The sequence below is a fragment of the Aquabacterium sp. genome, assembly GCF_016234775.1.
Lineage (GTDB): Bacteria > Pseudomonadota > Gammaproteobacteria > Burkholderiales > Burkholderiaceae_C > Aquabacterium.
Genome location: NZ_JACRAH010000003.1, coordinates 1 through 115,343, shown reverse-complemented (window position 1 = coordinate 115,343; position 115,343 = coordinate 1). Strand labels below are relative to the sequence as shown.

The following is a 115,343-nucleotide window of genomic DNA, read 5'->3' as shown; positions in this document are numbered from 1 at the left end:
CATCAGGTGCCTCAGCCCCGTGGCCATCTGGGCCTGGTCGGGCGTGAAGCCTTTCACGAACAGCACATAGGCACCAAAGGTGATCAGTGCCGATGTGAGTGACCAGTAAAAGCGCAGCCGCGCTGCGATGCAGCTGTACATCACCGGGATGGCCGCCATGGCCGAGTGCGTGATGGCCGTATCGGCACGACTGGCCGTGGCCATCCAGATCACCAGCAGGCTCATGGCCGTACCCAGCAGGGTGGTGATGAACTCGGCGTGCCAGCCCTGGCGAACGCGCGTGGGGCTCAGCCAGGTGGCCAACAGCCCGGCCATGGCCAGTGCCATCCATACCCAGACCAGTTGCCAGACAAGGGCTGCGATCTCCGGTGTGGCGTCGTTGACGTTGCCCGATCCCAGCACCACGCCCAGGCAACCCAGCAGTGCGCAGGACACCAGCAATCTGCGACGAGGCTCCAGCGTATCGGCGGCGAACTCGGCTTCCAGTGTCTTGGGAAAACGCAGCCACAGATGGCCGCGAGCGAGTGTGGCTTCAGCAGAGTCAGGCGCAGCCGAGCGCACGGGTTCAACCGTGTCACGACGCAAGTTGTCGTCACGATGAAGACGTACGATCTGGTTCACAGCCCGTTATCGGCACGAAACCGGTCAAAACTGAGGCCGCGAAGACCTGCATCGGCTGTGCGGTAGGCCATGGCGTGGTACTTCCCGAGTCTGGCCTGAATCGGCCCCATAGTTATTTTTCTGATCCGGTCAGGCTAACCGAGCCGATGTATCCGGTCAACGCTCCCCCGAATAGGGGTGTGTTTTTCTGGTCAAGTCCTGAATTAATACGCTGTGGGGCGTGTACTCCTCTACACAGGGTGCAACACGCCATGCGATAGTGATCTGGTGCACCGAACGTTTTTTGTTCGCCGCTGCTTGCCGTTGAAAGGGGGACCCCATGCAGTTACTGGACGAGATGCTCTCTCTGAACCTGCTGACACCTGAGCAACACCACGAGATCGGCGCCTGGGTCAGCCGCTCGAAGACGCCTGACAAGATCATGCAGATGCCCGCGCATCTGTGGCGGGCACTGGAGATGGCCAGCGTGCTGATGGACTTCGACGTGCCGCAGTCGATGCGGCACTGAGGTCACATGCCAGGGATGGCTTTCTGGAATTCTGCAGAGCCGTTGGGTGTGACAACATCGGTCAACGGGTTCCACCAGCCCGTGAGTCCTGCTGCGGCTTTGGCTCCGAAGTAGCTGATGCCCAACGCATCCAACATGTTGCCGCAGTGCTTGCAGCATGGGGCGTCTGCCGTGATCGTGATGCTGCCCGCACCACTGGCCAGTTCTGCGCGAAGATTGGGCAGAGGCTGTGCGGGATTGATCTCCAGGTAGTTGATCAGCGCTGACAGGATCAACATCTCGGCATGAAAGCCGGTGCGCTCGCTCAGTTTGGTCTTGGTGTCGGCATCCGCGCGGCCATCGCGAACGTCCGTGAAGCCCTCGATGACTGCGGCCGGTTTGAACGGGCTGCCCTGGATGGCGCCAATCAGCACTTCCCCGTGCTTGGTCAGCGTGCCCAGCGCGGACGTGTAGGCCTTGTCGCCTCGGGGGCCAAAGACCGTCATGACCACGTCGTTGAGTTCTTCTGCCGTCATGATGCACCTTCCGATTTCATGTTGTGGTGCGCGGATTATCGGACAAGGCGAAGCGTGTGGCCGTCGTGCCGATGGGCCTTCCGCGACTTTGAACGGGCGTGCAGGCATCGGGCGATCGGACGCGGTGTTTCGTCTGGCGCAATGCCGTCTTGCGCTGGCGCACCTTGTGCAGTACTTCACGTCAGCAATGCACGCTGGCGTGTAATCCCCCGTTCGGGATGAGGATGGGGTGCCGATGAAGGAAAGGATATGCCCGTCCTGTCCTCGTCGTTCAACTCTGCCAGCAATCCGGCCTCGCCGGAAATGATCGCGCGTATCGACAAGGCGCGCGAGCAGGCCATGCACGAGTTGCTGCCCAACGCCATGCTCTTCAGCATGATCTGCACATTGGGCACATCCCTGGTGCTGCAAAGCCGGGTGCACCATCCCGGGCTGGAGTACTGGATGGCGGCGCGCATGCTGTTGGGCAGTGCGCGTTATGCCTATTCGTTCTGGTTCTTGCTTAAAGGCAATACGCGACCCGGGCGGACGCTGGCGATCTACCGTTTGCTGACCGCGCTTGATGGCCTGTCGTGGAGCTTCCTGGGCTGGGGCCTGACCCCGCTGGATCAACTGGATGTGGCCGTGGTCACCATCAGCGTGATCATCGGCGTGGCAACCCTGGGCACCTTCATCCTGCATGTGGACTGGCCTTCCGTGGCGGGGTTCGTGTCCGCCATGATGGTGCCCAATCTGTTCTTCGCGCTGGCCCGCCATGATGATCTGGGCGTGTATTGCTCGGTGGCGCTGTTCGGGACCTGGGTGATTCTGCTGTCTGAGGGGCGCAGATCGAATCGGCGCATCAAGGAGTTGCTGGCTTTGCGCTTTCAAAGCGAGCAGGTGGCCCAGATTCGCGAAGAAGCCCTTCAGCAAGCCAAGGCGCTGAGTGAAGCCAAGAGCCGCTTTGTGGCCACCATGAGCCACGAAATGCGCACCCCCTTGCACGGCATCCTGGGCCTGACGCGTCAACTGCGTGCCCGCGAGCGTGACATGCAAAGCCTGCGGCAGCTCGATCTCATCAAGGGCTCGGGCGAGCACCTGGTCAACGTCATCAACGACATCCTGGATTTCTCCAGCATCGAGGCGGGCAAGTTGCCTATTCATGCTTCGCCTTTCAATCTGCGCACACTGCTGCAGGAGATGGTCGAGACCTCGCGCGTCAATGCGCAGGAGCGCGGCCTGAGCCTGTATGCCACGCTGGACATCGGCCATGAGTTCGATGTGTTCGGTGACCCGGTGCGTTTGCGCCAGGTCCTGCACAACCTGCTGGGCAACGCCATCAAGTTCACGCAGCAAGGCTTCGTGAAGATCAGCGCACAGCACGATGCCCTGAGCGGCCAGTTGCATGTGCAGGTGCAGGATTCCGGGGTGGGCATTCCCCCTGCGGATGTGGCCCGTGTGTTCGAGGCGTTTCATCAGGCTGAAGGCACCTACCAGCGTCGCTTTGGTGGCACGGGCCTGGGCCTGACCATTTCGCGTGATCTGTGTCAGGCCATGGGCGGGGAGCTGCGTTGCGTCAGCGAGGTGGGAAAAGGCTCCGTGTTCAGCTTTGCGCTGCCCTTGCCGGTTCACCAGGAAGCGCACGGCCTTCAGGATGCGAGTGCCGAAGCGGCGCAGGCCGAGGAACTGGTTGAGACGCAGCATCTGTTCAAGGACGCTGCACCCCATGTCCTGCTGGTGGAAGACAACCCCGTCAACGCCATGATCGCCGAGGCGGAGTTGAAGACCCTGGGTGTTGACGTGACGGTGATCGACAGTGGGCAGGCTGCGGTGGACTGGCTGGCACGCAAACAGGCGGATCTGGTGCTGATGGACTGCGAGATGCCCGAGATGGATGGCTTCGAGGCCACGCGCCTTATCCGCGAGCAAGAAAGCCAGTTGCGCAAACCGCCCGTGAGCATCATCGCGCTGACGGCCAATGGCAAGGATGTGTATGGCGAGCGTTGCCGCAAGGCGGGTATGAACGACCACCTGGCCAAGCCTTTCAGGCCCATCGATCTGGCTCGCGCACTCAAACGGCACTTGCGTTTGCGCAGGCAGCCATTGCGGCCGGTGCGAACATGAAAATTCTGGCCAGCCTTGTCTTGTCACTGCTTGCGCTGAGCGCCGTGGCGCAAGGACCCGCTGCGCATCTGACGGTATCGACCGATGGTGAGACCGTGATCGATGCGCAGGCCGGCATGGCCTGGTCGCGTTGCGTCGAAGGCATGTATTGGAACGGCAAGACCTGTGAAGGCGAGGCGGTGCTGGCTACGCACAAGGAAGCCATGAACCTCGCGGCCGACAGGCGCAAAGCCGATGGCGAGGACTGGCGCGTGCCGCGCGTCACCGCCTTGCGGCAGTTGGTGTCGGACATGCAGGCCTTGCGTGATGGCGGCCGCTCACGCTTTCCCCGTGCGCCAGAAGGCTGGTACTGGGCGGGCTCGGCCAATGTGGACAGCTCGGCGCCCGTGGTCAACCAGTACAACTATGGCAACCTGAGCCAGGGGCGCACCAGCGAGAACACCAACCGCATGGCCTTCCTCCACGGATGGGCCGTGGACATGGACACCGGCGAGGCAAGAGGTGATGTCCTCAAACGCACCACGCGCCTGCCCGTCAGATTGGTGCGATTGCTCAGTGTGGAAAAAAAATGCAAGCGCGATTGCCCAAGGCCTGATATATTGCGCTAATAGAGCTGCGATCTGCTTACCTTTGCAGCCTTCATCGTCTGATCCACGATTCGACGCGCACAGCGCCCTCATAGCTCGATCAGACTGTCGACCCGAGATGTCTTCGCGGTCGCGCACTCAATCGGCGAGCTTCACTCTGGTCTTGACCTTCTTTTAGACCAGATCAAACCCCCACCCCTTTTTCTGCAATCTGGCGATCGGGATGTCGAGCCTTCACGGGCTGAATCCACGCCGGTTGCTTGTCTGTATTGACCTTGCACGGTCGCATGAGCGACGCGTGCCATCGAAGTGAACATTTCTCAAGCTAACGCACTCTCCATCGGCAAGTACCTCTTGTCGCCGCTCGTCAAACTCACCGACTCCGGTCGGTACGCTGCGTCCGTTTCGGTGCGCAGTGGCCGTGGCTGTGGCACCCATGACCGGATCTTCCGGTTCGTGCCGTCCTTCGCCACTTGCGAAGAAGCCACCCGCTACGCCCTGTCCCAAGGCCGCAGCCTCATCCCCGCCTGAACACAAGGAAATACGTGTCCAAAGAAGATCTGATTGAAATGCGCGGCCAGGTTGACGAAGTCCTGCCTGATGCCCGTTTCCGTGTGACGCTTGAAAACGGTCACCAGCTCATCGCCTACTCGGGCGGCAAGATGCGCAAGAACCGCATCCGCATCCTGGCGGGTGACAAGGTTTCGCTCGAACTCTCTCCCTACGACCTGTCCAAGGGTCGTATCACTTTCCGTCATTTGGAGCCCCGCACGGGTGGCGGGCCCATTCCTGCGCGACGGCCTTACCGCTGATCCGCACAGGTTTTTCTCTCACTCATTTCTCTCTTGAAAGATTCCATCATGGAAAACAAACTCTACGTCGGCAACCTGGCCTACTCTGTCCGCGACGACAGCCTGCAACAAGAAATGTCTGCCTACGGCAGCGTCATGTCCGCCAAGGTCATGATGGACCGTGACACCGGTCGTTCGAAGGGCTTCGGCTTCGTCGAAATGGGTTCGGCTGAAGAAGCCCAAGCCGCCATCCGCGGCCTGCATGGCAAGACCGTTGACGGTCGCGCCCTGGTCGTGAACCTGGCCCGTCCTAAGGAAGATCGTCCTTCGGGCGGCTTCGGTGGCGGCAACGGTGGCGGCGGCTACCGTGGTGGCCGCAGCTCTTACTGAGCTGCCACCCGTGCCATACTGAGCCCATGAACGTGCAGGCCTTGATCGCTTTGTCGCATCACCACCATCACCATGCTTTGCCATGGCGCCGTGGTCATGCCTGCACGCTCTTCTTGCAACGACCTTGAGAACATCAAGCAGCAAGTCAAGCTCAGACAACACCCGAAGGCGCCGCAAGGCGCCTTTTTCATTGGCGAGGCCTTTTCATGAGTCGATTCTGGAGCCCCCTGGTCCCACAGTTGAAGCCTTATGTGGCGGGCGAGCAGCTCGATCTGCCCGAGCTCATCAAGCTCAACACCAACGAGAACCCCTATGGCCCGGCACCCGAGGTGCTGGCCGCCATCGCCCAGGCCAATGCCGACAGCTTGTGCCGGTACCCGGATCCCGGTGCGGTGGCGCTGCGCGACACCATCGCGGCGCACCATGGTGTGCAAGCCGAGCAGGTCTTCGTGGGCAATGGTTCGGACGAGGTGCTGGCTCATGCTTTTGCGGCCTACTTTCGCCAGGGCTTGCCGCTGCTGATGCCCGATGTGAGCTACAGCTTCTATCCGGTGTATGCCCAGCTCTACGGCATTGCTGTCGAGGTCGTGCCGGTGAACGCGGATTTCAGCATCGATGTGCAGGCCTATGCCCGCCCTGGCGGTGATGTGGGCGGCGTGGTGATCGCCAATCCCAATGCGCCGACCGGCATGGCCTTGCCGCTTGAACAGATCGAGCGTCTGCTGAACTTGTGGCCCGATCGCGTCGTGCTGATCGACGAGGCCTATGTGGACTTTGGCGGCGAGAGTGCCGTGAGCCTGCTGGCGCACCATCCCAATCTGCTGGTGGTGCAGACGCTGTCCAAGTCGCGTGGCCTGGCGGGTTTGCGTGTGGGCTACGCCATGGGTTCGGGTGAGTTGATCGAAGGCCTGGAGCGCATCAAGGGCTGCTTTAATTCCTACCCATTGGATCGCCTGGCGCAGGCTGGTGCGCAGGCCTCTTTTGAAGCGGATGCGTACTTCAGGGCGACGTGCTCGCGCGTGGTGCAAAGCCGGGTGCGCCTGACCGAGGGGCTGCGTGCGCTGGGCTTCGAGGTGCTGCCGAGCGCGGCCAATTTTGTCTTTGCGCGGCATCCTGATCGCGACGCGGCCCAACAGGCCCAAGCCTTGAAGGACCAGGCCATTCTGGTTCGGCAGTTCAAGCTGCCTCGCATCGAGCAGTTCCTGCGCATCACGGTGGGCACGGACACGCAATGTGCGCGATTGCTGGCCGCGCTGGCTGTGGCGTGACTTTTGTCGGGTGGCATGGCGGTTGGCTGTCGCTACAGTGCGGCTCACGTCATCCACTGTGGAGCCCGATATGTCTGGCGGTTTGAACAAGAAGCTGATCAACAACACCGACGATTTCCTGCGTCGCTACGCCATCAAGACGCAAAGCCACTACTTCTACAAGAAGCAGCAGGACAACACGAATGCCCTGTCGAGTGGCGACTATGCGGTGGACCTGGTGCCCGCACCGAACGAGCCCCACCCCGCGGTGTATCTGCAGGTGCGTTCGCGCTGGGGCAAGCTCAGTCACCAGCTCGATTGCTTCTTCCTTTCGGCCAAACCCAATGATGTCAATCGGCAGACCCTGCCTTCGGATGTCGACTGGTTCTTTACCGACCTGCTCACAGGCTGCCAGTTCCTGATCTATGGCTCACCGGATCGGCCCACCGTCGAGCACAACAACAGTCTGGACGGCTCGGTGGATTACGGCGCCTGCCTGGCCAATGCGCAGCGTGGCGGCTTGCTGATCAGGGTGTCACCAGGCGAACAGTACGACGCGACGGGCGGCGAATGCGCCGTGGTGGTGGGACATCGCCAGGGCGGCGCCTGGCAGTTCTACATGCAGCGCATCGACGCGGCTCAGAAGATCCACCTGACCAAGTTTGATGCGTTCTGATCGCGTGTGAAGCGCCCAAGAAAAACGCCCCTTTGCGAGGGGCGTCTTGTTGTGGACGGTGAAGTCTGAATCAGCTGGCGTAGCGCTTTTGCGGCTCCACCTGCGCAGGCCGCGCCACCTTTTGGGGCTTGGAGAAGGTCATCACGCCATCTTCCAGTTTGCCGTTGTGCAGCTGTTCCTTGTCCATGGCGTAGTTCTGATAGAGCTTCCATGGGGCGCGGTCGGCGCCCTTGGGCAGGTGGGCTTCAGCGCGGGCCACATAGCCCGATGTCATGTCCAGCAGTTGCGTGGGCTTCACATTGGGGTCGCGGCGCGCCACGGCGATGCGGTTGCCGGTCTTGTCCATGTGCTTGATCAGGCGGCACACGTATTCGGCAATCAGGTCGGCCTTCAGCGTCCACGAGGCATTGGTGTAGCCCAGCGTGTTCGAGAAGTTGGGCAGGTCGCTGAACATCAGGCCCTTGTAGGAGATGTGCTTGCTCATGTCCACAGGCGCGCCGTCCACCGAGATGGCCATGCCGCCGAACAGGCGCAGGTTCAGGCCGGTGGCGGTGACGATGATGTCGGACTCCAGCACCTGGCCGGACTTCAGCAGGATGCCCTTGTCCACGAACCGATCGATCTGGTCGGTGACCACCGAGGCCTTGCCCTTCTTGAGTACCTTGAACAGATCGCCATTGGGCACGGCGCACAGACGCTGGTCCCAGGGGTTGTAGGGCGGCGTGAAGTGCTTCATGTCGAAGTTCGGCCCCACCTGCATCTTCACCTGCTTGAGCAGGAACTTGCGCACGGCATTGGGGTACTTGCGCGACAGCTTGAAGATCAGCTGCGTGATGAAGTTGTTGCGGGCTCGGCTGATGTTGTAGACCGTCATGTCCGGCAGGAACTTCAACAGGAAGCGCACCATCGGGTCGAACTGCGGCACCGAGATCACATAGCTGGGCGTGCGCTGCAGCATGGTCACGTGCTGGGCCTTGTCCGTCATCGACGGGATCAGGGTGATGGCGGTGGCGCCCGAGCCGATCACGGTCACGCGCTTGCCGCTGTAGTCGAGGTTCTCAGGCCAGAACTGGGGATGAATGACCTGGCCCTTGTAGTCGTCGCGGCCTTTGAACTCGGGCGTGAAGCCTTCTTCGTAGTTGTAGTAGCCCGAGCACATCATCAGCCAGTTGCAGGTGAGCTGAGCGGTCTCGCCGTTCTTCTTGCGCACAGTCAGCGTCCAGGTGGCGGTTTCACTGTCCCACGATGCAGCGGAAACATTGTGGCCGAAGCGGATGTGCTTCTGGATGCCACCATCACGGGCGACTTCCTGGATGTAGTTGCGGATGCGGTCGCCGTCTGCGATGACCTTGGGCTCGGTCCAGGGCTTGAAGTTGTAGCCCAGGGTGTACATGTCCGAGTCGGAGCGGATGCCGGGGTAGCGGAACAGGTCCCAGGTGCCGCCGATCGTGTCGCGCCCTTCCAGGATGGCGAAGCTCTTGTCCGGACACGCTTTGCGCAGGTGCCAGGCAGCGCCGATGCCAGACAGGCCGGCGCCCACGATCAAGACGTCTAAGTGTTCGGACATGCGATTTGTCTCCTGCTGGTCCAGTGAAGGCAAGACTTGTTTTGTAGCCCACGAGGCCTCTAGGCTCGAAGGCACTTTGTCACTGGATCGCGGTTGACCTTGATCAAGTGACAAAACGGTGTCGCAATGTATATCTGGAAAGAGGCATTGTCAAATGGGGTGCCTGTGCGAATCTGGCTTTGTCGCGCGGGATGCCCTTTTGTCAGCAAAAACGACAACGCCCCCTGGGCGGGGGCGCTGCGGTCAGGCGATAGGCTGCCTGTAGAGGCTTGGCGATGCGGCGCGCGGGAAGGTTCAGTGGCGGCCACTCACAGCGGGCGCAAGGTCTTGCCGTCCACTTCGACGCGTGCACCAACTGCGGGTTGGGTGCTCTGGGTGAGGGTGCGGGTGCTGCCGTCGTCCATGCGGATGCGTACCTCATACACGGTGGAAGTTTTTTGATGTTTTTCCACTTCGTTGCCGGCCAGGCCGCCACCAATGGCACCCAGCACGGTCATGGCTGTTTTGCCATCGCCTTTGCCCATCTGGTTGCCGACCAGGCCGCCAATCACGCCACCGGCCACGGCGCCGACGCCCGAACCTTGGCCCTTTTGCTGGACCGCTCGCACGGATTCAATCACACCGCAGTTGGTGCAAGTGGGGGCCGGGCTGGCTTCCAGGGCTGGTGGCGCATTGTCGGTGGATGCGTCAGCAGCCTGATTGGCGCTGCTGCCGTTGGACGACTGATGCTTGCTGCGCTTGGAGGCGCTGTGTGGGGCGACCGGTGCGTTGCTCTCGGTGCTGTCTTTTGTGGCGGGCGACACGCCGGTGACCAAGTCCTCTGCTGGCGCACTACCCGCGGCGGTAGGGGCCAGCGCTTGCTGCTCGATGGCCGGGATATCGGCTGCGGCGACCGGTTCCGTGTTGGCAGATGGGGCGCGCAGCCACATGCCGGCCGCCAGACCCACGCCAACCAGTGCGACGCCGCCCACCGCAAACAGTGCCGTGCGGGGGATCTTGAGCGTGACAGCGGATGAATCGTTTTGGGTTTCGGACATGAACTACTCCTGACAAAGAAAGGGGGGGACAAGCTATCAACGCGCGAGCATGCCCCGCGGATGTCATAGGCTTGTGTTCAAACGTAAATGTTTTTGGATGGCGCTGTGTACGATGAGCGCCCGATTTTTGTGGGCCAGGCTCATGCACCAGTTCAAGATTGACTTTGTCTCGGATGTGTCCTGCCCATGGTGTGCCATCGGGCTGGCGGCGCTGGAGCAGGCGCTGGCCCGTGTGCAGGACGACATCGCGGCAAGCCTCCACTGCCAGCCATTCGAGCTGAATCCGGCGATGGCGCCTGGCGGTCAGGACATCACCGCGCACCTGTCACAGAAGTACGGCTCGACGGCCGAGCAGCAGGCGCAAATCCGCGTCACCATCCGTCAGCGTGGGGCCGATGTGGGCTTCGAGTTCAATGCAGATGGGCGCGGGCGCATCTACAACACCTTCGATGCCCATCGCCTGTTGCACTGGGCGGGTGTCGAGCAACCCGACCTGCAACTGCCTTTGAAGAGGGCTTTGCTGGTGGCCTGTCATCGGGACCGTCAGGCCATGGATCAGCCGTCTGTCTTGCTGGAGGCTGTGCGCCTGGCGGGCCTGGAAGTGGTGCGGGCACGGGAGGTGCTGGAGCGCGCTGAATTCTCGCAAGAGGTTCGCGAGGCCGAGCAGCTCTACACGTCCAGCGGGATCCAGTCGGTGCCGGCCGTCATCATCAACGACCGCCATCTGATTTCAGGCGGTCAGCCTGTGGCGGTGTTCGAGCAGGCTTTGCGTCAGATCGCGGCCGAAGGGGCTGCGGGCTGATGATTACTTGTAGAAAACCGCGACCTTGCCCTTGAGTTTGATCAGCAAGGCCTTGCCCTTGCGGTCGACCTTCTTGCCTGCGGCCACCTTGATCCAGCCTTCGCTGATGCAGTATTCCTCGACGTCCACGCGCTCCTTGTCGTTGAACAGGATGCCGACGTCGCGTTCGAACACGGATGCATTGAAGTGGGGGCTGCGGGGGTCGATGGACAGGCGATCGGGCAGGGCGGGGGCTTGTTGTGGCGTGTCGCTCATGGCGTGTGGCTGTGTGTTGGGTACAGGATGGTTGCGCATTTTCCCGCAAAACCGGGTGGCGGCCAGGGCTTGACGGAGCTCAGAGTTGGTCGGTGTTGCGCATGAGCCGTTCATAGAACTGGATCATGCCCACATAGTTGTCCAGGCTGAGGCGCTCGTTGGTGCCGTGAAAGCGCGCCAGATCCGGCTGCGCGGCATGCATGGGCGTAAAGCGGAAGGTGGCGTCGCTCACCTTGGCAAAGTGCCGTGAATCGGTGCCGCCGACCAGCAGGCCTGGCGCCACCACGACATCAGGCTGCAGTTCACGCAGGGTGCGGGCCATCAACTGATAGGCAGGCGTGTCGCTGCGCGAGACCGGTGAGGCTTCGGTGACCTGCGGTTGGTGGCTGACTTCCACGTTCAGGCCGTTGAGCACTTGCCTGACATGCTGCTCAACGGCTTCGCTGCGGTCGCCGGGCAAGAGCCTGAAGTTGACCAGGGCCGTGGCCACCCCGGGGAGCACGTTCTCGCGTTCACCCGCGTTGAAGACCGTGGCCACCGTGGTGGTGCGCAGCATGGCATTGGCCGACGGCGCCTTTTCCAGCTGACGGGTGACCAAGGGTGCCGTCAACCACAGATTGCTCAGGAGCCAGCGCGTGGGCCCCTCGACTTCGGGTGCCACGGCTTCGAACATGTCACGAGGCAGCCCGGTCAGATGGGGTGGCATCTGATTCGACTCCAGGCGGGCCACGGCCTCGCCAACCATGCCGATGGCGCTGCGCATGGGCGGCATGCTGGTATGCCCCGGCTGGCCATGCGCCGTCAGCTTGATCGTGAGGTAGCCCTTTTCCGCCATGCCGATCAAGGCCACCGGCTTGCGCACGCCTGGCACCATGCCGTGGGTGATCAGCAGACCTTCGTCGACGGCAAAGCGCAGGCGGACATGCTGTTGTTCGAGCCAATCGGCGATCCGGCGTGCACCATCCTCCCCGCCGACTTCCTCATCGGCGCCAAAGGCCAGGTAAATGGTCTGCCGGGGCTGAAAGCCCGAGCGCAGCAGCATCTCCACGGCTTCCATGATGGCCATGAGGTTGCCCTTGTCATCCCAGGCGCCACGACCCCATACGTAGCCGTCCTTCACTGCGCCGGAGAAGGGTGGCTCCTGCCAGTCTTTCTCCGTGCCGGGCGCAATGGGCACCACGTCCTGATGGGCCAGCAAGGCGATGGCCTGGGCCTTGGTGTCACGGCCAGGCCAGGTGTAGAGCAACGCATGTTTGCCAAAGCGCTGCACCGTGAGCGCGGCATGGGCTTGGGGGAAGCTGTTGGCGAGATGCTGGTGCAGGTCTTCAAATGCCTTGGCGTTGCGATCGTCCTCGCTCCATATGGTGTGCAACTGAACGGCCGCACTCAGACGGGCCGCTGCCGCGCGGGCATCTACGGCGGCACCCGGCCTGGCCGCAACGGGCGGCTGCAGCGTTGACAGGCGCCACGTGTGCCAGGCCATGACGGCCAGCAGTGCCAGCAAGGCGATCAGAATGGCCCATATCACTTTGGGCAGGACGCGGCCCATCTGCGCGGACTTGAAAGGGTGCAGCATGTTGGGGGCCCGCTTCAAGCCAAGGTCTTGGGTGGGTTGCCTGATTCCGGCGGGCCCCCGCGATGCGACTTGGTCCAGCTGTAATCGGCCGGTAACTCGTCACTCACGCCGGGTTTGCCGACGCTGTCTCCCAGTTCCGAGTTCATGACCACATGGCCGTTCAACGGGGCGCCATCGCTGTCCTTGTCTTTGCGGCGGGCTTCCGCAAAGGCCAGTGCGGGCAGCAACTGGTCGTCGCTGAAATGTTCGACGAAAGGGTGGCCATTGCTCAGCCAGTACACGACGATGCTCATGCTCGGGTCCGTTCGGGTTCAGTGCGGAATCAATCCGCAGTGTAGGACCACTAAGACGCCGGTTACACGATGTCGGTTTCCCAATCGCCTGGCGGAGGGCCCAGCAGCGCATCGAAGTCCGCGGAGGGGACGGGTTTGGCAAACAGATAGCCTTGCTGTTGTGCACAGCCGTGAGCCAGCAGGAAGGTCGATTGCCCGCGGGTCTCGACGCCTTCTGCCACCACTTGCAAGCCGAACACGCGCCCCAAGGCGATCACGGATACGGCAATGGCGCCATCGCGGCCACCGCGCCAGGCATCGGTCACGAAGGATCGGTCGATCTTGAGCTCATCAATAGGGAAGCGTTTCAGATAGCCCAGAGATGAATAACCTGTGCCGAAGTCGTCAAGGGACACCTTGAAGCCCATTTCCCGCAACTCCTGCAGGCGGGCGACGGCACGCTCCACATCGGACATCAGCAAGGTTTCCGTGACCTCCAGCACCAGCGAGGATGGCGTCAGTCGATGCCTTTTCAGCAGGGCCTCCAGCTGCGTCTTCAGGCCATCATCAGCGAAGCTGGGGCTCGACAGGTTGACCGACACAGGTACGCGTTGCAGGCCCATGTCAGCGCGGCGCCGCAAGTCCTCGCAAGCTTTTTCCAGCACCCAATCCGTCAGGGGCAGGATCAGCCCAGACTCTTCGGCCAGCGGGATGAACTCGCCCGGAGAAACCATGCCGCGCTCAGGATGTTGCCATCGCACCAGGGCCTCGGCACCCGTGATCCGCCCAGTGCCCGCATCGACCTTGGCCTGGTAGTGCAGGCGAAGCTGGCCTTCCGCGATGGCCTGTCGCAAGTCGCTCTCGCTGGCCAGACGCGCGCTGGCCCGCACGTTCATGGCCTCATCAAAGAAGCGATGCTGAGCCCGCCCGGCCGATTTGGCCGCATAGGCCGCTTGCTCGGCGCAGCGTGTCAGCCCGGCCACGTCATTGGCATCCCGCGGGAACAGCGCAATGCCGATGCTGGCCGTGAGCACCAGATCGCGGGCCTCCAGTGTGATGGGTTCGGCGATGGCGCTCAGCAGCCGGTCTGCCACCAGCGTGGCCTGCTTCTCATCGGCGATGTCGACCAGCAGCAAGGTGAAGGCGTTGGCGCCCACGCGCGAGACCATGGACTCCTGGTTGGAGACCTTGCCGTCCGTGGCGATATCGGCGGCGCGGATGGAGGCCTTCAAGCGCATGGAGATCAGCCGCAGCAGGGCATCGCCTTGCGCGTAGCCGATGGCATCGTTGACGCTCTTGAAGCGGTCCATGTCGATGTACACCAGGGCGCAGCCTGCGCCCAGTCGGGCCGAGCGATCCAGCGTGGGCCCCGCCAGCTCGCTGAAGAACTGGCGATTGGGCAGGCCGGTCAGGGCATCGTAGTGCGCCAGGCGCTTGATGCGTTCTTCGGCCTGGACCCGATCGGTGATGTCTTGCGTGATGCCCTCGATGGCCACGCGCCGTCCACTGTGGTCGATGACGATGCCTGCCTGCTCGAACACGGTTCGAACCGCACCATCGAAGCGATGGATGACGAAGGTGCGCTGATACGGCTTGCCCTCGTTCAGGGCGGCCAGCCGCATGGCGCGCACATCATCGCGATCGGCGCTGGCAATGCGGTTGAGAAAGTCGTCTGGGCGTCCACGCGCCACCACTTCTTCAGGCGCCGCCAGCACGCGCGCCAGTTCAGGTGAGCAGACAAAGCGTTGGCCATCGCCGCGCAGCTCCCAGCTACCCATGTTGGCGATGTGCTGCGCACGCTCCAGGCGCTCGTGGCTGCGCATGGCCGATTCAATCGCCAGGCCTGCGCGCAAGGAGTAACGCACGCGGTGCGACAGCAAGGTCCAGTTGATGGGCTTGGAGATGAAGTCGGTGGCGCCGGCCTCGTAGGCCTGTTCGATCGAGTCGCTGTCATGCAACCCCGTCAGCATCAGGATGGGCACCCTCTCGCCCCGGGGTGATTGACGAACGTGCTTGCAGACCTCGTAGCCATCCAGCTTGGGCATCATCACATCGAGCAGCAGCAAGTCAAAGTTGGCTTGGCGGACTTGTTCGAGGCCCTGGATGCCGTCTTCGGCTTCGCTCACATCGAAGCCGGCATGGCGCAGCGTGTTGGCGGCCATGCCTCTCAACAAAGGGTCATCGTCAATGATGAGCAGGCGTGCAGGGGAATGGTCAACGAGGTTCAGCATGGGGTACTACGCTTTCTGAACGGGGGCGGGTTGTCGGCCGAGCATGGTGGACAGCCTTTCGAATTCCATGTCGAACTGGCTCGGAAAGTGCGACATGTCCTGGTGGCCGAATCGCAAGTGCGCTTCGGCGTTGGCGGCGCAGGCAGCCATGGCAAAGGCGCCAATGGCTGCGCTGGATGATTTCAAACTGTGGGCGGCGCGTTGGGCCTGGCTGGTGTCGCCACTGGTGGCGGCCTGCCTGATCACGTCCAGCAACTCAGGCAGGGTCTGAAAGTACATGTTCAGGACCACGTCGACGTAGCCTGGTTGCGAGCCGTCAGCCACCATGGGCAGGGCTGCGAGCACCTCGGGGTCGTAGACCTGCGGCGCTGCAGCGGGTGTGTGGGCTGAGCTGGCGGCGGGCTCGATGCCTTCGTGGACGTCGGCCTGCGCCTTTTGACGCCCCCAGTGGTTGACTGCCGATATCAACTTCTGGATGTCAACAGGCTTGGGCAGGAAGTCATTCATGCCTGCGGCCAGGCAGGCGTCACGGTCGGAGTCAAAGGCCTGTGCCGTCAGGGCGATGACGGGGATGGCCAGACCTCGTGGTCCTGCGTCGCCAGCGCGCAGCCGACGGGTGGTTTCCAGCCCGTCCATGTCGTCCATGCGGCAGTCCATCATCACGAGGTCAAAAACCTCGTCCTGCACGGCACTCAAGGCCGAGCGACCATTGTCGACAGCCTCTACCTGGTGTCCGAAATGCCTGAGCATCTGGCACACCACATCGCGGTTCACGGCCTCGTCTTCTACGACCAGCACGCGAATCTGCGCTCCTTGCTGCATATCTCTCCCGCACGCATCTTGGTGATCAATCTGAGTGGTGGTATTCGGCACGGGCTTGCCGGACTTGAGTTTGATCGCTGGTTTCAGGGGGTATGGGATGACGGCTTGCGCCAAACTTTGATAAACCATTGATAAATGGCTGCACATATATAAGCGGCTCGCCTATTTGTGGGGGTATCAGCAAACTCGCCTTGCCCTTTGGCCGTAATGGGGCTAGAAGGTAGATATGGTCTTGTTTCGAGACCATGGAGAACTTCTTGGTCCGCATTGAACTGTCTATCGATTTGCAATATGAGGTGGCCCCTCCCGGCGCCGATTTCGTCTTCAACATTCACTGTGCCCACACGCGCAGCCAGATCCTTTACCGTGAGCAGTTGCAGATCAGCCAGCAGGTGCTGCCGCAGATCTTCACGGACCCCGTCACGCACAACCGTTATCTGCGCTTGAGCGCCTGGGCCGGGCCGCTGACCGTGAGCTACAGCGCGGTGGTTGACCTGCACCACCACCTGGCTCAGCCTGATCAGATTGCTGAAGTGCCGGTATCGCGCTTGCCGCCCGAGGTGCTGTCCTACATCTATCCCAGCCGCTATTGCCAGTCTGACCGGTTGGGGCCCCTGGTCATGGCCGAATTCGGCACGCTGCCGCAAGGCTATGGTCGTGTCGTGGCCATTCAGGACTGGGTGCGCCGCCGCGTGCGATTCGAGTCCAACACGACGAACAGCAACACCTCGGCCCTGGATACGCTCAACGATGGGCGAGGTGTGTGCCGAGACTTTGCTCACCTGATGATTGCGTTGTGCCGCGCGCTCAACATCCCGGCGCGCTTTGCCACCGGCATCGACTTCGGCTCCGACCCCATCCTCGGGCCGACCGATTTCCACGCCTATGTCGAGGTCTTCCTGGGGGGGCGCTGGTACATCTTTGACCCGTCCAACACGGCCATCCCCATGGGTTTTGTGCGCTTCGGCACCGGGCGGGATGCGGCCGATGTGTCGTTCGCCACCATCTTCGGTTCGGTGCAGTCGCCCGCGCCGCGCATCCAGGTCAAGGCCTTGCAGGAGCCTTTGGGGCAATGGGAGATTCCCTGGCGTCGGCCTGAGGCGATCTCGACGGATGCCCCTCTCTCATGGCCTTAAGGTTAGGGGGTCTCTAGGGAAATCACCGATCGTTGCGCATGAAGCGGTGGACGCAAGTCAATCAGACTAGGGCCCATGCGCATTTCGCCCGTCAACCTGAAGATCCTGGCCTACACACTGGACGTCGAAGGCTTCGACTCCAGCGCGGTATTGCGCCAATGTGGTCTCGGCTCGGATGACGACTTGCAGGAAGATGGCGAGTGGATGCCGGTGACGGTGTTCGACCGCATGATGGCCGCGGCCATCGAGGTGACCGGCGACCCGTCCTTCGGTCTGGTGGCGGGCAAAAGCCTGGCCTTGATGCGCTATGGCGTGATCACGCCTTTGGTGCTGTCTACCCCCAACCTGCGGCAGATGCTCGACGACATCCGGCGTTTTGCCGTGCTCTCGGTCGAGCATGCCGAGGTGGAGCTGGTCGAGGCCTGGCAATCCGCCCGACTGTTGATCCGTCCTGTGGTGAACGATGGCCTGAGTGGCTTCTTCCGGCATGACCTGGTGGCCACGTCGGCCGTGCAGATGCTGCGGTTTGCTGGCGCATCGAATCAGGATATCCATCAAGTGGATCTGGCCCATCGGCCCCGGCCGGAGCACGAGCATCGCTACCTGTCGACCTTTGGCCCGCGCACCCAGTTCGAGCGCCGCGAGAGCGCCATCAGCTTCAACCCGGCCTTGCTGGATCAGCCCATGCCCACGCATGACCCTGTGGCTTACACGTCGGCACGCACCCGCGCAGATGCGGCGCTCGCGGCCATGCAGGCCGGATCGGACATGGCCGATCAGGTTCGGCAATGGTTGTTGAACGCCTTTCCGCGCTTGCCCTCCGTGGCAGAAACCGCCGCCCATCTGGGCATGAACGAGCGGAGCTTTCGTCGCCAGTTGGGCATGCTGGGGTGCAGCCACGCCGAGTTGACACAAGAGTGCCAACGCCTGGTGGCGGAGCGCATGCTGGTTGAGGGGCGACTGTCCCTCAAGCAGATCGCCGATGAACTGGGCTTCTCCTCCGTTCACAGCTTTCACCGAGCCTTCCGGCGCTGGTCCGGCCTGACGCCTTCGGCATGGAGGGCGTTCCGCGTGGCCAAACCTGTCAGGGCCGGCGTGGCACAGGCTGCGGCCTTGTGACCATCAGGGAAAGTCTTTGATGCCAAGGCCAATACGTTGGTCAATTCGGCTATTGGTCCAGTCTGGTCAAGTTTCTAGCATGGCGCTTCTGGTTTGACGCCATTTCATCGAGTGTCCGCTGCCTGGCTACCGAGCTGCAGCGTGCCAGTGGTCCGCAAACCTGAGACGAATGCCATTTCAAACGGAGACAACATGCAGACATCATCCAAACGCGCGACTGACTTTGCACTGCGTGGCCTGGTCGCCGCCCTGGTGACGATGGGCGTGGCCGCCAGCGCGGCTGCTCAGACCACCACCCTGGGCACACGTGGCACCACCAGCCAGTACAACACCGCGATCACCACGAATGCCGGCAGCACGTGGAAGGAATACACCCGCGCCGAGGATTACACAGACTCCACCACGCTGCCCCTGCAGTTCATCACCACCGCCAAGGGCCAGAAGATCGCCGTGCTGGTGTCGGTGCCGGCCGATGCCAAGGGCAACCCGGTGGCGGGCAAGTTCCCGGTCATCCTGACGCAAACGGCCTACCGCATCGACGTGGGCCAGTTGCTGGGCACTGTGTCCGGCACGGGCAACACCTTGCTGGTGGGCGGGCAGGACAAGTTCATGAACAAGCGCGGCTACATCTCGGTGGCCGTGGACGTGCTGGGCTCCGGCATGTCGAGCGACGAAGCCCAGTTGCTGGGCGCGGCCGAGCAGGCTGGTTACGCGGAAGCCGTGAACTGGGTGACGCAACAGCCCTGGTTCAATGGGCAGTTGGGCCTGGCCGGTACGTCCTACCTGGGCATCACGAGCTTGCTGACGGCCAAGCAAGGCCACCCGGCCGTGAAGGCGGTGTTTGCGCAGGTGCCCATGGGCGATTCCTACCGCGGCACGGTGGGTGTGGGCGGCTTGTTGAACGCCAAGTTCATCAGCCTGTGGCTGCCTTTGACGCAGTCCTTGAGCGTGGGCAACAGCCTGGCCATCAACAACAACCCGGCGTATGCCGATCAGATCAAGGCAGCCAACCAGCAGCACATTGATGCCGTGGACAGCTGGTACCTGCCTACTGTGGCCAACTCGCTGGCCGGCCAGGCCGGTTACGCAACTGACGACGGCGACTTCTGGGCCGTTCGCTCTCCGCTGGAAGGTGCTTCGAAGATCAAGGTGCCGACCTTCCTGGTGGGCAGCACCAACGACATCTTCCAGCGCGACGAGCCGCTGCTGTACGAGCAGATCAAAAAGAACGCCAACACCAAGCTGGTGATCGTCAAGGGCTCGCACATTCAGGCTGTTCTCAATGCCTCCAGCGGCGCCAACACGACAACGGCCAAGGGTGCGCCAGGCTCAGCGTCACTGATGCTGCAATGGTTTGACCAGTACCTCAAGGGCATCAACACGGGGGCGGCTGAACTGCCCAACGTGACCCAGTATGTGGAAGGCTACGGCACCCTGGGTGCCAGCAAGTTTGCGCGCGCCACCGATTGGCCTCACCCCCAGATGACCCCACAGCGCATGTACCTGCGCGGCAACATGAGCTTGAGCACGCAAAAGCCCACTACAACCGAGCTTTCGCACACCGTGGCTGAACCAGCTCCGGCCGTGGTGACCTACAACAAGAGCAGCAGTGGCGACACGGTGCAAGCCAGCGTCACCATCAACGACGGCAGTGACTGCTCCAGCAGCTTCGTGCAGTGGTCTCTGGGCATGGCCGGCCTGCTGCCAAAGGCCTGTTATTCGAACAGCGCAACGGTCGAGAAGGATCAGAAGGCCTTGATCTTCCAGACCCCGACACTGACCAGTGACCTGTACATCAATGGCCCCATTCAGGCTGACATCTGGATGAGCACCACGAAGACCGAAGCGGCGGTGGCCGTGCGGGTGGACGATGTGGATGCCTTCGGCATTGCCACACCGATCTCGACAGGGCTGATGGCGGTGAGCCATCGCGCGGTGGACACCAGCCGTTCGCGCTATGTCAAGGGCGTGATGATCCAGCCATGGCACCCCTTCACCGAGGCAGCCAGGTTGCCGGTGATCCCTGGTCAGCCCATGCTGGTGCCCGTTGAAGTGTTCCCTGCCGCGGCAGTGATCCGCAAGGGGCACAAGCTGCGCATCGCCATCAGCGCCAGCAACCAGGCGCAAGGTGTGTGGCCAGCGCCGCAGCAGCTGAAGGCCAGTGGCAACATCAGCACCATCCTCAACAGCGCCAGCTACCCGTCCAGCGTGGTCTTGCCGGTGGTGCCGACCAGCGCCCTGAACTGATCTGGTTGGTGAATTGAAAGAGCCCGCAAGGCCTGGTGTCTTGCGGGCTTTTGTGTCTTTCTGGGGCGCTTGGGTTGAGTTGCCTTGCCCTGCGGCGACAATTCAGCCTTGCCCAATTCGCCGGAGAGCGCCCATGAAGACCTACGACATCGAAATTCAGCGCCTGAAATCGGCCCGGCATAACCACGGCTTGATCGAGTTGGGCGTGGATGTGCTGGTGCAGCCGCGTTCCCCCAAGGACGAGCAGGCCGTGATCAGCTGCCTGTCGCTGGCCGTGGATGACGCCCGCACGCTGCTGATCCTGCTCAAGCAGCAGATCGCCGAGATCGACAAGCTGAACCCGCGCAGCCGCCGCTCAGGCCGTTGTTGAAACCGACTCAGCCTTGACCATCAGGCCAAGGCGGCTGTGACGATGACCTCGATCTTCCAGTCCGGGTTGACCAGCGGCGCCTGAAAGGTGGCGCGCGGTGGGGCCGTGACGCCCTGGAACCAGGCTTCCCACACGGTGTTCATCTCGGGCACCTCGCGGATATCCTTGACGATGACCTGGGCCATCAGGATGCGGCCACGGTGGCTGCCTGCTGCCTTGAGCAGCACGTCGATCTGGTCGAGCACCTGCTGCGTCTGGCCGGCCATGTCGGCGCTGGTGTCGGTGGGCACCTGCCCAGCCAGGTACACGACCTGGCCGTGGATGGCCGCATCCGAGTAGCGAGGTTCGGGGTTGAGGTACTGGATGGGGGATTCGGTATGGGCCATGTGCGGAGATCTCAGAAGAAGGCTTGAATGCCCGTTTGCGCACGCCCCAGGATCAAGGCATGCACATCATGCGTGCCTTCATAGGTATTGACCACTTCGAGGTTGACCAGGTGGCGTGCCACACCGAATTCGTCGCTGATGCCGTTGCCGCCCATCATGTCGCGCGCCAGGCGGGCGATGTCCAGGGCCTTGCCGCAGTTGTTGCGCTTCATGATCGAGGTGATCTCAACCGACGCCTTGCCTTCGTCCTTCAAGCGGCCCAGGCGCAGGCTGCCTTGCAGGCCCAGGGCGATCTCGGTTTGCATGTCGGCCAGCTTTTTCTGGATCAATTGATTGGCAGCCAGCGGGCGGCCGAACTGCTGACGATCGAGTGTGTACTGGCGGGCGCGGAACCAGCAGTCTTCCGCTGCACCCATGGCGCCCCACGAGATACCGTAGCGCGCCGAGTTCAGACAGGTGAAGGGCCCCTTGAGGCCGCGCACTTCGGGGAAGGCGTTTTCTTCCGGCACGAAGACATCGTCCATCACGATCTCGCCGGTGATCGAGGCACGCAGGCCCACCTTGCCGTGGATGGCGGGTGCGCTCAGGCCTTTGAAGCCTTTTTCCAGCACGAAGCCTCGGATGTGGTCCTTGCCATCCTCGTTGAGCTTGGCCCAGACCACGAACACATCGGCGATCGGCGAGTTGCTGATCCACATCTTGCTGCCGCGCAGCGTGTAGCCGCCATCGACCTTGGTGGCACGCGTGATCATGCCGGCAGGGTCGGAGCCGTGATTGGGTTCGGTCAGGCCAAAGCAGCCGATGTACTCGCCGCTGGCCAGCTTGGGCAGGTACTTGCGTTTGGTGGCTTCGTTGCCGAACTCGTTGATCGGCACCATCACCAATGAGGATTGCACGCTCATCATCGAGCGGTAGCCTGAGTCCACGCGCTCCACTTCACGGGCGATCAGGCCGTAGCTCACGTAGTTGAGGCCGGCGCCGCCGTACTCGGTGGGGATGGTGGCGCCCAGCAGGCCGAGCTCGCCCATCTCGCGGAAGATGGCCGGGTCGGTCTGTTCGTTGCGGAAGGCCTGGGTGATGCGGGGCAGCAGCTTGTCCTGCGCATAGCTGCGGGCCGCGTCCTTGATCATGCGCTCTTCCTGCGTGAGCTGGTCGTCCAGCAGCAGAGGGTCGGCCCAGTTGAAGGTGGCTTGTGATGAGGTGCTCATGGGTGTCTCATGGGAAGTGCGCAGCGTGATGCGTCATTGTGCGTGATGGCCGAGCGCGATGAAACGCGCCAGGTGGTGATCTTCATCGCCCAGTTGGTGGTCGATCATGATCAGGCGTTTGGCGTAGTGCGACAAAGGCAGCTCCCAGGTCATGCCAATGCCGCCGTGCAACTGGATGCATTCTTCGGCCACCAGGGTGCCGATGCGCCCGATGCTGTATTTGGCAGCTGACAAGGCGCGTTCGCGGGTGCGGCGGTCTTCTGCGCTCAGTGCGGCGGCCGCGTTGATCACGGCCGAGCGGGCCTGTTCGATCTCCAGCAGCAGGTCGGCCATGCGGTGCTGCAGGGCCTGGAAGCTGCCAATGGGCACGCCAAACTGCTTGCGTGTCTGCAGGTACTCGATGGTGGCTTGTTTGGCCACCTCCATCGCGCCGAGTGATTCGGCACACAGCGCCAGCAAGCCACGGCCGATGGCGTGTTCCAGCGTGGGCAGGCCCTGGCCTTCGACGCCCAGCAGGTTTTCAGGGGGCAGGGCCACCTGATGGAGCAGCACCTCGGCAGCCCGGCCGCCGTCGATGGCCTGGTAGCCGCGCACTGTCACGCCGGGCGTGTCGGTGGGCACGATGAACAGCGAGATGCCTTGTTCATCATCGATCTGGCCTGATGTGCGTGCCGAGACGATCAGGAACTGAGCCTGATCGCCCCCAGCCACCACGGCCTTGTGTCCATCGAGCACCCAGCCTTCATGCTGGCGTGTGGCGGTGGTCTGTACGCGTTGAAGCTCGTAATGCGATGTGGGTTCGTCGTGCGCCAGTGTGGCCAGCACCTCACCACTGATGATGCCGCCTACCAGCGCCTTCTGGCTGGCGTTGCCGGCTTGTGCCAGGGCGCTGCCCGCCAGCACAGCACAGGCCAGGAAGGGCTCGACCACCAGGCCGCGCCCCAATGCCTCGAACACCACGGCGATGTCGAAGCCTGTGCCGCCAAAGCCGCCGTCGGCCTCGCTGAACAAGGCACCGATCACGCCCAGTTCGGCAAACTGGCGCCATTGCGCCGCGCTGTAGCCTTCGGGCGATTGCGCAATGGCCATGCGCGCTTCAAAGCCGTATTGCTCGGCCACGTAGTGGTTGAGCGTGTCCGCCAGCATGCGGCGGTCTTCGGTGTGTTCAAAGTTCATGTCAGAGCCCCAGGATCATCTTGGAGATGATGTTTTTCTGGATTTCGTTGGAGCCGCCAAAGATCGACAGCTTGCGGTTGTTGAAGTACTGGGCAGCGGCGAAGCTGGCCTCGGGCTGGCCTGGCGCTTCACCCTCTTCTACAAAAGGCCGGGCATACGGGCCCATCGCACGGCGCAGCAGGCTGTTGAGTTCCTGGCGGATCTCGGTGCCCTTGATCTTCAGCATGGAGCTTTCGGCCCCAGGTGCCCCGCCGCCGGCCACGGCCGCGATCACGCGCAGGTTCGTGGTCTTCATGTTCTCCAGGTCGATCTCGACCCGCGCCATGCGGGCCGCGAACAGGGGGTCTCGCGACAAGGGCTGGCCATTCTTCATCACCCGATCGGCCACCAGCTTGAGCCGCTCCAGCGCCGCCACCGAGAAGCCGACGCCCGCGATGTTGGTGCGTTCGTACGTGAGCAGGAACTTGGCGCAGGTCCAGCCTTTGTTCTCTTCGCCCACCAGGTTCTCAACGGGCACCTTCACATCGGTGAAGAACACTTCGTTGACCTCATGCTCGCCATCCAGCGTGATGATGGGCCGCACCTCCACACCGGGTGTGGCCATGTCGATCAGGAGGAAGCTGATCCCTTCCTGCTTCTTGGCTTCGCGGTTGGTGCGCACCAGGCAGAAGATCATGTTGGCGTGGTGGCCCAGCGTGGTCCAGGTCTTCTGGCCATTGACGATGTAGTGAGCACCTTCCCGAACAGCGGTGGTCTTGACCGATGCGAGATCAGAGCCCGCACCTGGCTCGGAATAGCCCTGGCACCACCAGTCCGCACCGCTGAGGATGCGCGGCAACCAGTATTGCTTTTGCGCCTCGCTGCCGTACTTGATGAGCACCGGGCCCAGCATGTTCACGCCAAAGGGCACCGTGCGTGGGCAATAGGCCAGCGCGCATTCGTTGTCGAAGATGAACTTCTGCACGGCGTTCCAGCCCGGGCCGCCCCAGGCCTGGGGCCAGTGGTTGGCCAGCCAGCCTTGTGCATGGAGGAGGGCGTGCCATTCTTCGTGATCGGCCTTGCTCAGGTGTTGGCCGTGACGCACCTTGTCCGTCAGGCGTGCCGGCACCTTGTTGGCCAGAAAGGTGCGAACCTCGTCGCGGAAGGCCTGTTCAGCGGGGGTAAAGCTCAAGTCCATGATGCGGTGCCTTGATCAGAAGATTTCGAAGAGGCCTGCGGCGCCCATGCCACCTGCGATGCACATGGTCACCACCGCCCACTTCGCGTTCGGGTTGGTGGCTTTGCGGCGTGTGCCTTCCAGCAGCACATGGCCGACCAGGCGTGCACCCGTCATGCCGAAGGGGTGCCCGATCGAGATGGCGCCACCGTTGACGTTGAGCCGCTCATCGGGGATGCCGAGTTGCTGCTGGCAGTAGATGGACTGCGAGGCAAAGGCTTCATTGAGCTCCCACAAGTCGATGTCATCGACCTTCAGGCCATGACGCGCCAGCAGCTTGGGCACGGCAAACACCGGCCCGATGCCCATTTCGTCGGGCTCACAGCCATGCACGGCCATGCCGCGGAAGGCGCCCAAAGGCTGCAGGCCCAGGCGCTCGGCTTCCTTGCGCTCCATCAGCACGCAGGCCGAGGCGCCATCCGACAGTTGCGAGGCATTGCCTGCGGTGATGAACTGGTCGGCGCCGCGCACGGGGGGCAGCTTGGCCAGTGATTCATAGGTGGTGCCGACGCGGTTGCAGGTGTCGTGATCAATGCTGACTTCCTGCTTGCTCACTTCCTTCGTGTCCTTGTTGACCACGGCCATGGTGGTCGTGATGGGCACGATCTCGTCCTGGTAGCGGCCGGCCGCTTGCGCCTCGGCCGTCTTGCGCTGGCTCTCAACCGAGAAGCGGTCTTGCGCCTCGCGGCTGATCTGGTAGCGCCGGGCCACGATGTCGGCCGTTTCGATCATGGCCATGTACAAGGCGGGTTTGCGCTCAACGATCCAGGGGTCCATGCCCGTGTCACCGTCTTCACGTGTCTTGATGCCCGAGATGCTTTCCACACCGCCTGCGATCATGGCGGGCGCACCATCCACGATGATGCGGCTGGCGGCCATGGCGATGGCTTGCAGGCCCGATGCGCAGAAGCGGTTGACCGTGGTGCCGGCGATGCTGATGGGCAAACCGCTGCGGATGATGGCCTGGCGCGCGATGTTGCGGCCCGTGGTGCCTTCCGGATAGCCACAGCCCAGGATCGCGTCTTCGATCAGTGCGGGGTCGATGCCCGCCCGTTCAACGGCCGCCTTGACGGCGAACGAGGCCAGCGTGGGCCCGGGCGTGATATTGAGCTCGCCCCGGTGTGATTTGGTCAGCGGGGTACGGGCGGTGGATACGATGACGGCTTCACGCATGGTTGTTGTCTCCTTTGTTCAGGCTGTCGAAATCGCGGCCTTCTTCCACCAGCTTGATCAGCAAGGCGGCGGGCTGCCAGAACAGCGGGTCTGCTTTGGCGAATTCGCGGATGTCGGCCAGGACCGTGGGCAGGCCGACCATGTCGGCGTACTTCATGGGGCCGCCGCGATAACGAGGGAAGCCATAGCCATGCACCAGGGTCACATCCACATCCAGCGGGCGCAGCGCGATGCCTTCTTCGACGACCTTGGCGCCTTCGTTGATCATGGCCGCCAGATAGCGGCGCTGCAACGCTTCAAGCGTGAATGCCCTTGGCTTGACCCCGGCTTTGGCGCGTTCCTCTTCAACGATGGCGAGCACCTCGGGATCGGGTGTGCCTGTGCGGGCACCGTTGGGGTAGAGGTAATAGCCGCGGCCGGTCTTCTGGCCGAACCAGCCACGCTCGCACAGCTGATCGGCGATGTGCACATAGCGAGCGCGTGGATCGCGCGTGGCTGCACGGCGCTTGCGCGTGGCCCAGCCGATGTCGCCACCGGCCAGGTCGCTCACTTCATACGGGCCCATGGGGTAACCGAAGGCACGGGCCATCTGGTCGATCTCGTAGGGCGAGGCGCCGTCTTCCATCATGTGGTCGGCAGCCGTGCGGTAGGTGGCCAGGATGCGGTTGCCGATGAAGCCATCGCACACGCCGGCACGAACCGGCACTTTCTTCAGGCGTTTGGCCAGCTCGAAGCCGGTGGCGACCACATCGGCGCTGACCTTGGTCGGCACCACGATCTCCAGCAACTTCATGATGTTGGCTGGCGAGAAGAAGTGCAGGCCGATCACATCTTGCGGGCGGAACACGCCGGCGGCGATCTCGTTGATGTCCAGGTAGGAGGTGTTGGTGGCCAGCACGGCGCCGGGCTTGCAGACCTTGTCGAGCTGCGCGAACACCGCGTGCTTGACGGCCATGTCTTCGAACACGGCTTCGACCACGAGATCGGCCTCGGCCAGCGCCGCGTAGTCCACCGCGCCCACGAAGCGGGCCATCACGATGGCCTTGCCTTCGCTGCTGATGCGCCCTTTGGCGATCAGGCCGTCATACACCTTCTCCACGCGCGATCGGCCTTGCGCCAGGGCCTGGTCATCGCGCTCGATCATGGTCACGTGCAGGCCCGCATCCAGCATGGCCACGGCAATGCCTGCCCCCATGGTGCCACCGCCGATCACACCCACCTTGTTCAGCGCGCGTGGTTTGGCTGATTTGGTTTCCGGTGCCTTGAGCACTTCGCGTTCGGCAAAGAAGGCGTGGATCAGGCCTGCGCGTTGCGGGCTGCTCAGGCATTGTTCGAACAAGGCGCGCTCGGTGCGCAGGCCCTCTTCGAAGGGTAGCTCCAGGGCCGCCTGCACACAGTCGACGATCTTGTCGGGCGAGAACAGGCCGCGCTTCTTGCTCACCTCGGTGCGTGCCGCATCGATGGCCACGCGTTGCGCGCCCTTGTCTGCGAGGGCTTCGGTCTGGTCGCGTGTGCGGCGCACGGGGGCACCTTGCGCCAGCACGTGTCGCACATAGGCCAGGCCTTCTGTCTGCGCATCGTCGCTGGTGGCGATGTGGTCGATCAGGCCCATGCGCAAGGCCTCCTGGGCGCCAACATGGCGGCCGCTGAGCATCAGGTCCAGCGCGGCTTGTGCGCCAACCAGGCGGGGCGCACGCTGGGTGCCGCCTGCGCCGGGCAGCAAGCCCAGTTGCACTTCCGGCAAGCCCAGTCTGGCGCTGTCGGTGGCCACGCGATAGTGGGCCGACATGGCCACCTCCAGCCCACCACCCAGCGCCGGGCCATGGATGGCCGCGATCACCGATTTGCTGCAGGCTTCGATGGCGTTGCACACATCGGGCAGCGAGGGCGCTTGCGGCGGCTGACCGAACTCGCGGATATCGGCGCCAGCGATGAAGGCCTTGCCCTGGCCGACGATCAGCACGGCGTGCACGTGCTCGTCCGCCTCGGCCTGGGCGATGGCCTGCTGCAGGCCACGGCGTACCGCCACGCCCAGCGCGTTGACGGGCGGGTTGTCGATGCAGATCAGGGCGACATGGTTGTGCACGCTGACGTGGACGGCGGGGGCTTGGCTCATGGGGCGGGCGCTTTCTGCGGTTCGGATCGGCTGCACGGCAGGCTGAGGGCCCATCGTGGATCGGACATTGTTCGAAAACAAGTGCGCCTTGACAATCCCTGTATCTATTGACAGACTGTCAAATCAATTTGAACAATCAAAGGACAAGATCATGCCCAAGGGTCAACGCAACGGCAAAGAAGCGAAAAAGCCGAAGAAAGACAGCTCGCCCTCCAAACCCATGTCGCCGGACGCCGTGAGCCCCACCAAAGTCACGGTGGTGCCAGAGCGCAGCAAGAAGAAATAAGGTGGCGCCTTGATGGCGCGCCATGACGGCGAGTGAGTGTCATTCGAGATGGATCTGCAATCACTGACCCTGCTGGTCGAGATTCTGGACGCCGGCAACCTCAGCGAGGCGGCACGCCGACTCAAGATGAGCCGCGCCAATGTGAGCTATCACCTGGGCACCTTCGAGCGCAGCGTGGGCCAGCAACTGGTGCGGCGTACCACCCGCCGCATCGAACCGACTGAAATCGGCCTGCAGTTGTACGAACACGGCCGCAAGATCCGCAATGAGCTGGATGCGGCGCGCGAGTCGGTGGCCACGCTGGGGCAGAGCCTGCAGGGCCGTGTGCGCCTGAGTGTGCCCAGCGGTTACGGGCAGATGGTGATGTTGCCCTGGCTGATCGATTTCAAGCGTGCCTACCCGGGCATCGTGATGGACGTGGCGTTCGAAAACCGCGTGGTCGACCTGTTGCGTGACGAGGTGGACATCGCCGTACGCGTGATGTCCGACCCACCTGATCACCTCGTGGCGCGGGACATGGGGCCTGTGCGCTATGTGGCCTGTGCGTCCGCAGACTATGCCAAGGCCCATGGCATGCCCCGCCAACTGGAAGATCTGGATCAACTGCCCGTGATCACGTCGGGTGTGGTGGGGCGGCAGTTGCGCCTGTCGGCCTATCTGCACGGCGAGCGCCATGAGGTGCCGCTGTCACCCACCTTGATGTCGGAGAACTTCGGCTTTCTGCGCGAAGCCATTCTGGCCGGCCTGGGTGTGGGCCTGGTGCCTGACTACGTGGTGCAAGACGAGGTGCAGGCCGGGCGCGTGCAGACCGCGCTCAATGACTGGAAGCTCAGCATCTTCGGCACGCAGATGTACATGCTCTACATGCCCAATCGGCATCACACACGAGCCGCTTCCACCTTCATCGACTTCATGCTGGAGCGGGCTCGCACCGTGATCTGATCGGCTTGCCATCAAGCCGCCATGTGCTCGCCACTTGCACGCCACGGGTGTGAGGGGCGATGGATGACAACGTGGTGCGCCCCATGCGTCACGCTATCGGTAGATGCCTGCTGATCTGTTTGATGCTGATCGTGTTGGGTTGCAGCGTGGTTCAGATGGCGTACAACCGGGCCGAAAGCCTGGCCTGCTGGTGGCTGGATGACAAGCTGCATCTTTCGCCGAGTCAGGCCGATCAGGTGCATGCCAGCCTGTCGAGCTGGTTGGCCTGGCATCGGTAAACGCAGTTACCCGTGTATGCGGTTTTTTCTGGTGCGATCGCAAATGGTGCGCGTCAATCAGTGACACCCGCGATGAATTAAGCCCAGGTGCGATGCTTCATGGGCCGGATGATGGATTGGATGAACCGCATGTTGAAGTGTTTGGCCTTGACGACGCCCAGTACCCTCCCTCGCGCCAGATCTGGAAACAGCGCCGCATCAAAGCGGGCCGATTGCAGCGAGGCCATTTGCACGAAACCGTCAGCGTCTGGCGTGTAGATGTACTCGTTGCCTTCCCAATGCTGTGCCAGCGTGCGCAGGAACCTCGGTATCACGGCCGCGTTGAAATGGATCGACGGGCCCTTGGGTTTGAACGCTAGTTCAACGAAGGTATGGCCATCGCGCTGCACGCGCACATGGTCGATGCCCTGGTCGTCATAGCTCACGCTGAAATCCGCTCGGTCCTTGGGGATGCCCCAGTTGCGCCGGCCATTGACCACCGAGTCGTAGCTGGACACGAAGATGCGCGTGATGGAGCGGTGTCGGTGCTCGTTGAACTGCATGGGCCCGGGGATGTAGAGCAGTTCGTGATACTGGCCGCACGGTGTCTCGTGGTAATCGACGAACATCATGAAGGCCAGCCGGCCACGATGAGACGGCGCCAGCGAGGGGGGGAGAAAGGCGTTGTTGATCACATCGCGCGGCAACCAGACCGCGACGATGTAGCCATTGCCGGTGATGCGCCAGGGGGCGGGGGCCAGGGGAACGTGCGGCAGCGCCTCACTCGCTTCCAGCACCAGGGTTTCATTGCTCATTGGGGGCGTATCTTGCCTCAAGCCAGGGCGGTATCGCGTGGTGATACTGGATGTTGCACAAACTGGCACCCCGGCGAAATCACTGGTGCTGAGGGGCGCCCGAGATCAAGCTGCATGCCTGCTTGTCAACGGGAGTCCTTCATGCCCTTTTTCTTGCCGCCGCCACAGCCTGTGGCGCAGTTGTCTCAACAGGTTCAGGTGGGTGATGTGGTCTTCATCCGCGTGCCGGCCAGACCCTTCAGAGAGGTGGCCGATGCCACCCTGTCATGGACCAATCACGTTGGCGTGGTGGTTGCCCAAGGTGGGGCGGATCCGGTGGTGGCCGAAAGCACGTTTCCTTTCTCGCGGTTCACAACCCTGTCCCAGTTCGTCGCACGCTCGGAGGGTCACCGCCTCGCTGTCGCGCGTTTGACGGCACCGCTCACGCCGGTCCAGCGTCAGGCCTTGTATGTGGCGGCCCGCGAGCGCACGGGCGTCTTGTATGACACCGGCTTCAACCTGCGTTCGGGGCGGCAGTTCTGCTCCAAATACGTGCGCGAGGTGGTGGCGCAGGCCACAGGCCAGCAACTGGGCGAGGTGGAAAACTTCTCGACGCTGCTCGCGCACAACCCTAACGTCAACCTGCGCTTCTGGCAGGTCTGGTACTTCGGGCGTATTCCGTGGCAGCGAGAAACGGTCTCGCCGGCCAGCTTGCTGCAAAGCCCCCGGCTTCAGACCGTGTTTGACGGGGTGGTCACCACTGGCCCAGCAACCACTGGTTGATGTCCTGCACTTCGTCCAGGCACAGGCTGTGGGTCATGGGGTAGTCGTGCCAGTCGACACGGTATCCCCATTGCCGAAGTTGATCGCGGGCTGCGGCGCCTCGGCTCATCAGCACCACGTCATCGTGCTGGCCGTGCGCCATGAAGATGGGCGTGCGCTGGTTGGCCGCATGGCGCTCCGCCTGCGTGAACTGCGGCAAGGGCAGGTAGCCCGACAGCGCGATGATGCCGCCCAGCGCCTGCGGATAGCGCAAGCCGGCCATCAGAGCCATGGCGCAGCCTTGCGAAAAGCCCATCAGCACGATGCGCTCGGGCGCGACGCCGCGTTGCGCCTCGCGTTCGATCAAGGTGTTGATGGCGAGGTGCGAGCGGCGCAGACTGGCCTCGTCTTCACGACGCGTAGGGTCATTGGTGGGCAGGATGTCGTACCAGGCGCGCATCTCGTAGCCACCATTGATGCTCACCGGCATCACAGGGGCGCTGGGCATCACGAAGCGAACGGGGCCGATGGCCGAGAGGTTCAGTTCATCGCAGAAGGGTGCGAAGTCACTGCCATCGGCGCCCAGACCATGCAGGATGATGATGCTGGTCTGCGGGGTGGGGCCTGTTTCGATTTCGACGGTGTCCAGTTGCATGTCAAGACCTATGTGTTGCGGCGTGCCGTATCGTGCGATGAGGGTGTCTTGAGCATCAGGCTAGCCACTCGATGCCAGGCAGTCTCGCGCATTCCTGGCCAATGATGTCGGCCATGTCCTGCATATACGGGCGGCTGGCGAGCGCTTTCGGGCAAATGGCGTGCAGTTCGCTCCATAGCCCTTTGGGGCCGATGGGCACGGCCTTGACATAGTCGTGCTCCAGATAGCTTTGCAGGCCCCAGTTGGGCAGGGCGGCGATGCCGCGTCGGCTGGCCACCAGTTGCACGATGGCGACCGTCAGCTCAGCTGTGCGGCGCGTTGGTTCTACACCCGCCGGTTTGAGCACCTCGCGGATCAGGTCGATGCGCTGCTCGGGCACGGGGTAGGTGATCAGCGTCTGGTCGGCCATGTCCCTGGCGGTGAGGAAGCGCTTGTGACGCAGCGGGTGATCATTGGCCAGCACGGACAGGATCTCAAAGCGGAACAGGGGGCGTACAGACCAGGCCCGTTGCGACTTGGGGCGTGAGCCGATGACGAGGTCGGCGCGCCCTTCCTTGAGCAAGGCGAGCGGATCGGCATGAAAGCCAGCCACCAGATCCAGCTCCACCTCAGGCCAGCGCTGGCGGAACGCGTGCATCACCGGCATCAGCCAGTCGAAGCAGGTGTGGCATTCCAGCGCGATGCGCAGCTCGCCTGTGGTTTCACCCTTCATGCGTTGCAGATCGCGCTCGGCGGCACTCACGTCATTGAGCACGGTGCGTGCCAGTGCCAGCAATCGATCCCCCGCTGGCGTGAAGCGCAGGCCCTGGCGCGTGCGCTCGAACAACGGCGTGGCGTAGTGCGCTTCCACAGCCCGAACCTGGTGCGACAGGGCGGATTGCGTCAGGTGAACACGCTCGGCCGCTGTGGCCAGTTTGCCGGTGTCGGCGATGGCGATCAGTGAGCGAAGGTGGCGAACTTCAAGCATGAACCATATGTTAACAATATCGGCATGCTTGAGTTGAATTCAACTTTTGTTCAGCGGCGGCATCAGCACCTCGCCGTTGGGGCCCCATTCCACTTGGGTGATGCCTGGCTCCAGTTCTTCCAGCAGCCGGGCTTCTCGCACCTGTGGCGAGATGTCGCCCCGAAGTGCGCGCATGTCATCGGCGAGATGCCGTGTCTCACGCGCCTGCTCGCTGCGGTGCAGTGCTTGCTCGATCTGATCGACCAGATCGGCTTCGTCCCATGGTTTGGTCAAGTATCGAAAGGCCTCCACGTTGTTGATGGCTTTCATGATGGTGTCGACCTCGGTGGACGCCGACAGGATCATGCACACCGCATGTGGCTGGATCGTCTTGGCAGCTTGCAGGAAAGTGATGCCGTCCATCTGCGGCATGCGGTAGTCGCTGAGAATGATCTCGAACGTTGCTTCTTGAGCTCGCTCCAGCGCCTTGAGAGGGTCTACGAACGCCTCCATGCGGACGTTGAGCGGCAGGCGCCGACGTAGCACGCGCAACAAGGCGTTGGTCACATTGGCCTCGTCGTCCACGATCATCAGTTTGCTCATGGTGCTTCCTTCGCCGGCCGGGTGGCCAGCAAGATGGGGCGCCCGTTGCGGCGCTCGAATACGCGGATGCGCTTGATCAGGTCCGTGGTGAGCACATGCTCACTGGCCAGCAGCAACACGCCTTGCGGTGACAGAAGGTCGCGGGCCATGATCATGCCGGCCTGCAGCTCGTCCGGCCGCAGCAGTACCGCTTGTGCCTCGCTGGTGGTCTGAGCCGGTGTGTCGTGGTTGTTGGCCAGATGGGCGAACAGGCTCATGAAGGCATCCAGCACTTCGGGGTCGAATTGCGAACCTCGCCCGCGAAAGAGCAGGGCGCAGGCGTCGGCCGGCTTCATGTGTTCGCTGACCAGGCGGCCGTTAACGAGATCCTCGTAGGCATCGGCCACGGCGAGGATGCGTGCCTCCAGTGGGATGTCGTTGCCGGCCAGGCCGTCCGGGTAGCCCTGGCCATCGAAGCGTTCATGGTGGGCCCGGATCACAGCGGCCACGTTCTGCATGTCATCCTGGCCCAGCAAGGCCTGTTCGCCAAAGACAGGGTGCATGCGGTATGGTGCGGCTTCCCGTGGTGTCAGCTCGCTGGCAGCCTTGTTCAGCAAGGCGTCGGGCAGGCCGATCTGGCCGATGTCGTGCAGCAGGGCCGCGATCAGCACATCGTTGGTCTGGGACTCGTTGAGCCCCAGCACCTTGGCCGTCCGCAGGCTGAGGTCGGCCACACGGCGAGCGTGGCCCATCAACTGCCCTCCGCGCAGTTCAATCAGGTTGGAAAACGTCTTGATGGAGTTGAAGTAATTTTTCTTGACGCGCTCGTTGGCTTGCTCCAGCTCCTGCGTTCTGTCTGCCACCAGGGCTTCCAGGTGGGTGTTGAGGTGCTTGAGTTCCTCGTTTTGGCTGCGCGTCAGGGCTTCCAGTCTTTGCTTTTCTTCTTCCAGGAACTTGTGCTCGAAGGACTCCTTGATGGTCAGCACCAATTCGGCGTCGCCCCAAGGCTTGGTCAGGTAACGGTGTACCTGGCCTTCATTGATGGCAGCAATGGTGGCACTCACGTCCGAGTGGCCGGTCAGGAGCAGGCGCGTGACGTGGGGCCAGCCGCTGCGCACCTTCAGCATCAGGTCGGTGCCACTCATGCCAGGCATGCGCATGTCGGAGATCAGCAGATCGACCTGCTCGCGCGCCATCAAGGCCAGGGCATCGGGGCCGCCTGACGCGGTGAGCACACGGTGGCCGGTTCCCCTCAGCAGGCGAACCAGCGCGGCCAGGACGTTGGGCTCGTCGTCCACGCACAGGATTGTGCGCGTGGTGTCGGCATGGGCATCGGTATCGGGCGCAGGTACAAAGGCCGCAGGCGAGCCGATCGCATGCAGTTCGGGCATGGGGAAGCCATGGGCGGCATCCCGCTCGGGATGCTCGCTCAGCGGTTCATTGAGGACGGCGTCGATGTCGAACATCACGGGTTTGCTGCTCAGCGTCTGGCTCGGTTGTGCGCTCATTCCTGGGCCTCCGTGCTGTGGTGTCGAACGGGCAGGCTGATACGAAAGCAGGTGCCTTGGCCGGGTTCGCTTCTCACATCGATGTGACCGTTGTGCTTTTGCACGATGCCATAGGAGAGTGACAAACCCAGTCCCGTGCCCTTGCCCACTGGCTTGGTCGTGAAGAAGGGGTCGAACACCTTGCTGATATGTTCTTTGGCGATGCCGCAGCCGTTGTCTTCCACCTCGATCCATACCTGCTCGCTGTCGCCTTCTCCCGTTCGACCCGTGCGGATGGTGATGGTGCCGCGCTCGGCGGTAATGGCGTGTGTGGCGTTGATCAGCAGGTTCATGATGACCTGGTTGATCTCGGATGGCAGGCATTGCACATCAGGGATGTCGCCGAATACCTTGGCGACATCGGCCTTGTACTTGATCTCGTTGTTGACGATGTTGAGTGTGGACTCGATCCCTCTGTGCAGGTTGGCCCAGACCCATTCCTGACTGGCGCCAACGCGTGAGAAGTCCTTGAGATCACTGACGATCTTGCGGACTCTTGAAATGCCCTCACGGGACTCCTGCATCAGGTTTGGGATGTCCTCTTTGAGGTAGTCCAGTTCGATTTGTTCGCGCAGCTTCTTGAGTTGCAGGCCTTGGGGGGTGTCGCTCAGGTGTCGTTCTGCTTCTTCATAGGCCGACAGCATCTGAAACAGGTGAACGAGGTAACGCTCCAGCGTGCCAAAGTTCGAGAAGATGTAGCCGATCGGGTTGTTGATCTCGTGCGCCACGCCTGCAGCCAGTTGGCCGATCGAAGCCAGCTTTTCTGATTGCACGAGCTTGTCCTGCGTGGCGGACAACTTCGCATTGAGGATCTTGAGCTCTTCGTTGGCGCGCAGGAGTTCGTGCACCTGATGCGGGCCGCTGCATGGCTGGCAGGATTTGGCTTGCGCGCTGTTCAGGGCTGGATCGGTGGTGGGCATGGCATGACTCCTTGTGGCATCAAGTCAGAAGTGCAGGGCGCTGCACACGCCTTCGAACTGGTGTTCCACATCCGCAAACAGCTGGAGGCAGGCTTCATTGCCCGGGGCCATGGCAGCCCAGACTTCCGGCGGCGTGGGAGGGACGGTCTCGTTGTCGTCGCCTGACAGGCCCAGCGCATGAGAGATGGCGTCCGCCAGATGCGCCACGCCAGCCAGGCCAGGGCCCGGGCGCATGCCGGGGGCATGGTGGTGTGCGATGGCCTCCACGATCTGGGGGGCAAACTGCCAGCGCTCGGCCAGCAAGGCGCCAACGACCGTGTGGTCGGTCCCCAGCACGGCTTGTTCGGCGTCGATGTTGATGCAGTCGTGCTGGTGTTTGAAGTCGGCAACGGTGGCCAGCCTTTCCGGCACGATGCAGGCCAGGGCGAGTTGACCGATGTCATGCAGCAAGCCGACGGTGAAACCCAGGTCGGGGTTGAGGTGCTGGCTGCGGGCCAAGGCCTGCCCCGCCAGCGCTGCACCCAAGGCGTGGCGCCAGAAGATGCGAGGGTGGAATCCGGGGCGAGGCCTGACCTTGATGGCGTCCGAGGCCGCCGCAGCCAGCACCATGAGGCCCACCGTGCGGCGCCCCAGCATCTGCAGGGCCTCTGGAATGGACTGAATCTGGCGGCTCAGGCCATAAAAGGAGGAGTTGGCCAGCCGCAAGGCCTTGGCGCTCAAGCCGGGGTCCTTGGCCAGCTTGTCTGCCAGGTAGTCGCCGCTGACGCCCTCATCGTTCATCAGCCGCACGAGCTCGGTCACGATCTCTGGCAAGGCCGGCAACGCCTTGACCTGTGACGTGATGTGCTCGGCACTCAGGTGTTGGGTATACATGCGGATGCCTCCTGCCTGTAGCGCAAGATCAGGTGCAGCAAGGGGCTGACTTGCCCGGAGCGCAAGGTGTGGCGGAATCGGTGCTCCAGCAAAGGTTGCAGTGCGCCTCGCTCCAGGTTTGCGCCGGCTCGGGGCTGCGGCGTGGGCTTAAGGGGATGTTCTGTCGGGGGCATGGTGTCATCCTGTCGCCGGGAGGTCAGATGTGTCAGGCAGGCCAAGGGCGCTCTGACTGGGGATCAGCACCATGAGTGAGCCGCGCGAGCGCGTGTTGCCCGTCATGGGTCTGCATACAGCGCGGAAGGCCTGGCCACACAAGGTGATGTCGTGATAGCGGCCATCGCTGAGCCGCCACACGTCGGCCAGCGCGCTCTCGGGTACGTCGGTCACGTGCAGGCCGAGCATGCCGGCCGATCCGGCGAACACGCGTTCGGCGTCGGAGTTCATGAAGGCGACCATGCCGCCTTGATCCAGGCCGATCACGGGCGTGGGCATGTTTTCCAGCATCTCGCGTGCGACCACGAGGCTGGTTTCTTCTCGGTGGATGTGTTCGCGCTGTGATTCGAGCAGGTGCTTGAGTCGCCCGTTGACTTCGGCCAGCTCTCGGTTGGCTTCCTGCACTTCACGGTCAAGGCGCTTGTTGTCGTCGGCCATTTCCTTTTGATGGAAAGCCTCCTGAATGTGCGTGCGCACATGCTCGTCGTCCCAGGGCTTGGTCAGGAACTTGTAGATGGCTCCTTCATTGATGGCATCGGTGATGGTGCGCAGCTCCGTGAAGCCAGAGAGCACCATGCGGATGGTTTCGGGATACAGCTCCTTGGTCCTGCGTAGAAACTCCACTCCGGTCATGCCGGGCATGCGCTGGTCTGACACGATGACGTCCACCTCGTTTTCAGCCAGCTTCTGAAGGCCCTCGGTGCCGCTTTCAGCCGTCACGATGTGGTAGCCGTCCTTGCGCAGCAGGCGCTTGAGCGCGCTCACGATGTTCTGGTCATCGTCGACCACCAGCAGGGTGCGCGTGCGCTTTTTTCTGCCCAGCATGTGATCGGGCAGGGCGCGGCCCTCCAAGAGCATGGCCGTGAACTCGCGGTCATCCATTGGCGGGCTGAACAGGAAACCCTGCATCTGGTCACACTGATTGGCGCATAGCAGGGCCAGCTCGCCCACGTTCTCGACGCCCACCGCCAAGACCTTCTTTTGCAGGCCATGGGCCATGTTGATGATGGCGCGGGTGATAGACACATCCTGCGTCTCGGTGGTGACATCCGGCACGAGCGAGCGGTCGATCTTGACCACATCAATAGGCAGGCGCCGAAGGCTCTGTAAGCTGGCGTAGCCGGTGCCGAAATCGTCCAGGGCGATGGACGTGCCGATGGCCTTGAGATGCTGCAAGGTGTCTGCCACGGCGTCTTGCTGGTCGTGCAACATGCGCTCTGTCAGCTCCACGGTCAGCAGGTGAGGCGGCAAGCCACTGTGAATCAAGGTCGCTTCGATCACGGCGGCAATATTGGGCTGCTGCAGTTGTTTGGGAGATAGGTTGACGGCCACGTGAATGGGGCGGGACGCGATCTTCTGCCACTGCGCGGCAGCCTCGCAGGCCTTTGTCAGAACCCATTCGCCAAGAGGCAGGATCAGGCTCGTGTCCTCCGCAATGGGGATGAATTCGGCGGGTGACACTTGCCCCAGCTCGGGGTGGCGCCACCTGAGCAGGGCTTCGGCGCCTACGATCTGTCCGTGCGTGAGGTCTACCTGTGGCTGAAAGGCGAGTTGGAACTCCTGGCGCTCCAGGGCGCCCCTCAGAGCCGTCTCGATGGCAATGCGGGCGCTTATGCGGGCGTTGGCTTGTGGTGTGTAGCTGTAGACCTTGTTGGGGCCTTGCGAGATGGCCATGCGCATGGCCGCTTGCGCCTGCCTGAGCACGTGTTCGGGCTCGCCGGTGTCGCGAGGAAAAACCACGGCGCCGACGTTGCAACTCAGCTGCAGGCTTTTGTTGTTGAGTTGAATGGGCGTGGTTGCGGCCTCTTGCAGTGCACGGCTCAACTGCAGCACCGCGTCATCGCCGATGTGGGGCGCATGGCTGACCATCAAGGCAAACTCGCCGCCACTCAGGTGGGCCAGGAGGTCCGTGCCCTTGGGGATGCCGGACAGGCGACGCGTCAGGATCTGCATCACCTGATCGCCCGTCGCAAAACCCTCGATCTCGTTGATGTGCTGCAGTTCATTGACCCCCATCACCAGGATGGCGATGTTGCGGTGATCCATGATGGCCAGAAGGGCTTCGCTGCGCAGCCGTTCGCGAAAAAATTGCTGGTTCGGCAGCCCCGTTATCTCGCAAAACTGGAGCACGCGCGGGCCCGATGGCGGTGGTGCTGCGGCGCCATGGCCACTGTCCTGCAGGGCAATCAAGGCCAGTTCGAGCTCCCCATCTTGCGCATGCTGCACGCTCAGTTGCACCTGTAGTGTTCGGCCATTGGCCGTGCACCAATCGCTCGCCAGGTTTCTGTGGCCGACCTGCTTGAGAGATTGCAGAGACTCCTGCCAGCTATCGGGCCTGCGGTGGGGCGCGATGGCAAAGATCGGCAAGGTCAGCAGGTGTTCGCGTTGATAGCCCAGGAGTTTGCAGACGGCATCATTGGCATAGTGAATGCGGGCGTGCTGATCCACGGCCATCACGGGTGTTGGCAGACGATCCAGGATCAGGCCGTGCAGCCACAGTGCCTGCAATTGCTGCTGTTGCGCTTCTTGTTGGCGTTGCGCTCGTCGCAGGGTCTGGCGTGATTCCGTGATGTCTGTGATCGTGACCAGGTCGGCATCTTCGCCCGCCACAAGCACACGCAAGCCGCACATCTTGGCGTCAAAGCGCGAGCCGTCCTTGCGCAGGCATTGCACTTCATAGGGAAGCTCCGGAACCATGCGTCGTCTTCGTCGCACATGCACCATCACGGTGTCCCTGTCCTCCGGCGCGGTCAACGACAGGCTGCTTAAGGCGACCAGATCCTGGTTGGCGTAGCCGAACAGATCCAGCAGTGCCTGATTGGCATACAGGAAGCGGCCATCGCGTGCCACAAAGGCGCCGGCAGGCAGATCGCTCAGCAGGGCATGCCAGTCCCATTCGTCCTGGTTTGACGCTGCCAGAGCCGGCGGAGGTCTTTCGGTAGGCATGAAGGCCCTTACCCATCTGGATATCGTGGACTTCGGGTCCTCCTCCCGAAGTGCTCGCCGGCTTTGGATGCGCGGCCATTGGTTCAGGATATCGGCGCTCTATCGCGTCGTGGAGGGGGTGGGCCCGTTTCATTCGCGGGGCAATGTGATGAATTGCCGCCTCGCCCGGGTGATCAACGGGTTGTCTCATGCCAAAAAAATGGGCGGAGACATTGCTCCGCCCATTGATTGGTTGCTCCGGTGATTTGTGATCAAGGTTTGATGTAGAGCGAGTTGTTGTAAGCACTCTCCAGCACACCCTTGGCACCACCACCCCCGGTGATGTTGGAGTTGATGAACAGCACGCCGAGCACGCGGGGGCCAGTCACGGGGCCGAACATGGCCACCGATGTGCTGATGTTGTCGCACACGCCGTTGCCATCACAGTTGGCGCCCCAGCCGCCGTTCTTTTCCAGCTCGGTGTTGGTGTCCACATCCCAACCCAGGCCACGTTGACGCATGGTCTCGAACAGGTCTTTGCCATTGGATGCAGCAAGGATCTTGCCGTCCTTGGCGTTGAGGCTCAGCATCACCTTGGCCATGTCTTCAACAGACAGGTACCAGCCGGCGGCGCCACAGATCAGCGAAACGTCGCCCCAGTTCATGCCGCCGGTGTTGTCGGCCGGGCCCTTGTAGGCGTAGGCAAAGTTCGTGTTGTTGACGGGGGGCTTGCAGCTCACGCCATTTTGGCCGACCAGGTTGAACACGTTTTGCTGGACCAGTTGCGTGTATTGATTGGCCAATGTTTGCGGGCGGGTCGCCTGGTTGGCATCTTCGGCAAAGCCGGCCACCTTGGGCATCAGCACACGCATGATGGCAAAGTTGTAGTTGCTGTAGCACCAGCCCTGGTTGTTCACGTTGATCGGGTTGGCCGGGTTGACCACACCGGAGCCCTGGCACATGGTGTTGGCGTTGGCGCTGACCGCTTGCGAGAAGAAGGACTTGAGCTTGGCGTAGTCCATCGAGACATTGCCGTAGTCCTTGATGCCGCTGCGTTGGCCCAGCAGTTGGGCAAAGGTGATGTTCTTGACGTAGTTGCTTTGAACACTCCAGTCAGAAGGCAGGTAGGCGCCAATGGCGGTGTCCAGGCTGATGCCCTTCTGATCGAGCAGGCGCACCGCGGCGATGGTGGTCACCAGCTTGCTGACGCTGGCCACGGTGATCTTGGTGTTGGACTTGAAGTCGGTTTCGGGCGCATCGGCCGAGGTGCGGGCGTCACCGTAGCTGCTGAACTTGGGGTACTGGCCCACGAAGAAGCTGTAGCCTGTGACCTTGCCGTCCAGTTGGGCGCGGACCTTCTTTTCGATGTCGCACACCTTCACGCACTGGTTGCCCGAGCAGATGGGCACGCTGGGCGGCACCTTGGCGTAGTCGCTCCAGCCTTCCTTGATCAGCAGCGATTCGCGATGCGGGTCCATCGGCGTCTGGGCCTGGGGGCCGCGCCAGTCCAGCACGCTGCTGAACTGCGGTCCGCACACATTGCGGTATTGCGCGCTCCACTGGCTGTACTGCTGCTCTTCGGGCAACTGGGATTGCGCGGCGGGCAGCACGGCGTCCAGGTGCACGTTCACGGTGGTTGACGCGCCCGGTTGCAGCGTGGGGATGCTCACACCGTAGGTGTTCTGCTTCATCAACTGGTTGCCATCCTTCACCGACAGCCAGGCCGGATCGGTCACCACCTTGCTGGTGTTGGTCAGCTTCAGGGTGACATCTGCGCCAGCATAGTGAATCTGCGTGTAGGGCACCACGCCGATCTTTTCCTCATAGGTGAGGATCTCGACCTTGGGGAAGTTGGCGCTGGGCCCAAACACGATGGTCGGGGTGTTGACCGTGGTGGCCGGTGTGGTGTTGATGGTGGGCGAGGTGGTGCCGATGACGGGCGTGCCGCTGGCGGCCATCGCGTGCAGTGGCACGAAGGTGGCCGCGAAGCCTGCGGCAAAGCTGGCCAGGGTGAAGGCGCCGTAGCGGAGGCGTTGGCGGGTTGAAACTTTCATGTGAATCTCCAGGAAAAGAAAATCGGGTTGCACGGGGCAGCGCGGTGGGTTGGTGTGGCGTGCTGTCAGGGCGCCGGTCCGTGCTGACAGGTCGCCATTGAATGCGTCCGGCAGCCTGCTCGCATCCCCCCAAGGTGGGTTTCCACCATCGAGAGGGGCTGTGGCGGATGTCGCTGCGCGATTGCGTGTGCGGCCCGTTTTCCGCCAGGTTTCAGGCCACGCATGCCTGCCCTCGGGGGGGGGCGGCGTGGTGGCTTTGGTACACTGTCGCCTGTCATTCGGGAGTAGCTGCGCCTCGTCACGAGGCGGCCCGCGTCAACACAATTGGCCCCATAGGGCCATGGCGCCGGCGGTTACGGCCCCGGGCTGGTCACATTGATCATCGGCCCAGGCCTTTTCTTGGCAAGACGTCTGACCATGTGCTGCTTCACGGCTGGTGGGCGGTATATGGTCACGCGTACACACCAGCCAAGGACCCTCCAGATGGAATCCCTTCTCATATCGACCGGCGTGGTCGCCCTGGCAGAAATTGGCGACAAGACCCAATTGCTGGCCTTCATCCTGGCCGCGCGTTTCAAGCGCCCCGTGCCCATCATCCTGGGCATCCTGGCTGCCACCCTGGTCAACCATGGTCTTGCGGGCGCCCTGGGCACCTGGATCACCTCGGTGGTGTCACCCCAAGCCATGCGCTGGGTGCTGGGCTTGAGCTTCATCGGCATGGCCATTTGGACCCTGATCCCCGATGAAATCGAAGAGGAAGAAACCAAAGTGGCCCATAAGCTGGGCGTGTTCGGCGCCACGCTGGTGACCTTCTTCCTTGCTGAGATGGGGGACAAGACGCAACTGGCCACGGTGGCCTTGGCCGCGCACTATGTCTCGCCCTTCATGGTGGTGGCGGGCACGACCCTGGGTATGCTGATTGCCGATGTGCCCGCAGTGTTTGTCGGCAACCGGTTTGCCGAGAAAATCCCGATGAAGCTGGTGCACGGTATTGCCGCCGCCATCTTTGCCGTGATGGGTGTGCTCACGCTGCTCCAGATCGACAAGTTGTTCGCCTGATCGATGTCGATCGGCACAAAAAAAGGCCCAGGTATGAGAGACACGGAATTGTCTGAATGGATCCACGACCACGTCTTCGATGAGGGCAGCCAGCAGGCCGAGACCCGCACGAGGTTGGTGATGTGGATCACGCTGGCCACCATGGTCATCGAGATCACGGCGGGTTGGTGGTTCAACTCCATGGCCTTGCTGGCCGATGGCTGGCACATGAGCTCGCACGCCGTGGCCATCGGCTTGAGCGCCTTTGCCTATGCGGCCGCGCGCCGCTATGCGAAGGACCCGCGCTTTGCCTTTGGCACCTGGAAGATCGAGGTGCTGGCGGGCTTTGCCAGTGGGGTGTTCCTGGTCGGGGTGGCAGGCCTGATGATCTTCGGCTCGGTCGAGCGCTTGCTGACGCCGGAGCCCATTCATTACCGCGAGGCCTTGATCGTGGCCGCACTGGGGCTGGGCGTGAACCTGATCTGCGCCTTTATCCTGGGTGGCGTGCACGACCACGATCACGCGGGGCATGGGCATCACCATCATGGGCATGATCACGGGCATGGGCACCAACACGGTCACGACCACCATCACCACGCCGATCATGGGCATCAGCATGACCTGAACCTGAAGTCGGCCTATGTGCACGTGCTGGCCGATGCGGCCACCTCCGTGCTGGCCATCCTGGCGCTGATCGGCGGCTGGATGTACGGCTGGTCCTGGCTGGACCCGGTGATGGGGCTGGTGGGCGCCGTGCTGGTGGCGGTGTGGGCCAAGGGCCTGGTGATCGAGACAGGCAAGGTGCTGCTGGACCGGGAGATGGACCATCCGGTGGTGGAAGAGATCCGCGAGGTGATCGCCGAGCTGGCTGCCCATGAGGACAGCCACCTGACCGATCTGCACGTGTGGCGGGTGGGCAAGGCCGTGTACTCATGCGCCCTGACGGTGGTCACGCGCGATGAGGCCCTGACGCCTGCCTTGATCCGCGAGGCCTTGAAGGTGCATGAAGAGATCGTGCACGCCACGATCGAGGTGCACTACATTCGATGACGTGATTCATGGAGGCAACCATGTTCGGCAAGCTGATCTTCCGGCAACTGTTTGATGCCGCTTCATCAACCTATACCTATCTTCTGGGATGCCCGGTGACCCGGCAGGCCGTGATCATCGACACCGTGTTCGAGCAGCACCTGCGTGATCGCGCCTTGATCGAAGAGTTGGGCCTCACGTTGCAGGCGGCGCTTGATACGCATTGCCACGCCGATCACGTGACCGGCGCCTGGTTGATGCAGCAGGCCACCGCGTGCCGCATCGGGATCTCGAAGCGCTATGGCGAGGCCATGCGAGGCGCGGATTGGCTGCTCGATCATGGCGACAAGGTCGTGTTCGGCGAGCGCCACCTCGCGGTGCGGGCCACGCCGGGGCACACCGATGGTTGCGTCTCTTATGTGCTGGACGATCAGCAGATGGCCTTCACGGGTGACAGCCTGTTGATCCGCGGTGCGGGCCGTTGTGACTTCCAGCAAGGGCACGCGGGCACCTTGTATCGATCGATCACGCAGCAGCTGTTCAGCCTGCCCGAGGATTGCCTGATCTTCCCCGGGCACGACTACGCGGGCCGGACCATGTCATCCGTGGCCGAAGAGCGTGCGCACAACCCCCGCATCGGCGGGCAGGCGGACGAGCGCGATTTCGTCGGCTTCATGCAGAACCTGCATCTGCCGCATCCCAAGCAGCTGGCGGTGGCGCTGCCGGCCAATATGCGCTCGGGGCAGCCGGCCGATGGCAAGGTGCCGCAACTGGCGGATTGGGGCCCCGTGCGGCAAACGTATGCGGGTTTGCTGGAGATCGAGCCGGAGTGGGTGTCCGAGCACCTCGATGAGGTGCTGGTGCTGGATGTGCGTCAGCCGCAAGAGGTGGACGAGCGCCTGGGCCGCATCCAGGGGGCGCGGATCCTGCCTTTGAGCGAACTGAAAGCAGCGCTGGCTCAGATCCCGCAGGACAAGCCCGTTGTCACCGTGTGCCATGCCGGCATGCGCTCCGGTCAGGCCACGGTCATCCTGCGCCAAGGGGGCTTCACGCGTGTCGCCAATATGCGCGGCGGCATGCTGACCTGGCAGCAACTGGGGCTGCCGGTCAGCTCATCGCCTTCAGCCTGAGTGGTTCAGCTGGCGGCCAGCACCACGCATTCGCGCCGCAGCAGCGCCAGGGCGTCGTTGTGCGAGGTCACGGCGTCGCTGAGCAGCAGGGGTTGCGCTTCCTGCAGGAACAGGCGCCACAGCTCGACATAGCCTTCGCGCAAGGCGGCGGGCGCGTGAGCCTGGATGAAGGCCTTCGCGCGCTCCGGGTGCAGCCCTGACTTGCGGATCTTGCGGATCAGCGTGGCGGCGCTCTTGTCGGTCATGCTGATCTTGGGCGCGCTACCTGCTGCGATGTGCAGGAACACGGTCAACAGGGCGTCTTCGTCGGTCTGGCCTTGTGTGGCCTTGCGCCATTCGTTGGAGGCACTGCGCTCGTGGTGGTCGATCTCGGCCAGCGCGTCTTCGATCCAGAAGTAGCGGCCCATGAAGGCCGTGGTCTGCATGAAGAGCTTGCGTGGCGAGAGGTTCGCATCCAGGATGCGCGGCATGTCGGCCAGCAGGGATTGGCGCACCGTTTCAACCGCACCGTGCAGGTGGGCGGGCAGCTCATCGGGCACCACGATGCCTTCATCGCTGGCCAGCATGGGTTGGCGCCGCAGCACGCCAATGGTCTTTTCGAAGCCGATCCAGTCGGGCAGGGCATCGCGGCCCACGGCTTCGATCAGCAAGGCGGTGCGGATCACGGCTTCGGCTTCGGCGCCGAACTCTTCCAGCTCGTCGTCGCTGGCATCGAGCTGGGCGGCCATCCAGGTAGCGGCTTCGATCAGGTCGGCGGCATGGCGGCGGGTGGCCAGCTCGGCGCGGTAGTCGGCCAGCGGGCGCAAGGTCCACTTGGCCAGATGCGGGATCATGTCGTCGGTGAAACCCTTGCGCTCGCTCATGCCGAAGTGCGAGCTTTGCGGCATGGCGATCAGCTTCTTGAGCATGTCCGAGCCGCCTTTGGAGCGCGACAGCAGGGAGTTGTCGCGCAAGGCCTCGGCGGCGCGGTGCACATCGCCCTGGCAGGACTCTTCCAGAAAGAGGCTGACCAGGTTGATCATGCGCTCGCGGGCTTTTTCGAGTTCGGGGCGCAGGAACTCGCTGCCAAAGTAGCCAGCGATCTGCACCATGCCTTTGGGCGCTTCCACGCAGATGGCGTCCAGCTTGGCCTGGTTGATCAGGCCATTGGCCACGCCGTACTGCAAGGCCTTTTCAAAGAAGGGCCGTGCGTCGTAGAGCGAGATCGCAGCGGGGGCGGCCGTGGGCTGTGCGGTGTCGGTTGAAGGCTCGTTCATGGCGGGGCGCTGTGCAGATCAGATCGCGGATTCTTCGTCCGGGTCGATGGCGGCCTGGGTGATGCGGCCACGGTCGGTGTCGCCGGTTTCCACCTTGCCGTCGCTCTCTTCGGCTTCGTCTTCATCGTCGCCGGGCGCATCTTCGCCACGCAGGGCCTTGGCACGCAGCACCAGCAGCATCTCGCAGAACAGGTCAGGGCACTGGTAGCGCAGCAGCCAGGCCAGTTCCATCCAGTCGTTGTCGGCCACTTCGTCGTGTTGCAGCACAGGGCGCACGTGAGCCGATGCCAGCAGGGCCTGCTCGGACATCATCTGACCGTCGTCTTCCATCGTGTCGAAGTTGCCGGTGCGCGCAAAGGCTTCCACGCGGCTCCACTTGTCGGCGAAGTAGTTGGCCAGCGCTTCGCTGCCACCTTCCAGATCGCCGAGCGCCTGCAGGAACTCGATCGGGTCGGCATCTTCTCGGAAGATGATGGAGTTGACCATGCCGCGCAGGTGGACGTGCTTGAGGTCCTTGTAGCGCTTTTCGATCACGACGGCGCGGGCGAACTGCTCGGGCGAGATCAGCATGTTGATGACCGAGTCCTTGGAGGGGTCGTACTCGCGGATCACGGCCAGGATGTCCTTGGGGGGCAGTTGTTCCAGGACGACCATCAGGGCCTTGTCGCCCTCCTTGTCGGCCAGGTCCACGAGGATGGCTTCGGCGCCAACGATGTCTCCCGCGGCAATGAGGCTCTGGGTCTGCTGGATGAGTGCAATCTCGTTCATGGTATGGGTTCGCTTCAGTCTTTGCGGTCAAAGCCTTGTTCGACCATCCAGTCGGCGCCGGCCTCTTCACGGGCGCGGGCATCGGCCTCGTCGTCGCTCTCCACGTATTCGCGGCTTTCGTCGTCGTGGTCTTCGCGGTCTTCGTCCTTGTCGGCGTCGTCCTCATCGGCATCGTCAGCGGCGGCTTGCATGCGGCCATCGGGCTTCTCGTAGAGGTAGACCAGGGCGGCGGCGATGGTCATGAAGCGCTGGCCATCGGCCTGCTGCAGAAAGGTCTCGGCCAGCGACTGGGCCGAAGGCAGGACCTGCACGGCGCCGCCCAGCTCGTCCCAGTCGGGCACATCGTCGATCTCCAGGCTCACGACCTGGTCCATCACGGCGGGTTCAGTGAAGCGAAAGCCCTGGTGGAAGACCACGGCCACCATTTCAGGCGCGGCTTCGGTCATCTGCAGCAGGAAGTCCAGCGATTTGCGCTTGTCGGCCAGGCGTTTGCGCAGCACGTCGCGGCCTTCCGTGTCGGAAGTGAGGTCGTCCATCTCGGACTGGTAAGCAGCGCGCAGGTCGTGGAAGGCGGGGGAGAGGATCATGGTGTGGCAGGCGGGCGCGAAAGTGGGTCGATGGGGCTTTGAAGCGGGGGGGCTTGGGGGCTGGGGCCTTGGCGTGGCCTGCAAGCCGGGCGACCAGGCTCAGAGCAGGGCGCTGAAGTAGTTCAGCCAGATGTCGCGCGCGGTATCGATGGGGCTGTCGAGCAGGTTGCGACGGCGGTTGTCGTCGTAGGCCTGGCGCTTGTCGGGGTCAGAAAGCACATCGTACGCCTCTTGCACAGCGCGAAAACGTGCAGGGGCTTCCGGCGCCGTGTTGCGGTCCGGGTGATAGAGCGAGGCCTTCTGGCGGAAGGCCTTCTTGATGTCGGCCAGCGTGGCCGCGCTGCCCAGGCCGAGGGCGGCGTAGTGATCGGTCATGGTTGCCGCGAAAATGTGTCTGGAGCTGAACTGTACTGGATGTACCGGGTTCGTGGCACTTTCCGCTGGCACCGGGGCCTCAGCGGCCCTTCAGTACGGCCTGATAGATCCCTTGCTTGATCTCGAACGAGAAGGGGTGCCAGAAGGCCATGTGACGCTGGGCCATCAGTACGCCGGCCATGTTGTGCCGAGGTGAGATCCACCAATGGGTGCCACCCAGCCCACCCCACTGGAACTCGTCGATGGATTCGGGTGGGTCGAAGGGCAGCGGGGCGAGGGTCACGGCGCCCCCCAACCCGAAGCCTTTGCCCGGCAGTTCGCCAAAGCGTGGGAACTTGATCCAGCGCTGATCGGGCAGTTGGTTGCGCATCATCATGGCGATGGTGTCGGGCTTGAGCAGGGCCGGGCCGCCGGGCATGAGGCTGCGCAGCAAGGCCAGCGTGTCTGGCAAGGTCGAGACCAGGCCGCCTCCGCCGGACTGCCAGGCGAAGGGTTTCAGATTCGCTTGAGGGTAGGGCGCGTTGTCATTGCGGGTGAGGCCAGGCAGCATGGGCTTGGTCAGATCCGCGCCCATGTAGAAGGTGGCCAGCCGGTGCTGGTTCTCGGGTGGGATGACGAGGCCGGTGTCGACCATGCCCAGCGGCCCGAGGATGCGAGCCTGGATGAAGGCATCGAAGCGCTGCCCGCTGACGACCTCGATCAGGTGGGTCAAGACATCGGTGGCAAAGGAGTATTCCCAACCCTTGCCTGGATGGAACAGCAGGGGCAGGTCGGCCAGGGCGTCCATCTTCTCGGCCAGTGTCGTGTTGGGGCTCAGTAGCTTGCGTGCGCTGTAAGCCTTGTAGATCAAGGTGCCCGGGTCGAGCAGGCCATAGCTGAGGCCCGACTGGTGTGTCAGCAGGTGGCGGATGGTGATGGGGCTCTCTGCAGGCTCGACATCATCCAGTTCCGTCGCGCCGGGCTTGAGCACCAGGCGCTTGCCCAGTTGGGGGATGAAGCGCTCGACCGGCTCATCGAGCTCGAAGCGGCCTTCTTCCCACAGCAGCAGCACGGCGCAGCTGGTGATCAGCTTGGAGTTCGAGTACACGCGGAAGATGTGATCCGCCCGCATCGGGATCTGGCTTTCCTTGTCGGCCCAGCCTGCGCAATGGAGGTCCACCAGATCCTGCCCGACCAGCACGGCGGAGGACACGCCAGCCAGGATGTCGCCATCGACATACCGCTGCAAGGCAGCATGAACCGAGCTGAAATCGTAGCCTGTGGGCGTCACCGTCATACCGCTCATGTGTATGCCTTGCTGTTGTCGAGGTGGGTAAATTGTGGGGGATGTTCCGCAAGGCGTGCGGACATAATGAACTTCATCTCGACACGGTTCGTTTTCAGCATGCGCCCTCCCTACACCCCCCAGATCCGCTTGTATCAAGACTGGCTGCGCACGCAGCATGGCCTGAGCTTCGATGACTACGATGCCTTGTGGCAGTGGTCCGTGAATGACCAGCAGGCCTTCTGGCAAAGCATCTGGGACTACGAGGGCATGCAATCGCCCACGCCGTATTCGGCGGTGCTGAGTGAGGCGCGCATGCCGGGCGCCAGGTGGTTTCCGGGCGCCCAGGTCAATTACGCGCAGCGCGTCTTGCGTCATGTCGATGCCGCGCAGGCGGCAGGCGTGCCGGCCATCGTCAGTGACAACGAACTGGGGCAGGCGCGTGAGTTGAGCTGGCCCGAGCTGCGCCGCCAGGTCGCATCCATGGCGCTGGCCTTGAAGGACCTGGGCGTGCAAAAGGGCGACCGTGTGGCCGCCTACCTGCCCAATGTGCCCGAGACGGTGGTGGCCTTCCTGGCCTGTGCCAGCGTGGGTGCCATCTGGAGCGTGTGTGCGCCAGACATGGGCACACAAGCCGTGACCGATCGCTTCCAGCAGATCACACCGCGCGTGTTGATCGCGGCCGATGGTGTGCACTATGCCGGCAAGGGCCTGGACCGCAGCACGGTGGTCGAGGGCTTGCGTGCCGCCTTGCCCACTGTTGAGAAGGTCATCGTGCTGGAAAGCGCTTTTGCAGCACAGCCCGTGAAAGCCGATCTGAGCTTTGCCCAGGCCATCGCCCGTGATGACGCGGCCGTGCGCGAGTTCGAGCCTGAGTGGCTGGACTTCGATCATCCTTTGTGGATCGTGTATTCGAGTGGCACCACGGGCCTGCCCAAGCCGCTGGTGCACGGGCATGGCGGCATCCTGATGGTGAATGCGGCCGGCAACAAGCATGGTGATGTGGGCTGCAGTTACGCGCCCAACAGCCTGGGTGAGCGCTTTCATTGGTACAGCTCCACAGGTTGGGTGATGTGGAACAGCCAGATCGGCGGGCTGCTTGGTGGGGCCACCATCTGCCTGTTCGATGGCAGCCCGGGCGGCAGCAAGGAGTCGCCCGACTGGACGGTGCTGTGGCGCTTTGCCGCGCGCCACAAGGTGACTTACTTTGGCGCGGGTGCCGCCTTCTATGCGGGCTGCATGAAGGCCGGTGTGGACATCAGCCAGTGCGGCGATCTGTCGCGCATCCGCGCCCTGGGCTCAACCGGTTCGCCCTTGTCAGAAGAAACGCAGCGCTGGGGCACGGATCAATTCGCCCGCATCGGCACGCCCGACATCTGGTGGAGCAACATCTCGGGAGGTACCGACTTCTGCGGCGTCTTCATCGGCGGCCATCGCGAGCTGCCGCTGGTGCCGGGCCGCCTGCAATGCCGCTATCTGGGGGCCTCGGTCGAGGCCTGGAACGAGCAGGGGCAGCCGGTGATGGGCGAGGTGGGTGAGCTGGTCTGCACCAAACCTATTCCGTCGATGCCCTTGTTCTTCTGGGGCGACGAGGGCAACGCCCGTTACCTGTCGAGCTACTTTGATGTGTACCCCGGTGTCTGGCGCCATGGCGACTGGCTCAAGATCGATGCCGACAGCAGTTGCGTCATCTATGGCCGCAGTGATGCGACCATCAACCGCCACGGCTTGCGCATGGGCACCAGCGAGCTGTATGCGGCCGTCGAGGCCTTGCCGGAAGTGCTGGATTCGATGGTGATCGACCTGGAATACCTGGGGCGTGAGAGCCGCATGATCCTGTTCGTGGTGCTGCGTGCGGGCCATGCGCTGGATGCCACCATGCAGGCGCGCATCAACGAGGCCATCAAGACGGCGGTGTCGCCGCGCTTCATTCCGGATCTGACCTTGCAGGCGCCCGAGATCCCGCGCACCTTGTCGGGCAAGAAGCAGGAGGTGCCGATCAAGAAGGTGTTCCTGGGGCAGCCGCTGGCCAAGGTGGTCAACAAGGATGCGATGGCCAATCCGGGGTGCCTGGATTGGTATGTGGCGCAGTTCAGGCTGGCGGCACCGCAGGCCTGATGATACGCACAGGGCGCGGTTGGTTGGCACCGTTCAAATCTCGCGCCCGCAACTGCCCACACCCCCCATCCACATCCTGCCCGGCTGATTGCCTCAGTTTGGTCAGGATGCCGCGGCGATGCAGGGTGCGGGCGATCTCGGCGGCGCGTTCCCATGTGGGGCGCTTGAAGTCGAGCTCGTCCACCGTGTTGTAGGGGATCATGTTCATCAGCGCGTACTTGCCCTTGAGCAGGCGCACGATGCCTTCGATCTCTTCTTCGTTGTCGTTCACGCCTTCGATCAGCGTCCACTGGTACTGGATCGGGTAGTCGGTCTGGCGGGCGTACACCTCGGCGCGCTCCACCAGTTCTTCGGGTGTCATGCGCGGGGCGCGGGGCAGCAACTGCGCGCGCAGTTCGGCCTTGGTGGTGTGCAGCGACAGGGCTAGCGCTGGCCTGACGCGGCCCATTTCCAGGCCTTGCAGGCGATCGAAGGCGCGCGGGTCGCCCACGGTCGAGAAGACCAGGCTCTTGTGGCCGATGTTGCCGATGGTGCCCAGCAAGTCGATCGCTTCGAGCACGTTGTCCAGGTTGTGCGAAGGCTCCCCCATGCCCATGAACACGACCTTGTTGACCTTGCGGCGCGTGCGGGCCAGGGCCACCTGGGCCACGATTTCGGCGCTGCCCAGTTGGCGCAGCAGGCCTTCCTTGCCCGTCATGCAGAACACGCAGCCCACGGCGCAACCCACTTGAGATGACACGCACAGGCCGCCGCGGGGCAGCAGCACGCTCTCGACCGTTTGCCCGTCGGCCAGCGCCACCAGCAGGCGCGCGGAGCCGTCTTCGCCAGGGTGTTCCGAGCGGATGCGGGCCAGGCCCTCGATGTCGGCCAGCACGGCGGGCAGGCCTTCGCGCACTTCGAGCGGCAGGAAGTCTTCAGGGCGGCGCTTGCCGCCTTCCTGGGGCAAGGCTTGCGACCACAGGCGCAGCACGCGCTGGATGTGGATGGGTTTGGCGCCCAGCGTGTGCAGGCGCTGGCGGATGTCTTCAATGCGCATGGCGAAATGGGGTGGCGCGAATGCAGGGCGACAGTGTAGAGGCCGGTCTGTGCTGCAGCGCCGGACTGGGTGGGCTTTTTCCGGCTTTTGTCGTCAGGCCAGAGACGTAGACTGCCAAACTCAGTACGACCCCTTGTGGGGTGACAAAAATGCCGAGGAGGCAATGCCTGTAACAGCACCGAACCGGGGCGAGATGTGGAGCATGTGGCAGAAAGGCCTCGTGCTCTTGCTGGCGTATGTGTGCTCAGGGTGGCTGGGGCTGCAAATGCCGTATGCGGAGTCCCACATCACCTTGGTGTGGCTGCCTTCAGGCATGGCCGTGGCGGCCTTGTTCCGTTGGGGATGGCAGATGTGGCCGGCCGTCTATGTTGCGGCCTTCCTGGTCAACTGGAGCGTGGCTTCACCCTTCTGGTTGTCGGCCGGCATCGCGGTTGGCAACACCTTGGCACCGCTCTGCGCTGCCTGGATCTTCAACCGACTGCATTTTGACGGGCAGTTCGCCCAACGGCGACATGTGCTGACCTTCTTGCTGGCAGCCGCATCCGGCATGCTGGTCTCTGCGAGCGGTGGCGTGCTTTGTCTGTATCTGGCAGGGCTGGTGCCCGTGACGGCGCTGCCCTCGGCTTGGACATCGTGGTGGATGGGCGACACGGTTGGCGTGTTCCTGGCTGCACCGGTGCTGCTGCTGAGCTCTCGTTTGGCATGGAAGGCCTTGCGAGGCAGGGCGCGCGAGTGCCTGGTCTGGGCCTTGCTGGCCGGCGTGGCCGCCTGGTTCGCCTTCCTGCATGACTACGATTCGCCCAATCGGTCGCTGCCCATGGCGTTCCTGACCCTGCCGCTGGCAGCCTGGGCTGCGATGCGTTTCCACCGCCTGGGAGCGGCGCTGGCTGGCTTCGGCTTCTCCGTGCTGGCCGCTGTGGGGACCGGTTTGAGTCTGGGCACCTTCCATCTGGCAGACGTGCAGACAGGCCTGTTTCTCTTGTGGAGCTACATGGCCGTCACCATGCTGACGGGTTTGATGATTGGCGCGATGCACGCAGAACGGGAGGACATTGAGCTCACCCTGAGGCGCAGCGAGGACCGGCTCAACGAGGCCCAGAGGGTGGCCTTGTTGGGCAGTGTCGAATGGGACATCGTCAACGACCAACTGTGGTGGAGCGATCAATATTGGCGTGTGTGGGGTCTGGAGCCGCATCAGCAGGCACCCCGTCGGGACATCTATCGCCAGGCCATTCACCCGGAAGACTTTGATCAGGCCGAAGCCGATGTGACGCGTGCCCTTCGCCAGAAGTCCTCCTTCATCAGCGAATACAGGGTGATATGGCCGGACGGCAGCCTCCATGACGTCAGGTCCATTGCCCGCGTCATGCTGGACGAGCACGGCAAGGTCAGTCGGATGATCGGGACGGCGCAGGAGATCACCGAGCAAAAACGCCAGCAGGCGGTGATGCAGCGATCGGAGACCAAGTTTCGCAAGCTCTACGACTCCATCAGCGATGCGATCATGGTGGTGGGCCCCGAGGGCATGATCGAGTGCAACCAGGCCGCACTGGATCTGTTTGGATGCCCGAGCAAGCAGGTGTTCATGGGCAAGCGGCCAGGCGTGGAGATGTCGCCACCCACGCAGGAAGATGGCCGCGATTCGCAAGCGCTGGCGCAGGAATACCTTGATCGGACGTTGCGCGAGGGTGACCTCCGGTTCGAATGGTTGCATCGTCGACTGGACAATGGCAAGGTCTTTCCCGCCGAGGTGTGGTTGAGCGTGATGGACCTTGACGGTCGGCCTTGCATCCAGGGCATCGTGCGAGACATTTCTGCTCGCCGCTTGGCCGAGCAGAAGATCCAGTGGCTGGCCTTCTACGACGAGTTGACCCGCCTGCCCAATCGTCGGCTGGCGTCCGACCGCCTGGGGCAGGCCTTGGCCGTGAGCCGTCGCAGCCGCGAACTGGGCGCCATCATGATGCTGGACCTGGACAACTTCAAGACGCTCAATGACACACAAGGCCATGACGCAGGTGATCGGTTGCTGGTGGAGGCTGCCTCCCGGCTTCAGGCTTGCGTGAGGCAGGAAGACACGGTGGCACGGTTTGGTGGCGACGAGTTTGTCGTGCTGATCGAGGGGCTGGGGGCGGATGAAGTCTCGGCGGCCACGCATGCAGAAGTGGTGGCCGAAAAGATCCGCGCGGCATTCGAGGTGCCATTCAATGTGTCCACTGGTGGCCGGGGATTCCGCACGACCTGCAGCCTAGGCGTGGTGCTGTTCAAGGGCCAGGATCTGACCATTGACGAATTGCTCAAGCAGGCCGATGTGGCGCTCTACCAGGCCAAGGGGGCCGGGCGTAACATGGCGCGGTTCTTCAGCCCGGAGATGCAGGCCATGATCGAGTCGTACTCGGCCATGGAAGCCGCCATGCACCAGGGCCTGCAAAACAAGGAATTCAGGCTGTTCTATCAGCCGCAGATCAACCAGGCTGGCCGGCTGGTGGGGGCTGAAGCCTTGTTGCGCTGGTTCCCCCATGGTCAGCGCCCCGTCTCGCCCGCGCAGTTCATTCCTGTGGCAGAGGAAACAGGTCTGATCGTGCCGATCGGTACGTGGGTCCTGGAGGCCGCCTGCGCGCAGTTGCAGGCATGGGCAACTCAGGCTGGTACGGCTGACCTGGTGCTGGCTGTCAACGTGAGCGCCCGGCAGTTCCGGCAACCGGACTTCGTCAAGGTCGTGCGCGACAAGTTGGCGCTGTACGAGGTGAATCCGGCTCGGCTGAAAATCGAACTCACGGAAAGCGTGGTGCTGGACAATGTGGACGAGGTCATCGAGCGCATGTTGCAGATCAAGGCGCTGGGCGTGACCTTCTCGCTGGACGATTTCGGGACCGGCTTTTCCTCGCTCTCCTACCTCAAGCGCCTGCCACTGGACCAGGTGAAGATCGATCAGTCATTCGTGCGAGATGTCACTACCGATCCCAGTGATGCGGCCATCGTGAGGGCCATTCTGGCCATGAGCGCCTCGCTGGGCATGCAGGCTGTGGCAGAGGGCGTGGAAACCAGGGAGCAACTGGCCTTCCTGGCCAGGCATGGCTGCACGTGCTATCAAGGCTATCTGTTTGGCAAGCCCGTCGCCATTGAGGAGTGGGCGCAACTGCAGCCTGCCGACCTGGTCTCGCATTTCGAGGGGCTGGACCCTGCCGTGGTGATCTGAGCCACGGATGGTTCAGGCCTGATTGCGCCATTCCCGGGGCGAGGTGCCTGTCCAGCGCTTGAAGGCGCGGGTGAAGGCGCTGACCTCGGAGAAGCCCAGCAGGAAGGCCACCTCGCCAATCGAGTACTGCTCGCCCGCCAGGTAGCTCAAGGCGAGTTGATGGCGGGTGTCGTTGAGCACATCGCGGTAGCAGGTCTGCTCTTCGCTCAGGCGACGCTGCAAGGTACGCAGCGTGATGGCCAGGCGTTCTGCCACGTCTTCCTGGCGCGGCTCACCGCTGGGCAGCAGTTCCTTGAAGACGGTGGCCAGCTGCTCTTTCAACGGGCGCTCGCTGATGTTGGACTGATAGCGGTCCAGCATGGTCTCGCTGGCCTTGACGACATCCAGATTGGCAAACGACAGCGGCTTGTTCAGCGTGGCCAGGTCCACCACCAGCGTGTTGGTGTCGCTGCCGTAGATGGGCACGCAGCGCAGCACCTTCTCGAGTTTGGCGTGCGCCTTGGGCTGGCGGCGCTGCAGTCGGATCTCCAGGGGCATGAAATCGCGGCCGTACAGCAGGCGTGAGCCGCGCACCACGGTCAGCACGGCGTAGTCGAAGATGCTCCAGCGTGTGGCGTCGTCGACGGTTCCCAGCAAGGTGGTGTCGCCGCTGATGCTCAGGCGGCCGGCGCCTTCGTCCACCTCGAAGCGGATGTCGGCGGCGTCCGTCACGATGTGGGCGTAGCGGGACAGGCGCAGGTACATCTGGCCCAGGTTCTCCGAGGCCATCAGGGCGTAGCCCAGGGCGTTGAAGTTCAGGGGCATGAACTGCTGCAGCGCCACTTCCATGCCGATCAGCTCGTCGTCGATCTGTGCCAGGGCTTTCTGCCAGAAGGCCAGGCCCAGGTGGGCGGGAAAGCGCGCCATGGGGTCTGTGGCGCTGGACAGGTCCAGGCCGACCTGCTGCAATAGGGCGTTGGCATCCACGCCACGCTGTTCGACCGCACTTTTAGCGGCCATCAGCCAGCTGCGCAAGGCTGAAGCGTTGGGATCTGGCGTCCTGGGCGGCAAAGCGGGGGTACTCCTGTGGCGCCATTCGCAGGCGTTGTTGTGCTGTCTGGCAAGGCCGGTCAACTGGACTGGCGCGTAAAGGCAAGTCCTGGCGGCGGGCTTTCGGCAAGATGGCCGCCAGATCATCCATTCACATCCGGCATCTTATCCAACCCATGACCTCGCTCACACGTCTCGGCCTGCGTTCTTTGAGCCGCATGGCGGCCAATCGCCAACTTGACAAGCTCAACTTGCGCAAACCTACCGAAAAAGTGCTCTATCACGGTACAAAGGCCGGTTTCAAGACGGTCACGGCGGCCAACCGCGCCTTCAAGGCGGTCAAGAACCTGGGTTCTCCGCAGCGCCTGCCCAAGAGCGGCGGGGGCGGGGATCTGTTTGACCTGACGCCCAGCGACGACCAGAGCGCCTTGCAGGATGCGGCACGCACCTTCGCCATGGAGCAACTGCGCCCCGCCGCGTCGGCCGCCGATACCGCTTACGCCGCCCCCGACGCCTTGCTGGCGCAGTGCGCCGAGCTGGGGTTCACGGCGCTGGGCATCCCCGAGTCGCTGGGGGGCATGGGCGCCGAGCGTTCGGCCGTGACCAATGCCTTGATCGCGGAAGCCATGGCCGAGGGTGACATGGGCCTGGCCTTCGCCGCGCTGGCGCCATCGGCCGTGAGCACCGCCCTGGTGCTGTGGGGTAACGCAGATCAGCAAGCACGTTATCTGGCTGACTTTGCAGGCGAGAAACCTCCTGCTGCTGCGCTGGCCGTGCAAGAGCCTGTTGCCCTGTTCGATCCTTTCGTCTTGCAGACCCGTGCCACGCGCTCCGGTGGTGGCTTTGTGCTGTCCGGCGTGAAGGCCATGGTGCCACTGGCCAAGTCGGCCGAGCTGTTCGTCGTGGCGGCCCACCTGGAGGGCACCGGCCCGGCCTTGTTCCTGGTCGAGTCGTCCAGCAAGGGCTTGTCGGTGGAGGAAGACCGCAGCATGGGCCTGCGCGCGGCTGGTGCCGCACGCTTGCGCCTGGAATTGGTGTCGGTGCCGGCTGGCAACCTGCTGGGTGAGGGCAGCGCGGCCGTGTACGAGGAATGCATCCAGTTGAGCCGCCTGGCCTGGTGCGCGCTGGGTACCGGTTGTGCCAAGGCCGTGCTGGATTACATCGTGCCCTACGTGAACGAGCGCGAGGCGTTTGGTGAACCCATCAGCCATCGTCAGTCCGTGGCCTTCGCCGTGTCCAACATGGCCATCGAGCTGGGTGGCATGCGCCTGCTGACATGGCGCGCAGCCAGTCTGATCGACGCCGATGAAGAGTTCGGTCAGGCTGTGGCCCTGGCGCGCCGCCTGTGCGCCGACAAAGGCATGCAGATCGGCAGCGATGGCGTGCAGTTGCTGGGCGGGCATGGTTTCGTCAAGGAGCACCCGGTGGAGCGTTGGTACCGTGATTTGCGTTCAGTTGCACTCATGGAAGGTGGGCTGCTGTTGTAAGCCCCGACTACTGCCTACCTTAGCGAGACATACCCATGATCCATCTTGAAGTTCCACGCAAGTTCAAACCCCTGGTGCGCCAGGCCCATGAAACCGCCGCCGAGGTGCTGCGCCCCATTTCGCGCAAATACGATCAGGCCGAGCACGAGCGTCCTGTCGAGCTCGACATGCTGGCCGCCGTGATCGACGGCATGAACGAAGGCAACAGCGAAGTGGGGGGCACGGGTGCCACCGGCGTGCGCCGTGACGCCAATGACCAGTCGCAGGGCAACCGCAACGGCACCAACTTGTCCACGGCCCTGTCCATCATGGAGTTGTGCTGGGGCGATGTCGGCATGTTGTTGTCCATGCCACGCCAGGGCCTGGGCAACTCGGCGATCGCCTCGGTGGCCAACGACGAGCAGCTCAAGCGCTTCAAGGGGCGCTGGGCCGCCATGGCCATCACCGAGCCGGGTTGCGGCTCCGATTCCGCCGCCATCCGCACCACGGCCCGGCTGGATGGTGACCACTACGTGCTCAACGGCGAAAAGATCTACGTGACCTCGGGCGACCGCGCCGATCTGGTGGTGGTCTGGGCCACGCTGGACAAGAGCCTGGGCCGTGCCGCCATCAAGTCCTTCGTGGTGGAAAAAGGCACCCCCGGTTTCGAGCTGGTGCGCCTGGAGCACAAGCTGGGCATCCGTGCCTCTGATACAGCCGCCTTCCTGCTCAAGGATTGCCGTGTGCCCAAGGAGAACCTGATGGGCGATCCGTCCATCAACCCGGAGAAAAGCTTTGCCGGGGTCATGCAGACCTTCGACAACACGCGCCCCCTGGTGGCCGCCATGGCCGTGGGCCTGACGCGCGCCTGCATCGAAGAGATGGGCAAGATCCTCAAAGACTGTGGCATGGCCGTTGATTACGCCAAGCCGGTAGCCCGCCAGCCCGCAGCCGTGGCCGATTACATCCGCATGCAGTCGGATTACGAAGCGGCACGCCTGCTGACCATGCAGGCGGCCTGGATGGCCGACAACGCGCGCCCCAACTCGCTGGAGGCCTCGCTGGCCAAGGCCAAGGCCGGTCGCACCTGTGTGGAGGTGGCGCTCAAGTGTGTGGAGCTTGCAGGCAGCATCGGCTACACCGAAACCGCTTTGCTCGAGAAGTGGTCGCGTGACGCCAAGATCCTCGACATCTTCGAAGGCACGCAGCAGATCCAGTTGCTGATCATTGCCCGTCGTCTGCTGGGCAAATCGTCGGCGGAGCTCAAGTAAGCAGCCGTCTGATCAGGTTTCACGTCGATCGGTGAAGGCGCGCCCGCAAGGCGCCCGCACCGGCCACTTAGAATGGCGCCCCTCGTGGCGCCATCTTTTTTTGCCGGGCGCCCTCCCGATCCTCAGCAGTACCCCGCCCACTTGTCATGAACATCACGGTCCTCGAAGAACTGCGTGCCTATATCGACCCGCTCACGCCGGAAGAACACGAAGCGCTGGAGCGCAGCATCCTGGCTGAGGGTTGTCGCGATGCCCTGGTGCTGTGGGGCGAGGTGCTGGTGGATGGCCACAACCGCTATGGCATCTGCCAGAAGCATGGCATCCCCTTTCAGACCATCCAGCATCCGGCCTTCAAGTCCATGGAGGATGTGCACCTGTGGATGATCGACCAGCATCTGGGGCGCCGCAGCGTGTCGGACTTCCAGCGCGGCGTGCTGGCCTTGCGCAAGAAGGACATCCTCAGCGCGCGCGCTCAACAGACGCAGGCCCAGACACAGCCGGACGCCGCCGTTGCTTCAACGGCCGCGCCTGTGGCCGATGAGGCGACCCAGACTGACCAAGTGGCCGCGGCCAAAACCACCGAGCCTTTGACCAGCCGCGAAGCCCTGGCCAAGGCCGCCCGCATCAGCGCCACGACCATCAGCCAGATCGAGAAGATCCAGAAGACCGCCGCCCCTGAGCTGGTCGCCGCCGTGAAGGCCGGCGACATCTCGATCAATGCCGCCGCCATCGTGGCCACCCTGCCGGTTGACGAGCAGGTGGCTGCAGCGGCGGGTGGCAAGAAGGAATTGCGCCAGGCGGCCAAGCAGATCCGCGAGGCCAAGGCCCAGGCGCGTGCGGCGGCCGTGGGTGCCATGCTGGAGTCAGGCGAGGCGGCTCAGGAAGGCGAAGAACCTGCGCCTTCCAAGCCGTTTCTGGCCAACCAGCAACCGGACGAGACGGACCAGCAGTTCATCGCCCGCCTGCAGCGCATCCTGCAGGACCTGCAGGCCGAGAACCTCCGGCTCAAGGCCCGTGTGGCCGAGTTGTCGGCCTGATCTTCAGCGCATCAGGCGCCGATTACTCGGCGGCCACGGCTTCCACCTGGATGCGCAGCGTCACGTCCATGCTGAAGCCCCAGGGTTTGCCAGCGTCAATGCCATAGTCGGCGCGGTTCAAGGTGGCCAGGGCATCGGCCCCGCACAACTCGCGCTTGAGCATGGGGTGAGGGATGCACTTGAACGAGTTGATCTGCAGCGTCAGCGGCCTGGTCACGCCGTGCATGCTCAACACGCCCGACACCTTGGTGGGGCCGCCATTCACGAAGCCCTCCAGCTTGCCTTTGTAGACCGATTGCGGAAAGCGTGCGGTGTCAAACAGCTCTGCGCTTTTGGCCTTGGTGTTCATCAGGTCAAAGCCGTAATCGATGCTGTCCATGTCGATCACGATTTCGACTTCGCCGCTGGACGCCGCACGGTCCATCACCACCTTGCCCGAGGACTTGTTGAACTTGCCGCGCCAGACCGACACGCCGCCCATGTGGTCCGCCTCAAAGCTGGGAAACGTGTGACTGGGATCGATCACATAGGAAACCGGTGCGGCCTGTGCTGCGCCCGTACAGGCTGCCAGGCAAAAAAGGGCGAAGTGATGCTTCATGATGGGTTCCGCTTGAAGGTGGGTTGACGTTGAAGGGGTCCGCACCGGTACGGGCGTACGTGGCGAGATCATTGTGCCTCGCCGGTAGCGATGCACTCGGCCGGCTCCGGCTGATGGCTGCACAATGCCAGCATGCGCAGCCACGATGGTTCCAGTACACCCCATGATCCTGAAGTATCTCGATTTTGACTACAGCGAAGACACGCAAGAGGTGGGCACCTTCGACGCCATGGCCTCGGTCAGTGCCGCACAGGTGGGTGCGGTGTATGCGGAGGTCGAGCAGGTGCTGGCATGGGCTGCCCGACAATTCGGCCATGAGTGTGGCCCGGTGGATGAGGGCTTCGCGTGGCACCATGACCTGCAGGCCCAGCAGGAATTCACGGTCAACGAGCACCCTGTGTTCGACCCCCTTACGGGCCGTGTGCGGACGCAAACAGAGCAGGCGGGGGCGCCTCGTTACACTGTGACCTTGTCGATCAGTGGATCTTCCGCTTTCTGCGAGGCCTTGCGGGCGCAATTCGATTTGGGTTGATGCGCCGGGCACTCAAGCCCTGGGGATGACAGCCGATATACCGTTCAGAGCCCCATCATGCCCACCATGCCCCTCACCTTGCCTTGTGCCTGCCCGCTTGCGAGCCCGATGGCTCGGCCTGCGCCTGTCTTTTGCCGGAGCCCGGCATGATGGCCTTGCCCTGGTCCGCCTGGTTTCAGCGCAAGTGGCTGCAGTGGCGGCACGGCCCTCAGGACGGCCTACCCGAAGTGTTGCGCGCCCGGCAGTTGATTGCCGCAGTCGATAAAGGGGGCTTGCCGCTCAACCCGGCCATCGTCAACCAGATCGCCCGTTCGCTGGGTCTGGACGTGTCGAGCCGCGCGCCCATCGACCAGACCGTCGAACGCATCCGTCAGGCCCTGGCCAGGCTGTAGCGCTTGCTGCTCCTTGCTCGACATGAATTTCATTCATGTTCGAGTGAAAACATGTCGCTTGATTCAATGTTGTCGAGTCCGCACACTGCGGCGCATTCAGACAACTTGGAAGAAGGCGAAGCATGGCTCGCACACACATACTGGGCTTTCCGCGCATTGGTGCGCAACGTGAACTCAAGTTCGCGCAAGAGGCATTCTGGCGCGGTGACATCGATGAGGCCGCTTTGCGGGATGTCGGCAAACGCTTGCGGCAGCGGCATTGGCAGGCTCAACAGGCCGCCGGCCTGGACTTCGTCACCGTGGGCGATTTCGCCTGGTACGACCAGACGCTGACCTTGTCGGCGGCGCTGGGGGCCTTGCCCGCCCGCTTTGGCTTCGATGCGCGTACCTTGAGCCTCAGGCAGTACTTCGAGCTGGCGCGAGGCAACGCCGCTCAGCCCGCCATGGAGATGACCAAGTGGTTCGACACCAACTACCACTATCTGGTGCCCGAGCTGGGCCCGCAAACGGGGTTCGACGGTGGCGTCAACTGGTTGCTGGAAGAGGTCGATGAAGCCCGCGCATTGGGCTTGAGGGTCAAACCTGTTCTGCTGGGGCCGGTCAGCTATCTGTGGCTTTCCAAGTGCCCGGGGGGCCCTGCGGGCTTTGATCGCCTGAGCCTTTTGCCACGAGTGATCAAGGCTTATCAAGGTCTGCTGTCGGCCCTGCGTCAGCGCGGCGTGGAATGGGTGCAGATCGACGAGCCTGCGTTGTGCCTGGACCTGCCCGCCAACTGGCTCGCCGCTTATCAGCCTGCTTACGACGAACTGGCCGACACCGATCTCAAGATCCTGTTGGCGACCTACTTTGACACCGCAGCCAACCATGCCTTGCTGGCCTGCCAGCTGCCGGTTCAAGGCTTCCACATCGACCTGGTGCGGGCGCCGCAGCAGCTCGATGCCTGGTTGGCCGCCTTGCCTGAGCGCGCCGTGTTGTCCGCAGGGGTGATCGATGGGCGCAACATCTGGCGCAACGATCTGCGCGTGACCCTGGCGAGTTTGCAGCCCCTGCATGCCCGACTGGGCGATCGATTGTGGATTGCCCCATCTTGTTCGCTTCAGCACGTACCTGTGTCGCTGCAAAGCGAGGACAAGCTCGACGCCGAGATCCGCTCATGGCTGGCCTTTGCCACCGAGAAACTGCAGGAAACAGCGGACCTTGCACAGGGACTCAACCACGGCGAGCAGGCCATCGCGCCGGCTTTGCAAGCCAGTGATGCAGCCCAGTCATCCCGACGCCAGTCCGGCCGCGTCACGCATGAGCTGGTGCAACGACGCTTGCGCAAGGTGACGCCGGAAATGGCGCAACGCCAGAGCCCCTTCGTGCAACGCATTGCCGTACAGCGCGACAGCCTGCAGCTGCCGCTGCTGCCCACCACCACCATCGGTTCCTTCCCGCAAACCGCCGGCATCCGGCAACTGCGTGCGCGACACAAGCGTGGCGAACTGAGCGCCCTGGACTATCTGGGCGCCATCCGCGCCGAGATCGAGCTGGCCGTGCGCAAGCAGGAGGCGCTGGACATCGACGTGCTGGTGCATGGCGAAGCCGAACGCAATGACATGGTCGAGTACTTTGGCGAGCAGCTGTGGGGCTATGCCTTCACCGACAACGGCTGGGTGCAAAGCTACGGCTCGCGCTGCGTCAAGCCCCCCATCATCTATGGCGATGTGTTCCGCCCGGAAGCCATGACGGTGGAGACCACGCGGTATGCCCAGTCGCTCACAGGCAAGCTGATGAAGGGCATGCTCACAGGCCCGGTCACGATGCTGCAATGGTCCTTCGTGCGCGATGATCAGCCAAGAGAAACCACGGCCTTGCAACTGGCATTGGCCATCCGCGACGAGGTGGCCGATCTGGAAAAGGCCGGCATCCGCATCATCCAGATCGACGAGCCCGCGTTCCGTGAAGGCCTGCCCTTGCGCCAGGCCGACTGGCCACGCTATCTGGATTGGGCTGTTCGCGCTTTCCAGATCTCGGCGGCCTGTGTGCGTGATGACACCCAGATTCACACCCACATGTGCTACTCGGAGTTCAATGACATCCTGCCCGCCATTGCAGCGATGGATGCCGACGTGATCACCATCGAGACCTCGCGCTCGGCCATGGAGCTGCTCGATGGCTTCGGCGAGTTCCGCTACCCCAATGAGATCGGGCCGGGCGTGTACGACATCCACTCGCCACGTGTGCCAGGCGTTGACGCCATGCTCAAGTTGCTGGAGCGAGCCTGTGAGGTGATCCCGCCCGAGCGCCTGTGGGTCAACCCGGACTGCGGCTTGAAGACCCGTGGATGGCCCGAGACCGAAGCCGCGCTGGGCAACATGGTGCAGGCCGCACAGCGCATGAGGCAGCGGCTGGCTCAGGCATGAGCGCCGTGCATACATGCGCATGCATGCGGTGTATGTGATGGGTGGCGTGAAGCGGATAGGATCGAGGTCTTCCCGATCTCTGCCTGTTCACAGTACGCCACCATGCTTGAATCTGCTGCCCAGCCCGCTGTTCTGATCGCCAACCGCGGCGAGATCGCCATCCGCATTGCCCGAGCCGCCTTCGAGCTGGGTTGGCGCACCGTTGGGCTGGTCGCGCAGGATGAACACGATGCCCTTCATGCCAGTCACATGGATGCGGTGCAGGTCTTGCCGGGCAAGGGCGTGCCGGCTTACCTGCACATCGAGCAGGTGGTGGCCGCCGCGCTGGCCCAGGGTTGTACCCATGTGCACCCTGGCTACGGCCTGTTGAGTGAGAACGCCGACTTTGCGCGCGCCTGTGCCGCAGCCGGCCTGACCTTTGTGGGCCCTGCGCCCGAGGTGCTCGATTTACTGGGTGACAAGGCCCAGGCCCGTGCGCTGGCGCGCCGTTGCAAGGTGCCGGTCACCGAGGGCATCGACAGTGCCATCACCTTGAGCCAGGCGCAGGCCTTCTATCAACAGCTAGCGGCCCAGGGCCATGCCGCCGTGATGATCAAGGCGCTGGCGGGCGGTGGTGGCCGGGGCATGCGCATCGTCGACAAGCCTGAAGACATTACGCCCAGTTTCGAGCGCTGCCAGGCTGAAGCGCAGGCCGCTTTCGGGCGTGGCGATCTGTACATCGAGCAACTGGTGCTGCGAGCTCGCCACATCGAGGTGCAGGTGATGGGCGATGGCACAGGCGCCGTCAGCCATGCATGGGAGCGTGATTGCACCGTGCAGCGCAACCACCAGAAGCTGGTGGAAATCGCGCCGGCACCTAATCTGGATCCCGCCTTGCGCCAGCACTTGCTGGATGCCGCCGTGACGATGGCGCAAGCCGTGAAGCTGCGTGGCCTGTGCACCTTCGAGTTCCTGCTGGACCTGGACCACCCAGGATCGAGCACCTTCTACTTCATGGAGGCCAACCCGCGCCTGCAGGTCGAGCACACCGTGACCGAAACCGTCACCGGCCTGGATCTGGTGCAGACGCAGTTGCGCCTGGCCCAGGGGGCGACTCTGGCCGACTTGCAGGTGCAGCAGGCCGATATCGCCCGCCCGCGTGGAGCGGCCATTCAGGTGCGCATCAACGTGGAGCGCATGGGCCCCGATGGCAAGGCCCTGCCGGCTGGCGGCACCATCCGCGCTTACGAACCGCCGGCCGGCCCGGGCATCCGGGTGGATGGTTGCGGCCATGCCGGCATGCAGCCGCACCCGGGCTTTGACACCTTGCTGGCCAAGGTCATCGTGCATCACCCGCAAGGGTTCGATGCCGCCTTGCAGCGCACGCGCCGTGCCCTGGCTGAGTTTCGTCTGGATGGCGTGGACCACAACATCGCGTTTGCCCAGGCCTTGCTGGCGCATGCGGATCTGCTGGCTTATCAGGTCAGCACACGCTGGCTGGCCTTGCATGTGGGCAGCCTGCTTCAGGCGACCAGTCAGCAGCCTCGCCCTCGTGAGCTGCAACATGCCTGGCACGCCGATCCACAGGCCGGTGCCGCAGGCGGGGCCGCGTTGCCTGAGGGCTGCGTGGCCGTGAAGGCCCATGTGCCCGGCTCCCTGGTCAGTCTGCTGGTGCAGCCCGGTGAGGTGGTGCGCAGTGGCCAGAAGCTGGCGGTGATCGAGGCCATGAAGATGGAGTTCGAGATCCTGGCCACGCAAGGTGGCCGCGTGGAGGCCGTGCTGACCGAAGTCGGGACCGTGGTCAACGAAGGGCAAGCCTTGCTGGCCATCGATCCTTCTGCCGACGATGGCCAGGCACATGCGTCTGGCGAACAGGCACTCGACCCCGATCACATCAGGCCCGATCTGGCCGAGGTCATCGAGCGGCATGCTGTCACGGTGGATGAACGCCGCCCTGATGCCGTGGCCAAGCGGCATGCCAAGGGGCACCGTACAGCGCGTGAGAACGTGGCCGATTTCCTGGACGAGGGCAGCTTCATTGAATATGGCGCACTGGCCCTGGCTTCGCAACGCATCCGCCACAAGGAGGCCGAGCTGATCCAGCGCAGCCCGGCAGATGGTCTGATCGCCGGCCTGGGCACGGTCAATGCCGATCAGTTTGGCGAGCAGGCCGGCCGCTGCATGGTGCTGGCTTACGACTACACCGTGTTTGCCGGCACGCAAGGCATCATCAACCACAAGAAGACCGACCGCATGCTGCACCTGGCCTTGCAGCGTCAGTTGCCTTTGATCCTGTGGGCAGAAGGGGGTGGCGGCCGGCCCAATGATGAATACCCCGGTGTCAGCCTGCTGGACAACATGACCTTCCTGGGTCTGGCTCGCCTCAGCGGTCAGGCGCCCACGATCGCCATCGTCAATGGCCGCTGCTTTGCCGGCAACGCCTCACTGGCCGGCTGCTGTGACGTCATCATCGCCACCCGAGACACCACCATCGGCATGGCCGGGCCTGCGATGATCGAAGGCGGCGGCCTGGGCAAGTTTGCACCCGAAGAGGTGGGCCCTGTGAGCATGCAGGCGCCCAATGGCGTCATCGACATCGTGGTGGATGATGAGCAGGACGCCGCCCGGGTGGCGAAGCAGTACATCGGCTACTTCCAGGGCCGCACCACCGACTGGCACTGTGCCGATCAGCGCAGCTTGCGCCACGTGGTGCCCGAAAAGCGCACCCGCGTCTATGACGTGCGCGACGTGATCCACACCGTGTGCGACACCGGCTCCGTGCTGGAGCTGCGTCGCGACTTTGCGCCGGGCATGATCACGGCGCTGGCTCGTATCGAAGGTCGCCCGGTGGGCCTGATCGCCAACGATCCGCGCCACCTGGGCGGCGCCATCGATGCGCCCGGCGCCGACAAGGCCGCGCGCTTCATGCAGCTGTGCGATGCCTATGACATCCCGCTGATCGTCCTGTGCGATACCCCGGGCTTCATGGTCGGGCCCGATGCCGAGAAGACGGCCACGGTGCGGCATTTCTCGCGCATGTTCCTGGCGGCGGCCAGCATCACCGTGCCTTACTTCACCGTGGTGCTGCGCAAGGGCTACGGCCTGGGCGCGCAGGCCATGACGGCGGGCAGCCTGTTGGCACCGGACTTCACCGTGGCCTGGCCCACCGGCGAGTTCGGCCCCATGGGCTTTGAAGGCGCGGTGCGCTTGGGCTTCAGCAAGCAGCTCGATGCCATCGAAGACCCGGTACAGCGTCAACAGCTGTTCGATGGCTTGGTGGCGGCGGCCTATCAGAAAGGCAAGGCCTTGAACATGGCCGCGCACCTGGAGCTCGATGACGTGATCGACCCCGCAGACACCCGTCGCTGGCTGGTGCGAGGGCTGGCGGCCATGCCGCCCGTGGCGCCGCGCGATGGTCGCAAACGCCCCTTTGTGGATGCCTGGTGATTTTGCATCCTGATGCAGGCCTCAATCAGGGGGCGGGGCTTTGCGGACAAGTCATTGAAGCGCCCGTTTGAATCCGCTAGAGTCGCGCCTGATCGAACAGGGAAGCGACAACGATGAGCGATATCAGGGAGAACGGCCCGGTGCAGCTGGATGCATCGGCGGGCGCGGCGTCGCCATTGAATGCTTGGGTGGGGGCAGCGGCCGTGGTGGCGGTCAGCGCGTCTTTGACGGGGTGCGGTGGTGGCGGTGGCAACCCAGCCCCGACCGCACCCTCTCCTGATCCCTCTCCCGCCGATCCATCTACGGGCGAGCCAGCGGTGCCGTTGACCGATGAGGATGCCGCATCGCGCTTCCTGTCTCAGGCCGGCTTGTGCGCCACCCCAGATGACATTTCCGCGCTGGTGGCTGGCAAGCTGGATTACCGCGCCTGGTTGAATGCCCAGTTCGCCAAGCCTGCGCGCAACGCGAACGCCAGCCGGCCAGAAGACAGAACCGCCTGGCAGCTGGGCCATGACCTGCGCCTGACAAGCTCGTTCAAGCTCTACCAGGGCTCCGACTACGGTCTGGACAATGTGCTGTGGTTCCGCTTGTTCACCGCTGATGACGTGCTGCGTCAGCGTGTGACGCTGGCCTTGTCCGAGATCTTCGTGGTGTCGATCCGCAACATGCCGATTCCGTGGGGGCAGTTCGCCTGTCTGGCGTACTGGGATCTGCTGGAGTCGCACTGCTTTGGCACCTTCCGGCAGTTGATCGAGGCCGTCACCTTGTCGCCTGCCATGGGGGTCTACCTGAGCATGAGAGGTAGCCGCAAGGGTGATGACACTTCGGGCCGACGCCCCGATGAAAACTATGCGCGCGAACTGCTGCAGCTGTTCACGATCGGGCTGTACATGCTCAACCAGGATGGCACGCTGGCCAAGGATGGTCGAGGTCAGTCGATTGAAACCTACACGAACGACGACATCACCCAGCTGGCCAAGGTGATGACAGGCTGGGACATGGATTCGCTCCGCGTGCCCGCCTATGACGCCGACACCACGCCTGACTACACCGCCAGGCCCATGGTGGCGCATGGCGACCTGCACGATGCAACAGCCAAGACCATCTTCGCTGGCAAGCCCTATGCCATTGAGGTGAAGGCTGGTGCGGCCACACCGGCCGACGAGCTCAAGCAGGTGCTTGATGGCATCTGCGCACACCCCAATGTGGCACCGTTTATTTCGAAGCAGCTCATCCAGCGCCTGGTGAGCAGCAATCCCGAGCCCTTGCATGTGTCACGCGTAGCCCAGGTGTTCAAGGACACGGGAGGCGATCTCAAGGCGGTGATCACGGCGGTGCTGACCGATCCCCTGGCGCGTGATCCACTGACTGGCAATGCGGCCGTGCGACGCTCCAAGTTGCGCGAGCCCATGCTGCGCTTCGTGCAATGGGGCCGTCTGGCCCGTATGAAGTCAACCGACGGCCTGTGGGGCGTGGGGGACCTGTCCGCTTCCGATCGCCTGGGGCAAAGCCCCTTGCGCTCGCCATCGGTGTTCAACTTCTTCCGGCCTGGCTATGTGCCCTTGAAATCAGGGGTGAATGCCGATGGCTTCGTGGCGCCGGAGTTCCAGATCACCGACGAGTCCACGGTCATTGGCTATGCCAACTTCATGCTGCGACACATGGGTGGCGCACCCGAAGTGAACATCGCCGTGGACTACCAGGATTGGCTGGTCTACGCACCGGATGCGAAGCAACTGGTTGACCAGTTGAACCTGGTGCTCACGGGCAGGGCGCTGGCCCAGGTGACCGTGGACGTGATCGTGAACGCCATCCAGAGCCTGCCCGCGGTCACGGATGCAGATCTGACCGTGCGCGTGAAGGCAGCGTTCTTCCTGATGCTGACCTCGCCTGACTACATGGTTCAACGTTGAGAAAGACCATCCCACCATGAACCATGACAAGCTGAATCGCCGTGGCTTTTTGCGTCGCAGCGGTGCCCTTTCAATGGGCGCCCTGACGGTGCCTTGGGCCATGAACCTGGCCGCACTCGCCGAGGCCGCCGCCGCGCAAGCCGATCAGACCGATGACTACAAGGCGCTGGTCTGCGTGTTCCTGCAAGGCGGCAATGACCAGGGCAACACCATCGTGCCGGTTGACGATGCCGGCTACCAGCTGTACGCGCGTCTGCGAGGCGGGCTGGCCTTGCCCTTGGACCAGATGGCGCAGAGCCACTTGACGCCCTCTACATCGGCTGGGCTCAACGGGCGGCAACTGGCTCTGGCGCCAGGCTTGAGCAAGCTGAGCAAGCTGTTCAACGAGGACAAGCGCCTGGCCGTGCTGCTCAACATCGGGCCCCTGGTTGAGCCAACGAGTCGCGAGCAGTTCCTGTCGCGTAGCGTCGACCTGCCTCCAAAGCTGTTTTCGCACAATGACCAGCAGTCGGTCTGGCAGTCTTATTCGGCAGAGGGCGCTACCGTGGGGTGGGGCGGTTTGATCGGCGATGCCTGGTTGGCCAGCAATGCGGCCACATCGTTGACTTGTGTGAACCTGTCGGGCAACACCGTCTTCGTGGCTGGTGCGCAGGCCGAGCAGTTCATGGTCAATCCGCACGGCCCCGATGCCTTGCTGGCAAAGACGGCGGCCAATGTGTTTGGTTCTCAGGCCTGCACCGATGCCTTCCTCAAGCTGGCTCAGACCGAAGAGCCCAGTGTGCACAGGCTGGCCAAGGAGCACAGTGCGATCATGAGCCGTGCCATCGTCACCAATGAGTTGCTGCGAGCCCAACTGGATCAGGTGAGCAAGCCTGAGGCCCTGGCGCCTGGTGGCAACAATCCGCTGGCTTATCAGCTCAACACGGTTGCCCGCATCATCGCGGCGCAGCAAAAGCTGGGGGGCAACGGGGGTGTCAAGCGCCAGGTTTTCTTCGTGTCTCTGGGTGGCTTTGACATGCACGACAACCTGAGCACGCAGCATCAGGATCTGCTGAGCAAGCTGGGTGACGCCCTGTTGCAGTTCAACACCGATCTGGGCATGAGCAAGCAGGTAACCACCTTCACCGCCAGCGATTTCGGGCGCACGCTCAGCAGCAATGGCGATGGTTCGGACCACGGGTGGGGCAGTCACCATCTGGTGATGGGCGGCGCGGTGCAAGGTGGGCGCTTCTACGGCGAATGGCCGGACGTGTCCGACCACGAAACCGGCGCGCACAACATCGGCCAGGGGCGCTTGTTGCCCACGATGTCGGTCGATCATCTGGCGGCTTCCCTGGCAGGTTGGATGGGCGTAACAGACCCCAAGGCTTTGCAACAGATCGCACCGCATCTGGCCAAATTCCCTGGCGCGTCGCCATCGGCCAATCTATTTTGATCAACATTCGGTTGCGCTTGTTTGCGGCTTGAGACGAGTTGAGCCGCACAAGCAGACCGAATGTGCGTAGATTCGCGGCTTTGAATGTGAAGCGGGGATCGGCTAATGGATGTGCAATGCGGTCGGTTTGAATCGGCATCGCCGTCCGGCGAGTCCTTGCCCGCTGGCGTGCAAGCAGCCTCGCTGCGATCTGCGTCCACGGGGCTGACCCGTGCTGTACTGGCTGTGGCGAGCTTGTCCGCCTGCACGCCGGATCAGCTGCCGCCGCCCATGCCCGACAGCGCCGCACGCTTTCTGGGGCAGGCCACCCTGGCGGCCACCCCCCAGGACATCGATCAACTGACGCAACTGGGCTGGGATGCCTGGCTGGATCAGCAGTTCGCCATGCCGGCCTCCGATTCACTTTGGGGCTGGATGATGGCCAAGGGCTTCGGTGCCGCACAGTACAAGTCCACCGATGTCGGCATCGACAACGCCATCTGGTCTCGCCTGCTCAACAGCCCGGACACCTTGCGCCAGCGCGTGGTGCTGGCGCTCTCCGAGATCTTCGTCGTGTCGGTGCGCAACATGCCGGTGCCCTGGGGGCAGTTCGCGTGTGCCGCCTACTGGGATCTGCTGGAGGCCGAGTGCTTCGGCAACTTCCGCACGCTGATCGAGCGCATCACCTTGAGCCCGGCCATGGGTGTGTACCTCAGCATGCGCGGCAGCAGCAAGGAGGATGCCTTGGGCCGCCGGCCCGATGAGAACTTTGCGCGCGAGTTGCTGCAGCTGTTCACCATCGGCCTGGTGCAATTGCAGCCTGACGGCACGCCCCAACTGGGCGCCAACGGGCAGGCGACCGAAACGTATGGCAACGATGACATCACCGGCCTGGCGCGCGTGTTCACTGGCTGGGACTTCGATCGCTTCGATGCCAGCAGCCCCGCCTACACGCAGCGCGCCATGGTCTTCAATCAGGCCGCCCACAGCGCAGCAGACAAGACCTTTCTGGGTACCACCATTGCCGGCAGCACGCCGGGTGAGCAGGCCTTGAAGATGGCGCTGGATACCATCTGCCAGCACCCCAATGCGGCGCCCTTCGTGGCGCGCCGGCTCATCCAGCGCCTGACCAGCAGCAACCCGAGCGCGGATTACGTGGGTCGCGTGGCCGCGGTGTTCCAGGACAACGGGCAGGGTGTGCGGGGCGACATGAAAGCCGTGATCCGTACCATCTTGCTGGATGTCGAGGTGCGACTGGGCTTGTCGCCCATGAGCAGCGACGTCACAGGCAAGTTGCGTGAGCCCGTGCTGCGTTTCCTGCAGTGGGCGCGCGTGGTGCGGCCGCAATGTACCGATGGCCTGTGGAACGTGGGTGACTTGTCCGCCTCCGACAGGCTGGGGCAAAGCCCGATGCGATCACCGTCGGTGTTCAACTTCTTTCGGCCTGCGTATGTGCCGCCGCAGTCGGCCCTGGCGCAACAAGGGCTGGTAGCCCCCGAGTTCCAGATCACCGATGAGTGCACGGTGATCGGCTACGCCAACTTCATGTTTCAGGTGCTGCCCTTTGGCGCGGCTGGTGTGAAACCCGACTACGCTGATTGGCTGCCATTGGCCAGCGATCCGGCGGCGCTGGTCGACCGCATCAACCTCGTGTTCACGGGGCGGGCCTTGTCGGCTGGGCTGGTCTCCGATCTGGTGACCGCCATCACCACCTTGCCCATGAGCCAGAGCGATGGTGCCTTGCGGCGCGTGATCACGGCGATGCTGATCGTGCTGTGCTCGCCCGAGTACCTGGTTCAAGTCTGAGAAAGCGCTGGACATGTCTGCCATCCATTCGAGTCGCCGTGCTTTCCTTCGCCGCGCAGGTGCCCTGTCCATGCTGGGGTCTGCCGCACCGTGGGCCTTCAATCTCGCGGCCATGGCCGATGCGGCGGCGGCTTCGTCATCCAGCAATGATTACAAGGCGCTGGTGTGCGTGTTCCTGCAAGGGGGCAATGACCAGGCCAACACCCTGATCCCCTTCGATACGCCCAGCTACCTGCGCTACAGCGCGGCACGGCCTACACTGGCCGTGACGCAAGCCAGTTTGCAGGCCACCGCGCTCACGCCAGCGCAAGCCTTGCCCGATGCCCGGCAGATGGCCCTGGCTCCGGCACTGGCCCCGATCAAGCCTTACTTCGACATGGGCAAGCTGGCGGTCTTGCTCAACATCGGCCCGCTGGTTCAGCCCACCACGCTCGACGATTTTCGCGCCCGTCGTTTGCCTTTGCCGCCCAAGCTGTTTTCGCACAATGACCAGCAATCGGTCTGGCAGTCGCATGCGCATGAGGGGGCGCAATCGGGCTGGGGCGGGCGCATGGGTGATCTGTTCATGTCGGGCAATGGCAAGGCCGCTTTCACCTGCGTGAACATGGCGGGCAATGCGGTGTTCCTGTCGGGTGATCAAAGCACGCCCTACACGCTGGATCTGGCGGGGCCTGCGCCTTTGCGGGCAGCCGATGGCCTGATGTACGGATCGGCCGCATGTTCCGAGCTGTTCAGGCGTGTGGTGACCCAGCCTGGCAGCACGCATGTGATGGCGCAGATGCACGCGCGCACCATGAGCCGTGCCGTGGAGGCCCAGGCCGAGCTCAGCGCCGCATTGGCCGGGGTGCAGCCCATGAGCACGTCTTTCACGGCAGGCAATCGCCTGGCTGCGCAGTTGAAGATGGTGGCGCGCATGGTGGCGGCCCGCGGCCAGTTGGGCTTGAGCCGGCAGGTGTTCTTCGTGATGCTGGGCGGCTTTGATCTGCACGACAACCTGGGTAGCCAGCATCCGGTCTTGCTCGGCCAGGTGGCCGATGCGCTCAAGAGCTTTGCCGATGCCACCAACGAACTGGGCGTGGCCGATCGTGTCACCACCTTCACGGCCAGCGATTTCGGGCGCACGCTCAGCAGCAATGGCGATGGGTCGGACCACGGCTGGGGCAGCCATCACCTGGTGCTGGGTGGGGCCGTGCAAGGCGGGCGCTTCTACGGTGCGCTACCTGACGCAGGGCTCAACGGCGCGCAGGACATCGGCCAGGGCCGCTTGCTGCCTACGATGGCTGTGGACCAGTTGGCAGGCGCATTGGCGAACTGGATGGGCGTGAGTGGCGTTGATCAACGTGCATTGATCGCCCCCCATCTGTCATCATTTGACCCACAAGTTCTGGCTAGTCTTCTGCTTCCAACGGCGCCCCAGGCGCTCTGAATCCGCTACCATGCGACCCCAGTTCACATGGAGTCCGCATGAGCAGCAAGCCCAACCAACTCAGCCGCACCGTCGCCAAGCTTCAGGGCCTGCCTGGCAACCTGAGCCCCTGGCTGACCAGCTTCATCCTGGGCAATGTGGTGCCATTGGTGGGCACGGCCAGCCTGCGCTTCGAAGAGATCAGCAACGCGCGCGTGGTGGTCAGCATCCGCAACCGTCGCAAGGTGCGCAACCACATCAAGGGCGTGCATGCCGCGGCCATGGCCTTGCTGGCTGAAACGGCCACGGGCTTTTGCGTGGGCATGAACGTGCCCGACGACAAGTTGCCCCTGATCAAGACGCTGAAGGTGGATTACCTCAAGCGCTCGGTGGGCGACATGAAGGCCGTGGCGCAATTGCGCCCCGAACAGATCCAGCAGATCCTCACGCAGGACAAGGGTGAGGTGACCGTGCCCGTGACCATCACGGACGAGTCCGGTCAGGAACCCATCCAGTGCGAAATGATCTGGGCCTGGGTGCCCAAAAAACGCAACTGACCGCGCCGATCAATTCTCGTCGTGCGCCACGGCTGGCGTCTCTCCCCGCTCATAAACCACGTTGGCGCGCCCCACCAGCAGCGGATCGGGTTGCGGCACGTTGCTCAGGTCCTTGTTGGCATAGGGCAGCTTGTGCAGCAGATAGCGCATGCCATTGAGGCGTGCGCGCTTCTTGCAATCGCTCTTGATCACGGTCCACGGTGCGTCGGCCGTGTCGGTGTGGAAGAACATCGCTTCCTTGGCATGCGTGTAGCTGTCCCACTTGTCGAGCGAGGCCAGGTCGATGGGCGAGAGCTTCCACTGCTTGAGCGGATGCGTCTCGCGCTCCTTGAAGCGGCGGCGCTGCTCCTTGCGGCTCACCGAGAACCAGAACTTGATCAGGTGCACGCCTGAGCGCACCAGATTGCGTTCGAACTCGGGTGCCTGGCGCATGAACTCGCGGTATTCCTCGGGCGTGCAAAAGCCCATCACGTGTTCGACGCCGGCGCGGTTGTACCAACTGCGGTCGAACAGCACGATCTCGCCGGCCGTGGGCAGGTGCTGCACATAGCGCTGGAAGTACCACTGGCCTTTCTCGACATCGCTGGGTTTTTCCAAGGCCACAACGCGTGCACCACGAGGGTTGAGGTGTTCCATCATGCGCTTGATCGTGCCGCCCTTGCCGGCCGCATCGCGCCCTTCAAACAGGATCACGACCTTGGCGCCGGTGGCTTTCACCCAGGCCTGCAGCTTGAGCAACTCCACCTGCAGACGGTACTTCTGCTTCTCATAGTTCTTGCGCACCATGAGGTTCTTGTACGGGTAGGTGGTGGCGTCGCGCCAGTGCGGGGCCAGTTCATCGTCGGGGTTGCCTTTTGGGGCCGTGCTTTCCAGCTTGCCCATCAGCGCCGCGCGCAACACCGCGGCGTCGTCTGGGGCTGCGCCCTTGAGCACGGCATCCAGGGCTTGGGCGAGATCGTCCGGTGGGGTCTGGCGGACGATGTCGTGCAAGGCGGCCACTTTGGCCTGCTGCGCCCCTTCGGTGGCTTGCCTGGTCACCACGGCCTCGATGCGCTGGCGCGTGCTGGCGGTGATCACATCCCCTTTGCTGGCCCGCCGTGGTGCTTCACGGCTTGTGGCGCTGGCTGTCCGGGCCACCTTGCCGGACGTCTTGCCCGCAGTGCGGGTGCCGGCCGGCCTGGCCTTGCCGGCGGTCTTGCCGACTGATGGGTCTGTCGTCTTGCGGGATGCAATCGAGGATTTGTCCATGGCGTTGTCGTGGTGTTTTTGGTATCCGACAACGCTACGCCTTTGGCTCGCTCAGGGCAAGGAATGAATAAGCGGAGTAGTGCAGCATTTCGCGTGCAAATTGCCGCTTCAGGCCCCCGCGCTGGCGCCAGATACATGGCGAAGGATGGTCTGAACCAGTGCTTCGAGATCAATGGGTTTGACGACCAGATCGACCATGCCTGCCTCCAGGCACTTGGCGTGCTCTTCCGACATGGCGTGCGCCGTCTGGCCGATCACGGGCAGGTTCGGTGCGATCTGCCGGATCTGCCTCGTAGCCTCGTAGCCGTCCATCTGGGGCATCTGGATGTCCATGAGCACCACATCGAAGGCCTGGGGCCCGCTTTGCGTGAGGTGGTTCATCACGGCCAGGCCGCTGTCGCCCATGGTGACTTGCGCGCCTTCGTAGTCCAGCAGTTCCGACAGCACCATCTGGTTGACCAGGTTGTCTTCGGCCGCCAGGACGCGCAGGCCTGCCAGGCGCCCCGCAGCCCGTCCATCGGCCGGTGTCGATGCATCCACGAGGGGGAGTGGCGGCGCCTGCGCAGTGGTCGTCGGGATCAAAGGCAGGCTGACCTCGAAGCGCGTGCCTTGACCCGGTTCACTGAAGGCCTGGATGCGGCCATTCAGCAACTCGACCAGCCGTTTGGAGATGGTCAGGCCCAAGCCTGTGCCGCCATATTGGCGCGTGGTGGAGCCATCGGCCTGCTCGAAGGGCCTGAACAGGCCGCCGACTTGCGCAGGTGTCATGCCGATGCCGGTGTCGATCACATCGATCACGAGCAGGTCGGCCCTGGTGCTGGCCCTCACCCGCACCTCGCCTTGTGCCGTGAACTTCACTGCGTTTGACAGCAGGTTCAGCAGAATCTGCTCCAGCCGGAGGGCATCGCTCACGCACGAGGCGGGCACGGTGTCGTCCACCTCGATCAGCAGCGGCAAACTCTTTTCGCGAGCGCGCTCCTGCACCATGGCGGCCGCGCGCGTCAGCACGTCATGGATGCGCAGGGGGTGCAGTTCGATGTGCAGCTTGCCAGCCTCGATCTTGGAGAAGTCCAGGATGTCATTGATGATGCCCAGCAGCAGCCGGCCTGACGCGTTGATCTGCTCGAAGACCTCGCGAGCCGAGCCGGTGTGTTCGCGCGCACCGATCTGAGCCAGGCCGAGTACGCCATTGAGCGGCGTGCGGATTTCGTGGCTCATGTTGGCCAGGAATTCGCTCTTGATGCGCGCCAGTTGCTCTGCTTCCTGGCGCGCCACATCCAGCTCCGCCGTTCGCGCCTGGACCATCTGTTCCAGGTGTTCCTGATGGGCCTGCAGTGCGGTGCGCGCCTGATGCACTTCGCTGATGTCCTGAATGGCGCCTTCGATGCGCACCACCCGGCCGTCTTGCATGATGGGTTCGCCCTGTGTGCGGATCCACTTGGTCACACCCTTGGCGCTGATCAGTTCCAACTCCAGCGCGTACGACTCACCTTCCGTGACCGCGCGATGGAGGGTCTGCATGATCTTGTCCAGATGCGCACCTTGGAAGTAGCGTTGCCCATCTTTGAAGCGCAGTGACTCAGGGTGCGCGGGATCCAGGTCCAGGATGCGGGCGGCGCCGTCCGTGCGGGTGCCGATCATGGTCGCTACATCCAGGCTCCAGCCACCGACCTTGGCCAGCAGGCTCATGCGGTCAAGCAGGGCTTGCTTGTCGCGCAGGGCGGCCTGGGCGGCCATCATGTCCGATACGTCTCGGGATAGGCCGAACATGCCGGTCAACTGTCCCGTGTCATCTTTGATGGGCCCCTTGGTCACCAGAAAGGTGTGGTGTTGGCCGTTGCGGAAGGTCAGGTGCTCTTGCGCTGTTTGCGTCGTTCCTGACTGCATGATGGCCAGGTCGACCTCGCGTATCTTCCTTGCCGAGTCATCATCGAACAACTCGCGGTCGTCCTTGCCGATGATCTGTTCGATCGGGATGCCGGCCATGTCGCTGGCGGCCTGGTTGACCATCAGATAGCGGCCAGACTTGTCTTTGACGAAGACGGCATCCGTGGTGCCCTCGATCACGGATCGCAGCAGTTGCTCGCTCTGGCGTAAGGCGGCTTCGGTGCGTCGCCGCTCGGTCACATCCAGTGCCAGCCCGATCACGGCATGCCCGGAGGAAGTCTTCAGGTCCCGCCCATGCACTTCGAGCTCGATGGGCGAGCCATCTCGCTTCAGACCTGTGAAGCCATATTGAACCTCCTGCCTGGGGTCGTCAAAGCGGGCCTGCAGATGCTGATTGACGCGTTCCCTGTCCCGGGGCGAGACCAGGGCGCTCACGGGCAGACGGTGGACGATGTCATCAGGATCGTCATAGCCCAGCATCCTGGCGAAAGCCGGGTTCACGTAACGAAATCGATTGCCCTCAATGATGTAGATGCCCGCCAGGGTTTGCTCGACGAGGGCTTCGAACTTGCGGTTGCTGGAGCGGTGCTCCAACCTGCGCAGCCACTCGACCATCATGCTCATGAGCATGCCCATGGCAAAGAACACGCCGATGGCCACGATCCAGGATGGCTTGGCCAATTGCCAGGACAGGTAAGGTGGCACAAAGATGTACCAACTCAGCGCGGCAGACAGCATGGTGGCCAGGAAACCTGAGAACCACCCGCCCAGCCAGGCTGCCATGAAGACGGCGGGGTAGCCCAGCAGCCATGCGTAGGGATCAATCTGCTCCCAGAAGGCCCACTGGATGGCGGCTGCGAGCACAGGGGGGATGACGCCCCACAGCATGCCCGTCAACGTCCATTGGCTGGGGGGGGCATCAGTCAGGTGGACGTCGACCTCGGAGGGCGCATTCTGCAGCGTGACCCACAGCATGGCGGCCGTCACGGCGATGAAGACCAGCCCTTTGAGCGTGGAAAAGCTGGCCAGGGCATGTGGGTCGGCAAAGAGCTCCAGCACCCGGTCCGACAGCAGGATCCAGGCGCCGGCAAACACGGCGTAGCCCACAGTGGCCCGAAGGCTGAACAGCGTTCGTCGCGTGACCTGCATCCATGTGCTCCTCCCCTGTGGAAAGGGGATCACGGGATTATGGCGTCCTGTGCCCGATACGCTGCGCTAGGGTTCAACCCGATGTCAGTTGCTCGCGTCAACCCGGGCTGTCACGGCCTTGCCACTGCGCAAGCCCAGCTTCTTGAGCAAGGCCTGGTCATTGTCGAACGCCGGGTTGCCGGTGGTCAGCAGCTTGTCGCCGTAGAAGATGGAGTTCGCCCCAGCCAGGAAGCACAGGGCTTGCACGGCTTCGCTCATGGCCTGGCGGCCCGCCGAGAGACGCACACGGGCCTTGGGCATGGTGATGCGGGCCACGGCGATGGTGCGCACGAACTCCAGCGGATCCAGCGGCGGCGTGTCGGCCAGAGGCGTGCCGGGCACGCGCACCAGATCGTTGATGGGCACGGATTCGGGGTAGGTGGGCAGGTTGGCAAGCTGGGCGATCAGGCCGGCGCGGCCCTCGCGGGTTTCGCCCATGCCCACAATGCCCCCGCTGCAAACCTTGATATTGGCGCTGCGCACGTGGCCCAGGGTGTCCAGGCGATCCTGCAGATCACGGGTGGAGATGATGTCGCCGTACAGCTCGGGTGCGGTGTCGAGGTTGTGGTTGTAGTAATCCAGGCCCGCATCCTTGAGGGACTTGGCTTGCGTGTCGGTCAGCATGCCCAGGGTGCAGCAGGCCTCCAGGCCTTCGTCCTTGATCACGCCGATCAGCTCGGCCACTTTTTCGATGTCGCGGTCTTTCGGGGCGCGCCAGGCCGCACCCATGCAGAAGCGGCTGGCGCCGGCATCGCGCGCGGCGACCACGGCTTCACGCACCTCGTCGGGCGACATCAGCTTGCTGGCTTCCACGCCGGTGTCATGCGAGGCCGATTGCGGGCAATAGCCGCAGTCTTCAGGGCAGCCGCCGGTCTTGACCGACAGCAGCGTGGCGTGCTCGATTTCGTTGGCATCCCAGTGGGCGCGGTGCACCTGCTGGGCCTGCCACAGTAGATCGTTGAAGGGCAGGTTCAGCAGTTCCAGCACCTTGGCGCGAGGCCAACGCGCGTCCAGCCCGTCCGGATCGGTGCAGTCGCCGCCACAGCCGTGGCTGTTGAGGATGGCCTTCTTGGGGACGATCTGGATCGGCTTGGATTCAGTCGAAGAGGGGGTCGAGCACTGAGAAGACATGGACTGACGACCGCGCCCGGGCGCGGCATGAGTTGACGGAGCAAGCAGATGCGAGTGTAGTCTGCCGTGCGCATGACATGGGTGACGTTGAAATCAGCCTGATGACGTAAAGTTCTTTTGCGTCAATGTAAGCTCGCGCCATGCGTTTTGAACACCTCATCGAGATCAATTCACCCAAGGTCGCCGTGCAGACGGTGGTGTCCGTTTTCACGCGCGAGCAGTTGTGGCGTGGCCTGATGGCGCGCGTCCAGACGCCGCAGCGCTTTCCCAATGGCCCGGAATCGTGTGACTGGCAGGAAACGACGCCGGGCGTTTTCAGCCGCACGCTGAAGTTCGGTCAGCACGCGTTCAAGGATGAAGTTCACACGGTGCTTCAGCAGAGCATGCAGTTCACGCCCGAGCCGCATGGCGAGACCGCGCCCATCCGTCTGACGATCAGCATCGAAGAGCCGCAGCCTCACCAGATGGTGCTGCGCTTCGTTTACGTGGCCATGGGCGAGCAGACGGCCGAAGAGGTCTACTACAACGACTACCGCCACAACGCCTGGCTGCACAACGACCGGGACATGGTGCGCAGCCTGCGCGAGTGGCTGGACAACGGCGAATTCGCCTCAAGCAGTCATTGACGGCGAAGGCGCCTTGGGCAGGCGCACAGTGAAGCGCGAGCCCACATTCAGTTCACTGGAGACCGTCACGCTGCCGCCCATGCGCTCCACCAGTTGCTTGACGATGTACAGGCCTAGCCCGGAGCCCTCCACTTTGGCGGACATGGCCTGGACGCGCCTGAAGGGGTGAAAGAGCTCTGCGGCGTCTTCCGGTGCAAGGCCCACGCCGTTGTCTGCGATCACGAGGCAGATCTGATCGGCTTCCTCAACGGCATCCAGGGTGATGTGGCCGCCAGGCCGGTTGTATTTGCAGCCATTGCTCAGCAAGTTGACCAGCACCTGCTGAAGGCGGCAACTGTCCACCATGACATGAAAGCGTTGCGCTGCAATGCGGTTGACGACGGTGACCTCGTAACGCTGCAAGGCCGCTTCTACCAGGACCAGGCTGGCATGCACGACGCCTGACAGTTCTGTCGGACTCGGGTTGATGCCGATCTCGCCAGCTTCCACCTTGCTGAGATCCAGCACGTCTTCGACCAGCTTGAGCAACTGCTGTCCAGAATCCAGAATCCATTCGACCTGCTTTTGCTGGGTAGGGGGCAGGGCATGTTGTCGGTCCATGGACAACAGTTGGGCAAAGCCCAGGATGGCGTTGAGCGGGGTGCGCAACTCATGGCTGAGCCGTGACAGGAACTGGCGCTGCGAATGCGCGACTTTTTCCGCGGCATCGCGCTCGACGGACAGCTGCTGCTGGTGCTGCTCCTGGGTCACATCCCGCACGACGCCGATGAGTCGCAAGGCGGGATCTGCGTCCTGATCAGGCAGGCTGCCGATGGTTTCCAGGTAGCGAGGCTGCAACTGGCCTGGCACCATGACACGCAGGGTCAGGCGAAACAGATCCTCGCCAGCCAGGGCCGCTTTCACGGCCTGTTCAGCCAGGCTTCGGTCCTGTGGCACCACACGCGCCATGAGCTCCCGCCCCGGCAGCGTGATGGCGCGTTCCGCCAGGCCGTACAACGCGGCTGCGTGGGCATCCAGCGTCACGATGCCGCCATCTGCGCTCAGTTCGAACAAGCCCATTCTGGCGCCCAGCACGGCCAGTTCCAGCTTGCGGTTGGCCCGAGAGAGCGTTTGCTGATAGCGATGTTGGCGCATCAGGCCGCGCCGCATGATCACGTACCCCGCGAGGGACAGTGCGGCCATGGCCAGCAGCGTGGATCCTGTCAACAGGTTCTCCGTGACGCGGGAGGCACGGGCCAAGTTGGCGCTGAATCGGATCTCGGATTGGAACAGGGCCGTGTTGATCTCACGGATATCTTGCAGGATGGCGCGCATGTCTGCGGGAGCCGAGCCCCGCATCACGGCCATGCGCAAAGCCTGCCCTTTGGCCTGCAGTTGCGCGATCAGGCGATCTCCTTCTTCCCAGGCCGCCAGCGAGTCCTTGAACAGATCGCGGCTGCCGAAATGGCGAAACAGGGTGATCATGCCGTCGATGTCATCCGGGTGGTTGCCGCCCTCCCGAAACGCCTGCTGGATGGCTGCCGTGTCCAGCGAGTGGCTGCTCATGCCTTCGCGGGCACGTCGATCGCCCAGCGGGACCCGCAGCGCCTGTTCGAACAGGGCGTAGTCGATCGGGTCATGGCTGGCGGCGTAGTCGCGCAGGTGCTGCACAGCCTCGTTGCGCGCCTTGGACCACAGGCTCTCGCCGCCCACATAGGCGCGAACAGCCCCCAGCAGCGTGACGCTCGTGATGGCCAACGCGCCAGCCAGGGTCACGACCACCACGGACGGCGCCAGTACATACAAGTACAGGCGCCATGCAGGTGGGCGACGGACCGATGCTGGCGTCATTTGTGGTGTTTCTTCGCTACTGGGTGCAATCTCCATGTTTGCACCATGGGGGTGCGCCAAAGCTATCAGAAAGGCCAGGCGATGAAAAGCAAGCGGACCTTAAGCGTGCATCTCGTTGCGCAACTACAGCACAGGGTGCGGTAGCTGGAGTCGATCTGATGGCGGGGAAACGCGAATCCGCCCTTTGCTTGCCGCCTGGCGCAAAACGGGCAGGGTCGCGCGCATGGCCTCAGCACTGTCGCCCAGGCCGCGCACCAAGCACAAGGCAGCGGCACCACTCGCCGCAAATCGGGCGACGTCTTGCGGTGTCAGCAAGCCGCCAATGGCGACGACCGGGGCCGGGCTGTGCGCGACCCACCATTGCAGGTTGTCCGCGCCCTGGGGCACCCAGGGCATGTCCTTGGTGCTCGTGGGCAGCACCGGGCCGCAGGCAATCAGGCTGGCGCCGCAGCCTGCCGCACGCGCCAACTCCCAGGGGCTGTGGGAGCTCAGGCCCAGCACGACGCGCTCGCGTGCATTCAGCAAGGGCTGGCACCCCGATTCGTCGAGTGCCAGCAGGTCTTCCTGCCCGAGGTGGATGCCGAGCCGCAGCCCGGGCTGAACTGGCATGCTCAAAGCCTGCTGCCAGTGGTCATTGATGAATAACAGGGCACCGTGTTGGGCGCAGGCGTGTGCGCTGGCGCTCATGTGTGCCGCCGCGCCTTCAAGGGTCTTGTGACGCAATTGCAGGCATTGCAGGCCTGCGTCCGCCGCAGCGCTCAGGCGCTCGCTGTCGGGCAGGATGCCGTAAAGGCCGTCTGCGGGGGGCTCGAACGGTTTGAACAAGGGGGTGTCCGTGCCATCGCCATGCGTGAGTTGCCATGGCAATGCGCGACCTATGCCCAGCCAGGGCAAGGGGCCCAGAGCCTGTCCGGACGACGCCATCACAGGGCCAGGGCCTTCTCCGGCCACATGTGCCCGTTGCAGCGCCTGTGTGGTGACCATCTTGGCCAGCACGATGGCGTCCGCGCACACATGCCCCAGTGCCAGCGCGCTGGTTGCCGCCGCCGCGAACGTGCAGCCACTGCCATGGTGATGACGTGTTGCCACGCGGCGGTTGCACAGCCAGCCGTGCGCATGGGGCGCTGCATCCATCCAGTCCAGGGCCCAGTCAGGTGAGGGGGCATCGCCGCCCGTGATGACCACGTTGCGCGCGCCAAGCTCGCGCAGACGCAGTGCCAGATCAGGCTGATCGTGCTGGGGGCCATCGTGGCGGCCAGGCCGCCCCAGCAGGCGGCAGGCCTCAGCCCGGTTGGGGGTGATCAGTGTGGCCAGTGGCAGCAGATGGCGCCGGTACGCCCACAGAATCTCGTCATTGCAGAAAGCGGCGCCACCGGCCGATGCGCCCAGCACCGGGTCGACGACCAGGGGCAGATCAGGTGTACGTTCGCGCAGTTGCCTGACCCAGCCGGCGACCACTTCGATCAGCACGGCATCACCCAGCAGGCCGGTCTTGATGGCTGCTGGCGGCATGTCTTGTGCCAGGGCCTTGAGTTGGGCGTCGAGTTGGGAGGGTGACAGCGGATAGACCGCCTGAACACCCGTCGAGTTCTGGGCCGTGACACTGGCCACCACGGGGCACAGATGCACGCCCATGGCGTCGGCAGCGCGCTGGTCGGCACTCAGGCCGGCACCACCACCGCTGTCATGGCCGGCGATGCTCCAAATGACAGGGAGAGGCGAAGTATCAGTCATCGTCAAAAACATCCGTGGTCGAAGCGCGTAGGGGGGCTAAATCAGCACGAAGGGTTGACCGCCCACCGGCGTGGTGGCCACGGCGACGTCACTCGTGGCCATCAGGCCGGCCTGGAATCCAGCGCGGCCACCTTGCACCGCATGGGCAAAGGCGCCTGCCATGGCCACCGGGTTGCCAGATTGCGATACCGCCGAATTCAACAGCACGGCATCCATGCCCAGCTCCATCGCGGCCGCGGCGTGTGAGGGGGCACCCAGGCCAGCATCGACGATCAAGGTGATGTGTGGCAGGCGGGCGCGCAAGGTGCGCAGCGCCCAGGGGTTGAGCAGGCCAAGACCAGATCCAATCGGCGCAGCCCATGGCATGAGGATGCGGCAACCAGCGTCCACCAGGCGCTGTGCGCTGACCAGGTCATCGGTGCAATAGGGCAGCACCTCGAAGCCATCGCTGATCAACTGACGTGAGGCCTCTACCAGCTCGAACGGGTCGGGCTGCAGCGTCTGTTCATCGCCCACGACTTCCAGCTTGATCCAGTGCGTGCCCAGCAGCTCGCGTGCCATGTAGGCCAAGTTGATCGCCTCGCGTGCGCTGCGGCAGCCGGCAGTATTGGGCAGCAGATGGGCGCCACGTTCTCTGGCCGTGTCCCGGATGATCTGCACGAAGCCGTTGTCGCCACTGCCCGGCACGGCCAGCGTGCGCTTGAGGCCCAGCGTGAGCACTTGCGAGCCGGAGGCGTCGATGGCTTCGCGCAGCACCTGTGGCGAAGGGTAGCCTGCCGTGCCCAGCAGGAAGCGGCTGCGCAGGGGGGTGTCACCAATCTGCCAGGTGTCTGTCATGTCAGGTCTCCTTGTGAGCTTGGGGCATCTATCCGCCGGTGATGGGGGAAAAGCACAGCACGGCGTCGCCGTCTTGCAGCAGGTGCGCGGTGCGCGCACCACGTGCCACGAACTCGCCGTTGACGGCCGTGGCCACCTGTTCGGCTGGTTTGTTCAACAGCGGCAGCAAGTGCGCCAGGGCGTCGCTCAGGGTGCTGCCTGGTGGCAGGCTCAGCGGGCCTTGGTCCGTGTGCACGGTGATGAGATGTGCTGGAGTTGCAGCGATGTTCATGGGGGCAATCAGATGGCCATGGCTGGGTCATCGCAGGCCGTCGTGCTGGCAAGGCCGATGCACGCCAAGGCCTCATCGACCAGAGACGGGCCCAGCAACCAGCCGTGGCGGTACAGGCCGTTGATGCGCACCATGCCGGGTTCGATGTGGATCTCGGGGCGATGGTCGGGCAGGGCGGGCCGCAGGTTCACGTCCATGCGCAGGATGCGCGCCTCTGCCAGCGCTGGGATCACGCTGTGCGCGGCGGCCATCAGCTCGACGGCCGATCGCAGCGACATGGGCGAGCGGTCCTCGCTTTCGATTTCGCTGGCGCCGATCAGCACCATGTCGCCTGGCCGGGGCACGATGTAGACGCGATGGCGTGGGTGCAGCAGCCGCACGGGGCGTTGCAGATCGACGCCCGGCGCGTGCAGCCACACGACCTCACCTCGCACGCCACGCACGGGGGCATCGGGTTTGGCACCCGTGCCGCGCAGATCGAAGACCCAGTCGAAGTGATCGGCCTGATGGTTGTGGCAGCCAGCCACGTCCAGCCGGTGCGGGCTGACGTGCTTGACCGGTTGCGCCCAGTGCCACTGCACATGAGGGGCATCCTCAAACAGGCATTGCAGCGTGCGCACCGTGTCGATGTGGCCTTCGCCATGCAGCATCCAGGCATGCAGGGGCCCGGCGCTGCCATGCAGGCAGGGCTCGACCTGTCGCAACTGCCCGGCGCTCAAGGCTTCCGGTTGGCGGTGCGTGGCCGTGGTGCGCCGCGTCGGGTTTTGCAGCCCGTCGTCCAGCCGGCTCAATACGCGCCGCGCCGCGCCCAAATCGGTGCCGTGCGCCACCATGAGGCTGCCGCGTTGAGCGAAATAAGGCGGCTTGTAGGTACGCCGTGCGAGCGCACCAGTGATCTGTTCCCAGCGTGTGATCGAGTGCCAGCCGCGCTCGGCCACGTCAGGCTCGGCCGACTCCAGTTCAGCCAGCGGGCTGAGCATGCCGGCCGCGGTGAAGCCGGCTGCGCCGTGCCCGTCATAGGCTGGTTGCGGGCCCGGGGCGGGGTCGAACACACTGACCTGGTGGCCTTGGTGGGCCAGGGTCCAGGCCACCAGCCGGCCCAGCAGGCCCGCCCCTGCTATGCCGATCTTCAGCTTGCGGTCTCCCGCATGGTGTGCGCTGCACATGATCAGGCCGCAGGCTTGTCGGCCTTGATGGGGATGTAGAGCTCGCCACCTACGGTCTTGAACTCGTCGGACTTGGCGGCCATGCCTTGCGCCGCAAACTCCCGCACCTCCTGCGTGATCTTCATCGAACAGAACTTGGGGCCGCACATCGAGCAGAAGTGCGCCACCTTGGAGGCGTCCTTCGGAAGCGTCTCGTCGTGGAAGTCGCGCGCGGTCTCCGGGTCCAGGCCCAGGTTGAACTGGTCCTGCCAGCGGAAGTCGAAGCGGGCTTGCGAGAGTGCATCGTCACGGGCGCGGGCACCGGGGTGGCCCTTGGCGATGTCGGCGGCGTGCGCCGCGATCTTGTAGGCGATCAGACCTTGCTTGACGTCGTCGCGGTTGGGCAGGCCCAGGTGCTCCTTGGGCGTCACGTAGCACAGCATGGCCGTGCCCATCCAGCCGATCATGGCTGCACCGATGGCGCTGGCGATGTGATCGTAGCCGGGGGCGATGTCGATGGTCAGTGGGCCCAGGGTGTAGAAGGGCGCTTCATGGCAGTGCTTGAGTTGCTCGTCCATATTGGCCTGGATCATGTGCATGGGCACGTGGCCAGGGCCTTCGATCATGGTCTGCACGTCGTGCTTCCACGCAATCTGCGTGAGCTCGCCCAGCGTCTTCAATTCGGCAAACTGGGCTTCGTCGTTTGCATCGCTGAGCGAGCCCGGGCGAAGGCCATCACCCAGCGAGAAGCTCACGTCGTACGCCTTCATGATCTCGCAGATCTCTTCGAAGTGCGTGAACAGGAAGTTCTCCTTGTGATGCGCGATGCACCATTTGGCCAGGATCGAGCCACCACGCGAGACGATGCCGGTGCGACGGTTGGCCGTGAGGTGAATGAAGGGCAGGCGTACACCCGCGTGGATGGTGAAGTAGTCCACGCCTTGCTCGGCTTGCTCGATCAGGGTGTCGCGGTAGATGGCCCAGGTGAGGTCTTCGGCCACCCCGCCCACCTTTTCGAGCGCCTGGTAGATGGGCACGGTGCCGATGGGCACGGGGCTGTTGCGCACGATCCAGTCGCGCGTGGTGTGGATGTGCTTGCCGGTGGACAGGTCCATCACGTTGTCGGCACCCCAGCGGATCGCCCACACGAGCTTTTCCACTTCTTCTTCGATGCTCGATGTGACCGCCGAGTTGCCGATGTTGGCGTTGATCTTGACCAGGAAGTTGCGGCCAATGGCCATCGGCTCCAGCTCGGTGTGGTTGATGTTGGCTGGGATGATGGCGCGGCCACGGGCCACTTCTTCGCGCACGAACTCGGGCGTGATCTCGCGCGGGATGGCCGCGCCCATCGGGTTGCCTCGCAGGCGCGCTTCGCGCTCCGCATCGACGCCGTACTTGCTGCGCCAGTCTTCGGCCAGGTCCAGGCGACGCTGGTTTTCGCGCAGGGCCACGAACTCCATTTCGGGCGTGATGATGCCTTTGCGCGCGTAGTGCATCTGCGTCACGTTGTGGCCGGCCTTGGCGCGGCGCGGCGTGCGTTGCAGACCGGAGGCGGCCGCGCGCAGAGCGGCCATGCGCTCGTCGTGGCGCTCATCGGGCTTCAAGCCATCGTCCACAGCCTGAATGGATCGGCCTTCGTAAGCTTCGGTGTCACCACGGGCGACCACGGCGGCCTCGCGCACAGGCGGCAATCCACGCGTCACATCGATGCTGACGTTCGGATCGGTATACGGGCCCGAGCAGTCGTACAGCGTGACGGATTCGCCATCGGTCAGGCTGACCTCGCGCATGGGCACACGCACGCCTTCGTGACTGCCTTGCACATACACCTTGCGGGAAGCAGGCAGGGGTTCGCGGGTCAGACGCGTGAGTTCATCGAGCGCTTGCAGGGCAGCGGTGGCGACGGCAGGATCGGGGGCGTTCATCGGCAGCTCCATCGGATGGCAGTGGCAACACATGCTCCGAGGGGTGCCTGGAACCTGACGGGCGTCAGGCGCTGCGAGGTGTGATCAGGCCCCAGACCCATCCACGTATGGTGGACAGCAGGGGCGAGGGCGGACCACTCGCATCAGGTACAGCTCTTCTTTCGCCGGTATGAGCCGGATCAAGTTCAGCGGGTTCGGTATTCCATCTCAGCGCCAGCACGATTCACGTGAGGCACACCCCGGAGCAGCGCAGAGTGTAAGCGCAAGCGAGGGGGTGGCGGAATGTCTGTCAGGAAATAAGGGCAATCAGCGATCAGTGATGGAAGCTGGCCTCGATCATGCCGTTCTTGTGCGTGGCACTGAAGGTGCTGACGTTGCCAGACAGACTGGGCTTGGCCGTGGCCAGTTCATGGCCGGAATCCACGTGCTGTGGCGTCTGGGGCGTCAGGAAGCGGTCTCTGAATGCAGCAAGAGCCTGATTGGCTTCGTTCGGCGTGGGGCCGATGAGTGCCAGCAGCAAGGCAAGAGGCGCGATGGCGAACAGCGGGCGCATGGGTTGACCAATGACAGGGAGTGCCTGAAATATTTCTGAATGGTTCGAGTGTAGGAAGCAGGGGGCGGTGGGGCCATCCCCGGCACAGGGGGGCCCCATCCCTCGACCATGGGGGACAAAAACCCCAGGACGGCGCTCAGGGAGGCCGCGTGGGGCGACTCAGGCCTGATCTCGCGCCACGATGTGGATGCGGTGATCCTTGCTCGGGGCGGCGCTGTGGCCGCAGTTGCCGCACCCGCTGCCACACGACGTCGACGACGTGAGGGTGGTGCCGCACGCGGTCAAGTTGGGTGACGCCGCAACAGTGGGGCTGCCAAACAGGCTTTTGAACCCTGGCCACCAGCGCCGCATCAGAAAGGCTACCGCCATCAGGCCGATGCCCAGGGTGGTGAGGCTTTGCCAATCCGCACGCATGATCAGAGTCCCCAGTTGATGGTCAGGTGATAAACCGCGTACGAAGCAGCATACGCCAGGGCAAACATATAGCCCAGCATGATCATCGGCACACGCCAGCCATTGGTTTCTCGCCGTGTGACGATCAGCGTGGACAGGCATTGTGGTGCGTACACATACCAGGTCATCAGCGACAGGGCTGTCGGCAAGGACCATGCATGCCCGATGAGGCCTTGCAGCGCGCTGCTCAACTCATCACCCGTCTGGGACATCGAATAGACCGTGCCCAGCGCAGCCACAGCCACTTCACGCGCTGCCATGCCGGGCACCAGCGCGATGCAGATCTGCCAGGTAAAACCAATGGGAGCGAAGACCACCTCCAGTGCACGCCCGGCCATACCGGCCAGGCTGTATTGAATGGCCGGGCCTGTGGCGCCATCAGGTGGCGAGGGGAAGTTCGACAGGAACCACAGCACGATCATCAGCGACAAGATGATGGTGCCCACGCTCTTGATGAAGATGCTGGCGCGCTCCCACAGCCCCAGGGCCAGGTTGCGCAGAAGCGGTACGTGGTAATCCGGCAATTCCATCAGCAGGGGCTGAGCGCCGCCCTGTTTCATGAACTTCTTGAGCACCAGTGCCACCAGCATCGCTGAGAGGATGCCGGCCATGTACAGCGCAAACAGCACCAGCCCTTGCAGATTGAAGATGCCGCCCACCGTGCGCTCGGGGATGAAGGCCGCGATCAGCAGCGCATAGACCGGCAGGCGCGCCGAGCAGGTCATCAGGGGAGCGATCAGGATGGTGACGATGCGGTCACGCGGATCGGCGATGGTGCGGGTGGCCATGATGCCGGGGATGGCACAGGCAAAACTCGACAGCAGCGGGATGAAGGCGCGGCCGGACAGACCCACGCTGCCCATGATGCGGTCCAGCAGGAAGGCCGCGCGCGGCAGGTACCCCGAGTCTTCCAGTGCCAGGATGAAGCCGAACAGGATCAAGATCTGAGGCAGGAAGACCAGCACGCTACCCGCACCGCCAATCACGCCATCCACCAGCAGGCTGCGCAGCATGCCGTCTGGCATATGCGCCTTCACCAGATCACCGATCTGGCCCATGGCGCCATCGATCCATTCCATGGGCGCGGCGGCCCAGGTGAATACGGCCTGGAACACCAGGAACATCAAGCCGGTCAGGATCAGCGGGCCCATGACCGGATGCAGCACATAGCGGTCCAGCACGGCGGTCAGCCGGGAGCCGTTTTCAGGCATGGTCACGCAAGAGGCCAGCAACTGGCCGACGCGCTTGTGGGTTTCTTCGACAGAAGCCTGGGCGATGCGCTCCATCGGGCGCGGTGCAGAGGGCTTGGGCAGCTTGCCCCAGTCCAGCTTGTCCAACTGATCAAGCAGGGCGCGCTCGCCACCCGTGCGCACGGCCACGGCCTCGATCACGGGGATGCCCAACTCCTGCTGCAGCTTCGCGGTATCAATGTGGATGCCGCGCTTGGTGGCCAGGTCCATCATGTTGATGGCCAGCACCATGGGCACACCCAGGGTCTGCAACTCCAGCACCATGCGCAGGTTCAGGCGCAGGTTGGTGGCGTCCACCACGCAGACCAGGCCGACGGGCGCAGATTCACCGGCGCGCACACCGGCGATCACATCGCGGGTGATGGCTTCATCCGGGGTGGCTGCCAGCAGGCTGTAGGCGCCAGGCAAGTCCAGCAGGCGCCAGCTCTGGCCGGCTGGCGAGACAAACTGGCCTTCCTTGCGCTCCACCGTGACGCCGGCGTAATTGCCAACCTTCTGTTTGGCGCCTGTCAGGCGGTTGAACAGGGCGGTTTTGCCGCAGTTGGGGTTGCCGACCAGCGCGATCAGCGGAGTGGATGACACTTCGGGTGTCGCTGCCGCCATGAGGTCAACTCCTGCTGGTCGTGGGGTGTGTGGGGGGCTCGTGAAATGGATGCGGGCGATCAGGCCAGCACGACTTCAATCAAGGAGGATTCCAGCTTGCGCATGGCGAAGGTGCTGGTGCCCACCCGCACCGCCAGCGGCCCGCGGCCAAAAAAGATGCGACGCAGTACCTGGACGCGCTCGCCAGGCACGAAGCCCAACTCCATCAGGCGCCGCTTGAGTGCCCCGCCATCGTGATGGCCGGCTTTGATGCCCTTGATCGTCGCCACCGCCCGCACGGGCAGCTTGTCCAGCGTGGTGGCCGGCGACGTGCTGTGATGAGGGTGGCGTGGCGATTCCATGAGCCCATTCTAAGTCTAAATGCGAACGATTCGCAATGACTTTCGTTGATCCATGTCACGGAATTCGGGTACGACTCCCGCGTTCAGGGGTTGGGCGTGCGTGCGTTCTTCATGGGCTTTTCGGCATGTCAAATTGGTGATGGCGGCAGGTTTTGTCAAATTGTGGGCAAGGCGGGCAAGACAGGATTGCTGCAGGCAACGAACATGTTCCTCATGTTGGATAACCATGCCCGCTTTGGGTATGACAGCATGACTTGGGGGCCATGTGCTGTTGCGGTTGGGGCGGTTGATCTGCGTGCTCATCTTGTTGTTTAGTGGGGTGGCTCATGCTTACCACTACGCTGGCAACTACACCTTTGCTGCACGGTGGAACGAATGGGGGCGCTATTCGTCCGCAGGGGCGGTCGTTTACCCCGAAGAGTTCGGCAATTTCAATCAGTACGACGTCTGTCCGCCGCAGCAGACGAGCATCATCTTTCCAGGCGCGGTCGTGGCGGGCAACATCAAGCAGACCTGCGACAACCTGTGGAAGGCGCTGATCGAGTCCAATTACATCCTCAGCAGTTCCAGCACATTGGTTCGTGCCAAGGACCTGTCGGAGGACTGGATCATCGATTACGTCGATCCCAACAACGCCAGCTACAACTTTTATTTCAACTGGTACGCCAATCAGTACTTCGGCGCATCCTGGTTGTGGGGCGATCCATCGGTCTTGCGCCTGGTCTATCCCATCTCTTTGTCTGGCGGGCCGCACAGTGGCGAGTCCGTGTTGGGCAACAGCCAACTGCTGGCATTTGGTGACAAGCGCTTTGTCATGTTGGACGACGATGGCTCCTTGAGTTACTACTGGTATGGCGTCGGCGGACTGCTGGAGTACAACCCGACGGCCACCACCTTCTCGGGCGGGGCCTTCGCAGGGCAGACCGTGGCCAGCAAGCTGCAATACCTCATTGGCTACGAAGAGTTCAATCTGTACTTCCTGGTGGGGGCCAACACCCTGCATGTCTACAACCGGAACATGACCTGGTCGCGCACGGATACGGTCGTCCTGGGTCACGAGCTTTCTGGCTACTCGCTGGGCGACCTGGTTGACAACAAGATCCCGGGCTACACCTACATCGGTTGGGATGCCGGCCCCATCGTCATTGGCGTGACCGCCCTGCGCCCGCTGGACCATGTCGAGGTCACGTCTGCATCTGGTTCGGCTTTGGCAGGCGGGGCCATCAGTTTCACACTCAAGGCGTGCGCCACTTCGGATTGCAGTGCGCTGTACACGCGTGGTGTCAGTGGCTACCTGATGATGTCGGATGGCACCAACGTGGCGTTCAGCATCGCCTCGGGCAGTTCCTCGGTCAGCACCTCACAGACCGTTTCGACAGCGCCGGTGGCGGGCTACGTGACCGCGTCCTTGTCCGGCATGTCCGTCGTGCCAGCTGGCTCGCCCTCTCTCTATTGCGGATTTGGCGTGACGGCGACCAGTGTCTCGTCCTGCAACATGTCGGTCGTCGCGCCCCTGCATCATCTGGCGGTGACCACCAGCAGCAGTGCCGGCATGACCTGCACGCCCACCACCTTCACCATCGTGGCGTGTGCAGATGCCGCGTGCTCGGGCGCGTTCACGGGCTCGGTGTCAGGGAACCTGATCTTGTCTGGCGCAGGGGCCACGGTCAAACCGTCATCGACCAATGCGTTCAGCATCAGCGGGGGCGCCAGCAGCACGACGGTCAGCGCGCAGGTGACGGTGGTGCCAGCCTCCGGTTATGTGACGGTGGGGGTGAGCGGCTTGACGATGACGCCGTCAGGCGCTCCTTCCCTGTATTGCGGCCTGGGCGCGGCGGCGTCCAGTGGGGGCTCGTGCAACTACAGCGTGAACACCGCAGGGCTGCTGTTGTCGGTGCCTCATCACGTCTCGGAAACCTCGGCCGCGATGACGGTGACGGCTGTCAAGCAAGGTACCAGCGCGACGTCGTGCGTGCCAGCGTTCGCCAGTGTCAGCAAGACCATCAATGTCAAGTGTGCCTACAGCAATCCAACCAGCGGCACCTTGCCTGTGCGGATGGCTGGCGCGGCTTTGAATGCGGGTGGCAGTGCCGCGTCTGCTTGCGATGGTGCTGGCGCCAACCTCAGCCTGAGCTTTGATGCCACAGGCATGGCCACGACCAGTCTGCTGTACGCGGACGTCGGGCAGGTGTCCTTGACGGCCAGCTATAGCGGCGCAGGGGCGGATGCGGGTTTGAGCATGTCGGGCACAGGCTCCTTCATTGCGTCGCCCGCCTCCTTTGGTATCAGTGGTGTCACGGCCTCACCCCTTGTGGCGGGCAATGCCTTTGCCGCGACGATCACGGCACGCAACAGTGCTGGGGCCGCCGCGCCCAACTTCGGCAAGGAAACGGCCGCCACCACGGACTATGTGCGCCTGGGATGGAACAAGTATCGCCCTACAGGTCCGAACTCATCGGCGGGCGTGCTGACCGGCAGCGGCACATCCGGTAGCTCGCCCTACATCTCGTCGTCAAGCTTCAATCTGGGTGTCATCACGGTCAATGACCTGGCATGGTCGGAGGTGGGTGTGGGGGATCTCTCGGCGTCGCTGGTAAGTGGCAGCTATCTCGGATCAGGGTTGACCGTGTCTGGCAGCTCGGGCGGCGCAGGTGCGGTGGGCCCGTTCGTGCCGCATCACTTTGATGTCACGCGTGGCCTGGCTTGCGGCAGCTTTCTCTATAGCGGTCAGCCGCTGGATGCGCTTACGGTGACGGCGGCCAATGCAACTGGGGGCGTCACCGTCAACTATGACGGAACGGGCAACACGACACCCAACTATGCCAAGGCGGTGACCCTGTCTGCGGTGGGGCCGGCCGGTGCCTTGTCGCCTTCTTCCGTGTTGGCCAGTGATTTCGTCAGCGGTGTCGCCACCTTCTCGTCCGGTTCTGCCTCCTTGCCGGCCTTCACCTTTGCCAACAAGCTCACGACGCCCGCTTCCCTCGTTATTCGGGCAACCGACAGTGCAGGCGTGTCCTCCAGTGCTGGTTCCGAGCAGGCGGTCTCGGTTCGCAGCGGACGCATCAAGATCTCTAACGCCTTCGGCTCTGAAAAGAGCAGCCTGACCGTTCCCGTGCAAGCGCAGTACTGGAATGGTCGCACCTGGGTTGTCAACGGCGATGACAGTTGTACGACCATCCCGGCTGCCTCGGTGGTGCGCAGCAACTATGTGGACAGCAAGGGGGCGACCACCTCATCCTGGACCACCACGCCATCAGCCATCTCCATCCTGAGTGGCAACGGCACCTTGACCTTGAGCGCACCCAGCGCCAATGGCACAGGCAGTGTCGACTTCGCCATCAACCTCGGTGCCAGCATGACGGATCAATCCTGCCTGGCCAGCCACCCCAGCTCAACCGGCGCGGGCAAGACCTGGCTGCGTGCGCAGAACGGCTCGGCCAATGCGTGTGCCGGGCTCACCACCTACGATCGCGATCCCTCTGCAAGGGCCACGTTTGGTGTGTACGCGCCCGAGTCCAGGAAAGTGGTGTTCACGCGCGAGTTGTACTGACGGGCTTGCTGCCTGCACGGGCGCGCCGGTAGCTGGCCGGTGTTTCGCCTGACCACTCCTTGAATGCGCGCGAGAAGGCACTCTGCTCGGCGTAACCCAGCAGCAGCGCGATTTCGGGCAGCGACAGCTTGGGGTCCTGCATGTAATCGCTGGCGAGCTGGAAGCGCAGTTCGTTGAGGATGACCTTGTAGCGCAAGCCGCGCTCTTGCAGGTAGCGGTACAGCGTGCGTTCGGCCATGCCCATGCGTGCGGCCACGTCTGCGAACTCGGGTGTGCCGTCCTGCAGCGACATGGAGATGTGGTGTCGCAGTTGCTTGAGCAGTGCGTCGCGATCTGGCAGTTCCTGCAGCATCGCCTCAGCCTGTCGCTCCAGCAGGCTCATGAGGTGAGGGTCGCGTGTGCTGACCGGCAGATTCATGTGCTGGGCTGGCAGGCGCACCGTCAGGGCCTGGCGCCCGAACACCACAGGGCAATTGAAGAACGCCTCATAGGCCGATGTGTCCGCAGGCCGTGGTTGAGGGAACTCGACGAGGTGTGGTGTGACGTTGGGCTCACCGCCATGCCGCCGGATCAGCGTGATCAGGCCGGCAACCAGCACCTGGTCCGACAGCAGGGAGGAAGTGCCCGCAGCGGGGTCCCACCAGACGATCAGGTCGTCGTCTTCCACGTAGACCTTGCTGGGTGCCATGTTGTGCAGCAGACGCTGGAAACGGCTGAAGCGGGTGAGGGCTTGCACCAGGGTGTCGCTGTAGATGGCGAGATAGCCCAGCATGCCGATGTGGTGCGCCTGTGTCCGAGCGCCAATGGCAAGACCCAGTGTCTCGACCGGATGGGCGCGCTGCAACTCGGCCAGGATCTCCCACCAGGTCGCGATGGGCATGCGCGGCGACGCTTTCAGCTCTTCGAGGCGTTGCCGGAATGCGGGCAGCGTCGTTCCGGCTTGATCCATGTAGTCGAGCAACAGGCTGGCAGCGGTGCCGGCAACGTAGATCGTGGCGTGGGTCATTCTTGATTATTGGCAGTCAATGTCAAACTTGGGCGGATATAGGTAATTCAGGTGCGACTGTGGTTCGCAAATATTGCCGAATTCCGCGCATGAAGTGTAAACAAGCCGACAGATTTCGCGTTGCCATTCTAGTAGTTCCGAGCTAGGTGTAACTACTGCCCCGCGCTTGGGGGAGGGGTGTGGCATTAATTAACGGATTCAAACCGGTTTGATATTGGCTGCCTGGGTTGGGCAGGGTATGTCAAGGCGAGGCCCTTCGTCGTCCGTACCATCTGGGTGTGCCTGATGAGCTTGAGCGGCTGACGTGTTTTGAACGAAATCCGTTGAATGCTTGTTGGTGTGTTGCGCCAGTTGGTCGAAGGATTTAAATGGCGTTCGGTGAATCCTGGTCGGTGATTTTGAATGCGGCAGCGGTGCCTTTGCGTTTCAATTAACTGAATTTGTTTTGACATTTGATCGGATTGATTTTCCGTTCGGTGGATTGATATTGTTGGCCAGGTAGTTTGAATGGTTGGAATGGAGTATTTCATGATCAAGAAGAAAGTTGGAATGTGGCGTGCGGTGGCGCTGGTCGCGCTGACCACGTCGGGTGCCTTGCAGGCGCACGCCACGACCTACAACTGGACGCAGGCATCTCGCTGGCAGGAAGAAGATCGCTACACGACAACTGGTGGCGTGACGGTCTATCCTGAAGAGTGGTATCCGGCCAAGGGTTATGACGTGCGCCCTCACGCGCAGCTCTACAGCATGTTCCCAGGGGTGGTCGTTGGCGACGGCAACAACCAGGCCACCAGCAACAACCTGTGGACGGCCCTGATCACCTCCCCGAATGTGATTGGCAACTCCACCAATCTGACCCGTGCGCGGGACATGTCAGAGGACTGGGACATCAATTTTGTCGATCCGAAGGTGGGTAACAAGAACTACTGGGCGGACTTCTATATCGACAAGCCGATCACCTATGTGGATCGTGCCGTGTTTCCCTTGACGTTGACCGGCGGCCCTCAGGCTGGCCAGAATCTGTTGGGCAACAACAATCTGCTGGCCATGGGCGATGACAACTCCCTGTGGTTGGATGCCGATGGCACCTTGAGTTACTACAACTACCCGACGGGCACGCTGGAGTTCGATTCCAAGAAGACAGGCTTCACCACGGGCCCGGCGGGCTGGAGTGGCGCTTCCTTGCAAAGCAAGGTTGGCAACCTGATCGGCTACGAAGAGGGGCGGCTGTATTTTCTGGAGGGGGCCAATACGGTTCAGGTGTTCAACTATGACCTGGGCTTTGTGCGCACGGACCAGTTCAGCTTCAATGGCGATCTGCTGGGGCAGTCCCTGGCGGATGTGATTGACGGCAAGGTCAAAGGCTACACCTACATCGGGTGGGATCTGGGGCCCGTGATCATCGGGGTATCGACTGCGGCGGTGCCGGAGGCGTCCACCTTCGCCATGTGGCTGCTGGGTGGTGGTTTGCTGGCGGCCCGACTCCGCCGGGTGCGCAAGGGCTGACTGCCAGCCTGATCCACCTGTCACAATTCGCTTCCTGACTGGCGCAAGGGCCGGTCGGCCTGGTGTTCGCACCCGGTCGGCTGGCCCTTGCGCTTTGTAAATCAGATCGGGAATATCCCAGCCCCAATGGGGGGTACTCCTCATTTTCCACTTCCACACCCCTTTGCAGGTCCTTGATTTATAAGGACTTTTTTTCTGCATTTTTCCATTCGAATCGCATCTAAGTCTTTGATTTCATTGAACTTTTTTTCGCTTTTCCCTTGTTTTGGGGGTGCGGATCAGGTAAAGTGGGATTTAGTGCAAATTCGTGGGGTTTTGTGTGAGTCTCGTCTTCCAAGGAGCATCAGCGTTGTCGCTGGACGCAAAGGGGCGCATGGCCGTCCCTTCGCGCCATCGTGACGCTTTGCAAGCTCTTTGCGCAGGCCAGTTGACCATCACCAAGAACCCTGATGGCTGCCTGATGGTGTTCCCGCGCCCCGCGTGGGAAACCTTCCGCGACAAGGTTGCCGCGCTGCCCATGTCGGCAGCAGGCTGGAAGCGGATCTTTCTGGGCAATGCCATGGACGTCGAGATCGACAGCGCCGCGCGCGTCCTGATCTCGCCTGAACTGCGTGCCGCAGCCGGCCTCACCAAGGAGGTGATGCTGCTGGGCATGGGCAGCCACTTCGAGTTGTGGGATGCCCAGAAGTACGCCGAGCACGAAGCCGCGGTCATGGCTCAGCCCATGCCTGAGGCCCTTCAAGACTTCACCTTCTGACGCGATGCAGGAAGGAGTCACACCTTGGCAGCATCAAACTGTCCTGCTGCACGAGGCGGTCGAGGGTTTGTGGGATCCGGCCGTCGGTCCGCACCCTCAGGGCGTCTACGTGGATGCCACCTTCGGGCGTGGCGGGCACTCGCGTCTGCTGTTGTCGAAGCTGGGGCCGCAGGCTCGCCTGATCGCGCTGGATCGCGATCCGGAGGCGATTGCCCACGCCACGCAAGGCCCCAACGCCATCAACGATCCGCGCTTTCAGATCGTGCACGCGCCGTTCTCGTCGTGGGCCGAGGTGGTGGCCGATCTGGGCTTGCCCGGCGTGCACGGGCTGCTGATGGACATTGGTGTGTCGTCGCCGCAGATCGACAACCCCGCGCGTGGCTTCAGCTTCCGCTTCGATGCGCCGCTGGACATGCGCATGGACACGACGCAAGGCGAAAGCGCAGCCGACTACCTGGCGCACGCCTCGGCGGACGAGATCGCGGAGGTCATCCGTGACTACGGCGAAGAACGGTTTGCTTGGCCCATTGCAAAGGCGCTTGTCGCTCGCCGCGATGAAGGTCACCCTGTGCGAACCACCGCCGAGCTGTCGGCGGTCGTGGCTCGTACGGTCAAAACCCGTGAAGCCGGGCAAGACCCCGCTACCCGAACCTTCCAGGCTCTTCGGATTCACGTCAACCGTGAGCTCGGTGAGCTGGAAGACGCGCTGGAGTCTGCCTTGACCACCTTGCTGCCCGGCGGACGCCTCTCGGTCATCAGCTTCCATTCGCTGGAAGACCGCATCGTCAAGACCTTCATCGCGAAGCACAGTCGCGAGGAAGTTGATCGCCGTGTGCCGTTCGCACAGCCCAAACCCTTGATGCTGGATGCCATCGCGCGCATCAAGCCGTCAGTCGGGGAGGTGTTGGGTAATCCTCGCTCGCGTTCGGCCGTGCTGCGTGTGGCCGAGCGCACCAATGTGCCCTGGTCCGAGGCGCCGGCTTCTGGCCCGGTCAAGGGTGGCAAGGCCAAGGGCTCGCGGTCGGGTGGTGGCAAGCCTGGCAGCAAGCCGGTTGCCAAAGCCGGCGGGAAGGGAGGTCGTCGATGATGGCGCGCCTCAACATCCTGCTGGCCGTCGTGTTGCTGCTGAGCTGCTTCTGGCTCGTCCGCACCAGCTATGAGTCGCGCCGTTTGTTTGTCGAGCTGGAGAAAGCGCAATCGCAATCGCACGAATTGCAGATTGATTTCGAGCGCCTGCAACTGGACAAGCGCGCGCAGGCCACGCCGCTGCGTGTTGAAAAGCTCGCGCGCGAAAAGCTGCGCATGTTCAACAACAGCCCGGCTGTGACGCACTATGTGAGCACGTCTGCATCCGGTGTGGCTGCGGCCAACCAGGGAGCTCAACCATGAGCCGCCTGGGCGATCTGTTTCGCAAGGTGCGCGGCCAGCCGCGTCGCCAGGGCGCAGGCGCCATGCCCACGGTGCGCTATGCCACCAGCCCGCTGCTGGCCTCGCGCACACCACCCTGGCGCGTCAAGCTCCTGATCGGCGGCATCGGCCTGGGTTTTGCCGTGTTGATTGGTCGTGCCGCCTGGATCCAGATCGTTCACAACGACTTCTACCTGCAGCAAGGCGCCAGCCGCTACGAGCGTCGCATCGAGTTGCAGGCCAGCCGTGGGCGTATCCTGGATCGCAATGGCGAGATGCTGGCGTCCAGCGTGCCGGTGCCGTCCCTGTGGGCCATCCCCAAAGACATGGACGCCTCGACCAATGAGTTGCGCGCCCTGGCCAAGTTGCTGGGCATGCCCTTGGTGGATCTGCAAAAACGTCTGGCTTCCAGCCCCAACTTCGTGTGGTTGCGTCGCAAGGTGGACGATGCGGTGGCCGAGAAAGTGGCGGCGCTCAAGATCAAGGGCATCTATGAGTTGCGCGAATCCAAGCGCCAGTACCCTGAAGGCGAAGCCGCTGCCCACATCGTGGGTTTCACCAACATCGAAGATGAGGGCCAGGAGGGCATCGAGCTGGCCTATCAGCAGCAACTGGCGGGGCGTGATGGTGCGCGCCATGTGATCAAGGATCGTCTGGGGCGCGTGGTCGAGTCTGTGGGGGATCTGGTGCCGGCGGAAGATGGTCAGGCCATCCGCCTGTCGATCGATGCCAAGGTGCAGTTCTATGCCTACCAGCGCATTCGTGATGCCGTGGCGCTGCACAAGGCCAAGGCGGGCAGCGTGGTGGTGCTGGATGCCGTGACGGGCGAGGTGCTGGCGCTGGCCAATGTGCCCAGCTACAAGCCGGATGATCGCCGTAACCTTACCGGGGCTCAGTTGCGCAATCGCGCGCTGACCGATACCTTCGAGCCCGGGTCGACCATGAAGCCCATCATCGCTTCGCTGGCGCTGGAGACGCGTCGCGTCAAGCCCGACACCATCATCTCTACGGCACCCGGCCGCCTCACCATTGATGGCTCGACCATTTCCGATGCCCATCCGCACGGTGACCTGACGGTTGAAGAGGTCATTCAGAAATCCAGCAACGTGGGCACGGCCAAGATGGCCTTGCAGATGCAGCCTCGCGAGATGTGGGAGATGTACACAGCCGTGGGCCTGGGCCAGAAGCCGCAGATTGGCTTTCCTGGCGTGGTGACCGGGCGGCTGCGGCCCTACAAGTCCTGGCGCCGTATCGAGCAAGTCACGATGAGTTATGGCTATGGCCTGTCGGCCAGCTTGTTCCAGTTGGCGCACGCTTATACGATCTTCGCCAGCGATGGCGAATTGATCCCGATTTCGCTGCTCAAGCGGGAGGCAGTCGGTGACGACCGGGAGCCTGGCCGCAGAGTGGCGAAAACCGATGCCGAACGGCCCGTGCTGGCCTTCAAGACCGCCTTGCGCCCGCAGGCGGTTTCGGCGTCTGTGGATGACACGGTGACGCACGGTGCCGATGATCTGCTGCCCTTGCGTGGTACGCGCGTGATCTCGCCGGAGACGGCTCGTGCAGTGCGCAAGATGCTGAGCCTGGCCACCGGCCCTGGCGGCACGGCCCCCAAGGCCCAGACCCAGGGCTACAGCGTGGGCGGCAAGACGGGCACGGCACACAAGCAAGAAGGCAAGGGCTATGCCGGCAACAAGTATCGCGCCTGGTTTGTGGGCATTGCGCCCATCAGCAGGCCGCGCATCGTGGTGGCCGTGATGGTCGATGAGCCAGGCAACGGTGTGTACTACGGTGGCGAAGTGGCGGCGCCGGTATTCAGTCAGGTTGTGCAGCAGACGCTGCATCGTCTGGGCGTGCTGCCTGACATGGAAGTCCAGCCGCAGATCATCGCGAGCGAGCCTGCAGAAGTGGAGAGCTTTTAAATGAGCCAGACCACTTTGCACCTGCGCAGTACAGACGAAGCCCTGAGCTGGCTGCGCCAGTGGGGCATCACCAGCCTGACGGTGGACAGCCGCCAGGTGAGGGCGCTGGCTGCCGAGGGTGTGTGCTTCATCGCCTGGCCCGGTGCGGCGCGTGATGGTCGCGCCTTTGTCGAGCAAGCCTTGAAAGACGGCGCACGCGCCTGCCTGGTCGAAGCCGATGGTGTGCAGGCCTTTGCCTTCGCCGATGCCCGTGTGGCCGCTTTGCCTGGCCTGAAAGCCCGCAGCGCCGAGATCGCGCACGGCTTCTATGCAGAGCCCAGCGCCGAACTGGATGTGGTGGCTGTGACAGGCACCAACGGCAAGACCTCCACATCGTGGTGGACGGCTCAGGCCCTGACGGCTTTGGGCCGCGGTTGCGGCGTCATCGGCACGCTGGGCGTTGGTCAGGTGGGCTCCGGCGAGTTCAAGCCCACAGGTCTGACCACGCCCGACCCGATCACCCTGCACGCCACCTTCCGCGACTTCGTGGATCAAGGCCTGAAAGCCGCCGCCATCGAGGCCTCGTCCATCGGCATCGAAGAATTGCGCCTGCATGCCACGCATGTGAAGGTGGCCCAGTTCACCAACTTCACGCAGGACCACCTCGACTATCACGGCAGCATGGAAGCTTACTGGCAGGCCAAGCGCCGTCTGTTCGACTGGCCAGGACTGCAAGCCGCCGTGCTGAATCTCGATGACCCCATGGGCCATGCGCTGCAGGATCACGCACGCGGTCGTCGTCTGGCTTGCTGGTCTTACGGCTTGCAGGATGTGGTCCGGCTGCAGGCCGCCCACATTCGCTATCAGCAGCAAGGCATCGTGTTTGACCTGATTGAACGCGATGAGGCCTTGTCGCACGAGATCGGCCGAGCCACCGTGCATGCGCCGGTCATCGGCACCTTCAACGTGTCCAACCTGCTGGCCGTCGTGGGTGCCTTGCGTGCGCTGGACGTGCCCCTGGTCGATGCGGCCCGCGTGTGCAGTGGCTTGCAGCCCGTGCCGGGTCGCATGCAGATCGTGGCCTCGCCCAACCCGCAGGTCGAGCTGCCCACGGTGGTAGTGGACTACGCCCACACGCCGGATGCCTTGCACAAGGCCCTGCAGGCACTGCGCCCTGTGGCTGAAGCGCGCGGCGGTCGCCTGTGGTGCGTGTTCGGATGCGGCGGTGACCGCGATCCGATCAAGCGCCCGCTGATGGGGGCCATGGCCGAACAGCATGCCGACCGCGTGGTGCTCACCAGCGACAACCCGCGCAGCGAGCCTCCCGCTTTCATCCTGTCTCAGATCCTGGCCGGCGTGGCCGGACGAGACACGGTCGATGTGATCGAAGACCGTCATGCCGCCATTGCGCACGTACTTGAACAGGCAGATGCCTGTGACGTGGTGCTGATCGCCGGCAAAGGCCATGAAGCCACGCAAGACGTGGCTGGCGTCAAGACACCTTTTTCAGATGTGGACGAGGCAGCAGCCGCGCTCAAGCGCCGCGCGCCCGCCGTCCCAAGCCAAGTTATTCCCATGATGATGACCCTGGGCCTGGCCCATGAGTTGCTGCCGGGTTCGGTGTTGTCGGGTGACCCGGCTACACCGATTGCCCGCGTGCACACCGATACCCGCACCGTGCAGCCTGGCGATCTGTTCGTCGCTTTGCGTGGCGAGCGTTTTGATGCGCATGATTTCCTGCCGCAGGCCAAGGCCGCCGGTGCCGTGGCCGTGCTGGCCCAGCACGGTGTGGACACCTGCGGTCTGCCTGGCCTGATCGTGCCCGACACGCGTGCCGCCCTGGGCTGGCTGGCGTCCGGCTGGCGTGCGCGTTTCGACATCCCGCTGATCGGCGTGACCGGCAGCAATGGCAAGACCACGGTCACGCAGATGATCGCGTCGATCTTGAAAGCCTGGGTGGTGTCGCAGGGCGCACCAGAGGCCTCGCTGGCCACACAGGGCAATTTCAACAACGAGATCGGTGTGCCCCTGACCTTGTTGCGCTTGCGCGAAGGCCAGCATCGTTGCGCCGTGGTCGAGCTGGGCATGAACCACCCTGGCGAGATCGCTCAGCTGGCCGCGATTGCCGCGCCCACTGTGGGCCTGGTCAACAATGCCCAGCGCGAGCACCAGGAGTTCATGCACACGGTCGAGGCCGTGGCCCGCGAAAACGGCAGCGTGCTGCAAGCCCTGTCGCGCAGCGGTGTGGCCGTGTTCCCGGCCGATGATGAGTTCGCCGCCATCTGGCGCGAGCAGGCCAACGGTTATCCCAAGTTCGATTTCGCCACGCAGGGTGCGGCTGCCGTCACAGGTCGTGCCACCTGGATGGCCGAGCCCACGCCTCATTGGGTGATCGAGATCAGCACGGCACAAGGCGCAGCCCTCGTGAACCTGAAGATGGCTGGTGCGCACAACGTGCGCAACGCCCTGGCCTCCACTGCTGCTGCATTGGGTGCCGGGGTGCCCTTGCCCATGATCGCGCAAGGCCTGGAAGCCTTCGAGCCCGTCAAGGGGCGTTCTCAACTGCGCTGCGTCAGCATCGAAGGCCGCCCGGTCACGCTGGTGGACGACAGCTACAACGCGAACCCCGATTCCGTGCGTGCCGCCATCGACATGCTGGCCGGCCTGCCTGCGCCGCGCTGGCTGGTGCTGGGCGACATGGGTGAGGTCGGGACACAAGGCCCGGCCTTCCACGCGGAAGTCGGTGCCTATGCCCGCGAACGCGGCATCGAACATGTCTGGACGGCCGGTGAGTTGTGCGCGCATGCAGCGCAGGCTTACGGCGGGCATCAAGGGCAGACGGCCCGTCATTTCAGCAGTGCGGCCGACATCGTCGCTGCGCTGCCTACCTTGAATCAGGCCCCGGCTGCGGCCTCGGTGCTGGTCAAGGGTTCACGCTTCATGAAGATGGAACAAGTTGTCGCTGTCCTGAGTGCTCAGGTGGGAGGTGCCCATGCTGCTTAGTTTTGCGCTGTGGCTTCAAGGGCTGCACCCCGAGTGGGGTTTCTTGCGTGTCTTCCAGTACTTGACCTTCCGCTCGGTCATGGCGGCCATGACGGCTTTGCTGATCGGGCTGTTTCTGGGCCCCTATGTGATCCGCAAGCTCACCGAGCTCAAGATTGGCCAGCCCATCCGCGAGTACGGCATGGAGACCCACCTGACCAAGCGTGGTACGCCCACCATGGGTGGCGTGCTGATCTTGCTGGCCATTGGCTTGTCCACCTTGTTGTGGTTCGACTGGGCCAACCGCTTCGTGTGGATCGTGATGATCGTGACCACGGGCTTTGGCGCCATTGGCTGGGTCGATGACTGGCGCAAGGTGGTACTCAAGGACCCCGAGGGCATGCCTTCGCGAGAGAAGTATTTCTGGCAATCCATCGTCGGTCTGATTGCGGCCATCTACCTGGCCTTCAGCGTGTCGGAGACCAACAACCTGCGCGTGATCGAGCTGTTCTTCCGCTGGATCCAGTCGGGCTTCTCCAACGATCTGCCACCCAAGGCCGACCTGATCGTGCCCTTCTTCAAGACCATGAGCTACCCGCTGGGTGTGTGGGGCTTCATGGTGCTGACCTACATCGTGATCGTGGGCACCAGCAATGCCGTGAACCTCACCGATGGCCTTGATGGCCTGGCCATCATGCCGGTGGTGATGGTGTCGGCCTCGCTGGGCATCTTCTGTTATGTCACGGGCAACGCCGTGTTCGCCAAGTACCTGCTGCTGCCGCACATTCCGGGCGCAGGGGAGCTGCTGGTGTTCTGCGCGGCCCTTGCCGGAGCGGGGCTTGCCTTCCTCTGGTTCAACGCTTACCCCGCCCAGGTCTTCATGGGCGACGTGGGGGCCCTCGCACTTGGCGGTGCGCTGGGAACCATCGCGGTCATCGTGCGGCAAGAGATCGTGCTGGCCTTGATGGGCGGGGTCTTTGTTCTGGAAGCCTTGTCAGTGATGGTGCAGGTGAGCTACTTCAAATATACGAAGAAGAAATACGGCGAAGGTCGTCGTATTTTGCTGATGGCTCCTCTGCATCACCACTTCGAAAAATCCGGCTGGAAAGAGACGCAGGTCGTGGTCCGCTTCTGGATCATCACCATGCTGCTGTGCCTGCTGGGCCTGTCCACCCTCAAGCTGCGTTGATCGCGATATCGAATCCTAGCCAACCATGCATTACTTACGTGATCTCACCGTGCTGATCCTGGGTCTGGGTGACTCGGGCCTGGCCATGGCGCGCTGGTGCGCCCGGTGCGGTGCGACGGTGCGTGTGGCCGATACGCGCGCCAACCCGCCACAGGCTGCGACGCTGCGCAACGATGTGCCAGCCGCCACGCTGCATCACGGGCTGGATGTGGCCTTGCTGGATGGCGTCAACCTGGTGCTCAAGAGCCCCGGCCTGATGCCCAATGCCCCCGATGTGTCGGCCTTGATGGCCAGGGCGGATGAACTGGGCATTCCGGTGCGCGGGGAGCTGTCGCTGTTCGCCACGGCGCTGGCCGATCTCAAGACCGACATGGGTTATGCGCCCAAGGTGGTGGCCATCACCGGCACCAACGGCAAGACCACCACCACCTCGCTCACGGCCAAGCTGATCGAACGCGCCGGCTTGCGTGTGGGGCTGGCTGGCAACATCGGCCCGACCTTGCTCGACACCTTGCGCATCGCGCTGGAGCAGGAGCCACAGCCTTTGCTTGAAGAGGCTGATGGTGATGACGTTGCTGTGTTGGCGGTCGAGCCGGAGCCGGTTTCGCAACCCGCTGATGCCGTGCTGGACACACCGGTTGAAGTGGACTCACACGTCGATGCCATCGACGAGGCGCAGCCCGAGGCAGAACCAACAGACGTCGACCAACCCGAGGATGCCGAGCCGCCCGTCACGCCACTATCAGACGATGCGGATGCACCCCTGATCGAATTGGCACCGCCGCCGCCGGCAGCGCCCACCTTTGAAGTTTTGCCCGAGGCCTGGGTGCTGGAGTTGTCGAGCTTCCAGCTTGATGGCGTGAGCAACTTTGCGCCGGATGCGGCCGTGGTGCTCAACATCACGCAAGATCACCTGGACTGGCACGGCAGCATGGCGGCGTATGCGGCAGCCAAGGCCCGCATCTTCGGCAAGAACGGCATCATGGTGATCAACCGCGATGACCCCGTCGTGGTGGACATGGTGCCACCACCCGAGGTCATCAAGTCCGGTGTGCGTGGGCGCCCAGCGAAGACCGTGTACCGCGATGTCGTGTACTTTGGCCTGGACGCACCACGTCGCCCTGGCGACTTCGGCCTGGTGACCGAAGCCGGCATGGCCTGGCTGATGCGTGCCCGTGAAGTCGACCCGACGATCAAACTCAAGAAGGGCGAAGAAGTCGAGATCGTGCTGCAACGCCTGATGCCTGCTGACGCACTGCGTATTCGCGGCCGCCACAACGCGTCGAATGCCCTGGCCGCTTTGGCGCTGGCCACGGCGATTGGTTGCCCCCTGGCGCCAATGCTGCATGGTCTGCGCGAATACCGCGGTGAGCCGCATCGTGTCGAGCATGTCGCCACCGTGGGTGGCATTGACGCGATCGACGACAGCAAGGGCACCAATGTGGGGGCCACTGTGGCAGCCCTGCAAGGTCTGGGCTCCGATCTGTCGGGTGGCAAGCTGGTGGTGATCCTGGGCGGTGATGGCAAGGGCCAGGACTTCGCGCCCCTGGCCGACCCGGTCGGCCGCTATGCCCGCGCCGTGGCCTTGATCGGTCGTGACGCGCAGGCCATTGAAGCATCACTGGCCGATGTGCTGACACCCGGCGGCGACAAGCTGCCCATGCAGCGCCATGACAGCCTGGAAGCTGCGACCCGCTGGTGCTTCGAGCAGGCGCAGCAAGGTGATGCCGTGTTGTTGAGCCCGGCGTGCGCCAGCCTGGACATGTTCCGCAACTACGGCCACCGCGCCGAGGTGTTCGTCAACACCGTGCAGGAGTTGATCCATGAACGAGGAGACATCGCATGAGCGACGCTACCGTTCAAGCAAAAGTTTCAGCTACAGGCTTGAGCCTGATCGGCAAGCTGCGTGGTCTGTTGGGCCAGCGCGGCGATGGCGATGCCAACGGCCCGCTGCCTGTGCGCGACTTCGTCAACGTCACATCCTCGCAGCCCTCCAGGGTCATGGGGTTTGACCAGCCTCTGGTGTGGTTGACGGTTGCCTTGCTGTGCATGGGGCTGGTGATGGTCTACTCGGCCACCATCGCCTTGCCGGACAGCCCACGCTTTGCCAATTACACGCCGACCTACTTTTTCACCCGCCACCTGGTGTCCATCATCATCGCGGTCTGTGTCGCGGCCGTGGTCACACAGATTCCGATGGCCACCTGGGAAAAGATGGCGCCCTGGCTGTTTGTGGTCTCACTGATCCTGCTGATCCTGGTGCTGATCCCGCACGTGGGCAAGGTGGTGTACGGCGCGCGGCGCTGGTTGCCGCTGGGCATCATGAACTTCCAGCCGTCCGAGTTGGCCAAGCTGGCCATCACGCTGTACGCGGCCGACTACATGGTCCGCAAGATGGACGTGAAGGAGCACTTCTTCCGCGCCGTGGCGCCGATGGCCGTGGCGGTGGGTGTGGTGGGCCTGTTGCTGCTGGCCGAGCCCGACATGGGCGCCTTCATGGTGATCGCGACCATCGCCATGGCCATCCTTTTCCTGGGTGGCGTGAACGGCCGCATGTTCTTCCTGATCACGGCCGTGCTGCTGGGCGCCTTCACCTTGATGGTGTCGCTCAGCCCATGGCGCCGTGAACGAATCTTCGCGTACCTCGATCCCTGGTCGGAAAAGAACGCCCTGGGCAAGGCCTACCAGCTGACGCACTCGCTGATCGCCTTTGGCCGTGGCGAAATCTTTGGCGAAGGCCTGGGCTCCAGCCTGGAAAAGCTGCACTACCTGCCCGAAGCCCACACCGACTTCCTGCTGGCCGTGATCGGCGAAGAACTGGGCTTCATCGGTGTGGCCATCGTGATCATGGCCTTCTTCTGGCTGGTGGTGCGCCTGTTCAACATCGGCCGCCAGGCCATCGCGCTGGACCGTGTGTTTGCCGGTCTGGTCGCGCAAGGCGTGGCGGTGTGGATGGGTGGTCAGGCCTTCATCAACATGGGCGTGAATCTGGGCGTGCTGCCCACCAAGGGGCTGACCTTGCCTTTGATGAGTTTCGGCGGTTCGGGCGTGATGCTCAACTGCATTGCGCTGGCCATCTGCCTGCGTGTGGACATTGAGAATCGCCAACTCATGCGCGGAGGCCGCGCATGATGGCGGTGACGACGTTCCACGGCGGCATCGCCACATTGCGCGTTGAGCGCAATGGTGGGCGATTCCGGTGCAGGCTCACATCGCCCTGCGATGTGAAGTGCGCGGCGCGCACGTGCCGGAGCCAAAACCGCCAACTCATGAGAGGAGGTCGAGCATGATCGCGCAGCAAGCCCGAGCGCCGGGCCGCCCCAAGCCGGGCTTGATCCCCTCGGGGGATCGGGTGCGGTACGCCGCGCACGAGGGGCAGTCATGACGCGTCACCTCGTCATCATGGCTGCCGGTACCGGCGGTCACATCATGCCCGGCCTGGCCGTGGCCGATGAAATGAAGCGCCGCGGCTGGACCGTGAGCTGGCTGGGCACAACCGGTGGCATGGAAAACCGCCTGGTGCCGCCCACCGGCATCCCCATGGATGCGATCGCCTTCAACGGCCTGCGCGGCAAGAACATGAAGGACACGCTGTTTGGTGGCGTGCGCCTGCTCAAAGCCTTTGCCGACTGCTTCAAGATCCTGAAGACCCGCCAGGCCGATGCCGTGCTGGGCATGGGCGGTTATGTGTGCTTCCCTGGTGGCCTGATGGGCGTGGCACGTGGCCTGCCCCTGGTGCTGGTCAATGCCGACGCGGCCATGTTGCTCAGCAACCGCGCCTTGTTGCCCATCGCTGATGTGCTGGCCTGTGGCTTTGACGGCCCCGCTGCGCAACACAAGGTGGCCCGTGTGACCGGCAACCCCGTGCGAGCCGACATCGAAGCCATCGCCCACCCGAGCGAGCGCTTTGCCAACCGCAGTGGCCCGCTGCGCGTGTTGATCGTGGGTGGCAGCCTGGGCGCCAAGTCCCTCAATGATGCCGTGCCTGCCGCGCTGGCCATGCTCCCACCCGAGCAGCGCCCGCTGATCACGCACCAGACCGGCATGGCCAACTTCGAAACCGTCAAGGCCGACTACGCCAAGGCTGGTCTGACACCCGGCAAGGACGCCGAAGTCCTGCCCTTCATCAACAACATGCCGCAGCGCCTGGCCGAGTGCGACGTGATCATCGGTCGCGCAGGTGCCATCACCGTGAGCGAGTTGTGCGCTGCTGGCGTGCCCAGCATCCTGGTGCCGCTGGTGGTGTCGACCACGGCCCACCAGCGTGACAACGCCCAGTACATGGCCGACAACGGCGCGGCCATTCACCTGCCGCAAGCTGAACTCAATCCCGCCAAGCTGGCCGAGCTGATCCAGTCGCTCAACCGCACCGGCCTGGCTGCGATGGCCATCAAGGCCCGCGGTCTGGCCCGTCTGCAATCGGCTGCCGCTGTGGCCGACGCCATCGAGCAAAACGTGAAACCTCAAACCAAAGCAAAGGCGTCCCCATGAAGCACGCCGTCAAACACATCCACTTCGTCGGCATCGGTGGTGCAGGCATGAGCGGGATCGCCGAGATCCTCCACAACCTGGGCTACACCGTCTCCGGCTCAGACCAGTCTGACAGCGCCACCTCGCGTCGCCTGGCGTCGCTGGGCATCCATGTCCATGTTGGGCATGACGCCGCGCACATCGAGGGAGCCGAAGCGGTGGTCACCTCTACGGCCGTGAAGGGCGACAACCCCGAGGTCATCGCGGCGCGTGCCAAACGCATCCCGGTGGTGCCTCGTGCGGTCATGCTGGCCGAGCTGATGCGCCTGCGCAAGGGCATCGCCATTGCCGGCACGCACGGCAAGACCACGACCACGTCGCTGGTGACCTCCATCCTGGCAGAAGCCGGCGTGGACCCGACCTTCGTGATCGGCGGCAAGCTCAACAGCGCGGGCGCCAACTCGGCACTGGGCAAGGGCGAGTACATCGTGGTTGAGGCCGACGAGTCGGACGCGTCCTTCCTGAACCTGCTGCCTGTGTTGTCGGTTGTCACGAACATCGACGCCGACCACATGGACACCTACGGCCACGACTTCGCCAAGCTCAAGCAGGCCTTCGTGGATTTCCTGCACCGCATGCCTTTCTACGGCTCGGCCATCCTGTGCGCCGATGACCCGGGCGTGCGCTCCATCATCCCGTTCATCTCGCGCCCCGTCATCAGCTACGGCTTTGGCGAGGATGCGCAGGTGCGCGCGGTGAACGTGGAAGCCCTGGCGGGCGGCCAGATGCGCTTTGTGGTGCAGCGCCGCAATGGTGTGGTCATGCCTGACATCACCGTCACCCTGAACCTGCCTGGCGTGCACAACGTGCTCAACGCCCTGGCGGCGATCGCCGTGGCCACCGAAATCGAGTTGCCTGACGAGCCCATCATCAAGGCGCTGGGCGAGTTCACGGGTGTGGGCCGCCGCTTCCAGCGCCATGGCGAATTCAAGACCGCAGACGGCGGTCAGGCCACGCTGATCGACGACTACGGTCATCACCCTGTCGAGATGGCCGCCGTCATCAGCGCCGCGCGTGGTGCCTTCCCTGGCCAACGTCTGGTACTGGCTTTCCAGCCGCACCGCTACACCCGCACCCGCGATTGCTTTGAAGACTTCGTCAAGGTGCTGGGTACGGCCGATGCCGTGTTGCTGACCGAGGTGTATGCCGCAGGCGAAGCCCCCATCGTGGCGGCCGACGGCCGCGCCCTGACCCGTGCCGTGCGTGTGGCCGGCAAGGTGGAACCGATTTTCGTGGACGAGGTGGCCGAGTTGCCGCAAGCGATTGCCAGCAACGCCCGTGGTGGCGACGTGGTGATCTGCATGGGCGCCGGTTCAATCGGCACCGTGGCCGGCAAGACGGCAGAAATTTTGAACCACCCCCGAAGCGCCTTCGGCGCTCCCCCTCAAGGGGGCGCCGCCAGCAGCCCGGCAAAGCCGGATCTGCGGCGTCCGCTTGGTGATACCGATGTGCGCGGCGGAGGGAGCAATTGATATGAACATGATGTCCCTTCAACCTCCCGGTATCGATCCGGCCAGCCTGGGCAAGGTGGCCGTGCTGTTCGGTGGCACCTCGGCCGAGCGTGATGTGTCCATCATGTCGGGCTCGGGCGTGCTCCAGGCCTTGCAATCTCAAGGCGTGAATGCCTTTGCCTTTGACCCTGCCGAGCGTAACTTGCAGGAGCTCAAGGCCGAAGGGGTGGACCGCTGCTTCATCGCTCTGCATGGCCGTGGTGGTGAAGATGGCACCGTGCAAGGTGCGCTGGAGCTGCTCAAGATTCCCTACACCGGCTCCGGCGTGATGGCATCCAGCATCGCCATGGACAAGATCATGACCAAGCGCATCTGGCGTTTCGAAGGCTTGCCCACACCCGAGTGGCGCATGGTGTCGAGCGTCGAAGAGTGTGTACATGCCTTGACCGCCTTGGGTGCTCCGATGATCGTCAAGCCTGCGCGCGAAGGATCTTCGATTGGGCTGACCAAGGTGACGGACGCCAGCCAGTGCGCAGCGGCTTATGCCGCTGCCGCCCAGCACGATCCTGAAGTGCTGTGCGAGCAGTTCATCGATGGTGACGAAAGCACCTGCCCGGTCCTGATCGTGGACGGCGAAGCCAAGGCCTTGCCCATCATCCGCATACAGGCGCCGGACGGCAACTACGACTACCAGAACAAGTACTTCACCGACACGGTGCGCTACCTGTGCCCGAGTGGTCTGGATGCCGACGAGGAAGCCGAGATCCAGCGCGAAGTCGTCCGCGCCTTCAAGACCCTGGGGTGCCGGGGCTGGGCCCGTGCAGACGTGATGATCCGCAAGTCAGACCGCCAGCCTTTCCTGCTGGAGATCAACACCTCGCCGGGCATGACCGGCCACTCGCTCGTGCCCATGTCCGCCAAGGTGGCGGGTTTGAGCTATGAACAACTCTGCGTCCACCTCCTGGCTTCGGCCAGCCTGGACAGCGTCCGCTAATCGATCACAACAGACAGAAAGCCGCCCACATCGCCATGCAGGCCGCCGCCGCCCTCAACAGCTACAGCGCACCGCAAGAGACGCCGCAAGACGTCCTCTGGATGAACGCTGCCGCCTCCGCCTTGCTGGTGGTGGCGATCGGGCTGTTGCTGGCTGCCGGCATCACCAAGCTGACGCGCCTGCCTTACTTCAATCTGCAGAAGGTGCAGTTGGAGGGCGACCTGCAGCGCAACAACGTGGCCACCGTGCGCGCCAACATCGTGCCGCGCATGCATGGCGGCTTTTTCAACGCCAACCTCAACCGCAGCCGCGAGATCTTCGAGTCCGTGCCCTGGGTGCGCAAAGCTGTTGTGCGCCGCGTGTGGCCCAACGAGTTGCGTGTGGTGTTGGAAGAGCATCGCCCTGCCGCTTACTGGCATCACGAAGACCGTGAAGACCAGTTGGTCAACAGCTACGGCGAAGTGTTCGATGCCAACCTGGGCGATGTGGAAGACGAGCACCTGCCCACGCTGGAAGCCCCGCCTAACCCAACCGCTGGTGAGGCCAAGGCCATGCTCGACATGCTGCACCGCCTGCAACCCGTGATGAGCTCGCTGGGTGAGATCGACACGCTCAAGCTCACCGAGCGCGGCTCCTGGAGCGTCGAGATGGACAACGACGCCACGATCGAACTCGGGCGTGGCAGCCTGGAAGAAGTCGTGGCGCGCACCGAACGCTTCGTGCGCACGCTGCCTGAACTCAAGCACCAATACCCGGCACCGCTGGCTCATGCCGACTTGCGTTATCCGGAAGGCTACGCGGTCAAGCTGCGCGGCCTGACCACCTTGCAGGAAGGCCAGAAGCCCCCTGTGATCAAGAAACCCGCCGTTGCGAAACCGGTGCCTGCCCATGGCTCGCCGGCCAGCAACAAACCTTCGTCTTCAACCAGATAAATCCACACACACCATGGCCAAGGAATACAAGGATCTGGTCGTCGGGCTGGACATCGGCACCGCCAAAGTGATGGCGGTCGTGGCCGAAGTCATGCCCGGTGGAGACCTGCGGCTGGCAGGTCTGGGCGTGGCGCCAAGCCACGGCCTCAAGCGTGGCGTGGTCGTCAACATCGACGCCACCGTGCAGTCCATTCAACAAGCCTTGAAAGAGGCCGAGCTGATGGCCGATTGCAAGATCAGTCGTGTGTGGACGGGCATCACCGGTAGCCACATCCGAGGGCAGAACAGCACGGGCATGGTCATCGTGCGAGACAAGGAAGTGGCCCCCATCGACGTGCAACGTGTGGTGGAAACAGCGAAGGCGATCAACATCCCTAATGATCAACGCCTATTGCTTGTTGAGCCCCAAGAGTTCATCATTGACGGCCATGAGGTCAAAGAGCCAATCGGCATGTCTGGCGGTCGCCTCGAGGTCAAGGTGCACATCGTGACCGGGGCCCAGAGCGCTGCTGAAAACATCGTCAAGTGTGTTCGTCGCTGCGGCTTGGAGGCCGAACAGCTGGTCCTCAATCCCTCTGCTTCTTCTGCAGCCGTGCTCACCGAAGACGAGAAGTCGCTCGGTGTGGCCATGGTCGATATCGGCGCTGGCACGACAGACGTCTCCATCTTCACCGATGGCGCTGTGCGCCACACCGCCGTGATCCCGATTGCCGGTGACCTCATCACCAGCGACATCGCGATGGCCTTGCGCACCCCCACGAAGGACGCCGAAGACATCAAGGTGGACTTCGGTGTGGCCAAGCAACTGCTGGCTGATCCCAATGAACAAGTGGAAGTGCCCGGCCTGGGTGATCGCGCACCACGCATGCTCTCGCGTCAGGCTCTGGCCGGCGTGATCGAGCCTCGCGTTGAAGAAATTTTCTCGCTGGTCCATCAGGTGATCCGCGAGTCTGGATATGAAGAGTTGCTGTCTTCCGGCATCGTGCTGACAGGCGGTTCGGCCGTCATGCCTGGCATGGTCGAACTGGCCGAAGACATCTTCTTGAAGCCTGTGCGCAAGGGCACGCCCTTGTACTCAGGCGCACTGCACGACATGGTGGCCAGCCCTCGCTCGGCCACCGTCATGGGCTTGCTCGAAGAGGCAAGACTCGCGCGCATGCGCGGG

At 63.3% G+C, this 115,343-nt stretch carries 96 protein-coding genes, 1 pseudogene and 2 riboswitches (1 of these 99 running past the window's edge); of the genes and pseudogenes, 50 read left to right on the top strand and 47 right to left on the bottom strand.

All coding sequences use genetic code 11. The features are described 5' to 3' along the window. A protein-coding gene (locus HY836_RS02010) for a diguanylate cyclase (protein WP_290673069.1) crosses the window boundary here: on the bottom strand, positions 1–621 show its beginning. 1,953 nt of this gene lie to the left of the window's left edge; 621 of the gene's 2,574 nt are visible here — the first part of the coding sequence; the start codon lies at positions 619–621; its stop codon lies off the left edge, out of view. 319 nt (positions 622–940) lie between these two features. On the opposite strand from HY836_RS02010, the gene HY836_RS02005 reads away from it, so the two are divergent. Then, entirely contained in the window at positions 941–1,129 is a 189-nt protein-coding gene (locus HY836_RS02005) for a hypothetical protein (protein ID WP_290673067.1), read from the top strand. A 2-nt stretch (positions 1,130–1,131) separates the two neighbouring features. On the opposite strand, the gene HY836_RS02000 is transcribed toward HY836_RS02005, so the two are convergent. Beyond that, entirely contained in the window at positions 1,132–1,644 is a 513-nt protein-coding gene (locus HY836_RS02000; protein WP_290673065.1) for a hypothetical protein, read from the bottom strand. Between the two features lie 249 nt (positions 1,645–1,893). Here HY836_RS02000 and HY836_RS01995 point away from each other — a divergent pair, with 249 nt between their 5' ends. From HY836_RS01995 to HY836_RS01965, 7 genes are all read left to right on the top strand, one after another. Further along, positions 1,894–3,747 carry an ATP-binding protein gene (locus HY836_RS01995; protein ID WP_290673063.1) on the top strand — a complete coding sequence of 618 codons (1,854 nt, stop codon included), beginning with the start codon at positions 1,894–1,896 and terminating at the stop codon, positions 3,745–3,747. Beyond that, complete coding sequence (locus tag HY836_RS01990) at positions 3,744–4,355, top strand: DUF1566 domain-containing protein (RefSeq protein WP_290673061.1); 612 nt, start codon at positions 3,744–3,746, stop codon at positions 4,353–4,355. Before HY836_RS01995 ends, HY836_RS01990 begins: the two co-directional genes overlap by 4 nt. Before the next feature lie 288 nt (positions 4,356–4,643). Beyond that, positions 4,644–4,865, top strand: a complete 222-nt coding sequence (locus tag HY836_RS01985) for a hypothetical protein (RefSeq protein WP_290673059.1) — start codon at positions 4,644–4,646, stop codon at positions 4,863–4,865. 14 nt (positions 4,866–4,879) lie between these two features. Beyond that, positions 4,880–5,146, top strand: a complete 267-nt coding sequence (infA, locus tag HY836_RS01980) for a translation initiation factor IF-1 (RefSeq protein ID WP_290642752.1) — start codon at positions 4,880–4,882, stop codon at positions 5,144–5,146. Positions 5,147–5,194: 48 nt separating this feature from the next. After that, positions 5,195–5,515: an RNA-binding protein gene (locus HY836_RS01975; protein ID WP_290673058.1), complete on the top strand. Its 321-nt coding sequence runs from the start codon at positions 5,195–5,197 to the stop codon at positions 5,513–5,515. A 206-nt stretch (positions 5,516–5,721) separates the two neighbouring features. After that, positions 5,722–6,783 carry a histidinol-phosphate transaminase gene (gene hisC, locus HY836_RS01970; protein WP_290673056.1) on the top strand — a complete coding sequence of 354 codons (1,062 nt, stop codon included), beginning with the start codon at positions 5,722–5,724 and terminating at the stop codon, positions 6,781–6,783. Positions 6,784–6,853: 70 nt separating this feature from the next. After that, the gene (locus HY836_RS01965) at positions 6,854–7,438 is read left to right on the top strand and encodes a hypothetical protein (RefSeq protein ID WP_290673054.1); all 585 of its coding nucleotides are present in this window, start codon (positions 6,854–6,856) and stop codon (positions 7,436–7,438) included. A 70-nt stretch (positions 7,439–7,508) separates the two neighbouring features. Here the strand turns inward: HY836_RS01965 and HY836_RS01960 are convergent, their stop codons facing one another. Further along, positions 7,509–9,005 (bottom strand): NAD(P)/FAD-dependent oxidoreductase, encoded by a 1,497-nt coding sequence (locus HY836_RS01960; RefSeq protein WP_290673052.1) that lies wholly within the window; start codon positions 9,003–9,005, stop codon positions 7,509–7,511. A 308-nt stretch (positions 9,006–9,313) separates the two neighbouring features. Next, entirely contained in the window at positions 9,314–10,042 is a 729-nt protein-coding gene (locus HY836_RS01955) for a glycine zipper 2TM domain-containing protein (RefSeq protein ID WP_290673050.1), read from the bottom strand. 112 nt (positions 10,043–10,154) lie between these two features. On the opposite strand from HY836_RS01955, the gene HY836_RS01950 reads away from it, so the two are divergent. Further along, positions 10,155–10,844 carry a DsbA family oxidoreductase gene (locus tag HY836_RS01950; RefSeq protein WP_290673048.1) on the top strand — a complete coding sequence of 230 codons (690 nt, stop codon included), beginning with the start codon at positions 10,155–10,157 and terminating at the stop codon, positions 10,842–10,844. A 3-nt stretch (positions 10,845–10,847) separates the two neighbouring features. Here the strand turns inward: HY836_RS01950 and HY836_RS01945 are convergent, their stop codons facing one another. The 5 genes from HY836_RS01945 to HY836_RS01925 form a co-directional block, all read right to left on the bottom strand. Next, entirely contained in the window at positions 10,848–11,099 is a 252-nt protein-coding gene (locus HY836_RS01945) for a DUF3297 family protein (protein WP_290673046.1), read from the bottom strand. Between the two features lie 79 nt (positions 11,100–11,178). Then, entirely contained in the window at positions 11,179–12,675 is a 1,497-nt protein-coding gene (locus HY836_RS01940; RefSeq protein WP_290673044.1) for a M20 family peptidase, read from the bottom strand. Between the two features lie 14 nt (positions 12,676–12,689). Continuing rightward, positions 12,690–12,968, bottom strand: a complete 279-nt coding sequence (locus HY836_RS01935) for a hypothetical protein (RefSeq protein ID WP_290673042.1) — start codon at positions 12,966–12,968, stop codon at positions 12,690–12,692. A 62-nt stretch (positions 12,969–13,030) separates the two neighbouring features. Then, entirely contained in the window at positions 13,031–15,178 is a 2,148-nt protein-coding gene (locus HY836_RS01930) for an EAL domain-containing protein (RefSeq protein ID WP_290673040.1), read from the bottom strand. A gap of 6 nt (positions 15,179–15,184) precedes the next feature. After that, positions 15,185–16,000, bottom strand: coding sequence for a response regulator (locus HY836_RS01925; RefSeq protein WP_290673038.1), 816 nt, complete (start codon positions 15,998–16,000; stop codon positions 15,185–15,187). A gap of 257 nt (positions 16,001–16,257) precedes the next feature. On the opposite strand from HY836_RS01925, the gene HY836_RS01920 reads away from it, so the two are divergent. From HY836_RS01920 to HY836_RS01905, 4 genes are all read left to right on the top strand, one after another. Then, positions 16,258–17,136: a transglutaminase family protein gene (locus tag HY836_RS01920; protein WP_290673036.1), complete on the top strand. Its 879-nt coding sequence runs from the start codon at positions 16,258–16,260 to the stop codon at positions 17,134–17,136. Between the two features lie 75 nt (positions 17,137–17,211). Then, entirely contained in the window at positions 17,212–18,255 is a 1,044-nt protein-coding gene (locus HY836_RS01915) for an AraC family transcriptional regulator (protein WP_290673033.1), read from the top strand. Positions 18,256–18,447: 192 nt separating this feature from the next. Next, positions 18,448–20,502 carry a CocE/NonD family hydrolase gene (locus tag HY836_RS01910; RefSeq protein WP_290673031.1) on the top strand — a complete coding sequence of 685 codons (2,055 nt, stop codon included), beginning with the start codon at positions 18,448–18,450 and terminating at the stop codon, positions 20,500–20,502. A 133-nt stretch (positions 20,503–20,635) separates the two neighbouring features. Continuing rightward, on the top strand, positions 20,636–20,872 hold the full coding sequence (locus HY836_RS01905) for a hypothetical protein (protein ID WP_290673029.1): 237 nt from the start codon (positions 20,636–20,638) through the stop codon (positions 20,870–20,872). A 20-nt stretch (positions 20,873–20,892) separates the two neighbouring features. Here HY836_RS01905 and HY836_RS01900 read toward each other — a convergent pair whose 3' ends face one another. Genes HY836_RS01900 through HY836_RS01875 form a run of 6 tightly spaced genes read right to left on the bottom strand, consistent with a single transcriptional unit; the run spans position 20,893 to position 28,147 of the window. Then, a complete protein-coding gene (locus HY836_RS01900) occupies positions 20,893–21,258 on the bottom strand; it encodes a RidA family protein (protein WP_290673027.1) in 366 nt (121 codons plus the stop codon). A gap of 11 nt (positions 21,259–21,269) precedes the next feature. Further along, the gene (locus tag HY836_RS01895) at positions 21,270–22,466 is read right to left on the bottom strand and encodes an acyl-CoA dehydrogenase (RefSeq protein WP_290673025.1); all 1,197 of its coding nucleotides are present in this window, start codon (positions 22,464–22,466) and stop codon (positions 21,270–21,272) included. A 33-nt stretch (positions 22,467–22,499) separates the two neighbouring features. Continuing rightward, the gene (locus HY836_RS01890) at positions 22,500–23,642 is read right to left on the bottom strand and encodes an acyl-CoA dehydrogenase family protein (protein WP_290673023.1); all 1,143 of its coding nucleotides are present in this window, start codon (positions 23,640–23,642) and stop codon (positions 22,500–22,502) included. A 1-nt stretch (position 23,643) separates the two neighbouring features. Next, complete coding sequence (locus HY836_RS01885; RefSeq protein ID WP_290673021.1) at positions 23,644–24,819, bottom strand: acyl-CoA dehydrogenase family protein; 1,176 nt, start codon at positions 24,817–24,819, stop codon at positions 23,644–23,646. Between the two features lie 15 nt (positions 24,820–24,834). Further along, complete coding sequence (locus HY836_RS01880) at positions 24,835–26,031, bottom strand: acetyl-CoA C-acyltransferase (protein WP_290673019.1); 1,197 nt, start codon at positions 26,029–26,031, stop codon at positions 24,835–24,837. Beyond that, positions 26,024–28,147 (bottom strand): 3-hydroxyacyl-CoA dehydrogenase NAD-binding domain-containing protein, encoded by a 2,124-nt coding sequence (locus HY836_RS01875; RefSeq protein WP_290673017.1) that lies wholly within the window; start codon positions 28,145–28,147, stop codon positions 26,024–26,026. Before HY836_RS01875 ends, HY836_RS01880 begins: the two co-directional genes overlap by 8 nt. Positions 28,148–28,298: 151 nt before the next feature. Here HY836_RS01875 and HY836_RS01870 point away from each other — a divergent pair, with 151 nt between their 5' ends. The 3 genes from HY836_RS01870 (at position 28,299) to HY836_RS01860 (ending at position 29,653) form a co-directional block, all read left to right on the top strand. After that, positions 28,299–28,433, top strand: a complete 135-nt coding sequence (locus tag HY836_RS01870; protein WP_290673015.1) for a hypothetical protein — start codon at positions 28,299–28,301, stop codon at positions 28,431–28,433. Positions 28,434–28,481: 48 nt separating this feature from the next. Beyond that, positions 28,482–29,375, top strand: coding sequence for a LysR family transcriptional regulator (locus HY836_RS01865; protein WP_290673013.1), 894 nt, complete (start codon positions 28,482–28,484; stop codon positions 29,373–29,375). An 83-nt stretch (positions 29,376–29,458) separates the two neighbouring features. After that, positions 29,459–29,653 carry a hypothetical protein gene (locus tag HY836_RS01860; RefSeq protein ID WP_290673011.1) on the top strand — a complete coding sequence of 65 codons (195 nt, stop codon included), beginning with the start codon at positions 29,459–29,461 and terminating at the stop codon, positions 29,651–29,653. Between the two features lie 77 nt (positions 29,654–29,730). On the opposite strand, the gene HY836_RS01855 is transcribed toward HY836_RS01860, so the two are convergent. Continuing rightward, positions 29,731–30,447: an acetoacetate decarboxylase family protein gene (locus HY836_RS01855; protein ID WP_290673009.1), complete on the bottom strand. Its 717-nt coding sequence runs from the start codon at positions 30,445–30,447 to the stop codon at positions 29,731–29,733. A gap of 141 nt (positions 30,448–30,588) precedes the next feature. Here HY836_RS01855 and HY836_RS01850 point away from each other — a divergent pair, with 141 nt between their 5' ends. Further along, positions 30,589–31,209, top strand: a complete 621-nt coding sequence (locus HY836_RS01850; RefSeq protein WP_290673007.1) for a YebB family permuted papain-like enzyme — start codon at positions 30,589–30,591, stop codon at positions 31,207–31,209. On the opposite strand, the gene HY836_RS01845 is transcribed toward HY836_RS01850, so the two are convergent. The 9 genes from HY836_RS01845 to HY836_RS01805 form a co-directional block, all read right to left on the bottom strand. Continuing rightward, on the bottom strand, positions 31,181–31,843 hold the full coding sequence (locus tag HY836_RS01845) for an alpha/beta fold hydrolase (protein WP_290673005.1): 663 nt from the start codon (positions 31,841–31,843) through the stop codon (positions 31,181–31,183). The genes HY836_RS01850 and HY836_RS01845 overlap by 29 nt on opposite strands. A gap of 55 nt (positions 31,844–31,898) precedes the next feature. After that, positions 31,899–32,810: a LysR family transcriptional regulator gene (locus HY836_RS01840; RefSeq protein WP_290673003.1), complete on the bottom strand. Its 912-nt coding sequence runs from the start codon at positions 32,808–32,810 to the stop codon at positions 31,899–31,901. Between the two features lie 39 nt (positions 32,811–32,849). Continuing rightward, the gene (locus tag HY836_RS01835) at positions 32,850–33,392 is read right to left on the bottom strand and encodes a response regulator (RefSeq protein WP_290673001.1); all 543 of its coding nucleotides are present in this window, start codon (positions 33,390–33,392) and stop codon (positions 32,850–32,852) included. Next, positions 33,389–34,879 carry an HD domain-containing phosphohydrolase gene (locus tag HY836_RS01830; protein ID WP_290672999.1) on the bottom strand — a complete coding sequence of 497 codons (1,491 nt, stop codon included), beginning with the start codon at positions 34,877–34,879 and terminating at the stop codon, positions 33,389–33,391. The genes HY836_RS01835 and HY836_RS01830 overlap by 4 nt, the downstream gene beginning before the upstream one ends. Next, positions 34,876–35,838 carry an ATP-binding protein gene (locus tag HY836_RS01825; protein ID WP_290672997.1) on the bottom strand — a complete coding sequence of 321 codons (963 nt, stop codon included), beginning with the start codon at positions 35,836–35,838 and terminating at the stop codon, positions 34,876–34,878. Before HY836_RS01825 ends, HY836_RS01830 begins: the two co-directional genes overlap by 4 nt. Before the next feature lie 24 nt (positions 35,839–35,862). Further along, a complete protein-coding gene (locus HY836_RS01820; RefSeq protein WP_290672995.1) occupies positions 35,863–36,711 on the bottom strand; it encodes an HDOD domain-containing protein in 849 nt (282 codons plus the stop codon). After that, on the bottom strand, positions 36,693–36,884 hold the full coding sequence (locus HY836_RS01815; protein ID WP_290672993.1) for a hypothetical protein: 192 nt from the start codon (positions 36,882–36,884) through the stop codon (positions 36,693–36,695). The genes HY836_RS01820 and HY836_RS01815 overlap by 19 nt, the downstream gene beginning before the upstream one ends. 4 nt (positions 36,885–36,888) lie before the next feature. After that, the gene (locus tag HY836_RS01810; protein WP_290672991.1) at positions 36,889–39,870 is read right to left on the bottom strand and encodes an EAL domain-containing protein; all 2,982 of its coding nucleotides are present in this window, start codon (positions 39,868–39,870) and stop codon (positions 36,889–36,891) included. Between the two features lie 251 nt (positions 39,871–40,121). Beyond that, a complete protein-coding gene (locus HY836_RS01805; RefSeq protein ID WP_290672989.1) occupies positions 40,122–41,903 on the bottom strand; it encodes a serine hydrolase in 1,782 nt (593 codons plus the stop codon). Between the two features lie 267 nt (positions 41,904–42,170). Continuing rightward, positions 42,171–42,366, top strand: a riboswitch (yybP-ykoY riboswitch). 20 nt (positions 42,367–42,386) lie between these two features. Between HY836_RS01805 and HY836_RS01800 the strand changes: the two genes are divergently transcribed. The 3 genes from HY836_RS01800 to HY836_RS01790 are packed head-to-tail and all read left to right on the top strand — an operon-like array spanning position 42,387 to position 45,100. Then, positions 42,387–42,962, top strand: coding sequence for a TMEM165/GDT1 family protein (locus HY836_RS01800; protein WP_290672987.1), 576 nt, complete (start codon positions 42,387–42,389; stop codon positions 42,960–42,962). 33 nt (positions 42,963–42,995) lie between these two features. Then, positions 42,996–43,991, top strand: coding sequence for a CDF family Co(II)/Ni(II) efflux transporter DmeF (dmeF, locus tag HY836_RS01795; protein ID WP_290672985.1), 996 nt, complete (start codon positions 42,996–42,998; stop codon positions 43,989–43,991). 32 nt (positions 43,992–44,023) lie between these two features. Then, positions 44,024–45,100, top strand: coding sequence for an MBL fold metallo-hydrolase (locus HY836_RS01790; protein ID WP_290673137.1), 1,077 nt, complete (start codon positions 44,024–44,026; stop codon positions 45,098–45,100). 5 nt (positions 45,101–45,105) lie between these two features. Here HY836_RS01790 and HY836_RS01785 read toward each other — a convergent pair whose 3' ends face one another. The 5 genes from HY836_RS01785 to HY836_RS01765 form a co-directional block, all read right to left on the bottom strand. Further along, complete coding sequence (locus HY836_RS01785; protein WP_290672983.1) at positions 45,106–46,356, bottom strand: hypothetical protein; 1,251 nt, start codon at positions 46,354–46,356, stop codon at positions 45,106–45,108. An 18-nt stretch (positions 46,357–46,374) separates the two neighbouring features. Next, positions 46,375–47,124: a hypothetical protein gene (locus HY836_RS01780; RefSeq protein ID WP_290672981.1), complete on the bottom strand. Its 750-nt coding sequence runs from the start codon at positions 47,122–47,124 to the stop codon at positions 46,375–46,377. Between the two features lie 14 nt (positions 47,125–47,138). Beyond that, positions 47,139–47,711: a hypothetical protein gene (locus HY836_RS01775; protein WP_290672979.1), complete on the bottom strand. Its 573-nt coding sequence runs from the start codon at positions 47,709–47,711 to the stop codon at positions 47,139–47,141. Positions 47,712–47,810: 99 nt separating this feature from the next. Then, complete coding sequence (locus HY836_RS01770) at positions 47,811–48,086, bottom strand: DnaJ domain-containing protein (protein ID WP_290645518.1); 276 nt, start codon at positions 48,084–48,086, stop codon at positions 47,811–47,813. Between the two features lie 79 nt (positions 48,087–48,165). Next, entirely contained in the window at positions 48,166–49,371 is a 1,206-nt protein-coding gene (locus HY836_RS01765) for a serine hydrolase (RefSeq protein ID WP_290672977.1), read from the bottom strand. Between the two features lie 66 nt (positions 49,372–49,437). Here HY836_RS01765 and HY836_RS01760 point away from each other — a divergent pair, with 66 nt between their 5' ends. Next, positions 49,438–51,468, top strand: a complete 2,031-nt coding sequence (locus HY836_RS01760; protein WP_290672975.1) for an acetoacetate--CoA ligase — start codon at positions 49,438–49,440, stop codon at positions 51,466–51,468. Here HY836_RS01760 and HY836_RS01755 read toward each other — a convergent pair. Then, positions 51,443–52,504 (bottom strand): RNA methyltransferase, encoded by a 1,062-nt coding sequence (locus HY836_RS01755; protein ID WP_290672973.1) that lies wholly within the window; start codon positions 52,502–52,504, stop codon positions 51,443–51,445. The two genes, HY836_RS01760 and HY836_RS01755, sit on opposite strands and share 26 nt — an antisense overlap. Positions 52,505–52,706: 202 nt before the next feature. On the opposite strand from HY836_RS01755, the gene HY836_RS01750 reads away from it, so the two are divergent. Further along, positions 52,707–55,700 carry an EAL domain-containing protein gene (locus HY836_RS01750; RefSeq protein WP_290672971.1) on the top strand — a complete coding sequence of 998 codons (2,994 nt, stop codon included), beginning with the start codon at positions 52,707–52,709 and terminating at the stop codon, positions 55,698–55,700. A 12-nt stretch (positions 55,701–55,712) separates the two neighbouring features. Here HY836_RS01750 and HY836_RS01745 read toward each other — a convergent pair whose 3' ends face one another. After that, a complete protein-coding gene (locus HY836_RS01745; RefSeq protein WP_290672969.1) occupies positions 55,713–56,699 on the bottom strand; it encodes an AraC family transcriptional regulator in 987 nt (328 codons plus the stop codon). 206 nt (positions 56,700–56,905) lie between these two features. Here HY836_RS01745 and HY836_RS01740 point away from each other — a divergent pair, with 206 nt between their 5' ends. The 3 genes from HY836_RS01740 to HY836_RS01730 all read left to right on the top strand — a co-directional run bounded on the left by HY836_RS01740 (position 56,906) and on the right by HY836_RS01730 (position 60,503). Continuing rightward, positions 56,906–58,216, top strand: a complete 1,311-nt coding sequence (locus HY836_RS01740; RefSeq protein WP_290672967.1) for an acyl-CoA dehydrogenase family protein — start codon at positions 56,906–56,908, stop codon at positions 58,214–58,216. A 35-nt stretch (positions 58,217–58,251) separates the two neighbouring features. Further along, on the top strand, positions 58,252–59,466 hold the full coding sequence (locus HY836_RS01735) for an acyl-CoA dehydrogenase family protein (protein ID WP_290672965.1): 1,215 nt from the start codon (positions 58,252–58,254) through the stop codon (positions 59,464–59,466). A 146-nt stretch (positions 59,467–59,612) separates the two neighbouring features. Next, complete coding sequence (locus HY836_RS01730) at positions 59,613–60,503, top strand: plasmid replication/partition related protein (RefSeq protein WP_290672963.1); 891 nt, start codon at positions 59,613–59,615, stop codon at positions 60,501–60,503. A 22-nt stretch (positions 60,504–60,525) separates the two neighbouring features. Here HY836_RS01730 and HY836_RS01725 read toward each other — a convergent pair whose 3' ends face one another. Beyond that, positions 60,526–61,101 (bottom strand): YceI family protein, encoded by a 576-nt coding sequence (locus HY836_RS01725; RefSeq protein ID WP_290672961.1) that lies wholly within the window; start codon positions 61,099–61,101, stop codon positions 60,526–60,528. 163 nt (positions 61,102–61,264) lie between these two features. On the opposite strand from HY836_RS01725, the gene HY836_RS01720 reads away from it, so the two are divergent. The 9 genes from HY836_RS01720 to HY836_RS01680 all read left to right on the top strand — a co-directional run bounded on the left by HY836_RS01720 (position 61,265) and on the right by HY836_RS01680 (position 74,951). Continuing rightward, positions 61,265–61,633 carry a hypothetical protein gene (locus HY836_RS01720; protein ID WP_290672959.1) on the top strand — a complete coding sequence of 123 codons (369 nt, stop codon included), beginning with the start codon at positions 61,265–61,267 and terminating at the stop codon, positions 61,631–61,633. Between the two features lie 146 nt (positions 61,634–61,779). Beyond that, positions 61,780–62,025, top strand: a complete 246-nt coding sequence (locus HY836_RS01715; protein ID WP_290672957.1) for a hypothetical protein — start codon at positions 61,780–61,782, stop codon at positions 62,023–62,025. A 122-nt stretch (positions 62,026–62,147) separates the two neighbouring features. Next, positions 62,148–64,430 (top strand): 5-methyltetrahydropteroyltriglutamate--homocysteine S-methyltransferase, encoded by a 2,283-nt coding sequence (gene metE, locus HY836_RS01710; protein ID WP_290672955.1) that lies wholly within the window; start codon positions 62,148–62,150, stop codon positions 64,428–64,430. Between the two features lie 102 nt (positions 64,431–64,532). Continuing rightward, positions 64,533–67,856 carry a carboxyl transferase domain-containing protein gene (locus tag HY836_RS01705; RefSeq protein ID WP_290672953.1) on the top strand — a complete coding sequence of 1,108 codons (3,324 nt, stop codon included), beginning with the start codon at positions 64,533–64,535 and terminating at the stop codon, positions 67,854–67,856. A gap of 113 nt (positions 67,857–67,969) precedes the next feature. After that, a complete protein-coding gene (locus HY836_RS01700) occupies positions 67,970–69,769 on the top strand; it encodes a DUF1800 domain-containing protein (protein ID WP_290672952.1) in 1,800 nt (599 codons plus the stop codon). A 16-nt stretch (positions 69,770–69,785) separates the two neighbouring features. Beyond that, a complete protein-coding gene (locus HY836_RS01695) occupies positions 69,786–71,204 on the top strand; it encodes a DUF1501 domain-containing protein (protein ID WP_290672950.1) in 1,419 nt (472 codons plus the stop codon). A gap of 105 nt (positions 71,205–71,309) precedes the next feature. Continuing rightward, a complete protein-coding gene (locus tag HY836_RS01690; RefSeq protein WP_290672948.1) occupies positions 71,310–72,989 on the top strand; it encodes a DUF1800 domain-containing protein in 1,680 nt (559 codons plus the stop codon). Positions 72,990–73,002: 13 nt separating this feature from the next. After that, positions 73,003–74,415, top strand: a complete 1,413-nt coding sequence (locus HY836_RS01685) for a DUF1501 domain-containing protein (RefSeq protein ID WP_290672946.1) — start codon at positions 73,003–73,005, stop codon at positions 74,413–74,415. A 38-nt stretch (positions 74,416–74,453) separates the two neighbouring features. Further along, positions 74,454–74,951, top strand: coding sequence for a DUF4442 domain-containing protein (locus tag HY836_RS01680; RefSeq protein WP_290672944.1), 498 nt, complete (start codon positions 74,454–74,456; stop codon positions 74,949–74,951). Between the two features lie 9 nt (positions 74,952–74,960). Here the strand turns inward: HY836_RS01680 and ppk2 are convergent, their stop codons facing one another. The 3 genes and pseudogenes from ppk2 to bioB form a co-directional block, all read right to left on the bottom strand. After that, positions 74,961–76,199, bottom strand: coding sequence for a polyphosphate kinase 2 (gene ppk2 / locus HY836_RS01675; RefSeq protein WP_290672942.1), 1,239 nt, complete (start codon positions 76,197–76,199; stop codon positions 74,961–74,963). Between the two features lie 108 nt (positions 76,200–76,307). Next, positions 76,308–79,235, bottom strand: coding sequence for a PAS domain S-box protein (locus HY836_RS01670; protein ID WP_290672940.1), 2,928 nt, complete (start codon positions 79,233–79,235; stop codon positions 76,308–76,310). An 84-nt stretch (positions 79,236–79,319) separates the two neighbouring features. Beyond that, a pseudogene (gene bioB, locus HY836_RS01665) lies at positions 79,320–80,261 on the bottom strand (biotin synthase BioB); the annotation flags it as partial. 284 nt (positions 80,262–80,545) lie between these two features. Here bioB and HY836_RS01660 point away from each other — a divergent pair. Continuing rightward, positions 80,546–81,031, top strand: coding sequence for an AtaL-like protein (locus HY836_RS01660; protein WP_290672938.1), 486 nt, complete (start codon positions 80,546–80,548; stop codon positions 81,029–81,031). Here HY836_RS01660 and HY836_RS01655 read toward each other — a convergent pair. From HY836_RS01655 to HY836_RS01610, 10 genes are all read right to left on the bottom strand, one after another. Continuing rightward, the gene (locus HY836_RS01655) at positions 81,017–82,861 is read right to left on the bottom strand and encodes a sensor histidine kinase (protein ID WP_290672936.1); all 1,845 of its coding nucleotides are present in this window, start codon (positions 82,859–82,861) and stop codon (positions 81,017–81,019) included. The two genes, HY836_RS01660 and HY836_RS01655, sit on opposite strands and share 15 nt — an antisense overlap. 123 nt (positions 82,862–82,984) lie before the next feature. After that, a complete protein-coding gene (thiD, locus tag HY836_RS01650) occupies positions 82,985–84,595 on the bottom strand; it encodes a bifunctional hydroxymethylpyrimidine kinase/phosphomethylpyrimidine kinase (protein ID WP_290672934.1) in 1,611 nt (536 codons plus the stop codon). Between the two features lie 36 nt (positions 84,596–84,631). Then, positions 84,632–85,432: a thiazole synthase gene (locus tag HY836_RS01645; RefSeq protein ID WP_290672932.1), complete on the bottom strand. Its 801-nt coding sequence runs from the start codon at positions 85,430–85,432 to the stop codon at positions 84,632–84,634. Positions 85,433–85,460: 28 nt separating this feature from the next. Then, positions 85,461–85,703, bottom strand: coding sequence for a MoaD/ThiS family protein (locus HY836_RS01640; RefSeq protein WP_290672930.1), 243 nt, complete (start codon positions 85,701–85,703; stop codon positions 85,461–85,463). An 8-nt stretch (positions 85,704–85,711) separates the two neighbouring features. Then, positions 85,712–86,869 carry an FAD-dependent oxidoreductase gene (locus HY836_RS01635; RefSeq protein WP_290672928.1) on the bottom strand — a complete coding sequence of 386 codons (1,158 nt, stop codon included), beginning with the start codon at positions 86,867–86,869 and terminating at the stop codon, positions 85,712–85,714. Between the two features lie 2 nt (positions 86,870–86,871). Next, positions 86,872–88,773 carry a phosphomethylpyrimidine synthase ThiC gene (gene thiC / locus HY836_RS01630; protein WP_290672926.1) on the bottom strand — a complete coding sequence of 634 codons (1,902 nt, stop codon included), beginning with the start codon at positions 88,771–88,773 and terminating at the stop codon, positions 86,872–86,874. A 139-nt stretch (positions 88,774–88,912) separates the two neighbouring features. Then, positions 88,913–89,025, bottom strand: a riboswitch (TPP riboswitch). Between the two features lie 61 nt (positions 89,026–89,086). Next, positions 89,087–89,326, bottom strand: coding sequence for a hypothetical protein (locus HY836_RS01625; protein WP_290672924.1), 240 nt, complete (start codon positions 89,324–89,326; stop codon positions 89,087–89,089). A 159-nt stretch (positions 89,327–89,485) separates the two neighbouring features. Beyond that, entirely contained in the window at positions 89,486–89,740 is a 255-nt protein-coding gene (locus tag HY836_RS01620) for a hypothetical protein (RefSeq protein WP_290672922.1), read from the bottom strand. 2 nt (positions 89,741–89,742) lie between these two features. Further along, positions 89,743–91,632 (bottom strand): ferrous iron transporter B, encoded by a 1,890-nt coding sequence (locus tag HY836_RS01615; RefSeq protein ID WP_290672920.1) that lies wholly within the window; start codon positions 91,630–91,632, stop codon positions 89,743–89,745. A 59-nt stretch (positions 91,633–91,691) separates the two neighbouring features. Beyond that, positions 91,692–91,973 carry a FeoA family protein gene (locus HY836_RS01610; protein ID WP_290672918.1) on the bottom strand — a complete coding sequence of 94 codons (282 nt, stop codon included), beginning with the start codon at positions 91,971–91,973 and terminating at the stop codon, positions 91,692–91,694. Between the two features lie 319 nt (positions 91,974–92,292). Between HY836_RS01610 and HY836_RS01605 the strand changes: the two genes are divergently transcribed. Then, positions 92,293–95,523 carry a DUF6701 domain-containing protein gene (locus HY836_RS01605; protein WP_290672916.1) on the top strand — a complete coding sequence of 1,077 codons (3,231 nt, stop codon included), beginning with the start codon at positions 92,293–92,295 and terminating at the stop codon, positions 95,521–95,523. Here HY836_RS01605 and HY836_RS01600 read toward each other — a convergent pair. Beyond that, positions 95,504–96,529, bottom strand: a complete 1,026-nt coding sequence (locus tag HY836_RS01600; RefSeq protein WP_290672914.1) for an AraC family transcriptional regulator — start codon at positions 96,527–96,529, stop codon at positions 95,504–95,506. The genes HY836_RS01605 and HY836_RS01600 overlap by 20 nt on opposite strands. A 528-nt stretch (positions 96,530–97,057) precedes the next feature. On the opposite strand from HY836_RS01600, the gene HY836_RS01595 reads away from it, so the two are divergent. The 14 genes from HY836_RS01595 to ftsA all read left to right on the top strand — a co-directional run. Then, positions 97,058–98,035: a PEP-CTERM sorting domain-containing protein gene (locus tag HY836_RS01595; RefSeq protein ID WP_290672912.1), complete on the top strand. Its 978-nt coding sequence runs from the start codon at positions 97,058–97,060 to the stop codon at positions 98,033–98,035. Between the two features lie 319 nt (positions 98,036–98,354). Next, positions 98,355–98,792, top strand: a complete 438-nt coding sequence (mraZ, locus tag HY836_RS01590; protein ID WP_290672910.1) for a division/cell wall cluster transcriptional repressor MraZ — start codon at positions 98,355–98,357, stop codon at positions 98,790–98,792. Positions 98,793–98,796: 4 nt separating this feature from the next. Beyond that, positions 98,797–99,879 carry a 16S rRNA (cytosine(1402)-N(4))-methyltransferase RsmH gene (gene rsmH, locus HY836_RS01585; protein ID WP_290672908.1) on the top strand — a complete coding sequence of 361 codons (1,083 nt, stop codon included), beginning with the start codon at positions 98,797–98,799 and terminating at the stop codon, positions 99,877–99,879. Then, positions 99,876–100,181, top strand: coding sequence for a cell division protein FtsL (ftsL, locus tag HY836_RS01580; protein ID WP_367114599.1), 306 nt, complete (start codon positions 99,876–99,878; stop codon positions 100,179–100,181). Before rsmH ends, ftsL begins: the two co-directional genes overlap by 4 nt. Continuing rightward, positions 100,178–102,121: a penicillin-binding protein 2 gene (locus HY836_RS01575; RefSeq protein ID WP_290672906.1), complete on the top strand. Its 1,944-nt coding sequence runs from the start codon at positions 100,178–100,180 to the stop codon at positions 102,119–102,121. The genes ftsL and HY836_RS01575 overlap by 4 nt, the downstream gene beginning before the upstream one ends. Next, positions 102,122–105,103: a bifunctional UDP-N-acetylmuramoyl-L-alanyl-D-glutamate--2,6-diaminopimelate ligase MurE/UDP-N-acetylmuramoyl-tripeptide--D-alanyl-D-alanine ligase MurF gene (gene murF / locus HY836_RS01570; RefSeq protein ID WP_290672904.1), complete on the top strand. Its 2,982-nt coding sequence runs from the start codon at positions 102,122–102,124 to the stop codon at positions 105,101–105,103. After that, positions 105,093–106,271 (top strand): phospho-N-acetylmuramoyl-pentapeptide-transferase, encoded by a 1,179-nt coding sequence (gene mraY, locus HY836_RS01565; protein ID WP_290672903.1) that lies wholly within the window; start codon positions 105,093–105,095, stop codon positions 106,269–106,271. Before murF ends, mraY begins: the two co-directional genes overlap by 11 nt. A 25-nt stretch (positions 106,272–106,296) precedes the next feature. After that, on the top strand, positions 106,297–108,117 hold the full coding sequence (murD, locus tag HY836_RS01560) for a UDP-N-acetylmuramoyl-L-alanine--D-glutamate ligase (protein ID WP_290672901.1): 1,821 nt from the start codon (positions 106,297–106,299) through the stop codon (positions 108,115–108,117). After that, positions 108,114–109,403 (top strand): putative lipid II flippase FtsW, encoded by a 1,290-nt coding sequence (ftsW, locus tag HY836_RS01555; protein ID WP_290672899.1) that lies wholly within the window; start codon positions 108,114–108,116, stop codon positions 109,401–109,403. The genes murD and ftsW overlap by 4 nt, the downstream gene beginning before the upstream one ends. A gap of 249 nt (positions 109,404–109,652) precedes the next feature. Then, complete coding sequence (gene murG / locus HY836_RS01550; RefSeq protein WP_290672897.1) at positions 109,653–110,762, top strand: undecaprenyldiphospho-muramoylpentapeptide beta-N-acetylglucosaminyltransferase; 1,110 nt, start codon at positions 109,653–109,655, stop codon at positions 110,760–110,762. Beyond that, positions 110,759–112,273, top strand: a complete 1,515-nt coding sequence (gene murC, locus HY836_RS01545; RefSeq protein ID WP_290672894.1) for a UDP-N-acetylmuramate--L-alanine ligase — start codon at positions 110,759–110,761, stop codon at positions 112,271–112,273. Before murG ends, murC begins: the two co-directional genes overlap by 4 nt. 10 nt (positions 112,274–112,283) lie before the next feature. Next, positions 112,284–113,246: a D-alanine--D-alanine ligase gene (locus HY836_RS01540; RefSeq protein ID WP_290673133.1), complete on the top strand. Its 963-nt coding sequence runs from the start codon at positions 112,284–112,286 to the stop codon at positions 113,244–113,246. Between the two features lie 35 nt (positions 113,247–113,281). Then, entirely contained in the window at positions 113,282–114,178 is an 897-nt protein-coding gene (locus tag HY836_RS01535; RefSeq protein WP_290672891.1) for a cell division protein FtsQ/DivIB, read from the top strand. 13 nt (positions 114,179–114,191) lie between these two features. After that, positions 114,192–115,343 (top strand): cell division protein FtsA (gene ftsA / locus HY836_RS01530; RefSeq protein WP_290672888.1); only part of this gene is annotated, 1,152 nt, incomplete at its 3' end.

Bases quoted from the DNA above. Each gene is read 5' to 3' on its own strand.
- HY836_RS01620 (WP_290672922.1), bottom strand. From the start codon at position 89,740: ATGCGTGCGGATTGGCAAAGCCTCACCACCCTGGGCATCGGCCTGATG.
- HY836_RS01930 (WP_290673040.1), bottom strand. From the start codon at position 15,178: ATGCTGAACCTCGTTGACCATTCCCCTGCACGCCTGCTCATCATTGAC.
- HY836_RS01745 (WP_290672969.1), bottom strand. From the start codon at position 56,699: ATGGCCGCTAAAAGTGCGGTCGAACAGCGTGGCGTGGATGCCAACGCC.
- HY836_RS01925 (WP_290673038.1), bottom strand. From the start codon at position 16,000: ATGCAGCAAGGAGCGCAGATTCGCGTGCTGGTCGTAGAAGACGAGGCC.
- HY836_RS01965 (WP_290673054.1), top strand. From the start codon at position 6,854: ATGTCTGGCGGTTTGAACAAGAAGCTGATCAACAACACCGACGATTTC.
- HY836_RS01735 (WP_290672965.1), top strand. From the start codon at position 58,252: ATGATCCATCTTGAAGTTCCACGCAAGTTCAAACCCCTGGTGCGCCAG.
- HY836_RS01685 (WP_290672946.1), top strand. From the start codon at position 73,003: ATGTCTGCCATCCATTCGAGTCGCCGTGCTTTCCTTCGCCGCGCAGGT.
- HY836_RS01725 (WP_290672961.1), bottom strand. From the start codon at position 61,101: ATGAAGCATCACTTCGCCCTTTTTTGCCTGGCAGCCTGTACGGGCGCA.
- HY836_RS01895 (WP_290673025.1), bottom strand. From the start codon at position 22,466: ATGAGCACCTCATCACAAGCCACCTTCAACTGGGCCGACCCTCTGCTG.
- metE (WP_290672955.1), top strand. From the start codon at position 62,148: ATGGCTCGCACACACATACTGGGCTTTCCGCGCATTGGTGCGCAACGT.
- rsmH (WP_290672908.1), top strand. From the start codon at position 98,797: ATGCAGGAAGGAGTCACACCTTGGCAGCATCAAACTGTCCTGCTGCAC.
- HY836_RS01645 (WP_290672932.1), bottom strand. From the start codon at position 85,432: ATGACAGACACCTGGCAGATTGGTGACACCCCCCTGCGCAGCCGCTTC.
- HY836_RS01900 (WP_290673027.1), bottom strand. From the start codon at position 21,258: ATGGCCCATACCGAATCCCCCATCCAGTACCTCAACCCCGAACCTCGC.
- HY836_RS01815 (WP_290672993.1), bottom strand. From the start codon at position 36,884: ATGCCCCCGACAGAACATCCCCTTAAGCCCACGCCGCAGCCCCGAGCC.
- HY836_RS01655 (WP_290672936.1), bottom strand. From the start codon at position 82,861: ATGACGCCAGCATCGGTCCGTCGCCCACCTGCATGGCGCCTGTACTTG.
- HY836_RS01875 (WP_290673017.1), bottom strand. From the start codon at position 28,147: ATGAGCCAAGCCCCCGCCGTCCACGTCAGCGTGCACAACCATGTCGCC.
- HY836_RS01635 (WP_290672928.1), bottom strand. From the start codon at position 86,869: ATGTGCAGCGCACACCATGCGGGAGACCGCAAGCTGAAGATCGGCATA.
- HY836_RS01625 (WP_290672924.1), bottom strand. From the start codon at position 89,326: ATGCGCCCGCTGTTCGCCATCGCGCCTCTTGCCTTGCTGCTGGCACTC.
- HY836_RS01780 (WP_290672981.1), bottom strand. From the start codon at position 47,124: ATGAACGAGATTGCACTCATCCAGCAGACCCAGAGCCTCATTGCCGCG.
- HY836_RS01940 (WP_290673044.1), bottom strand. From the start codon at position 12,675: ATGCTGCACCCTTTCAAGTCCGCGCAGATGGGCCGCGTCCTGCCCAAA.
- HY836_RS01705 (WP_290672953.1), top strand. From the start codon at position 64,533: ATGCTTGAATCTGCTGCCCAGCCCGCTGTTCTGATCGCCAACCGCGGC.
- HY836_RS01660 (WP_290672938.1), top strand. From the start codon at position 80,546: ATGCGTTTTGAACACCTCATCGAGATCAATTCACCCAAGGTCGCCGTG.
- ftsL (WP_367114599.1), top strand. From the start codon at position 99,876: ATGATGGCGCGCCTCAACATCCTGCTGGCCGTCGTGTTGCTGCTGAGC.
- HY836_RS01835 (WP_290673001.1), bottom strand. From the start codon at position 33,392: ATGAGCAAACTGATGATCGTGGACGACGAGGCCAATGTGACCAACGCC.
- HY836_RS01695 (WP_290672950.1), top strand. From the start codon at position 69,786: ATGAACCATGACAAGCTGAATCGCCGTGGCTTTTTGCGTCGCAGCGGT.
- HY836_RS01595 (WP_290672912.1), top strand. From the start codon at position 97,058: ATGATCAAGAAGAAAGTTGGAATGTGGCGTGCGGTGGCGCTGGTCGCG.
- thiC (WP_290672926.1), bottom strand. From the start codon at position 88,773: ATGAACGCCCCCGATCCTGCCGTCGCCACCGCTGCCCTGCAAGCGCTC.
- ppk2 (WP_290672942.1), bottom strand. From the start codon at position 76,199: ATGGACAAATCCTCGATTGCATCCCGCAAGACGACAGACCCATCAGTC.
- HY836_RS01760 (WP_290672975.1), top strand. From the start codon at position 49,438: ATGAACTTCATCTCGACACGGTTCGTTTTCAGCATGCGCCCTCCCTAC.
- HY836_RS02000 (WP_290673065.1), bottom strand. From the start codon at position 1,644: ATGACGGCAGAAGAACTCAACGACGTGGTCATGACGGTCTTTGGCCCC.
- HY836_RS01945 (WP_290673046.1), bottom strand. From the start codon at position 11,099: ATGAGCGACACGCCACAACAAGCCCCCGCCCTGCCCGATCGCCTGTCC.
- HY836_RS01810 (WP_290672991.1), bottom strand. From the start codon at position 39,870: ATGCCTACCGAAAGACCTCCGCCGGCTCTGGCAGCGTCAAACCAGGAC.
- HY836_RS01615 (WP_290672920.1), bottom strand. From the start codon at position 91,632: ATGGCGGCAGCGACACCCGAAGTGTCATCCACTCCGCTGATCGCGCTG.
- HY836_RS02005 (WP_290673067.1), top strand. From the start codon at position 941: ATGCAGTTACTGGACGAGATGCTCTCTCTGAACCTGCTGACACCTGAG.
- murF (WP_290672904.1), top strand. From the start codon at position 102,122: ATGAGCCAGACCACTTTGCACCTGCGCAGTACAGACGAAGCCCTGAGC.
- HY836_RS01740 (WP_290672967.1), top strand. From the start codon at position 56,906: ATGACCTCGCTCACACGTCTCGGCCTGCGTTCTTTGAGCCGCATGGCG.
- HY836_RS01600 (WP_290672914.1), bottom strand. From the start codon at position 96,529: ATGACCCACGCCACGATCTACGTTGCCGGCACCGCTGCCAGCCTGTTG.
- HY836_RS01865 (WP_290673013.1), top strand. From the start codon at position 28,482: ATGGATCTGCAATCACTGACCCTGCTGGTCGAGATTCTGGACGCCGGC.
- HY836_RS01715 (WP_290672957.1), top strand. From the start codon at position 61,780: ATGATGGCCTTGCCCTGGTCCGCCTGGTTTCAGCGCAAGTGGCTGCAG.
- HY836_RS01995 (WP_290673063.1), top strand. From the start codon at position 1,894: ATGCCCGTCCTGTCCTCGTCGTTCAACTCTGCCAGCAATCCGGCCTCG.
- HY836_RS01535 (WP_290672891.1), top strand. From the start codon at position 113,282: ATGCAGGCCGCCGCCGCCCTCAACAGCTACAGCGCACCGCAAGAGACG.
- HY836_RS01670 (WP_290672940.1), bottom strand. From the start codon at position 79,235: ATGCAGGTCACGCGACGAACGCTGTTCAGCCTTCGGGCCACTGTGGGC.
- HY836_RS01960 (WP_290673052.1), bottom strand. From the start codon at position 9,005: ATGTCCGAACACTTAGACGTCTTGATCGTGGGCGCCGGCCTGTCTGGC.
- HY836_RS01755 (WP_290672973.1), bottom strand. From the start codon at position 52,504: ATGCGCATTGAAGACATCCGCCAGCGCCTGCACACGCTGGGCGCCAAA.
- HY836_RS01910 (WP_290673031.1), top strand. From the start codon at position 18,448: ATGCAGACATCATCCAAACGCGCGACTGACTTTGCACTGCGTGGCCTG.
- ftsW (WP_290672899.1), top strand. From the start codon at position 108,114: ATGAGCGACGCTACCGTTCAAGCAAAAGTTTCAGCTACAGGCTTGAGC.
- HY836_RS01575 (WP_290672906.1), top strand. From the start codon at position 100,178: ATGAGCCGCCTGGGCGATCTGTTTCGCAAGGTGCGCGGCCAGCCGCGT.
- hisC (WP_290673056.1), top strand. From the start codon at position 5,722: ATGAGTCGATTCTGGAGCCCCCTGGTCCCACAGTTGAAGCCTTATGTG.
- HY836_RS01765 (WP_290672977.1), bottom strand. From the start codon at position 49,371: ATGAGCGGTATGACGGTGACGCCCACAGGCTACGATTTCAGCTCGGTT.
- HY836_RS01915 (WP_290673033.1), top strand. From the start codon at position 17,212: ATGCGCATTTCGCCCGTCAACCTGAAGATCCTGGCCTACACACTGGAC.
- HY836_RS01950 (WP_290673048.1), top strand. From the start codon at position 10,155: ATGAGCGCCCGATTTTTGTGGGCCAGGCTCATGCACCAGTTCAAGATT.
- HY836_RS01640 (WP_290672930.1), bottom strand. From the start codon at position 85,703: ATGAACATCGCTGCAACTCCAGCACATCTCATCACCGTGCACACGGAC.
- HY836_RS01770 (WP_290645518.1), bottom strand. From the start codon at position 48,086: ATGACCGATCACTACGCCGCCCTCGGCCTGGGCAGCGCGGCCACGCTG.
- HY836_RS01850 (WP_290673007.1), top strand. From the start codon at position 30,589: ATGCCCTTTTTCTTGCCGCCGCCACAGCCTGTGGCGCAGTTGTCTCAA.
- HY836_RS01800 (WP_290672987.1), top strand. From the start codon at position 42,387: ATGGAATCCCTTCTCATATCGACCGGCGTGGTCGCCCTGGCAGAAATT.
- HY836_RS01700 (WP_290672952.1), top strand. From the start codon at position 67,970: ATGAGCGATATCAGGGAGAACGGCCCGGTGCAGCTGGATGCATCGGCG.
- thiD (WP_290672934.1), bottom strand. From the start codon at position 84,595: ATGACTGATACTTCGCCTCTCCCTGTCATTTGGAGCATCGCCGGCCAT.
- murC (WP_290672894.1), top strand. From the start codon at position 110,759: ATGAAGCACGCCGTCAAACACATCCACTTCGTCGGCATCGGTGGTGCA.
- HY836_RS01905 (WP_290673029.1), top strand. From the start codon at position 20,636: ATGAAGACCTACGACATCGAAATTCAGCGCCTGAAATCGGCCCGGCAT.
- HY836_RS01805 (WP_290672989.1), bottom strand. From the start codon at position 41,903: ATGAAAGTTTCAACCCGCCAACGCCTCCGCTACGGCGCCTTCACCCTG.
- HY836_RS01845 (WP_290673005.1), bottom strand. From the start codon at position 31,843: ATGCAACTGGACACCGTCGAAATCGAAACAGGCCCCACCCCGCAGACC.
- HY836_RS01775 (WP_290672979.1), bottom strand. From the start codon at position 47,711: ATGATCCTCTCCCCCGCCTTCCACGACCTGCGCGCTGCTTACCAGTCC.
- HY836_RS01860 (WP_290673011.1), top strand. From the start codon at position 29,459: ATGCGTCACGCTATCGGTAGATGCCTGCTGATCTGTTTGATGCTGATC.
- HY836_RS01750 (WP_290672971.1), top strand. From the start codon at position 52,707: ATGTGGCAGAAAGGCCTCGTGCTCTTGCTGGCGTATGTGTGCTCAGGG.
- HY836_RS01540 (WP_290673133.1), top strand. From the start codon at position 112,284: ATGTCCCTTCAACCTCCCGGTATCGATCCGGCCAGCCTGGGCAAGGTG.
- HY836_RS01820 (WP_290672995.1), bottom strand. From the start codon at position 36,711: ATGTATACCCAACACCTGAGTGCCGAGCACATCACGTCACAGGTCAAG.
- HY836_RS01885 (WP_290673021.1), bottom strand. From the start codon at position 24,819: ATGGACTTGAGCTTTACCCCCGCTGAACAGGCCTTCCGCGACGAGGTT.
- HY836_RS01610 (WP_290672918.1), bottom strand. From the start codon at position 91,973: ATGGAATCGCCACGCCACCCTCATCACAGCACGTCGCCGGCCACCACG.
- mraY (WP_290672903.1), top strand. From the start codon at position 105,093: ATGCTGCTTAGTTTTGCGCTGTGGCTTCAAGGGCTGCACCCCGAGTGG.
- HY836_RS01680 (WP_290672944.1), top strand. From the start codon at position 74,454: ATGAGCAGCAAGCCCAACCAACTCAGCCGCACCGTCGCCAAGCTTCAG.
- HY836_RS01720 (WP_290672959.1), top strand. From the start codon at position 61,265: ATGATCCTGAAGTATCTCGATTTTGACTACAGCGAAGACACGCAAGAG.
- murD (WP_290672901.1), top strand. From the start codon at position 106,297: ATGCATTACTTACGTGATCTCACCGTGCTGATCCTGGGTCTGGGTGAC.
- HY836_RS01825 (WP_290672997.1), bottom strand. From the start codon at position 35,838: ATGCCCACCACCGATCCAGCCCTGAACAGCGCGCAAGCCAAATCCTGC.
- HY836_RS01785 (WP_290672983.1), bottom strand. From the start codon at position 46,356: ATGAACGAGCCTTCAACCGACACCGCACAGCCCACGGCCGCCCCCGCT.
- HY836_RS01870 (WP_290673015.1), top strand. From the start codon at position 28,299: ATGCCCAAGGGTCAACGCAACGGCAAAGAAGCGAAAAAGCCGAAGAAA.
- HY836_RS01830 (WP_290672999.1), bottom strand. From the start codon at position 34,879: ATGAGCGCACAACCGAGCCAGACGCTGAGCAGCAAACCCGTGATGTTC.
- HY836_RS01880 (WP_290673019.1), bottom strand. From the start codon at position 26,031: ATGCGTGAAGCCGTCATCGTATCCACCGCCCGTACCCCGCTGACCAAA.
- HY836_RS01690 (WP_290672948.1), top strand. From the start codon at position 71,310: ATGGATGTGCAATGCGGTCGGTTTGAATCGGCATCGCCGTCCGGCGAG.
- murG (WP_290672897.1), top strand. From the start codon at position 109,653: ATGACGCGTCACCTCGTCATCATGGCTGCCGGTACCGGCGGTCACATC.
- HY836_RS01975 (WP_290673058.1), top strand. From the start codon at position 5,195: ATGGAAAACAAACTCTACGTCGGCAACCTGGCCTACTCTGTCCGCGAC.
- HY836_RS01955 (WP_290673050.1), bottom strand. From the start codon at position 10,042: ATGTCCGAAACCCAAAACGATTCATCCGCTGTCACGCTCAAGATCCCC.
- dmeF (WP_290672985.1), top strand. From the start codon at position 42,996: ATGAGAGACACGGAATTGTCTGAATGGATCCACGACCACGTCTTCGAT.
- HY836_RS01890 (WP_290673023.1), bottom strand. From the start codon at position 23,642: ATGAACTTTGAACACACCGAAGACCGCCGCATGCTGGCGGACACGCTC.
- HY836_RS01935 (WP_290673042.1), bottom strand. From the start codon at position 12,968: ATGAGCATCGTCGTGTACTGGCTGAGCAATGGCCACCCTTTCGTCGAA.
- HY836_RS01730 (WP_290672963.1), top strand. From the start codon at position 59,613: ATGAACATCACGGTCCTCGAAGAACTGCGTGCCTATATCGACCCGCTC.
- HY836_RS01855 (WP_290673009.1), bottom strand. From the start codon at position 30,447: ATGAGCAATGAAACCCTGGTGCTGGAAGCGAGTGAGGCGCTGCCGCAC.
- HY836_RS01840 (WP_290673003.1), bottom strand. From the start codon at position 32,810: ATGCTTGAAGTTCGCCACCTTCGCTCACTGATCGCCATCGCCGACACC.
- HY836_RS01990 (WP_290673061.1), top strand. From the start codon at position 3,744: ATGAAAATTCTGGCCAGCCTTGTCTTGTCACTGCTTGCGCTGAGCGCC.